The following is a 115343-nucleotide window of genomic DNA, read 5'->3' on the forward strand; positions in this document are numbered from 1 at the left end:
ATTTGAATGCCCTCTTCTTCTTCTTGTTTAATCTCATCCGAAGATGCCGGCATGGTATCTTTGGATTCGAGGCACGCCAGCATCACCTCTTCTGCGCCCAGTCTCCGGGCAACGCGAGCGCAGTCAAAAGCAACATTGCCGCCCCCGAGCACAAGGACTCTTTTCCCCAGTTCAATCGTTTCTCCGGAATTAACGGCTCTGAGAAAATCTGTGCCGACCATAACTTCATCGCCATTGGCTCCAGGAATTCTCAGTTTCACGCCCCGGTGAGCACCAACGGCAACAAGTATGGCGTCATAGCCTTCTTCAAGGAGCGCATCGATGGACGCGACACGGGAGTTTGTCCTGATCTCAACCCCCATCTGCTCGATGTCGTTGATTTCATGGTCAAGCACCGCTCGCGGCAGACGGTACTCGGGAATCCCATAGCGGAGCATGCCCCCGGGAAGCGGCAGCGCTTCAAAGACAGTTACGGAATGCCCCTGGATTGATAAATAGTAACCGGCGGTTAGACCGGCCGGGCCAGAGCCAATGATTGCAACCTTCTTCTCCGTTGCCGGTTTCATATTGACCTTGCTCTCCCATAGTCTTTCCTCGTCATGCTCCGCGGCATAGCGCTTCAGACTGCAAATTGCAATCGGCTGATTGACTTCTCCCCTTCGGCAGACTGTCTCGCAGGGATGGTTACAGACGTAGCCGAGAACCTGTGGAAAGGGTACCTTTTCCCGGATGACGGCATTTGCGGCTGGGTAATTGTTCTCGCGAATAAAACGAATATACCTTGGTATATCGATTTCCGCCGGACAGGCATTCATGCAGGGGAGAAGGGCTGCTTTCCGGCTTTTTCCTTTGGCGAACTCTTCTTTGTCCATGATTGCACCTGTCGGACAAACTTCGGCACAGGCCCCGCAGAAACGGCAGCCTGCGTCGGCGAGGGAAATATCTTCGGCACTTCCAATTCCAATGTAAGTTTCCTCTCCCTTTTTCTTGTAGAAGAGAACCCCGACGCCGCGAAGTTCATGACAAGCCCGTACACAGCGGCCGCAGAGGATACACTTATTCGGATCGTGAGAGAAAAGCGGGTTCCGACTTGTACCGGCAAAGAGTCGTGAGCGTCTCTTAACCCGTAACGAGTCGTCTACGAGATATTGCTTCAACGACTGCAGTTCACAATTAAGATATTTAACACAGGTCCCACAGTCCGACTGATGCCCGGAAAGCATGAGCTCCATAGCCAGACGTCGGGACGCGTCTATTTCTTCACTTTTCGTTCTGATAACCATACCGTCAGCAGCCGGGGTCATACAGGACGTTTGCAGACCTGACTGGCCTTCTATTTCTACAACACAGAGCCGACAAGCTCCAATTGGGGAAAGTTCCGCATAATGGCAGAGATGAGGAATATATATTCCGCCTTCGAGGGAAGCTTCGAGGACGCTCTTCCCTATTGTCGTTTCCATCTCTCGACCATCGATCGTCACTTTGATCGTCTCCAAAGCCTATACCTCCTTGCCATTCCGCCGGTGTGGGCATTTTTTTTGTCTTATATGGAAATCAAACTCAGACCCAAAGAGTTTCAGACTACTGAGAACGGGATTGGCTGCGCTTTGTCCGAAGCTGCAGATAGAGCCGGTCCTCATTTTTTCACCCAACTCCTGAATCAGTTCCAAATCCTGAGCAGTACCCTCGCCCTGTGTGATATCTTTCAATATATCCGCTATATGAAGCGTTCCCTCCCGACAGAAAACGCACTTTCCGCAGGACTGGCTATGGAGGAACGCCATTAACTGCGCGGTCATTTCAACAGCACAGCGGCAATCCGCTACGACCTCAAGCATACCGAAGCCCATCACGGAACCGATAAACCGAAGCGTTTGATAGGTGATTGGCAGCTTGAATTCCTCAGCATCCAAATAAGTGCCCGTCGGTCCCCCGAACTGCACTGCTATGATGGCAGAGCTGCCAAGGGTGCCTCCTATTTTGTGAATCATCGTTTCAAGGGGGGTACCCATAGGTACTTCCACGGTATAGGGGTGAACGACGTCACCCGTTAGCGTGATAATCTTCGTTCCTGCACTGTCCGCAGTTCCGAATCCCGTGAACCATGCTGCGCCCTTTTGAAGAATGGCACCCATATTTGCTAAAGTCTCTGCATGGTTGATTAGCACGGGTTTTCCATGAAGTTCCGGTTGATATTCTTTTGTTTGAACGAAGGGTATGGCTTGTTTGCCTTCCAGATAACGGAGCAGTGCTGTTTCTTCTCCTGCGAGCATTGATCCGGGAACCTCTTTGATTTCGATATCGCAGCTGAATCCGGTATCGAAAATATTTTCACCCAGAAGACCGTATTCTTTCATTTGGGCTAACGCCGTCATCAGTAGGTTTTTAATTCTATCAAACCCTGCCGGGATCGTGACAAGACACTGAGACGCACCGACAGTATACGCAGCGATCAACAAGCCTTCCAGTACGGAATGCGGATCTCCTGCCAAGAGCAGCCGGGCAGTCCGTGCGTGGAGATCGTTATCTAGCGTATTACAGATGACGACCTTTTCACTCGCCTTCTCTTCCAGAAAACGTGTCCACTGGGCCGCTGTCGGACATCCGAGTCCCGTCCGTTCTCTTAGGTTGGATCGCCCAATCTCTTCAAGGATATCTGCCGGAGACATTTGCAGCGCTTTCACCAGTCCGCTATACCCCTCGCATCCTGCGATATACTCACTTACGTTTTCCGGATCCACCATCCCGCAATGGCGCAGAACTATCCGTTTCTGCAGCTGGAATAACTGTAATTCAGCTTCAGAAGATATACCCTGGACACCTTCACTGCCGAGGGTACAATACGCCAGATCGGGTCTTGGGTTATCCCCCTCCAGGTAATCTCGGATAAGCTGATCGATGACTTCTTTCGTAACGCAGGCATAAATAATAGGAGCTATACCAGGCTTTTCAATGATCACCATTGGCTCCAAATCATAGTAACCAAAGGAACCCGTACAAATGATCTTTGTTATGCTGCCTTTTTTTGCCCAATCGGCGAGAAGAGTTAAGCAGGTTCTGGCCATAGCATTATCTTCTTGCGCCGCTACCCGAATCTTTATTACGTTATCATCATTAAGATAGGCGCACTCGGATTCAGCCAGGGCGCGTAATTGTTTTTCGTTCATGGCTGCTCCTCTTTATATTTCTTATTTATTAGGCAAGTACATTCGTCACATACTTGCCTTATTTTAAAATAACCCTATAAAACTGGTGGAAAGCTTGTATTAAACTTTATTTTCCCAAGTACTTCAAAGCACTCTGTCCCGCTATCCGCCCTGAATTCAGGGCAAAAGCCGAACAAAGACCCGGCCCTACATTGATACTATACGTATCCCCATGCATACAATCCGCATCGTAGCCTCCGGCATAAAGACCGGGGACTGGCTTCTCATATTTGTCCACCGCCTCCATATTATGGTTGATCTTGATGCCGCCAAGGGTACCTAAAAAGACAGTTCTGCTAATCACAGCATAATACTTGGGCCCGAGCAAAGGCCGGAGGTATTTGGGCTCCTTGACAAAAAGATCATCATGTTTCTTGGCGCAGAAGCTGTTATATTCAGCGACGGTAGCCGTCAGTACAGCCGGATCGACGTTTATTTTTACAGCGAGCTCTTCAATTGAGTCAGCCATAAACACGTCCTCGCTACCGTTTTCCAGAAAAACTGCCAGTTCTTTATCAATCTCTAGGAGCCGAGTGCCCGGCGGGTAGTCAAATCCAACACCCTTATCGATACCCCTGGTCTGGAGGCTTTCTTTAATGGAATCATCAAAAAGCCTGTAGCTGAACCCTTCCGCTATTCTGGCGTTAGCATTGCCAACGTTACTATCCCAGAATACGACAGTTTCGTCACAGAAACGTTGTCCGCGCGGGTCGACCCATAAATCAGGCTGTGCACCCGCAATTGCAAGCGAGCCAATCGTCGTGAAGTCCGGCCCGTCCGAACCGGACGAGTTCAATTCCAGCAGTCCCAGGCTTTCCTTGGCGGCTCCCGCCTCCCAGGCCATCCGGATCCCGTCTCCCATTTTATCGACATTGCCGATCACCGTTATATTTTTGCCCAGATCGTAACCGCAGTATTTCTTTATCCATTCCTTATTGTTCGCATAGCCGCCGCTGGCGACGACGACGGCCTTTGCGGCGACTTCAAATTCTTCCCCGTCTTGTTCTACCACAACACCGGAAACGGCGTTTCCGTCTTTGAGTATTTCACTGACAGAAGCCCCTAACCTCAGTTCAACGCCTTTCTCCTTGGCATTCGTGACAAGTTTCTTAACTAAGGCTGCCCCATGGCCCTTAATGACATGATAGGTATAGTCTACATCTGTAAATTCGATGCCCTGCTGCTGCAGCCAAACAATGGTTTTAGATGACTCCTCGACGATGGCCCGGACCAAACGCGGATTCCCGCGCCAGTGATTGAACTGCATAATGTTTCTGAAAGCCTCATCCTTGCTGTACGTGATGCCTTTCTTGCGCTGGAGTTCACTTTCGACAGCAAACGAACCTCCGAAGAAATTGGAGGTGCCGCCCGGCGAGCGCTGTTTTTCAAATATCATAACCCTGGCACCGCCTTCGGCAGCCGTAAGTGCTGCAGCCAGACCTGTTGCTCCGGAACCGATAACAACGACATCCGTCTCAAATTTGTTTTCCATACAGTTTCTCCTTAAAAAATACTACAATATGAGGAATTTTCATACTCTGAGATTTGAATAGTCAAGGGATGAACAACTTAGATTTCTTGAGAACTCGCATATTTCCACCTGGAGAGGAGAAAAAAATATGCAACTCACCCATTTAGCACTTTTTGTACTTCTTCTTTGACCGATGTCAATTTATTACCAATTAGATTGATAAGATCATTCGATGCGAGACTAAAGTAACCTAATTCAAAGGCCTTCCACATTTGTGTATAGAAGCCTGCCCACCCTTCTGAAACTCCCTGTTTGAGCATGTGCTCCTTAGCTTGTTCTGGCGTAAGCTCGATATGCTTAACTTCCTTGTGTGATACTTCGGAGATAATAGCAGCAAACTCATCAAACGAATACGGGTTTGGATTGGACAGCTCGTATACCTTATTTTGGTGTCCATCCGTTGTCAGAACCTTTGCTGCTGCCAGAGCAAAGTCATTCCGCGCAGCAAAATTCATTTTACTGCCCTTGGCTGCGCTGACAATAACCCCGGAAGCAACCGCATCTGGAATAAATGGATCCAATAACGTGTCAATGTAAAATGCATTTCGGAGGATTGTGTAAGGAATATGTGTTTCTTTAACCGCAAATTCAGTAGCCAGGTGAACGTTTTCTATGCCTAATGCTACCTTATCGGCAAATCCTAAGCTGGTGTAAACAACATGTCCAACTCCAGCATCCCTGGCTGCTTTGGCAACGGATGCATGTTGGATAATACGGTGCGAACCGTCTGGAGAAGAACTTGAAATAAACAACAGTTTATCAATATCTTGAAAAGCAGCACGCAACGTATCGCTATGGTCATAGTTCCCCATACGGATTTCCAAACCTAACTTTATAAGTTCCGCTGCTTTTTCTTCATTGCGGACCATTGCCACAACGTTCTGTGCTGTAATCCCGCTATCCAGCAAATGCTTCACGACTAGTCTCCCGAGTTGGCCTGTTGCACCTGTAATTAAAATCTTACCCAATGGTTATCATTCCTTTGCTATTCTTTATAATAATCGTCCCTTTATATAATCTCCGTCACATACTTCGCAGCATTCCGCCCCGCTATGCGGCCGGAATTCATGGCAGTGGCTGAACAAAGACCAGGGCCGGCAGTAATGCAATAGGTATCCCCGTTCAAACCGGCTGCATCAAAGCCTCCCGCATATAGCCCAGGTACCGGGTTATCATTCTTATCCACCGCTTCAAAATTATGGTTGACTTTGATGCCGCCAATGGTCCCCAAAAAGACCGTACGGGCAAGCACCGCATAGTATTTTGGGCCGAGCAGCGGTCGGAGATATTTTCGATCCTTAACAAAAAGATCATCATGCCCCTGGGCGCAGAAGTGGTTGTATTCTTCCACTGTCGCCTTTAAGACTGCCGGTTCAATTCCCATCTTTACCGCCAGTTCTTCGATGGAATCGGCCTCAAATACTTCGGTGCTTCCGTTTTCAGCAGCCGCTTTAAACTCTTTATCCATATTCAAAAGGCGGGTTCCGATGGGGCAATCCACATATACGGGATGGTCAACACCCCATGTCTCCAGTCTTTCCTTGATGGTATTATCGAATAATCTGTAACTGAAGCCTTCTTTAATTCTCGCACTAGCATTTCCAATGTCACTGGGGAAAAATACGATCGATTCGTCGCAGAAGCGTTCTCCCTTCGGATTAACCCATAAGTCAGGCTGGGAAGCTGCTGCGCCGAGCTCTTTATAAACGGCATCAGGCCCGTTAAAACCCCAGGTGGTCAGTTCCAGTAGTCCCATACCTTCCGGAGCAGCACCCGCTTCCCATGCCATGCGAATACCTTCTCCCATCTTGTCGACATTGCCGATGACGGTCACATTAACTCCTAAATCTAATCCCGTATATTTCTTGATCCACTCTTTATTATTGGCGTAGCCACCGGTGGCAATAATAACCGCTTTGGCCGCCACTTCAACTTCCTCACCGTCCTGCTCATAGACGATGCCGGCAATGCGGTCTCCTTCTCTGAGGAGCTCTTTGACTGGTGTTCCCAGCTTCAGTTCAATCCCTTTATCTTTGGCATTCTGAGTAAGGATTCTGACAAGATTGGCACCGTGCCCTTTAATGGCATGATAGGTGGTGCTCTCCATATCAACAAATTCAATCCCCTGCTGCTGAAGCCAGATAATCGTTTTACTGGATTCATCCACAATGGCACGGACTAAACGGGCGTTTCCCTTCCAATGATTGAACCCCATAATGTTTTTAAAGGCGTCGTCCCGGCTGTAAGTAATTCCCCTTTTACGCTGAAACTCGCTCTCTACGGCAAATGTCCCTCCGAAGAAATTGGAAGTCCCTCCCGGCGAACGCTGTTTTTCAAAAATCATTACTTTCGCGCCGTTTTCGGCAGCGGTCAGAGCCGCCACCAGACCTGTCGCCCCGGAACCAACCACAATGATATCTGTTGTTATATTATTTCCCATTATTCTCCTCCTTTTCTAAAGCTCTTAACTTATAACTTTTGATAGGAATCAGATCTGAGAAGCCATTGCGAATGCGTTGCGCATAAGTTTTTGTACATTGCCGGGATTGTTGCAGTCACCGATCAGGAATAACTGCGCGCCACAGCGAGTAAACTCGAGAGCCTTCTCGTTGAGCGGTTTAGAACCAACAGAAAGGATGACATTACCGGCGTTAAGGCTCTGTTCTGCTCCCTCCTTATCCAGATAGACCACCCCTTCGGGAGTAATTTGGGTAACTCGAGCCTGGGTAACAGCGTGAAACTTTTCTAACGAATTCCAGGCACGCTCCATTACCGTGCGGTAATGAACCGGCGCCGCATCACCCGCCAATTCGCTCAGCATTTCGACAACGGTAACCTTGTGGCCTTTTTCTGCTAAATGCATACCGGTTTCAACGCCGACCTTGCCCCCGCCGACAACGACAATTTCTTCAGCCAGTGAATCTTCCCGGCCATAAACTTCAAAAGCAGAAATCACGTGGTTTAAGTTGGCCCCCGGTATGGACGGAATGACTGGAACGGAACCGAGAGCAGCCAGGATGGCATCATAATCCCCTCCGCTGATCATTTCCGGCGTAGCTTCTGTATTCAATTTGACCTTAATCCCTGCTTTGCCGACCTGATTAATTAAATAATTCATAAAATCAAGCAAAGTCCATTTAAACGAAACATATTTGGCAAAAGTCAATTGTCCACCCAGTTCCCCGCTTTTCTCAAACAAGGTTACATCATGTCCACGGGACTGGCAGACTAATGCCGCTTCCATACCGGCAGGCCCTCCGCCTAAGATTGCAACCTTTTTCTTTTTGGTGGGAGGATCGATCATGTTCTTGTAGCGATGGGCAATACCGTGAAGCGGATTCACCGAACAGACTGGCGTCCAAGGGACATTAACGCCTGCCTTATGACATTTATTGCAACGGAGACAAGGGACAACATCCTCATTCCGACCTTCATAGGCTAACTTGCCATATTCGGGGTTAGCGATCCAGGTTCTGGCCATCGCAATGAAATCGGTTTTCCCTGAGGCAATGGCGTCTTCCATCACATCCAGGTTACCATACCCCCCAAGCGTTACAATGGCAACCTTGGGATTGGATTTTTTAATGGCTTCCGCCAGGTAAAGATAAGGAGTGGGTTCTTGAAAATTCGTGGCACTCTGCTCGTCAATATTCGCACACCGGATATCCATCAAATCAATCAGGCCCTCAGCAGCTTTGGCAAATTTAATGGAATCGTCCAGAGTCCAACCGCCGGGTTCCATATCATAGCCTGAGATAGAGACTTCGATGAGGAAATCCCTACCGCATGCTTCTTTGATACGGGAGCAGACTTCTAATGGATATTTGATCCGGTTTTCAAAGCTGCCGCCGTATTTGTCAGTCCGGATATTGGTGAGTGGCGAGAGAAATCGCCCAAGAACAGTAATTTTATAGGCCATATGGAGATAGACGCCGTCAAACCCGTGCTCTTTGAAAATAAGGGCTTGCTCAACAAGATCATCAATGTATGCTTCCAGCATATCCAAGGGCGTTTCCTTGCCGACAGTCGATTGAGACCCATCGCCGGCAATAGCAAAAGACGGGATACCCTCGCTGACATCGTACCCATCGGCGTCATCAATACAGAGCCGCATGGTGGCCTTTGAATTATAAAAATGAATGCTGTCTGCCATATGGCTGATATAATTCGACCAGGTTGAATCTAAATCGAAAACCGGCCCAAACCTTTGCTTGGGGGCGCGTCTGAAATGGGGATCTTTGGCGCCGCAACACGTGACAAGGGCTGCACCGTTTTTAGCAATATTTGCATAGTGAAGGATAAGCTGCTCCGAGGGATAAGGTTCATTGCCTTGAATGAATAAAGGCTCGCTTGCAGAACAAATCATATGGTTTTTAAAAACGTGGTTACCAATTTTGACCGGCTCCAAAAGATGGGAATACTTTAGACTCATATTCGTTCACCACTCCATATTTTTAATATTTACAGCTTTATGCTGAATGCTTTGAGAATAAACAAGAGACTCAGATCTGGGAAGCGATCCCGAAGGCACTGCGCATAAGCTTTTGTACATTGCCGGGTTTTAAGCAATCGCCGACCAGGAACAGCTCCAGTCCACAGCGTGCAAACTCTAGCGCTTTCTCGTCGAGAGCCGTGGAACCGACGGCGAGAATAACGCTGCCGGCATTAATGAAATGAACCGTTCCTTCTCTATCTACATACGTAACCCCATCTGACGTGATACCCGTGACTCGGGCGTTTGTAACCGAGTAAAAATTTTTCAGAGAATTCCAGTGGCGTTTCTTTGCCGACGAGCGGCAGAGAACCATCGCCAGTGATAGCCATTGCTGGGATACCGGTGCTGACATCATACCCATCCGCATCATAGATATTGATTTGGATCGTAGCCTCTTCACCATCCCGAGTCAGTAAACCACAGGGCCCAAATAAGCTTTCAGAACCTTTGCCAACACATTGCGCCGTCCTTATTAATCCATCGGCCAGAATATCCCCAAAACCTTGCCGGTAAGATATTTTCTGAACGAGAGTCGTGATAAATTCAATACTGCCGATTTTAGAAAGAGGGAGTCCTGTTTCAGACTCGCTTAATATTCCTTCGCGATAACATAGTTTGAGCCAAGCCAAGAGTGGCGCCAGAGCCATAGTATCCAGCCCGTAATTATCACACAACTGGGTTGCCAGATGGTAGGCTTGGGCTGCACCCGTTGGAGAATACTGCAGGGCATAATCAACATAGACAACTGCCGCCTGACAAAAATTTCGAAAAGTCTTACCAGACTCGGCCATATAGGTTCTCCGGTTACAGAAACCAGGCCCGCCAATACAGCCATAACACAGTGTCGGATGTCCGTTTGCTTCGAATTCAGGGTACGGATCCCAATTCTTTTCTTTTAAATCATAAGCGCGTTTAGCCAACAGCTTTAATTCATCCGGGCGGGCTGCCACGGGCTTTCTTTTCTCTGTGGCTTTAATCACAATCGCTTTTAGTTGCTTCGATCCCATCTCACTAACCAGGCCACCGCCGGCCAAGGAATAATCCGAAGTCATAGCGGTGGCGTAATAGACCTGGTTTTCCCCTGCCGGACCAATGCTAAATATTCTGGCTTCTTTTCCGACTTCGGCGTGTAATAACTCCTGGGCCTCTAAATTCGTTTTTCCCCATAAATGTGCGGCATCCCTGATTTCTATTTTCCCCTGATCATCAAGATAAAGGTAAACAGGGCGGTCGGCTCTGCCACTGACGACAAGTCCGTCATAACCGGCATATTTTAACCAAGCCCCCCAACTTCCGCCCACGTTGGCATAGGAGAAAAAACCGGAACCGATATGCGGCGATTTCCCGCAAATCTGCCAGCGACAGCCGGAAAGTCCGGTAAATCCGGTGACCGGTCCAGTAATAAATACTAAGCAATTTTTAGGGTCAAAGGAATTAGTTCCGGGGGGAGTCAAATCCCAGTACAACTTAGCTCCGACTCCCCGTCCCCCCAGGAAACGATCAGTATAAACAGAAGTGCGCAACTTGGTGACAATCCTTGATGAAAGGTCTATTGTCAGTAATTCACCCGTGTAGCCGTTTTCGATCAAAATGAACGCACCCTTTTTGCTACTTATTACCTATAAATAAGTATCACACGGCGTCATTCAGATAGCAATTAGGAGTATCTCTCAAAAATATGGCGGTTTTTTATAAGAATTTACAAAATGATTAATCTAACTTCTACAGATTTATGGTGATTTAAGAAATTCTGCTCCTTCATGAAGATGAAGGATCTTCATGGAAAGATTAATAATAAAGGCCACTTTCGGATCATCGATCGTTTCATCCAAAAATTCCTCAATCTTTTTTAGGCGATAAATCATCGTATTGCGATGGATGTGAAGAATGATAGAAGATTCTGTAAGATTGTTTCCCGTTTGGAGATAAACATAGAGTGTTTTGAGCATTTCACCCTGATTACGCCGATCTTCTTCCATTAATTTCAGCAGCAGCGGATTGCAGATTTCCAAGATATTTTCGTGTTTAGCAGCCATTTCAATCAAATGAAATTCCGCATAATCGTTATAAAAATAAACTTTATGTATAATATCCAAACGCTGTCCCAGTTCAATCGCTTTACACGACTGGGAATAGTAATTCTTAATTTGCATAATATCTGTAAAATCACGGCTTACACCAGCCAACATGTGATTTTCTTCGAACAATGTATTTAATTTCTGCAATTCGTCATCAGCAAAAAGGGATTTATTCGCGCGGGTTAAAATCATAACAATTTTATTATCATAAATTGCGCATTTGGCCCTGTTGATTTTTGAATTCAACAGCTCCCTGATATAGGGCAGAGGGGTATTGTCCGGATTATCAATAATGTACTTGGCTACCATAACAAAGATATGATTTTCGAGAGATAGATCGATGAACTTCAGCCGTTCTTTTACTAGTTCATCACATTGCAACTTATCATTCAATAAATCCCTGAATAAATTTTCGACAGCAACTTCTTTTGTCTGCCAGAAATATTTCCCTTTTTGGAGTTCAACAGAAATAACGTTGCTCAGCACGCTGAGTAATTGAAGCGTATTTTCGTTAGAAAGCTTATTACTTTCCGTCATGACAACCCAACCTACCGAATCACCGTTGATGTTGATTGGCCTGCTCAGATTACGATCAGGGATTTCTGTCAAAGAAGACTTATCCTCCAAAAAAGGTTTCGGTGTCCGTTTATTTTGTGAATAGGCTATTACTCGTTGATTTTGATCAAAAATAATTAATGGATTGTTAAGCAATTCACTTGCCAAATTCACCAGTGCCTGCACCCCTTTGCCGTTTGACAGGCAATCATAGAGCTGCATTGATTGCCATTGTAATTCCTTCCGGCTTTGTAAAAAACGCTGGATTTCTTCACGAAGCCTGTCCAGCGGAGGAGATTCAGCTAATACAACGCAATTAACCTTCTCGGAATCGTAGTATTCAGGGTTATATTGGGAATCGCATACAAGCAAAATGTTTATAGGATACTCCAATTTTGATATTTCAAGATAATCGGATACTTTTCCCAGATAAAGGACGTCCTTTTCAAAGTAGTTCTGGTTTGTTATTAAATAATCCACGTTCTCAATTAAATCGTTGTTATGGTGAATAATCTGGGCAGTAATTTTATGTTTTTGTAAGGAATCAATAATGACTGAATATTTTTCCATAAAAATCCCTTCTTGTTAAAAATAATACCCTTCTTCACGGTTTACCTTTTTGAGAAATTACAGGTTATCAGAAGAATTTCTCCGCAGATTTAATTCTACCTTCTGTTATTAAAAATAAACTCAATTTTCATTCTTTTATTTTGTCAACTTCTCTACAGAAGACTATTTTCAACGTGCATTTTCGCTTGGTACATTAATTCAATTATCTAAAAGCCTAATTGAGTAGTTTTGATTTCCACGTCAAACTTTTTAATATGTTTGCAATATAGCCATGCAACGCGTTTACTAAGTGGCGGAAATGTGAATTTAGACATTCGATAAAAATAATTCCCGCGTACTACGTCCACGGGAAAACTAAGCATAGTGCCTGTATTCAATTCACCTTGTTTTCATTACTGATAGCCACAGGTAAATATATTCTCATAAAGAAGTAAATGGGTTATAATTTAGAAAAAGACCATTAATCATGTAACTAAGAATAATTAATAGACTTTAAGGAATTGCCAAAATAGCCGTTAGGAGGATGAGATGATTATGAGTAAATTGCCTGGCATTACTATTGAAGCCAAGGCTCTGGAACAGATTAAAAATGGCGATAATTCCGTGATGGTCAGTTATCTTCAATGCGGCGGCGGTGGCTGAGGGGGCGGCAGCGGCAGCGCTAGAACCACCGTGATTGTGGGACGACCAAAAATGTCACTTCGTTTTATCAAAATCGAAGTAGATGGCGTAGATGTACATCTATTTCAAGATTTGCTCTCTCTGGTAAATCCGGAAAGACTAACAATCGCTTATAATGAAAAAAGCAAATATTATTATCTTAAAGAAAAATTTAAAAAGAGTTTACTCAATGACGTTATTACCTACAATACGTTCTAAAAAATCATCTCTCCTGGTTTATAGCCGTCAGGTAATTCCTCTTCACTGAGAAATTTGAAATTATCATCACGCAGAATGGGTAAGAATACGTCGTAAGGTATTCTGGAAAACTCACAGGTATAATTACTGGATCCAACCCACTTACTCTCGTTGTTACTAAAATTCAGACCTCTGGCAAATTTCGTATAGTTTGAGCAGTCATGAACTGCTAAATCCCAGCTTTCTTCTGCGGCTATCTTCATGAATTTCAGAGTTAATTCCCTGCTCCAGATTGGAGATATATAGCCATGCCGGCAAATATACATGTTTTCCCCGCCGTAATTGTCGATGTTATTGGGGTTTAAATGCAATTCCGCACAATTAATAAAATCAAGTTCTGACTCTAAAATCGCATGTTTCTTCTTGAAAAAAGTTGCAAAAAACTCAGGCGTCATCGGCGTTTCAATACCAACACGTTTAATATACTTTTTCGCTATTACCATATTTTTTATGACTTTGTCCGAACAATTTGAAGCACCCAGATTGAATCGCAGCTCATCAAGACCGGCTTCACCTAACGCTTTCAATGTTTCTTCCGTAGCTAAGGTGCCATTGGTATAAAGATGTTGATGAATCCCTGCCTCACTGAACTTCTTTATAACCGGATAGTATTTTTCAATTTCCATAAATGGCTCCAAATAAACGTAGGAGATGCCCGTGGGCTTCTGTTGCATGGATAGGAGTAAATCAATATCCTTCTCATAAAACTTGGTGCCGCCGATTTCCCACATACCCTCGCCAACCGGAAAGATATCATCCAGTTCGCCATAATGATAGCAGAACTTACACTCTAAGTTACATTTATGCGTTTTCCTGATGGCACTCAATCCCGTTCCTAACAAACAAGAACGGCATCCTTGGGGGAATTTGCTTTCATTTCCTACAAAATAAGTTCTATTCGCCAATGTTTTTAAATTTTTGATATCAGACATTAACCTATCGTTTCGATGATCGATCGAAGCCTCAATTTGGGCAAAGGTAGCGTATATGATTTCTTGTTGTTTTGCCATAACTTCCTCATCCTCTGGCAATATTGAAAAGAACTCAAACCAAGCCAACGCATCTTTTTTTGAAATTTTCATACCATGTCACTCCTTGTACCTACCACTCCGAGTATTCCCTTGGCGGCAGGATGTCCTTCTGAAATAGTATAACTAAACCGTGACAACTTGTCACGGTTCAGACTACCAGCAAATTTACATTTGTCAGCATTGTTTACGTTTTTCCTTTACTGTCATGTTATGTGATAAGTAAATGCAGCAGCATTATTTTAACAGCGGACACGAGCAGCGGAAGCACGTATCGTCCTTGATGTCGTTCAAGCTGGCGCAGGCGCTGCAAAATATCATGGTATCTCCTGATTTATCATACTTTTCTATGCTGTTTAATCCTTTGTGATGGCGCACCTTGTCTCCAACCTTATAGTAATTGTAAACCGTATCGTCATCCTCCGTGCTAAGGAAATGCATTTTTCCGTTGTCCTTTTTGATGCTTACCGTATACAATTGATAATTTTGCCAATAATGATCATCACCGGAATGCCGCTTGCGTCTTTTTTTCTCTATCTTTTTGTCAACTACGACCCCGTCCCAGGTCGTACTTCTGGCTCTGCCGATCGTCTGGAAAACAGCAATGAGCAGAAACATGCCGCCAATAGCCAATCCGATCAAGAGCGCCTCGGGGTTATCCATTTCCGCACTGGTTTCACCGTAAATATAGAATCCGCCAATCGCGACCACCGCTAAAACAGCTGCAAAAGCAAGGGACCAGATTTTAGTATTCTTCATATACCGGGCAAAGGCGGGATCATTAATCAACGGTGAATAGCCGATTAACCCCCTCCCTTCCGGCTCTTGCCTTCCTATCTTTTCTTCCGCTCGCCCGGCAGCTGCTATCGGACTGCCGCACGCCGTGCAAAACCTATCATTATTGTCGTATTCTTCGCCACACTTAGGGCAACGCATAAAATTCCTCCTCTATAACGACTATCCCTCTCAGCTGCGCCCACCATAACTGGAACCGCCGCCGCCACCGCCACCGCCGCCGGAGAATCCCCCGCCGCCGCCGGAGCCGGAGGATTGTTTGCTGACTGCCTTCTGAGCTGATTGCAGAGCACGGTCAAAAGTACTTCCGATCCCTTCGAAAGAATTGTTTAAGCTGTTTAAATTGTTGTAGGCCCCGTAGGTCATCCAACCGTTGCCAAAGCGGTAGTCCCCATCCTCCATATTGGGAAATACCAGTTCCAGCTGTTTGATTACTTCTTTGGCCACTCCCAGCGTAACAGCAAAGACGAGATAATGTTCCCAGATGATCAGGCTTGGAATTTCGTGACGCTGCATTTCTGAAAAATGCAGCAGGAATTTCTTAAACGCCTGCCAACGCACATAATCTTCCTGTCCCGAGATAGAACGTCGCTTAAACGAACGGGGAATAAACAGGAATAACGCTCCGGCGATAACCAGGGCAAATCCGACTGCTCCGGCACCCTTCTGCGCCAGCAGGGCACTGCCCGCGATGAATAGTCCCAGTCCGGCCAATACGGTTAAACCAGGCATCTTACCGTTGTGATCAAAGAATTCATATTCTGCTCCCTGAACCTGGACAGCGGAGGTCCATTCTTTCCAGAATTGAAAGAATAACGCGCCATTCTTCTTGGCGTATTTCTCGATATCGGTCAAATAAATGGATTCATTGCCACTGCCGATATCATTTTGGAGAAATGTAATCAATTTCTGTTCATGAGGACTTAAAACGGCTTCCTCCGGTTTTCTCAGAGCAGAAGCCTCCGGTGCGGGCAGGAAGCGCAGGCGATAGGCGGTCACAGCTTTGGTGCCTAATAATTTGCGTTCTTCGACCGTTTCCTCCTGCAAATGCAAAAATTTTCGCCGGGCCAGATCCAGGATGGTTGCCGTAATATCCTGGGGCTTCATTTTATTAAAGTTCCACAGAACACTTAATTCAGCCGGGCTGTAACTTCCCGGCAGTTCGCGGTAGTAATCCCCGCTGAAACCGGCTTTATGGCTGCGTCCAAATTTGCGCCACAGTAGAAATATGCTTGCCAGAGCACCTGCAACGATGCCGGCTCCTCCGAGGTATTCCACTTTGGCCATCAGCCGCTCCTGATTAGCATCGTCAGCCCAGCGTTCTTCTTCCGCCAGGATCGCCGCCAGTGCTGCCCGTTTGGTATAAGCTGCTGTCGGTGCTTTAGGGAACAGAGCTGAAGGCATGACGACCCTGCCTTCTAAAAAGGTATAGGGCGGCAGGTTTTTGGTTGACCAGAAGATGGTGTCCGGCCCGGAAAATTCTACTTCTCCGTTTAGAGGGCCGTGTCCCCAGATTCTTATTGCTTCACCCTGCTGATATTTTTCCGCTCCCGGCGGCAATATTAGGTTCACTTGGACATTGGCTATTTTATTCCCGTTCGCTTCACCGATAAATTTGCGGTACAATTCCGCTGTGTCACTGTGAATTTTCACGGCATTAATCACCCGGTAGGACACATCAAAGGTGCGGACTTCATCGGCAGCGGTGATGCTCCAGTCGATCAGGATTTGATTGCCTTCTTTTTTGGTCAGATAGGTTCCGGCAGGTCCGTATTCGGTTCCGGGATTGAAGGTATAAGCCTTTCCGTTTTCCTTTACTTTTATTTCTCTGATCGGGGTATCGCCCTGTGGAATTTTGATATAGAAGCCTTTCCACTGCCCGGAAAAATCAACCGTAATTCTTTCTGTTACCCGCATGGAAGCGTCCGGCAGAACCTGGGCATCCACCACGACCTGTTTCATAGTCAAGGAAGGATCGGCCTGCGCGTTATTGGGAAGAACGGTCAGGAAGAGCAGTGCTCCCAATAAAACAGATAAGAACAACTTCATTTTGCTTTGAACAGAAACGATTATTCTTTTCATGAAGAATCTCCTTAAAATTCGACCTTGACCGCTTGGCGGGCCTGATTTTCTCCCTGCAGCGTAAAATAATCGACAATCCCAAACCCCAGCATGCCGGCGACCAGGTTATTGGGGAACACTTCGATCTTGGTGTTTAATTTTTGCACAGTATCATTATAGAATTGCCGGGAGTAAGCAATCTTGCTTTCCGTATCGGTTAGCTCGGTCTGCAATTGCAGAAAATTCGTATTGGCTTTCAATTCCGGATACGCTTCCGCCACCGCAAACAAAGACTTTAAAGCACCGCTCAGCATATTTTCCGCCTGGGACTGTTCCTTAATATTGCCGGCGGCCATGGCCATATTCCTGGCCTGGGTCACATTTTCGAAAGTCGCTTTTTCATGCTGAGCATACCCCTTGACTGCGTTAACCAGATTAGGAATTAAATCATAACGCCTCTTCAGCTGAATATCTACCTGCGACCAGGAATTTTGGACCCTTTGCCGCAATTGTACCAGACCGTTGTAGGTGCCGATCATAAATACGGCCAATAATACCACAACGACCCCGATAGCTATAAAAACACCTGTCATTTTTTCTATCCTCCTCGATACTTAATATATTATTTTCAGTACAACATTCGAATAAGCGAATGTATACAGCATATGATAATACCTTATTTGGGGTTGGTCTCCGTTCTCCGTAATGGATAGCTGACTTCGTCTGTTACGTCATCCCTGTTGCTCACATAAACATGGAGAATCCTTCAATACTCCGCATATTGCGGTTAATCCGAACCCCTGAAGCCTCGATAGCTTCCAGGACTTTGTCAAAATTATTAATAATAACGCCGCCGTTTTGGTTGGTAAACCAAATATATAACGGTTTACCGCCGGTACCTTGGATTTCCAAGCCGCTGTATGCTGCGGAAGCTGCCAGTAAAGCACTGCCTGCCGGCTGCGTAGAGGTGCGCCCTCCCATGACAGACAAAAATGCCATGGCTAAAAACAATTTGCGGAACCAACCCGGATTTCTTAAGGTAACAAAATTTGCTTCCGTTATGTCTTTCCATTTGTATTCCCGAACCCCTCTGAAGGTTATAAGCGACAGCGACTCTGCCGTTAACGTGATACGGTAAGATGCATACCAGGCATTGTAATAAAACAGCAGCACGCACAGGAGTGCTAAAAACCACATCACAGCACTGATGATCCAGAACCCGCTGACCGCCTGCACCGTTCCCCCGTTAATCAAAAACGGCAGCCCGTAAAAAGGCAGTAGCAGGATTAACGCCACCAGATCCCCGGCCAGCATACTGCCGGTTGAATACGCTATTTCCTCCGGTTCTTTCTTGCGGCGGGGCAGGAAAATGTAGGCCGCTAAGCCTAAGAGCAAGACTGCGATCCCTGCTTTGCGATAAGGATGATATAGCCAGTCCGGCGCCACCGTATAGGGTTTGGACATCGCCGATACGCTGGCGCTGTAGTCATGATATCGCAGCAGAAAATAAGCGGTTTGCCCATCCTGATCGATACTGATATAGCTTCTATCCAAGTCTTCCTGAGTAAGTCCCCACTCGGTATAAGGAATTTCGTCCGGTTCAAAAAAAACGGCTACCGGGCCAATCGCTTCCCAGAAAGGGTCTTTGTCCTCTTCACTTACCCGGTTGCCATAGGCAGAACGCTCATATTGACCATGACTGGCCAGCTGCACGTCAGTAAGCAAGGTCAGCCATTCGCCGTTGTTCACCACCGTGACCTTGCCGTCGGTTTTTTCCTGAATATAATTCGCTAACGGCAGTTGACTCAGGCGTTTATCCTCTTCCGATACATACCCGCTGGCCGAATTCAGTTCCTTAGCCTGTTCTTGTTCCCAATCCACTGCAGTCAGGCTGACCACCGCTGGCGTCACGTAGCAAAACAGAGCCAGACCGACGAGTATCCCCGCCAGTAAGCCCAAACGCCGCCATAATTCCATCCCGCTTGAAGCGGAAAACGTTTGAATGGGTCTGTTTTCAGGAGATTGGGATGGTTCCACTGATTGCGTATCATATCCGCAATCCCCACAGAATCTTTCATTTGGTACGCGTTCAGCCCCGCAGTTCGGGCAGAATTTCAAATTTCTCTTCATCCTTTGCTCCTAAATCACACTGCGGTTCCGCAGTTGCCACAGAATTTTTTTCCAGGTTTGATTTCCGTACCGCACTGACCGCAGAATTTTACTTTAGGTGCATTATTTAGAGCACTGTTTGGGGCACTGTTTTGTGCACTATTTTTCTCTGTTTTTTTCGGAGCTTCCGGTTTTGACTGAGCCGCATCCTTTTCACCGGCTGCAGGATTACCGATTGCTTTTTGCAGGGCCTTCATCCATTGTCCAAGCGTATTAATCAGCTCCTGGGCGTTACTGGCTTGGTGGCGAAAACGGGTCTCTCCGCTTCCCCCGCTTTCAAAGGAAATCAAGTGATTGGTGAACGCCGTCATTGCCATAAATACCCGGGATACACTTCTTTCTTCCCCGTTGATTAAGGCCATAGCCTGGCAAGCAAACGATCCCATCCAGCTGGTGATGAATTCTGTCCCCATGATTCTGGAGCGTTCAGCTAAGGTTATGATCCCTTCCTTATCCGTAAGAAATCCTAATTCCGCGACCCGTTGGATATGTTCCGGTTTTAAGGCGATGCTGCTGTTTTTCAAACCTGGGGTTATTTCAAACAGTGTTGGTAGCAGCCACCGAATATCTTTACTGCCCAGAGAACGTTTTAAAAGCTGCACAAAATCCTGGGTAGTCAGTGTTAAATTTACCCCGCTGCGATAATCCAGCATACTTTCCATATAAGAACGCCGGTAAATATCAATACAGTGCAAAGCACAAACTAAGACTTCGACTTCCATAGCACTCGGGAACACCTTCTGATAACCGCTCATACCCTTGGATGCGTAAGCTCCGGCCCACCAGTTTAGAAATGCTTCCCAATCCGGAAACAGCACAAGCAGTATATTTTGCTCAGAGTCGGTAAACTGCGCTAATACTCCCTGACTCTCCGCTACAAGCAACGCGTAATATTTGTCGTCAGCGGCACTGCCTCCACCGCTGTTGAACTCAATTCTTAAATTCGGTTCCAACAATTGGCGAGCCATCTGTTGAAATTTTGGGTTACCGGCTATGTCCTTAAACCCTTCGGAAGGCGAGCTGACCGCAGCCTGCTCTGCATTGTAACGAAAAGGAGAAAGATTATTCCCGTTAAAACCTGAGCGTCTGAATAAATGATCAATATCTGCCGGTGCCAGCTTATATACTTCGATGCCGGCCAGTGTGTTTTGGTTATTCTCCATTTTTTGACCTCCCCACGCGATTGTTTGATCTATAAACATTTATCTTTTAGCTGTTCGGATTGCCCCTATACGGCTGCTGACCTTTTCAACAAAGTCGCCCGGGGTGTCATATCCCAATTGCTGCAGCCTGGCTGCCCGGGCTGCTGGGGACAGATTGTTGTTATTGATCACTTTAATGGCCTCCTGCATATTGTCAGGCATACTCTGTACTTTATAGCCCATGTTGCGATAGCTTCTTTCCACGGTCTGAGCGGCGCGGGCCGTCTTTTGAAGCTGTTCCAGAGATTCGGTTTGATTCTTCATTACTTCCTGAGGATTGCTACCTTTATGCCAATAGTCATTGATTTTATGCTTTTCCATCATGCCAAATTGTTCGGAATCGACTAGGTTTCCCTCTCCTCTTTGCGCCAACTCATAGGGGCTGGCTGCTCGCATTTGCTTACCGTCAATTGTGACTGTATCAACACCTCGGGCAATCTCCTCCGGCGAAGCCTCAACCCAATTTCTTCCCGGAAGCTGCCCCGGTAAATCGCCGTCCTCTATCATCCAGGTCCGCTGGTTGCTAAAATCGTTGGCAGCCATCGGGTCGAATCGATCCATGGCACTCTCTTCATGAAGTTCGGCCCACTCCTTATATTTAGCCGCATCATCCATTCCAGCCCAATCGCGGTCCGGAAAACGGCGCGCCGCCGCCTGTTCACTAAAGCCGGAATGTTCCGCAAAGGCTTTATTGTACCTGTCTTGCCACTCCGATTTGGGAATTTCCATCCACTCCGGCCCATTCGGTCCATTAACCAAGCGCTCAGCGATAACATCATTGTCCGTATTGATTCCCCATGGCGTAACTTCGGTCCCCGGTGTACGAACTGTTCTGCACCGTACATTCTCCGTGTTAAGCTTATTGCGGAGATAGCTTTCCACGTCCCGGTAAGCTGGCTGATGAATCTTATTTTCCAGCACTTCGTTAAATTCAGACTGTACCTGACGGGATCTGATCGGCCCCAATTCAGCTCCGATTCCATCCGTACTCTCGATATTTTTCAGGGTTCTCATGGAAGCCGGATCGGCTTTCATTTCCATGATATCATCGACGGTTAGTCCTTCTCTCCGCTCAACCTTGTCAGCCAAATTATAGGTCTTTTCCTGGGCCTGCATCTTATATTCATCATAAATAGCCTGTTCCCTGATGAGTTCCTCCTGCCGGGCCGGAGGCAATTTATCAAAATCTTTTATATTATTTTGTACCGTATGCTCCGCTCTGGATATTGCCGCCGGATCAGCCAATACTTCTTCAGGTGTCCTGGCGTTCGTATTCAGAGGCCTGCCCGTTACACTATCGTCCGGTAAATTCGGTTCCCCGCCTCCTGAAGAAGGCTTTCCCGGATCACCCGGCCCGCCTGCGCCGGCATCACCCGTTCGGACAGTTCCATCCTGTCCTGGTGCCGTGCTTTTAGACGGTGCTTCTGGAGTATTCGATTTATTCCCCGTGCTGCTGCTTCTGGCCATATCGTCGCTGCTTGATTTTGCTTTACCGGCACTCTGAGCAATATCGTCGCTGTTTCCGGAAGCATTCTTACTGCTTGAATGGGCCAAATTATCCCCTGCGTCAGAAGCGGATTTTCCGGTTCCTTTGAAAATCTCATCCCCGCCGCCGGTAACTGCTTTACCTGCTTTGGAGACATCATCGAAAGAGTCGGCCACCGATAATCCATAATCCCCTCTGGCTTTCTTGATGATGTTTTCTGCCGCTTCCCCGCTTCCAATATTCACCAACCGTTTATTGACCTGATCAAGGGTTTCCTCTGCTGATTCTTTGCTGACTAAACCTAATGCCTTGCTCCATACTTGATTTTTAGCACTGGCTTTTAATAGCGCCGCTTCAAGAAAGTCAGCCGCTTTATTGGTGAACACCGGGAATTTCTCCAGCATTTCTCCCATGATCTTACCGCCTGCTTTACCGGCCAGCCAGCCCATTTCCTCACCCAAAATAACCAAACCAATTGCCTTGGATACCGCTTTGAAATCGGATTCCCCTTTATCAATGGAATCCTTGATCCGGTACATGGCTTCAGCTACCGTCAGTCCGCCGTCTATCGCTACCGGGGCAAGGCTTCCGGCACCTGCGAGTCCCCCGGTCGCTGCAGTAATCATGATACGGGCACCCATCCCCAGCCAGGAAATACTGCCGTCATCTTTTTCGCCGGTTATAACTTCCTTCGCTGTGGCCGCATTGGCCTCAAGGGCCCAGCCAAGGTTCTTAAACCAATCCTCTTCCCAGCGCTCCCCGGTATCGGCTGCCGTTTTTCCCATGATCCGGTTGTCGATGACCCGTTCTATTTTATTCATTTGTTCCAGGTCAAGCTCTTTTCCTGCCAGCATATCATCTTTTAGTTTTTGAATGGCCTTATCGACATCGCCGGGCCCGTTAGGCTCGCCGATATTATACTTGTCAGCTGCCTTTTGCATTTTCTCCAGTTTTTTAAAGTCATCCAGATTCTTGTCAATGGCCTTACTGTTGGCATCCTGTCTATTAGCCATTTTTTCCAAATCCTTGGCTGCCTGCTTTTCATCGATGCTCAAATCATTCTGCCAGCGTTCAAAGTCATCGGGGTTGAATTCGTTACCGGATTCAGTGTTGATCCACTTTCCTTTCACCGCATCGAATTCCAGTTCATACGTTTGCCCATCGGTCTTGCCTACGAGGGTCTGGGTTTGGCCATGTTTGGGCCCGGTATACCCGGGTTCATACTCGTACGTTGTTGTCTCGCCGGTTTTCGGATCCGTAACCGTAAAGGTGTTGGAATCACCCGTCTCCACACGTTGATCAGCGGGAATATCCTGGCCGTTTTCAGGAATATCCGCTTCAGGAATACTATCCGGCATCGTGCTGTCATCCGGTGTTTGGGGCACATCTCCAATGCCTGCGTCCGTTCCCGGCATTGCCTCGGGAGCCGCCGTCTGCGTTGCTTCGGGTGCTTCCGGTACCGGTACTTGGGGTTCATCCGTCCACGGTTTGGCCCCGTATTTTTCCAATGTTCTCGGATACGGTTCTCCCAATGCCGGTTTTGTTGGTTTCCATGTCGCGCCAAACGGAATGACTTCGCCTTCGCCAAAGGGATCCTGTGTCGCTACATTAAATGGATTGCCATCGCCTTCAAAGGGATTCTCACTCCAATGTCTGCCATCGCGGTTGTATCCGTCAGCATTGTACCCGCTCCAGTGGTAACCGTCCTTGCTGTAACCCTGTTTGTTATAACCCCAAGGATCATACCCTGCGCGGTTATAGCCTTCGAAATCAAACCCTTCCCGGTCATAACCGTCGCGATCATAGCCGTCTTTGTTAAAGCCTTTCTTATCATAGCCGTCGGCGTCATAGCCTTCCTGCTGTCGGCCTTCCCGGTCAAAGCCCTCTCGGTCGTAACCGTCTTTGTCATACCCGTTTTTATCATACCCTTCACGGTCAAAACCCTCTTTGTTCAGGCCATTGCGTCCATAGCCTTCAGAATCCCAGCCGTCTTTATTAAAGCCTTCTTTGTCATAGCCTGCGGCATTATAACCCTCGGCGTTAAAGCCGCTGCGGTTATATCCCTTAGCATTATAGCCGTTGACATCGAACCCTTCCCTGTCAAAACCCTCCGAATTATAGCCACTGCGCCCATAACCTTCCCGATCAAAGCCGTCCTGATTAAATCCGGTTTTATCAAAACCTTCCGCATCAAAACCGGCTTTGTTGAAACCTTCTTTATCAAAACCGTTTTTATCAAAGCCTTCGCGGTTAAATCCCTCCCGGTCGAATCCGGTTTTATCGAAGCCCTGCTGGTTAAAGCCTTCCCGATCGTAGCCGGTCTGATCGAAGCCGTCACGATTAAACCCTTCTTGATCAAAGCCGTTTTGGTTATAACCTTCACGGTCGAATCCGGTTCTGTCAAATCCCTTCTGGTTGAAGCCTTCCCGGTCATAGCCGCCCTGATCGAAGCCGTCACGATTAAACCCTTCCTGATCAAAGCCGTTTTGGTTATAACCTTCACGGTCGAATCCGGTTCTGTCAAATCCCTTCTGGTTGAAGCCTTCCCGGTCATAGCCGCCCTGATCGAAGCCGTCACGATTAAAGCCTTCCTGATCAAAGCCGTTTTGGTTATAGCCTTCACGATCGAATCCGGTTCTGTCAAATCCTTGCTGGTTAAAGCCTTCCCGGTCATAGCCGCCCTGATCGAAGCCGTCACGATTAAAGCCTTCCTGATCAAAGCCGTTTTGGTTATAGCCTTCACGATCGAATCCGGTTCTGTCAAATCCTTGCTGGTTAAAGCCTTCCCGGTCATACCCAGCCTTATCAAAACCTTCGGCATTAAATCCATCTTTATCAAAGCCCTCAGCATTAAATCCTTCCCGGTTATACCCTTCATGGTCGTAGCCTTCACGATTAAAGCCATCTCTGTCATAACCTTCAGCGTCAAAACCATTTGCATCGTATATTCCAGTCTGCTCTTCCCCGTTTTTCTGACCAGCACCTTGCTCAATAATCTGTGAATCTGTACCTGCGGCAGTATCTGAAGCAACCGTCTGTGTGCCTGCTTCAATATCTGATTCAGATGTCACTTCAGCCGACAGATCCAGGTCATCGAATGCACTAGTATCAATTAATATGCCGGGATCTCCTTTATCCGCAAATGATGAAGTTGACAATCGCTCCGTTCCAATAAACGCCCCGGCTTCATCTGCTGTCTCAACATAAATATCGTCATTTATTGACACTGCGATAGACCCCTGGCCCATCTCATCCGTATCTATCCTAATCTCCGGCTGAACAAAAATCCCGGTTTCATCTGCAGTCTCAACATAAATACGATCATTTTCTGACACGGTGATTGACCCCTGACCCATCTCATCTGTATCGACCCTGAGCTCCGGACGCCTTCTGCGTCCTAATTGGCTTGCTTCCTGAACCGTTCCAGCCGTCTTTCTTCCTGTTTCCGGTGTTCCGGATCCCGGATAGGTTCCGCCGTTACCCGAAGCAGGCCCTCCCGCATTCGGAGACAAAGGGGTTCCTGACGGGGGCGTAAAGCCGCCGCCTCCGCCTAACCCAGCCAAAGCAGCAAGTCCGGTCGCGATCAATCCCGGAACTGCGACACCGACTACCGCCTCCGTCGTATTGGACGGACCGGGGATATTGCCTACTGAACCGACGCCGGCCGGACTCTCCTGAAAATCATTGTCGATCGGTACGATTCCCGGAATATCTTCTGTTAGCTCATCCAAAGATCCGCTGGTAACTTCAAAGTGGGGAGTGGCATGAACCTGCCCCATTCCCCTGCCTCCGGATTCTTCATTCGCTGACCAGCTGGCCGGATCAGAGTCTGTAACGGTATAGGTACCTGCCGGGATAACAATATTGGGAAATACCTCCCAGTTGGCATTCGGTACGCCTCCCTGCCCCTGCGTTCCGCTGGCCTGCCAGGGACCATACACTTTGCCGTTCTGATCCTTTAAACCGATCTGACCAAGGGAGGCACCCCGGCCCTTATTCCAATGGTAGTTGCGAATATATGTAACCAAATGCGGCTTGTCAATGGTAAATGTCGTTGGGGCGGTTGGTCCATTACTCACTCCAGCAATATTATCTGTGTTGGAAATGGGTATGGGCTCGTCAAGCGGCTCGCCGCGAACAACCGGTTCAGCTGCCGGCGCAGATTCTTCGACACTTTCTTCATTTGGATATTCTTCAGCAGGTTTTACTTCTGATAATCCTTCAATCTCCGGTGCCGGCTGACTAAGCAGTCCATCGTCTTCTAAAGCGTCCAACACCTGCTGGGCAATCGTTTTCGCCTTTTGAAAATCGGCCGTGCTGCTGTTACCGGACTGATAGAACTCAACCGTAATAAAATAATCCGGCAGGATCACGCCAACGCCCACGCCGTCTTCCATTGTATACTCACGTACTTCACATCCCTTAAGCCGCGTCGTCTGGATGCTTGTGTGCTGAGCCTCCCCGTCCACATAGCTTAGCAATATACTCATTTCGCCGGATTCAACCGGGCCTAAGACCGATACGCCTCCGTATCCCTTGGCATAACCGCCATATCCGCTATGCATTTTAAAACCGTGTCCGGTTACTTCCTCCGTGCCAAATTCGAATTCCGGTGATTGGTAGTTGTCGTTGGCGATCTTGGTAACGACATCACCAATACCGCCCGCGAAGACAGCACCGGGAAAATACGCTGCAAAGAGCATTGTCATTACAACAAACAAAATTCCTGACCTAAATAATTTATGTAGACTTTTCCGCTTAACAGCTCTATAAAGTATCGGCAATTTTCTCTCCCCCAATCTTCTTTAAGGCAGTATTCCAACCAGCATCATCCATGTGGTAGAAAACACAAAAGCCAAAAGGGACGGCATCAGGATATTTTTCATCCCATGAGCACCTTTTTTCATGACTTCAGTTCCGGCTGTCGCTGTGGCCGTCATCATGGCAGCTGAAGCAAACGGCATCGCTGCATTCCAATCCAACAACAACTGAGCTAATACTGCCAGGACCGTAAACGGAATCATAAACAACATCCCTGTACTTACAGCTTCCCGTGCAAACTGATTATTCTCTGCATGCAGCATTTGATTGCCGCGGTTAAACAGCATAACAAGCAGATTCACTGTCAGCAGCCCGATTCCCCCAGCGATGATGATTGATAAAAATACGGCGGTCAATCTAACCTCCGGCTTGCTATACGGAATGATGATACCAAATATGATAAAGCATACATACACCGGCCAGAATTTAATGCCTTTCTTTTCTGATTTTTTCGCGTAACCGAGATTCATTTCCATTTCCAACCTCCCATATGTGCAACGTTAGTATTGATTTACCTAAAAACCGAAACGGCCGAGCCCTGCCCATCCGAAAAGAAGGATAGCTCCGCATAACGTGGTTAAAACAATGCTAAAGGCAATCCTGTCTCCGGACATCTGGCGGATCGTAAACAACGCCGGTCTCAAAGCCCATAAGACACCGGTCACACCAAAGGCTACCGCTGTATTCCAGCCCAGCGTGAGCGAACAGATCACGCCAATCAGGGCATAAATCAGCGTAGCGGAATAACCCAGGGAAAAAGATGAAATAGCCCAGGTAATTGAATACTCTCGTTTTGAAGCCTGCGAAAAAGCCCAGGCCAGAACGGCAATAAGGGCAACGCCGCATGTGCCGTAAAGCAGGCCCAGCAAGGTAATTATAATGACAGTAGATACTTCCATTTGTCCGGTCCGAAACATATCCAAGCCCGTCTGCAGAAAAAAAAGTGTGAAAGATAGACCGGAAATCAACAGGGAATATGGCCAGGGAACCTGATTCATCTGACTCTTTATCACTTCACCCGGATTCGCAATCATTTTCAGTGCGACTTTCCATCGCGGTATCGCCTTCGTTTCCGTTGTCTTCATGTTCTTGCCTATCCCTCCAAAACTGTTATTGTTATTTCACGCTTAGAACAATCCGTTCTTAAAAATTATTTCGTTGCCAAACTCTTCAACCAAGCTATTGAATATCTCGTCCAAGCACGCTGGGTCAGTAATGGCAGCAATGTACTTATCGTCATGAGTAATTATCTCCAGCTCGTCTGCCGGCACGTTCCTTACATTGATATTTATAGACTGTAAATCCGCCTTATCGATTACCAGCCGACCATTCGGATGTTCCTCTTGAGGTATTAGGATTATTTGCCCCGGACAATGCTAAGCTCATAGTGCTTCGTCTTATAAAAGCCCGTTTTAAGCCTTTATTTTATAGTTTAGCGCAATGTCGAGTAGCCGCTAGACTCTCACCTCCCTTTCTTCGATCCACTGGTTTGAAGATCAACGGCATTGGATTGTAACCATAAATCAAAACCTAATTTGATTTTATCAGTTTTATACTCCTAAATAATGATAGTCAAATATTTGGCAATGCCAAATATTTGACACGAATGCTGTCATATAATTGGACAAAGATTTGCCTATATAGAAAGATATTACCAACACATCCAATATCCTTCTCTCCCGCAATATTGCAGTAGATGCTTCTTTTATCAGTCGTTTACAGCGTGGTCTGTGCCCCAGCCAAAAATGTTTTTATCTGCAAGCCATGGCCGATTACTTTGCCCGTAATTTAAAAACCGACTATCAAAAGACCACTCTATGGGAAGCGATCAAACAGAGTTCGCTAATTAAGCCTTCCGAAACAGAGTTATTGAAGCCTTTAACGATCATTGTCTAAGAATGGCTTCAATGAAAAAGAGTCGCCGACGGCTGACTCCATTAATTTTTTTTTTAGATGATTATCAATTTCATTAACGAAAGTAATATCACCGCTGCTTTTTGGGATTATCTTCACATTTTATTCAGCAAAGGATCACACAGCACAACAAACCGCGATCACACTTCGGCCAAATTATAGGAACTAACTAATAGAATAGAAGAAATGAACGCTGATCAAAATCACGTTAATCAGAAGTAAAACACGGATATGATTTCAATGAATGAAACTGTTAGCGTGAAAATAGCTTCAATTCAACCATGAACGGTTCCATCGAGGTTGTGTTTGAGATTTTTTTTTCGTCTTATTGTTGGGAATGATAAACTTCGGTAACCTGATTTACTAACTGTCCCTTTCTGCATCCCCTTTTGTTTCATTTTTAAAATCTTTAATCCCTTGTCCCAAGGCCTTACCAAGTCCAGGCAGTTTTCCGGGTCCCACAATCACCAAAACAATCACTAACCCGATCACAGCCACCATGGGGGTAATCATTCCAAATGTAGTCAACATGCTATTTTCCTCCTTCAACTCATTATTTATAAGGTAGTAACTTGTTTGCCAGAAACGTGTTGAGCGACTTATTTAAAATTCAGATACGCCCGGAATCAAAGACCCGTTTTTGGTAGGTTTTCTTTGATACTTTCGGTTGTACTACTCACCGTATCCTCAACCTCGTTCGTTGCCTGCTTGAATTCCTTGAGGCCGCGCCCCAGTGATTTCCCTGCTTCGGGCAGTTTTCCCGGCCCAATAACGATAAGTGCAAGAACTAACAGGATGACTGCAACAGTAGGAGTGACGATACCAAATGTAACCATGATAAAGCCTCCTTGTATTTTTAATTGAATTACCCTCGTTATCTATTTACTGTCTGAGGACAAAGCTCATTTTATTACGTAAAAATAATAACATACCACATTTAACAATCGCTATCTTTTTTTGATAATGCATGATAGCCGAAGTCCAAAAACGTACACGGATAATATTTCTTATATAGGCATTAATGCCTAAAAACAGGCAAATCAAATATTCATTACGAAGATTTGCCTGTTTTTACTTAAAAGCAAAGCACAACCGCTGCTTAATTATACAGCACGGCCGGCATCGTTTCCGGCGCGTATAGCCAACGCGATGTTAAACGGCGCATTGCAGTCGCCGATGGCGTAAGTCTCTTTTACCGAAATCCCGTCAAGCAAAGACTTGTTTGGCAGCAAGTCGGCAGCGTTGATAATCGCGTCCGCGGCGATAGTGACATCAACCCCGTAATCCGTTGCAATGGTAACCTGGCCGTCGCCGATTTTTTTGATTGTGGATCCCGGATAGGCTTTTACCCCCAGCGAATAGAGCGCGGTTGTCATAAAGCGATGGGCGTGTTGCGACTGTTGTTTGTCGAGATCTTCATTCGGGTTGGGCGTCACAATGGTGACCTTCTTTTTGTGCACTGTCAGCCACAAAGCGCAGTCGAAAGCCTGTGCGTTCGAGCCAAATACCACGACTTTTTCGCCGGTTTTATCACCGGTGAAATCGTCATAGTTAAGAATTGGCACGCTGCCGCCTTCTGCACCCACCTTGCCCGGCAAAGCTCCGACTGCAAGGATTACGGCATCGGGAGCTTCGCTCTTAATTAACGCGGCGTTGACTTCTTTGTTCAAAACGACGTTCACGCCCTTCAGCTCCAGCTGTTTGACCAGGTAAGCCTTTAGGTCGTCAAGATTTTCATGAGGACCTTTGATGGCGCTGGCAATGATCATTCTGCCGCCAAGTGCGCCGCTCTTTTCATACAGTGTGACTTTGTGACCGCGGGCAGCTGCGATGCGGGCGGCTTCCATACCGGCCGGACCGCCGCCGATGACCATGACCTTCTTCACCTTTGCAGCAGGCTCAAGCTCATAGGTCTTCGGACCAGTCTTGGTCATAACGCGCTGCGTCAGGGCGTTCACGCGGCAATAAGCCATCATCCGATTCATTTCGTTTGAGCCGCTGTGGCAGTGCAGGCAGCGCGTGCAGGGGGCGATTTCATCAATACGTTTTGCTTTCAGTTTGTTGACGTATTCGGTGTCAACAGTAAGCGGACGGTTCATGAGATAAAAGTCAACCTTGCCGTCGGCGAGAGCTTTCTCGAAGAAATCCGGGGCATGTGCCGGGTCCATGTAGGTGACGGTGCCGCAAGGAATCTTGAGCTCTTTTTTGTAGCGACCCACAATATCAATCAGCATGCCCGCGCCGCTGTGGTTGCCGATCAGCTGGCCTTGCCAATGCCGGGTGAAATCAAATTGGGTACCGTAGCCGGTGGCACCCTCAATGCCGTTTAAGATAAAGTAAAGGTCGCTGCCGAATTGACAGGGATGATTGCCGAGCGGTCCTAAGCGCAGGTGCATCGCATCGCAGCCGGCGGCCTCAAATAACTTGGCAAGACCAATACCTTCTTCTATCGTCGTTACTTTATTGTGGGGAGCGGAAACGGCGTTATCTAACCACATCAGGGTGGCGTTGTTATCAAGGTTGTCGTTTTCTTCAATGCAGTCGATCAAGAGTTGAACCACAAAGTCCTTGCCGCAGGCGCTTTTGATTTTATCAATGCATTCGGTCACAAAGCGCGCGCGGTTTTCTAAAGTGCTTGGGCCGTATTTATCGGTACGGACGTTATGATAGCGGGAAAGGAACTGCTCGCCAAGGTTAAAACCAGCGGCGTTGATTTCCAAAGCAACAAAGCCCATTTGCTGCATTTGCTTCGCAATGGCTGCACCACGGGCCTCTGCGGCTGCAATGTCTGCAGCAGTCATGTCGCCAACCGCTTTCATCGGAAACTGCGCCCACTGATATCCCAGTTTAGCGCCATATTTGCCGCACTCCTTAACCAGTTTCTTCCCAAACGCAATTGTTGCCGCGGGTGTATTCTTACCGTCTACAGGCGGTTCTAACGCGGCAATGCCTTCGACCCAAATGAACTCAACGCCGCCCTTGGCAAATTGTATGTAGTACTGGAGCAGCTCATCGGTTAGCCCCGCCAGGTAAGTGGCCGATCCGGCGGCGGACTTAATCATACGGTGGTTGAGATTGAGCGGTCCGATCTTCAGAGGTGAAAACAGTGTTTTGAGGTCCGTGGTGTTTTGACGGTAATCGTAATCTTGCGGATTGAGATAGGCCGCCGGGATCATTTCGCCTGAATTTGCCCCTCCGGCTGCGTTGCCGGCCGCGTTTCCTGAGGTGCTTCCGGAACCGCTGCTGGCCGTCTGCTCAGATGGCGAGCACCCGGTAAGTCCCACTGCACCCGCGGCAACCAAACCGGCAGCCGCTCCGATCCCTGTCAGAAATTGACGTCTTGATAAACTCATAACTCTTTCTCCCTTCTTGAATAACATCTCCCATTGATGTTAGTTTGAAAGCCATACGATTCGCCAACCGTCAGTCTGTGAATTATTTAATAAATACATTATACTTGTCCATTATATGGTTTTCAAGGAACATATTGGGACATATTTCTACAGAATATTACATTTTACACAGTAACAGATCTTATTCTCGAACAGTTCCCCTTTTGCTTCCACGAATCCTCAGACGTTGTTTTTATTTCTCTCTCACTGATTTGCCGGCCCTATAATTGCCAATCATCAATTATCAGCATCAAAATGCCAAACATGCATACTACTTCTCAGTATTGCCCTACGCAAAAATTCCCGTGAAACTCTTCCCACGGGAACAACAACACACTTACTATTTGATTACAATCACCACACAACGCAACCTTGAGTCCTCAAATTTGCATGTCATCAAATACAACCTTATTCCTTCCGGTTTTTTTGGACAGATAAAGATTCTGGTCGGCCTTTTGGATCAAATCGTTTTTATTGAAACAAGGCGGTGCGTAGTAGGCGGTGCCGACACTGATAGTCAGATTGCCTTCCGGCTGAGTATGCTGATACTTGAATTCATAGGTTTCCACAGTTTTCTTGATCTTTTCAGCTGCAATTTCCACCCCTTTGGCCTTTGTATGGCAGCAGATCACCGCAAATTCCTCCCCACCGTAACGGCACAGGATGTCATTAGAAAAAAGAACTTCTTTCACTATGTTGACAATGGTTTGCAATAATTCGTCCCCGGCCTGATGCCCGTTCAAATCATTATATATCTTGAAATAGTCAATATCGAACATGATCAAACCGAAAGAATAGTCAGTATTTATGGTTTCCCCACCCTTGGCTTGTATTTTGCCGACCCGCTCGATTTCCTGCTCCAGCCGCTCGTCAAAAAAATAGCGGTTGTAAGCCTGAGTAAGCCAGTCTTTCGTCGCCAGGCTCTGTAACTTTTCATTCAGTCGAATCACTTCTTCCAGGTTCCTTTTTTGTTCCGTAATATCCTTGATGAGGATAATAGTCCCCACATGACTTCCTTTGACCATAACCGGAGTGATTTCCCCCAGATAATATTTCACACCGTCACTGGACGGCCGGCTTATTTCCATGCTTACTTTTGTCTGCTCCCGGATCGCCTGACTGACCAAACAGCCAAACTTCTCCGCGTCAAAATCAGGGCAGTTTAGCTTCATAACTGCACGGATCCCGGTTTTTCTGGAAACTCCGGACCACGTCATTTCAAACGCATGATTGAAATCGATGATTTCATCGTCTTCACTGAAAACCACATAGACATCGGAAATGATATCAACAACTTTTTGCAAAGCAATGGGAACGACGCTTAAAAATTTATATTTCACCATAGCGAGAATAATAATGATAATGGTAACCGAAAAAACGACGTTCTCCACAGCCGCAGACCAGTTAAAGATATGAAACGTGCTGAATGAATCAGCAATTAGGGAGATCAAAAGGGCGGAAAAAATAAGTATGGCCTGCTTGGAAAAAAAACCATAATTTTTAACAGCAAAATTCAAAAAACAAACAAGGCCAATTCCGATACATAAATAGGAATAGACCGTATGAATGGTGTAATAAAACCCAAAGTCCTGTTCGGACGGGATCAGGCTGAACGTCGTGTAAAAAAAATGATGGTAAGCGTTGGTAAATAAAACGACCAAGGAAATCACCGGCACAATCAGCAGCAGCGCATGTTTCCAGGAAAACCTGATTCGGGTCTGAGCAAAGATCAAGCCGGTGAATAAGGTTGCCAGCGACACAAAAATAATACCGGTAAAATACATTTTTTCACTGACAGTCACTATCCACGGTGTTCCCGGATAGGAAATCAGGCATAACACGGACGTATTCCAGATAAACAGGCTGATTGCAATCACCATCACGGCATAGTGAATCTGTCTTTTCTTATTTTTTAAGGCGATCAATGAGATTAAAACCAGCATCAACAGGATGGACACCACTAAAAGCACTTGATATACAAACATGCAACGGCCTCTCTTATATCCTTATTCACCTATATTCCTATGAAAATAGGCGATCAACCCATGGTCTTCACCGCATGATCATCCTTTTTCAGGCGTCTTCATCCCGTAATAATTCAACTATCGTTATTCTATATTTTATCAGTCATTCGTATTTTTTTCACCTACCTTTTCGAGAAAAGAAATACGGCAGTTTCGACTATCCCTCACAGTCCTGATATCCCATTACGAAGGCCGCTTCCGACAGACTGAATTCGGCGCACCCTCTGTTTAAAAATTCGATAGTTTGCTTAGTCCAGCATTAAAAGCGGCAATTTTTAATCATCGTCGTCGATACAGTCTCAACGACATCCTTCCAGCGGTTCACCGGCTTCTTTTTAAGTTCCGCTGTACAGACTCCTCTAAATGAGTATCACAGTCAGGGCAGTTTTGTTTAACCTGCCGGAGAGCTTCCGCGACGCGCTCCGTATAGTGATTCTGCTCCAGTATTTCCGCCGTAATCATTTTTTCGAGTTTATTCTGAAGGCTGTAGTCCAGGCTTTCCTGCATGATCTTTACCGGCGGTATCACTTTCCCTTTGTCATAAAAAATATCTGCCACAGATCTTTCTGGGACTGCGTCGGTCTATTCTCTATTGGTTGGGGTTTTCGGATTTTGCTCACGGCCTTACTAACAGATGGGCAGCAGCTTGTGACTTCAGATCCAGATAAAGACCACAGCCAAAAATTCGCATTGCATTTTTACTATGAAAGATTTGTGAAATCCAGATGAGTATGGTCAGCATTTCCAATCGATTTTTGCCGGGTTTTGCTCGTTTTCCACGGCAATGGCCCGAAGATCAGCTTCCATGCGCCCGCACTCTTCAGCAGCGCATAGCTCGATTTGTCCCCATGGCTCATTCGTCTTTAACCGATCATATGCGACCGCTAGCGCGCCATAAAAGGCAAGACCGATACAATGCCGTGCTGAATGGATCGTCGATGCGCATTGACCGATGGTCCTCGCTGCCGCCTGGGCAACAGGATTTCCGTCTGCTTCTCGTGCAGCTGCATGGCACTCCAGGATTGCCGATTTCGCTTGGGTCAGTTTTATTGTTCCAGATAACCACGCACGAGCGGCATTCAGGGCATTATGCGGGCGCAGGTCATTGGGATAGGACTTGTACCACAGAGGTAATATCACACGCTCGGAATAGTCAACCGCCCAAATGGCCAGCGTCTCCTTACTTTGCGTCTCAATCAATTTCATCAGCGACTGAATATACGGTGCTTTCCAGTCACTGAGCATCTTTTTTGCTTTTGGCATAGGCATCCTCCACTCTGTCGTGATTCCTGTTTTATTGTACCAAATTAGATTTTTCGCTTTAATATTCGATATATTTCATGCCCCAGGTTTTGATGCTTATCTATGAATCCACACTATTAGAGTGCCGTACCTTTTGCAGGAACAAACAATCGCGACATATTAACGCCTTCCAGTTCAAGTAATTTGATTTTCTTACTAATGCCTCCTGCATAACCTGTGAGACTGCCATTTGCTCCTACTACCCGATGACATGGGATGATAATTGATATGGGGTTATGGCCAACGGCTCCGCCGACAGCTTGACTTGACATGCTCTCTTTGTTCATTCTTGCGGCCATTTTTTTGGCAATGTCGCCATAGGTGATTACCTCGCCGTAGGGTATTTCACATAAAATGTTCCATACGCCTTGGCGAAAATCGCCGCCAATGGGGGCTAAGGGCAATTCAGATATGGCTGGCTTATGACCGGCGAAATATCTATTCAGCCATTTTTTTGCAGCGTCAAATACGGGCACATCATTCATTTCGGCCATCTTTTCGGATAGCGTACCGCCGTGGTATTTTTGCCCTTCTATCCATAAACCAACCAGTTTTTCTCCGTCACAGGCAAGGGTAATGGTACCTAGGGGTGACGTGTATCGTGTAGAATAAACCATTGCGTCCTCCTTATTTTCCACACGTTATAGCGTGTTCCAAAGGTTGGTTGTGGCGTAACTGCGCCACGGTCGCCACGCGTCTCGCCTCCCAAACGTTGCCCAGATTAATGATACCACATTTCTTAATAATTTCCGGCTTTTTTCGGACATGATTTTATTCAAAAAGGGACGTACCGAAATTTAATGCGTTATACTCTTACCCCTGCGCAAATTACTGCCTGGGCTTTTTGGATACTGACTGTCATGGGCCTGATCGGCGGTATTAATGCTACTTTGCGACTTGACCAGCGTATCCAGCAATTCCGTTTAGGAACAGCAAAGGGAACCCTGCAGTTTCTCTATTTCTTCTTCAACTTCCTCGGCACCTTCAGCATAAAATTTCTCTTCATCAGGAGCCAATTCTTTCAGAAGGCGAAGGAATTCACCGGCATGAACCCTTTCTTCATCGGCTATATCCTTAAGCACCTCAATGGCCAATTTGTTATCGGTAGATTCTGCAAGCTGCATATAAAGCTGAATTGCCTCATACTCAGCTGATACCATAAAACGAATTGCTCTGATCAATTCAGCGTCGGTAAGCTTCTTTTCTTTTGCAAGTCCTGAAAATGGATGTCCAAAGTCTGGCATAATTGTACCTCCACAATAATTTATCAAGATGCGCCCAATTCTTTAATTATTGTAATAAAGGGCAGGATCGCTGTCCTTTATACCGCACATAACATATTGCAATTAGCATGAGATATCAAACAAGATCAAAGCGGTCCGCATCCATCACTTTATTCCAAGCAGCTACGAAATCTTGGATGAATTTTCCTTGAGCGTCATCGCTTGCATAGACTTCCGCAATAGCACGGAGCTCAGAGTTCGAACCAAATATCAGATCAACACGAGTGCCAGTCCACTTGAGTTCACCGGTTGCACGGTCGCGTCCCTCAAAGACTTCTCCTTCTTCATTGACCGGTTTCCAAACCGTGCCCATATCGAGCAGATTCAAGAAGAAGTCGTTTGAAAGGGTTTCTGGATTCTTTGTAAATACGCCATGCTGAGACTGTCCATAATTTGTATTTAGGACACGCATACCACCCAACAGAACTGTCATTTCAGGAGCGGTCAAGGTCAGAAGCTGTGCGCGATCAACCAGCATTTCCTCTGTTGATACGGAATATTTTGCTTTCAGGTAATTTCGGAAACCGTCTGCTTTCGGTTCTAACACCGAAAACGAAACGGTATCCGTCTGCCCTTGAGATGCGTCCGTGCGCCCTGGCTTGAATGGAACTGTAATATTGTTACCAGCGTTTATAGCAGCTTGTTCGATACCTGCACATCCACCTAAAACAATTATGTCAGCAAGTGACACCTTCTTAGTGCCAGATTGGCTACTGTTGAATTCAGATTGGATTTTCTCTAAAATCTGCAATATTTTATTCAATTGTTCCGGGTGATTAACTTCCCAAGTTCTCTGAGGTTCAAGACGAATCCTCGCTCCGTTTGCTCCGCCACGCTTGTCCGAACCGCGGAAGGTTGATGCTGAAGCCCAAGCTGTTGATACGAGCTGAGATACAGATAATCCCGAACCTAATATTTTGCTCTTTAGGGCCACAATATCTTGATCATTAATTAATTCATGATCAACAGCAGGCACAGGGTCCTGCCAGATTAATTCCTCATCCGGAACTTCCGGACCAAGATAGCGTGAACGAGGGCCCATATCACGGTGTGTCAGTTTGAACCAGGTACGGGCAAAAGCATCTGCAAACTCCTCAGGATTGGCGAGGTATCTCTCAGCAATCGGTTTATATAAAGGGTCCATCCTAAGTGAAAGGTCAGCTGTTGTCATCATTGGCGCATGTTTCTTGTTCGGGTCATGCGCATCTTGTACTGTATCTGCCGCAGCAGGATCAGATGGAACCCACTGGTAAGCACCGGCTGGGCTTTTAACCAAATTCCAGTCGTACTTGAACAGCGTGGTTAAATACCCCATATCAAATTTGGTGGGATTCGGCTTCCAGGCCCCTTCAATACCGCTGCTGATCGTATCTCCACCTTTTCCACTGCCAAAGCTGCTCTTCCAACCAAGTCCCATTTGCTCAATAGGTGCCGCCTCTGGTTCCGACCCCACATGAGTCGCCGGACCCGCACCGTGACATTTGCCGAAGGTATGTCCGCCCGCAACGAGCGCAACTGTTTCTTCATCATTCATAGCCATTCGAGCAAAGGTCTCCCGGACATCTCGTCCGGAGGCGACAGCGTCAGGCATACCGTTTGGGCCTTCTGGATTCACATAAATCAAGCCCATTTGAACAGCAGCAAGAGGATTTTCAAGGTTTCTTTCTCCAGAGTAGCGCTTGTCACCAAGCCACTCCGACTCGGAACCCCAGTAAACGTCCTCCTGCGGTTCCCAAACATCCTCACGCCCGCCGCCAAAACCAAACGTCTTAAAGCCCATGGATTCGAGAGCACAGTTACCTGCAAGAATCATGAGATCCCCCCATGAAATTCTCTTGCCATATTTCTTCTTGATTGGCCAAAGCAGGCGGCGCGCTTTATCAAGGTTTACGTTATCGGGCCAGCTGTTGAGCGGCGCGAAGCGTTGCGTACCGTCACCGGCACCGCCACGTCCATCTCCCATTCTGTAAGTACCGGCACTATGCCATGCCATGCGGATAAAAAGCGGCCCGTAGTGGCCGTAATCAGCTGGCCACCAATCCTGTGAGTCCGTCATCATAGCATAAAGGTCTTTTTTTATTGCAGGAAGGTCAAGCTTCTTAAATTCTTCGGAATATTTGAAATCTGCCCCCATTGGGTTGCTCAAGCTTGAGTTTTGATGTAATATCTTCAGATTTAGTTGGTTCGGCCACCAGTCTTTGTTTGAAGTACCACCGCCAGAAATAGCTTTTTTCGTATTACCTGTTACCGGGCATTTCATCTCTTCCATAATTTAATCCTCCTTCACTTGTTTTCATTTATATTCTAAAGACACCTAGGACAGATGCCTTTGAAATATACGTTCTTGTCACTAATTTTGAAGTTGTTCAAATCTTCGGAGGTCAGACAATCTATATCGATACTGAAATTGTATATGGTTCCGCAGGACTCGCATTTAAAGTGTCCGTGGTACTCAACCTCGATATCATATCTTGTTTCATTATCTTCGATAGTAATTACCCTAACCAACCCTGTTTCTATCAGAATTCGCAGAGCGTTATAGACAGTGGTTTTAGATAGTGTAGGTATTTCGTTTTGAAGGGCAGTGAATATCTGATCTACAGTAGGGTGGCATTGATTTTGAGCAAGGTACTCTAAGACCTTCAATCGTTGATGGGAAAGATTAATATTCCTTTGTTTTAATTCTTTCTTTATTTCTTCAAATGATGGTTTCATTAAATTCACTACCTTAATATAGAATAAAAAATATTTTGAATATGTAATAATATTTAAGTTGTAATTGTTACATATCTATTATATTCCTTGAACATATCAAGAGCAATAGGCTGAAAAAGATTCATGCACTATTCAACATAAAATTTATGTTTCGTTCTGCGGTTTTGGAATTTTCCTGTGAATGTCCAGAATATATTAGTTATATTAGGGTCAAATTTCTCCACAAAATTGCCGCAAATGACATTTTTGAAGAGTACAACGTGCCTTGAAGATAAAAAAAAATGCCGCTCGAAGCTAATAGCCCCTTGGCGGCAGAGTATATTTCCAAAACCATATCCTATTTCAGGCCATTATTTTGCTGATTTGGGTTTAAAGCTTCTCACCCCCCCAGATAGGCCTTGCGAATCTCATCGCTCTCTGACAGTTCCTGGCCGGTGCCAGAAATTGTGATTGAGCCAGTCTCCAGCACATAGGCTCTATTAGCAACGGATAGGGCCATCTGGGCATTCTGCTCCACCAGAAGTACCGTCGTTCCAGCCTTGTTCATCTCCTGGATAATGGTGAATATTTGCTCCACCAATATAGGCGCAAGGCCCATAGAGGGCTCATCCAGCATCAAAAGTTTGGGCTGGCTCATAAGCGCCCGGCCTATGGCCAACATCTGCTGCTCGCCTCCGGATAGTGTGCCGGCCACCTGCCGGCGGCGTTCCAAAAGCCGTGGAAACAAAGCATAGACCTTTTCCATCTCTGGCTCTATACTGCGAGGAGGACACGTATAGGCGCCCATTTCCAGATTATCCTGGACGGTCATCTCCAGAAATATACGCCGACCCTCAGGTACATGAGCCAGACCGCGTTCTACGATCTTGTGGGGTGCTGTGGACGTGATATTCTCTCCCAAGAAATTTATTTCCCCGGTCTTGGTGCGCAGCAAGCCGGAAATAGTTTTCAAGATGGTGCTCTTTCCGGCGCCGTTAGCCCCAATCAGGGTCACTATCTCGCCCTCGTTGACCTCGAGAGAGATACCCTTTATGGCGTGGATCGCACCGTAAAAGACGTTTATATCATTGACTTTCAACATCGTTTCAGACCTCCCTCTTCTTGCCTAAATAAGCTTCGATGACCTGAGGGTTGTTCCGAATCTCGCTGGGGGTGCCTTTGGCGATTATTTTACCAAAATTGAGCACACATATTCCCTCGCAGATACCCATGACCAGATTCATGTCGTGCTCTATGAGCATAATGGCGATCTGGAAGGTATCACGAATTTTAACGATATTATCCATCAATTCAGCTGTCTCGGAGGGGTTCATCCCGGCGGCAGGTTCATCCAGGAGCAAAAGCAAGGGTTTCGTGGCTAAGGCACGGACTATCTCAAGCCTGCGTTGGGCACCGTAGGGCAGGGATCCCGCCCGCTTCCTCGCTAGGCTCTGCATATCGAAAATAGACAAAAGCTCCATGGCCTTTTCATGTGCCTGCTTCTCGCCTTTCCAGTAAGCGGGGAGCCGGAGGATGCCATTCCACATACCGTAGCTGATATGATTATGCAAGCCAAGCTTGACATTATCCTCCACCGATAGATTGGAGAAAAGGCGTATATTTTGAAAGGTCCGGGCGATACCGGCTTTGTTAATTTGTACAGTGGTCATGTTATTCGTGTCACGACCATCCAGCAAAATGGTACCATAGGTAGGCTGATAGACCTTAGTGAGCAAATTGAACACAGTCGTCTTGCCTGCGCCGTTGGGGCCAATGAGTCCGGCTATTTCCGTACGGCCGATGGCCATGTTAAAACCCGAAACAGCCGTAAGTCCGCCAAATTCTATACCTAGGTTGCGGGCTTCCAGCACCGGTAGCTTGTCCGCGTCACGCTCAGGTACAATGTTGGTGGAGGGCACGGGAATCATCTTTGTCTCAGGTCTGTTCGTTTTATCCATTTTCTGTACCCCTCTTTCCTTTCCTGAGAGTGGAGGGATGGAACCTTTCACTTAAAGCTCGCATATAGCCCTTAACGACATCGTTGTTGGTAGCCAGCATGATCAGAATGAGAACGATTGCATATATCAGCATGCGGTAGCTGTTAAACTCACGCAGCATCTCAGGGAGTACAGTAAGCAGGACGGCCGCGATAATAGATCCGCGGATATTACCCAGACCTCCCAGAACCACAAAAACAAGAATTAGGATCGAGGTATTGAAGTTGAATTTAGAAGCAATGATGGTGGAAAAATTCATAGCAAATAACGTCCCTGCGGCACCTGCCAGGACGGCGGAGGTGACAAAGGCCATAAGCTTATACTTCGTGACGTGAATACCAATACTCTCTGCTGCAATACGGTTGTCCCGCAGCGCCATAATGGCCCGCCCGGAACGGCTGTTAATTAAATTGAGTACGATAAACAGCGTAATCAGGATAAGGACAAAGCCTATGGTGAAATTGGCAAGCTTCGGTATACCGGTGATTCCCAGCGGTCCGTCAATAATGACTCTGCCGCCTGGGGCAAGGTTCAAAGCATTGGCGTCGGTAAGAAAGCTGAAGTGCAGCCCCGCATTATCCAACCCGACATAAAGGATGTTGATAATATTTTTTATAATCTCTCCAAAAGCCAGAGTGACGATGGCCAAGTAGTCGCCTTTCAGACGCAGGACAGGTATTCCGATCAGGAAGCCGGCTACTCCGGCGCAAAAAGCGCCTATAATAAGGGCTGCGATCAAGCGCAGGATTGTGATGGGTATGATATGCTCCAAGCTGATAGCCGCTGCGACACCCGCAAAGGCACCGATACTCATAAAGCCCGCATGTCCTAATGACAGCTCGCCCAGTATGCCTACGGTCAAGTTCAGTGAAATCGCCAATATCACATAGGCGCAGATTGGAATCAGCTGACCTTGGAGGGAGGAACTGATATTGCCGCTGCTTATAAGCAATTGGACAATAATAAAAGACACGATAACTAAAACGTAAGTGAAGATGTTGGTACGAGTCGATTTTTTCATTGTTATCACACCTCACACTTTCTCGTTGATCTGCTTGCCCAGAAGACCGGTGGGCTTGACCAACAAAGTAAGAATAAGGACGGAGAACACGATAGCGTCGGAAAGCTGGGTGGATATATAACCCTTGCTGAATATCTCTATGATGCCCAGCAGTATACCGCCGATCATAGCACCGGGTATGGAGCCGATTCCGCCAAGCACAGCGGCAGTAAAAGCCTTGATGCCGGGCATGGAGCCAGTGGTGGCATCAAGGTAGGATAAGCGGAACAGAGGAGAACGCCGGCAATCGCTGCCAGGGCAGAGCCGATGGCAAAGGTGACAGAAATAGTGAAGTTAACGTTGATGCCCATCAGCTGAGCAGCACCTTTGTCCTCTGAACAGGCGCGCATAGCCTTACCCATTTTGGTCTTTCCCGTGAACCAGGTCAGCGCGGCCATAATAATAAGACAGGATACAATGGTAACAATGGCGACGATAGAGATGGACAGCCGACCGTCGAAAAGTTTCAGGGAATCGTTTCCTACTACGGAAGTGAACACCTTGGGGTTAGAAGTCCAGAGTAACAGTGCGGCATTCTGAAGAAAATAGCTGACACCAATAGCCGTTATAAGCACGGCCAAGGAGGTGGCTGCTCTCAGTGGCTTGTAGGCCAGACGCTCTATAACCACCCCCAGTATAGTACATACCATTACAGCCAGAAGTACACCGACGACTGGAGGCAGATTCCCCCGGGTTGTAGCAAAGAAACAAACATAGGCACCTACCATGATAACATCGCCATGGGCAAAGTTAAGCATTTTGGCAATGCCGTAGACCATAGTATAGCCAAGAGCTATAATGGCATAGACACTGCCAAGACTGAGTCCGCTAATCAGATAGGATAGAAAGGTCATTACACACACACCTTCATTAAATTTGAACATATTAGGAAAAGAGTGTATACATATAAGAAAAGCTTGGCTGGAGCCAAGCCCTCGGCGAAGGCTACAGCCTTTGCTGCACAATATGCATATTAGAAAGTCATTTAGAGTATCTGATATGTGGACAAAGGGCTGCCGAGTTTGTGCCTCGGCAGCCCTCTCAATGAACTATTTGAAAGGGCAAGCGGTACCTTAGTCCATACCGACGTAAGCACCTTTTTTTATGACCATGCCCTTAGGGCTCTTAGAAACTTCGCCGGTAGCAGCCCACGTCATTTTCTCGCCGGTAAGTCCATCAAAAGAAATAGTGGGGAATACTTTGACCAGTTTCTCACAGATGTCAGCGGCGCTCATGTCAGGAGTACAGCCGGCAGCCTCAAGAGCTTTCTTGTAGGCATACACACAGTCATAACCGTCGGCGGCAAACTGGTTGGGAGTTTCCTTGTAAAGATCCTTGTATTTTTTAACGAAGTTGACGGTGCGCTCATCAGTGGCGTCAGCATTGAAGGGAGTCAGCAGCATAACACCCTCGGCCAGAGAGACGTCAAAGTTCTCCAGAGTCAATATACCATCCATACCGTCCACACCAAAGTACTTGGGAGAGTAACTCATAGACTTTGCCTGCTGGAAGATAAGAGAAGCCGGGGTGTAATACATAGGAAGGAAGATTAAATCGGCGCCCTTTTTCTTGGCGTCCGCCAGCTGAACAGAAAAGTCGGTTTGGCTGTCCTCGGTGAAGGTTGTAGTGGAGACGATCGCCAAGTTCAGTTCTTTGGCCTTGCTGACGAAAGTATTGTAGATTCCCTTGGAATAGACATCGTCGTTCTTGTAAATAATCGCAATTTTTGTTCCGAGCTTTTTGTCAACAATATATTGAGCGGAAGCTGAGCCCTGGTTAGGGTCGGCAAAGCACATCTGATAGACGTTATCCTTGCCCTCAAGGACAGCGGGGGCGGAGGCGGAGGGAGTCAGCGCAAATATCCGGTCTTTAAAAGTCTCAGCACTGGTGGCCACAGCAGGCGTGCTGGTCACGGAGCCGAGGGAAATTTGCATGCCCCAGTCCTTAAGGTTATTGTAAGCATTAACGGCCTTCTCGGCGTCATGCTCATCATCTTCATATTTGAGTTCGAACTGGATGCCACCTTGGGCATTAATCTCATCAACAGCGATCTGCGCACCCTGCTTGGCCGCGTTACCGTATATGGCTGCTCCGCCAGTCAGAGGACCGGTAGCGCCAATCTTAAAGACAGCTGCAGCATTGCCGCCTGCGTTGGAATCTCCGGCAGGAGCTTTCGTACCGCCGCAGCCGGACAGAAGACCAAGGGTGAGGACGAGAGAGAGACCGATACCTAATACTCTTTTCATTTTCATTCCCCTTATCACAGATTTTATTATTTTTTCGAGTCTCTGGGTATGCCCTACAAAAAAACGGCACATACTTTTTGAGGTCATATGCGACTACGCAGCAGTCAGCAATTCTGACCCCCTAAAATATTAACTAAGATCGTAATAATTCTAGCCCTTCAAGGGCCTGCATGTCAAGGTAAACATTATGCAACAGATAAGTATTATGCGAACTTTGTGTTATTTTTTCATCATATATAACATGATTTACCTTCTCACTATTCGCATCATCAGGGATCAACACCCTCTGGTCTTTACCAATAAAGTAGACCTTTCCAATCCAATTATTCCAACAGTGATTTGAGCTCCCTGTCATGTTCATCCTGTTTCAGCTGGGATAATAGTTTATAACCATAAAGCGCAATAAAGCAGACTGATTATTGATATATGTGTGGCCGATGGATGAGTCAAATGTAAAGGCATCACCTTCGTGGATCTTATGACTTCCGGTTTCCATTTCAAGTATCAATTCACCGTTCATAACATAAATATATTCACGTGCACCTTCTGAGTGACCAATACTGGTATTGGAGGAATTCCCATCCAGTTCAACATAAAAAAGTTCAAAGTTCCGCGTCGGAGTGCCAGGGAAATAACAGTATGCCCGATAATGATCAGATTCACCTATCTGCATCACGGCTTTTTCTCTTCGAACAAGCTCACTTTCCCGCTCAACGCCTTCCATCAGGCGGGTATAGGGTACATTAAGTCCATTGGCGATCTTCCAGATGGTATTTATCGTCGGGTTGCTGTTCCCTTTTTCAATATCAGACAGCATGGCTTTGCTGATGCCCGAAACTTTTGATAATTGTCCCAAGGAAAGATTCCGTGATGTTCTCAGGTCCTTTAAGTTGAACCCGATGACTTTGCCTAAATCCATATGAGTACCCTTTCTTATACTTGACAATGATATCGGACGTATGTAAAATGTATAAAACAGTACGATATATCGGACAAATGTATGCTATGTCGGAACAGATTATAGCGTATATTTATCTAAAAATCAAGTTTGGAACAAAAAAACCAAAGCGGTAATCATGGTAATTATGCGGTAAATTATACCGGTAATTATTTTATTTTCAGGAGGTATCTAAATGGAAAAGAAACTTTCAAGAAACGAAGCATGGGATCTGCTGACGGAATATACAAAATCAGAGGCACTGCAGAAGCATGCGATGGCAGTTGAAGCTGTTATGGCACATTTCGCCCGGCTTAACGGAGAGGACGAAGAAGTCTGGGGCGTCGCCGGTCTGCTGCACGATCTGGACTATGAAAAATATCCGGAAGAACACTGCAAAAAGTCAGAGGAGATCATGCTGAAACACGGGATCGATGATGTGTATATCCGGGCAATGAACTGTCACGGTTACGGGATCTGCACCGATGTCAAACCGGAGAGCATGATGGAAAAGATCCTGTATACCGTTGACGAGTTGACCGGTCTTATCAATGCCCTTTGCCTGATGCGCCCCTCAAAAAGCGTGCTGGATCTGGAAGTAAAGTCCGTAAAAAAGAAGTTCAAGGATAAATCGTTTGCTGCCGGCGTCAACCGCGAAATCATAGGCAGCGGCTGTGAAATGCTTGGCATGGAATTGGATGATGTCATCAGGGAAACGATTGAGGGAATGAAAGAGAAAGCACAGGAAATCGGGTTAAAAGGAAATCTTTAATGACCATCTGAGCCAATTGTATTGGGTTGGAATTCTCTTCTGAAAGCAGGAATCACTTTGAAAGAGACACTCAATTATTCATTTAAGCGCACATTACCTATACTTTTTGGCTTTTTTCCTTTAGGCATTGCCTACGGCATTCTTATGCAAAGTATAGGATATAATGCTCTGTGGACAGGCGCATCCAGCACCATTGTGCTGGCAGGATCTCTTCAGTTTTTGATGACCTCATTCTTCGGGGGCGGAGTTTCGATCAGCGCAATCATACTGTTATCTCTCCTGCTGAACAGCCGCCATATGTTCTATGGGTTGAGCTTTATCCAAAAGTTTAACAGCTTTGGTCCAGCAAGCAAATGGTTTCTGATCTATTCGCTGACGGATGAAAGCTATTCCCTTCACTGCTCATATAAGCAGAAGGAAGGGATCAATGAAAAAGCCGCATTTATTCTGACAAGCGCTTTCGTCGTAATTTACTGGGTGTTTTTCAGCGTAATCGGCGCATATGCGGGCAGTCTAATCACATTTGATACGACAGGAATAGATTTTTCATTGACAGCACTTTTTGCAACGATACTGGTCGACCAGATGCGAACCGAGAAAAACATTACTCCGGTTGTCATTGCTGTCATATCAAGCATGGTGAGCATTCTCGTTTTCGGTACCGATAGTTTTATTCTTCCTTCTCTATTAATAACAATTGCAGCGTTGCTTGTTTTCCGGAAACTACTTGAACCGACGGCAGAAATACAGGAGGTACAGGAATGATTTTATCTGTCGAGAGATCCATCATCATTATTGTAATATGCGCTCTGTGCACTATATTAACAAGATCACTTCCATTCCTCATCTTCGGAAACCGCCCGGTTCCGAAAACAGTTCAATATCTTGGCATGATCCTTCCAATGGCCGTTATGGCAACTCTTGTTGTCTATTGCATCAGAGATATTACTTTTACTTCACTGAACGGATTTCTTCCGACGATTATCAGTCTCGCCGTAACTGTTCTCCTGCATTTTTGGAGAAAAAACACTTTCCTCAGCATTATTACAGGTACCGCGTGCTATATGTTTCTGATTCAAGTTGTGTTTTCGCTATAATCAAATATGTACCAAGGATACTTCTCCTTAATGTACTAAGACAAATCATCATTTTATTATTTTCTCTTAATTCAATAGCCAAAAAGCAGTTCTGCCTTCACTATTTCACTGGGTAAACGAATAGGATATGAGTTATTAGGCCGGAGACAACACCCCGGCTTAACAATTTAAATGGAGTAAGCATACGTGGCGATGGCTTTTGCCGCCCAGCATTCGGCTTCCTCAAGCCAGTTGTCCATGGACAGATCATTTTTTATTAAAACTAAAAACATCTCGGTTGAAACCACATCATATAGTCAAGCCTTAAAGCTGCTGAAAGCCTATAAGATTTCAATTTCTGATTCTTCTTCCACTATAATCTTACTTCCTATTAGCAGTGAAATTGCGCCAAAAACAAAAAGCCAGGAACCAGCAAAGTTCCATAAATGCGGTCGAAGCGTTCCTTTGGCCTTACCTTTTAACATTTGTAAGTTGATCTGATCCAATCTTACTGTTGCGTTATAAGCGAAGATAAGCGTGCCTAAGGTTATGATTCCAATTGCAAATAAGGTTATCTGAGCTGGAGTAGGAGTATAAGCAATTTTCACACCATTTTCTTTTTGAATTTCGACGTTTTCTTCTAGGTCGCTGGCTATAATTATTATAACTGAAGCAATGACAAAGAGTACGGCAGCCAATTTTTGATTTTGAATTAACCTCAGAGTAGCGATCATTGAGCAATCACCTTTTTTTGTTAATATCTTATGGAATATTATGGTAGCACGATACTGTTTAGATCAATAATTTTATTTGTTAATTCACAAACTCTTTGCTCTACATTGGATGCGGCCCTAAAAAATTGATTCTATGATTGATATCATCAATTCACTATCGATATCGGCTGTATCCAGTTGTTCTGTTCAATTCAAAGCATCCAAGATTTCAACAGTATGCCGTCCAAAGGATTTTCTTTACGGCTCATACCGCCATTTTACGTTGTCGCTGACATTTTTACTTTCTTCCCTGGCAAAAGAGGAGAGGACGGTTAGCATAAGCTCGCCGTCCCCGGATAATGTAGATATATTTTCCTTTTCAAACCAAATCTCAACCCCGATATTCTTTAACTCCCTGACAACCTCAAGTATAACGGTTGTATTTCTGGCAAACCTGAAAATCGATTTTGTTAGAATCACGTCAATTTCGCCCTGTCTGGCGAGTTCCAGCATCTTTTGAAATTCAGGCCTGTTTTCCGTGGTACCGGTTATTCCTTATCTGCAAAGACACCGGCGAATTCATACTCAGGGTTTGCACAGATAAGGTTTTCGTTATAAGTCGTTTAGTTTTCTAACGAATCGCCCTGGGCTTCCGAGTCCGTCGATACCCTTGCATAGGCGCATCCTTTTTCTTCTTTTGGAGAGTTTTAACTGTCGGCTCTATAATCCTTACCCTCATATGGAGGCTTCTTTCTATCAAATTGGTAGTACTATCATTTGTCTTGACAACGGGGGGACCATAGTCTTCGTTGAACATGGGTCCGAATTACTCGTCGCATTCGAAGATGACATCAGTTCAAAATCGCCATCGATGGCGATTTTGAACTACACCCAGGCCCTCATTTTCTTACTAATGTTTTCTAAATTCTATAATAATATAACCTTTTGTCACTATTGTCAGGCTTATCCCATATGATGTCACTAAAGTACAGGAAAGCGCGGGATAACGATGAGTGATTTGCTGACAAAACGCACGCCGCCTGTTATAGCGGCTGAAATCAATACAATAAAACGCCAAACCAGTAAAATTCTGCTGACCTCTTCCGTCGAAATAGGAAAACGCCTCAAGGAAGCCAAAGCGCTGCTACCCCATGGGGAGTGGGGCAAGTGGCTGGAGGAATCGGTGAGTTATTCTCAAAGAACGGCAGAAAAACTGATGCAAGTCTTTGATGAATATGGGGCTAAACTGCTCGTCTCATCCGAAGATGACAACAGCTCAAATTCGCCATCGATGGCGAATTTAACCTACACCCAGGCACTCATCCTTCTTGGGCTCCCGGAAGAGGAACGGGATGAATTTATCGCTGAGAATGACACAGGCAACATGAGCACGCAGCAGCTGCAGCAGGCAGTATATCGGAGAAACCAGGAACTTGACGGGGAAGAAGACCTACAGAAAGTCTGTGCCGAGCAAAAAGATAAAATCGCCAAATTATCCGATGAGCGCGATCGGGCGAAAAAAGAAGCCACGGATAACCTGCAAGCGGTATGGGCCGAGCAGGGAAATGTTTTAAAGCTGCAGCGGAAGCTGGATATCCTGGCAAATGAAAATGCAGAAGCCAAGCACATTGCCGAGATAGAACACGAAAACAACCTCTTAAAGCTCAATCTCTCCATGAGCCAGGCAGATGCCCGTTTTGAGCTGATAGCCAAAGGATTTGATGATCTTTTTATCGCTATCAAAGAAATGGCCGCAGCAGACCCGGATGCGTGCAGATTATATATATCCCATGCCAATCAGTTATTGACTAAGACGATGAACAAGCTAAAGCGAATAGAGAAAGCGTCCCAGGCTGCTCCGAAAGTACAGGAAAATGCTGAAAATGATGAAAAATGATTGATTTCTTTACCGGAACCCCCGAAAACGACGGGCATACGGTTTTTGGTCAATTGTCATGCCCTCCAAGCCAAGTGCCGTTTCCTGGCATTATAGGTGCCGCAATAGGTCGAGTTCATGGATCATTATCTTTCATCTGTTCTGTCTACAGGGTATTTCAAAAGTCACTTTTTTCAGGTATCCATGAGAAGAGGTAGCGCAGATCCTTCGGAGCGGCAATATCTGAATTCACCAGCTTTTCAAATTTTCCCGATAGATCCTTCTCTAACGCTGCCAGATGAAAATGGCTTGCGCCGATGCCAACGTCTACCCTCTGAATAATAACAGGGTTCTCATCACTGTTACTTGGATTTATTTCAGCGTAAAAATGATAAGCGCCATTCGATTGCACAACCCTCCACGGCTGTTTATTAGTTTCCACTGAGAATCTTACTGTTGCTGGTGATGGCACCTGCCTACAAAGTCCGGTGCCACAAAAACACTGGAGTTTTTATTTGTATAATAACAAAGGCATCAAGATTACTCTCCTGATACCTTTAGATTTTGCATCACTAAGTTCGTTGCCTCACTAAGAGAGTGCATGCCTCCACGTGCCTTGAGGATACAAAAATAATGCCGCTAAAACCTAGTGGGGCCTTGGCGGCATTATTTTTGTAGATAGGCTAACACATATCTAGGCCAGACTTCCAGTAATCATTATAAAAGATGGTATTGATGCAATTTTTGCAAGGTTAGCGAGGTGTTGGCATCGGCCTCTTAAAACTGGCTTTTTGAATATCGTATTGTGACAACAAGAACTACTCTCTTTTTAGGTTCAGAAACACGGTATACTATTGTAAAATTACCTACGAATAGCTGTCGGTATCCCTTATTGGCATAAGCGCCTATTTTTCTTAACGCTCCACGCTGAGGCATACTTTCTAAGCTGAAAATAGCTTCTTCAAGCGTGTCAACCAATTTTGCAGCAATGCCTGGCTCTATCACCGTTTCAGCTACGTAGGTATATATGCCATCCAAATCACGGTATGCGCGAGGCAGTAATTTTACAGAATATTTATTTTCCAAAGTACTTCCTCTTTAAGCTTGACAAAGCTTCCCTTGCATCTATAAGCTGGTCATCGGAAGTATACTCGGCTTCGGCTTCCACGATAGCTGCGTCGAGTTCACGATCCGCCAGCATGGAATCAAAGGTTTCAATGCTCATAACAACTAAATCACCGTAGCCGTTTTTTGTTATGAATATAGGTTCTTTCTTAGCATGGGCCAAATCAGAGATTTCGTTGGTATTTCTCAAATCAGTTATCGGTCTTATCTGGGGCATGATCCACGCCTCCCTTCATGTACATTATTATAGCATTACTATATACATTCTACAAGAATTTGTTCCATGCCGCCGCTCTTCGAAGCTGTAACCTTCAAAAATATTATCTGGCACGAAATTGATGAAAAATAGAACCTGAGCCGTGAATCGGTATAATTTGATCTTTACAGGCAAGTTCTATTTATAATATTTTCAATCTGTGAGAACATGCCCTAATCAAAAGAATTCATCGGGAAAATCCTTTGCTTTCTCCTGAGAAAATTCATGAGCGGCTGTTTAACCTTGGCGTTTTAGATGCTCCCGCCCCTAACACTATTGCGAAATACATAACTAAGGCACCAAAGACCCCAAGCGAAAAACAGATTCAATCTTGGAAAATGTTTCTCCATAACCACAGGAAGATTGAACATTTTGCCGTTACATCCAATCCAACCTCTGCATGGGTGGCACAGCAGATCTGGGAAGCCACACCCTATGGTGCAACACCGGAATTTCTGATTCATGACAATGACTCCATTTTTACTTCGGCATACTTCCAGCAATTCCTCAAGAACACAAAAATAAAACCCAAAATACCAGTTACCACTGCCCTTGGCAAAATGGTATTTGTGAGAGGGTTGGCGGCACTCTCCGCCGAGAATTGCTTGATCATATCATTCCTTTCAATGAAAGGCATCTTGAATACCTTCTTCGTGAATGTTACCTGTGTCTTGCAGATTGCCATCTTCTTTGTAAGCCTTAACCTTCTCCGTGTGGAGCTTGGCGATGCAACTATGTTCAAATTCTGGATTTTTACGCAGGTTATCATTTGTTGTGTTCCCGGATTGTTTTGGGAAAAACGCGGTACCAGAATCGGCGCTTGCTGGCAGCTTAATATTGTCTTATTACTCGTTGCAATTATGTCCTTCAATCCATCCAATATGTGGGCATTAATCAGTCCTCATTATTTCTCTGTTGCAAATAATCCATGGTTTTATGTAGTCGGTGCTGTTACACTCTTCTTTGCAATCAGAGGATGTTTAGTCTATGCGAAACTCCCTAAAAATCCTGATGTGCTTGAAAACGGTAAGAAACCTATTTTTTAGGATAAGCGATTTATTTTAGAAGCTAATAAGAATTTTATTAAAAAGGTACAGCAAAGGGGACTCAGCCGAAACTTTAGGTTTCGGCTGCGCCCCCTCATTCTTTCAATGGTGTGTTGTGGTGTGTATTACATTGCGACGATTGATGGTGACCAGCCGCGAGTCCGTCCTTTCGGCACTGTGACCTTGTTTTTGATTAAAGATTGAAGAACGTTTTTTAGTTATTTTAATTGAATACACCAATCTTTTAAAAAATAGTTCTTATTTTTTTATTTTTGTTTGAACCTTATCGACTAACCAGTTACACCATTCATCCAAACCTTGCCCTGTTTTGCAAGAAACTTCGAATATTTTCATTTCAGGATTTAGCCTCTGTACTCGTCTGTACAGAGCTTCCTTATCAAAATCAGAGCCCTCAAGGTAGTCTACTTTATTGACTAGCATAACATCACACACTGAAAAAATCAGGGGGTACTTCAGTACTTTGTCATCCCCCTCCGGAACACTTAGAATCATGGTCTTCAAATCTGCACCAGTATCAAATTCTGCTGGGCAAACGAGATTGCCGATATTTTCAATAAACACTAAATCCAGATTTTCCAAATCGAGTTCGTCCAGCGCTGGAGTAAGCATAGGTGCATCGAGATGACAAGCACCTCCGGTACGAATCTGAACGGCTGGAATTCCCTGGGCTGTAATCTATTCTGAATCTACTAGTGACTCAATATCTCCCTCGATAACTCCTAAGCGAATTCTGTCGCTCAATCTCTTAATGGTTTGGAGGATCACACTCGTTTTCCCCGAGCCTGAGGATGCATCAAATTTACCATAAATACGTCCTTCTCTGTCATATTGGCCCGAATGACCTCCGCCTGGTTTTCATTATCAGAAAGAATATTTTCCCTTATGTCAATTAGTTTGATCTCATCCATTTATCTTACCTCCATCTTTTCCACAAGTAATTCTCGTCCAGAAAGAAGGGTATATTCAAAACCGTCGCAAAACGGACATAGGAGTTTTTTATCTTCATGTAGATTCACTGAAAATTCTTTGCCACATAACTTACATTCAAACACGACCGGAACCTTTTTAACCTCAATGTGCACGCCTTCTGCTATGGTACCTTTACTAATATAATCGAAATAACGCTGAAGCCAATCCTGCTCAAGTTTGCGCATTTCCCCTATAGCAAGATAGATAGCCAAAACTTTATTTGCCTTTTTCTGTTCCGCGTTCTTTAACACCAAGCTAAGAATACTTTTGGACACAGCTAATTCGTGCATACTCCACCTCCGGCTGATCAGGTCTAAATCATTTTTTCGATTTCAAAATCAGCTAACCGTCGTGGTCTTATTTAATTTTTTTACTTTTTCCGGTTAAGATCATTAGTTAGACCATGTACCAATTTCATCTTTGGAAGAATATCACTGATACACGTTAGCATGTTTCCAATGGAACGGATTGAATCTTCAATAATTCTAATTTGTCCACTTATTGAGTATTGACAGTCTGATACTAATTTGCATTTAAAACATGGAAAGTATCTAAACAATGATAGCCATAAATTGGTTTTATAGATCAAGGTTTAGTCCACCTTCAGCAAAGTACTGTTTTATATCCTCTTTCACTGGTTTCATCAAATGGAGCACATTCGCTTTTTGTAGACATTTATCAGCACAACGCCCGCAGCCCAGGCAAATATTATTGTCGATGACAATTTGATCCTCTTTCCAACAAATTGCCTCTGCAGGGCAAATATTCTTACATGCACCACACCTAATACATTTTTGATCGTCATGAACTGCTTTCCAACCTATAGATGTATATGCACCTCTTTTACTGGAATGTAGTGCCCTATTTGTCTGCAGAGCACCACAGCAGCAAGGACAACAAAAACAGATTTCCAGCCAACGCGTCATATCATCTTCCAGGATGCCCCAAATAAATTTCTCAACACCAACCCATAATGCCTGACCTATTAAGCCCATTTCAGCACCCTTCTCTATATGAGCAAGGGCTTCTTCAACTGTTGCTTCCCGACCAACTCCCCTCTCTATGCAACCTCTGCCGCCTTCACCTAAAAATATACATCCTAAATCATGTGGGTAATCCTTGCATTCATAAGAACTACGACAGAGACAATTATTCAGAATGACCCTGAGGCTTGATTCTCTAACAATCTTTTTCATTAACTCAATCGGCATTACAACATCTTCAGCGAGGTCCTTTACATCAAGATTTAAATTTAAGATATAGCCCTGAGATAAATCAGGGTGCTTTTTGGGCTTTGATGGTTTTGGATTTATTGCTAACTTTTTGGCCTCTTTTTTGGTTTTATTAATGCTTAAATCCACAAGACGCCTGAATAGTTTTGCCGTTCTATTCCAAGTTTTTTCAGTTACAGCTGTTTTCAATCTGATTCTATTACTTAGGCTAAGACTTGTCTTATGCTTTGACATCGCCGCTACCCCTCCCACCTGATATCTTCAACTTACGGGACACCACTTTATAGTCATTCATTGTTATTTTTTTCTACCGCGCATTTTGTTTAATTCCCCGTAAAAGTTAGACCCCCCTACAAAAAAATTCCCGTGAAACTCTCGTTCACGGTAACATACAACACACTGCAATATTCTCTTAAAAAGGCCGGAACCGCTTGAAAAAAGGCTATTTCCTCTCTATCACCGTGACCGTCTCAACGTGCCTTGAGGGTACAAAAAAGATGTTGCATCAATCTGGTAGCCCCTTGGCGGCAGGGTATATATTTCAAATTAAACCGTTTTTTACTAAGGTTTTCCTATTAATTTTTTATTAAATATCCCTCTTATTATAGCCATCCATAATTCTGACAGGTATCTACAACTACGTCCACATACACGGCACTTTCTTTCATCTGATAAATAAACAGACACCTGTTTTCAATCTAGAGCTTTCGGTATTTCCCCGCGTAAATTAGTGGATCAGTCAGCCAAGGATTCCTTTCTGAAAACTATTCCAGTGACTTTTCCTGCTCCTGAAAAACTTCAAATAACAGCAATACTGTAGACAAAGTAAAGGAGTTTTAGAGTTTTACCCCCCCTAACAACCACTGGTAACCAGTATAAGCTTCGAGCAAATCGGTTTTTGCTTTCTCTTTATTTTCCAGCTGTTTTTGAACCGATTGGCTTGCTATATCCAAAGACAGAGGGGAAATAAACCCTAATTCGAAAGATTTTTGACTTATGGCATAGGATGCCTGTTCCGACAGCAACTTGTCCTTTTCTTTGTTCCAGGTCTTTACTTTTTCCTGAACGTCTTTGTACCTGGTGTCGAAGTCCAAAGCAGTTTCTCTTCGTTGTTGTTCCTGCATAGTATAACTATCTTCCATTCGTACCAAAATACTATTGGTCAAGGCCTTATCCAAATCAGTGTCATAGTCCATGGACCCGATCCCTTCTAAATCCGGTTCGGGAGCAGCTTTTAGTGTTAAGGGTGTATCAAAATCCTGACCGAGAGAAACGTTGAGGTTCCCCAGCAAGGAAGCCATATTATCTTCCAGGGAGGCTATGGTCAGATCAAGGTCGGTGAGTTTGGATTCATCGGTACGGCATTGCTGTGCCGTAATAAATCCCAAATCCAGTTTCAAATTATTTAACGTAACCTGTTTTTGCTGGATTTTCCGGTTTAATTGCATCCCGGCCAGTTGCTGTTGTAAGTCAATATAAGTTAAAAACATCTGCTGGACACCCCAAACGATTTGGCTATTGCCTATCTCTACCTGGAGGATTAATGTCTCGCTATCATCCTGCTGGGTTTCCATATTCGCAATCTGATTTTCAATGGATTGGATCTGTAACTGATAATTTTTTAGCGAGTCGAAGTTGATATAATCCAGGGAAAGATCCTGGGGAGCGGTCATGGTCAGCAAAAACCACATATCCGCGCCATTGGTGTCCTGACCTGTGACGAAACCAAGCAGCGGATCGGTGCTGCTCGTCAGTATGGTTACCGGATCGGATAGCCCGTTGGTATCCACCGGCAACGATTCTGGATAACTGTTGATCATATTCAGTAAACTGTCCTTCGGCATGCTGCTTACTTTTATGGTAGTAAAATCAGCAATAAGCGAGGCACTCATCTCGTCAAACATTTTTTCCTGCTGAATAAGGGCATCTATGCTATCGTCAATTTGCGCAATCCCATCTACAGCTTCATCCTGATTGTTTGCGATTACCGGATTACGTTCCTGCACTTCTTCTTCGATCATGTCAAAACTCAGAACGTGAAGGTCATTATCGCTATCCCCCAGTGCCGTAACCGGCTGAAGGAGAAACATACAGCAGAACAGTATTAGAAGTATATGTTTAATTCTTTTCATGAACCAAATGCTCCTCTCCAAAACTTTTTCGTGCTCTAATAATTGGCTATTTAATCAGGGGCAGTGTAAATCGGATGCCAAAGCCACCCTCTGTTCGATTATAAGCATTGATGCTTCCATTGTGGCTCTCGACGATTCGCTTACAGATAGCCAGCCCGAGCCCGGCTCCCATAGTTTCCGTCGAGCGGGATTTGTCGGTACGATAAAATTTGTTAAAGATGTTGGCCAAATCTTCTTCCGGAACTCCCCTGCCATTGTCTTCTATGGTTATAACGGCTAATCCGTTCCAAACCGTGCAGGATATGATTATTTTAATCGGAGGATCTGCATACTTTAAGGAATTGCTGATTAGATTTGCAACAACCCGGCGAATTTTTCTGACATCGATCAGGACCAGGAAATGTTCGGCGATATCCGTTTGATAAGTAAAATCCGTATGGTAGGCCTGCAATTCTTCCGCATATTCATCACAGATGGATATAAAGAAGCTTTTTAAGGCCACTGCTTCCTGGTTTAGTTTGGTACATTCCTCTTCGTTCTGCGTGTAGTCGGAAAAATCTTGCAGAAGCTGCTGTATATCCTCCGCTTTCTGATAAATGATCCGGTAATACTCGCGCTTTTTTTCTTCGGTTTTGATATTGGAAAATAAAAGTCTTTCCATATATCCCCGAATGGAGGTCAATGGGGTTTTAAGATCATGCGAGATGGAAGAGATCATTTCCAGTTGCTGATCGTGGGAATCATGCAGCTTTTTCACCATTTCCTCAAAGCCTGCTGCCAGGTCCCCGATTTCATCCTTCCGATTCAAGGGAAGGGAAGTTAATTGTCTATTCTTACGGTAGCCCACAAGTCCAAAACTGTTTTGCAGCAGGGAAAGCGGTTTAACAATGTTATAATGCAGATAAATCACGAGTATCAGAAGAATCAACGATAGGATGATCAGTGTAAAAAAAACAAAACCTTCTAATATACTCATACCCATGATATCTTTCGGCATAAACGAAGTCTCTGTTTCCAAAAGAAAAACTGTCTGACCGTTTACGGATACAAATGCGGACGACTTCATCTCAAACATTTTGCTGTGATGAGACTCAGCCTGGTAGGCCAATTGCTTATTGGTATCATAAACAAGAATGTTCATTTTTTCTTTTTGCGCCATATCCTGAAGATACGTACGGATTTGATCGCTGTCAGGGTATCTGACGCTGATACCTTGAGCTATTTCAACGCTGTTCCGATCTAAAGCTTCCCTGTTCATCTGAATACTCCGCTCTCCGGCTTCCAACATGAAAAAGCGGTAATAGAAAAGCACGCTCAGACTGACCAGCAAAAATACCAAAAAAACCATAAACGGCAGTTTGAACCGGATACTCCACCTCATTGCAAGCCTCCTGTAAATTTATAGCCAATCCCCCAGACCGTTCGAATATACTGATTATGTTGGTCGATTTTGCTGCGCAGGTTTTTGATATGAACTGTAACCGTATTGATATCCCCATACGTACTATCGCCCCAAATGGCTTCATAGATCTTTTCTCTGCTCAAGACTCTGTTATGATTCTCTGCCAGGTAAACAAGGATCTGAAATTCGCGGGTAGACAGGTCGATTTTTTTTCCATCGACCCAAACATCGAAGGTCTCTTTGTTAATACTTAAATTTCCGATCTCCAGCATATTCGATATCTTACTTGAAAATATACTGCTGCGGCGCTCCCGGCGAAGGTGGGCATTGACTCTGGCAACCAGCTCGTAAATACTGAATGGTTTGGTTATATAATCGTCTGCCCCTACTTCCAGTCCGATCACTTTATCAATTTCCCGGTCTTTGGCGCTGAGGATAATGATAGGGATGGCAATGTCGTTTCTCACCTTTCGACATACCTCCAGACCATCTATTTCCGGCATCATCACATCCAGGATGACCAAGGACAAATCTGTTTCCGCCAATTTTCTCAATACTTCTTTGCCGTCATAGGCTTTGACTACTTCAAAGCCTTCGTCTTCCAAACTGTCGCTCAACAGATTCACAATTTCATGATCATCGTCGGCAATTAAAATCTTTGGTACTCCCATCTAACTGCACTCCTTCCGTTAGAGCATCAATCATGTGATTGATATGACAAATTCTTCAAGATAGTGAGGTAATCTTGCTAAGATCCTCGTTGATTTTTGTTAAGGAATTCATTAAGTTGGCTTGAATTGCAACGAGTTTTTCAAGGTTGATCTTCGCATTTTCAACATCTTGTTTTTCTTTGGCCGCTTTCAAGGCCGGGATAATAAAATTCAACTCATCGCGCAGGGCAGAATGGATTTGATTGTCTTTTTTTATTGTTTCCACTAAAATCTGAAGTTCCTCATTTTCGATAAGTAATGTTGAATTATTCTTCGCAGTTAATTGCTTTACCTTCTCTATTGCTTTGGAGAAGTTGACAGCTAACTTTTAACGATCTGGACCTTATCGCCGTCATTCACAAAGCTCTGACCTTCGATCATAACGAGATCCCCTTCCTTCAGTCCGGTTATTTCCGTCATTTTCTCATCAGAAAGTCCTGTTTTAACGGACACTTTCTGGGCTGTGCCTTCTTCACTTACGATATAAACATAGGGCAAGTCATTTTCGATTAATACCGCTTCATTAGGAACGGCTAAGACATTTTGCCTTGTTTCCTTGGGAAATGCAGCTTTAACCAACATATCCGGTTGAAGTTCTTGGGTTTCGTTCTCCACTTGGATCCTGACAAGATAGGTATGCGTTTTGGAATCTGCGTCAGGACCGATACTCTTGATTGTTCCCGCAATTTCCTTATTTCCAAGAGCCTTTACTTGAAGAGCTACGGTCTGCCCGTTTTCAATGGTAAGTCTCAGGTCTTCCGGAATATTGACTTCTACAAGAAGGTTTTTAATATCAATCACAGTGAAAGCAGGGATTCCGGCAGAAATAACTTCTCCTTTCTCGACATTTCTGGCAGCAACAATACCAAAAAGCGGTGTGGTGACAACCGTATTGCCGACCTGGAGAGACGCTAGATTCATTGCGGCTTCCGCTTGTTCTACCTGACTCCAAGCAAGTTTGGCCGACGTTAGCTGGGACTCTGCCTTATCCAGATCCTGTTTGGCTGCGCCTCCGGCATTATACAATTCAAGCATTTTATCGTAGTATTCCTGAGCATCATCAATCTGCAGCTGTGTTTGTCCTTTTAGTCCCTCGTAAGCGGCCTTGGCCTGAGCATATTGCGCCTCGACTTCGGCCTGATCCAAGGTAAACAGAATATCTCCGACTTTTACCGCAGCGCCGACCTCGTAATTGACCTGTTTGACCTTGCCGGAAATCTTGGCGGATACCACTGTTTCCGTAACCGGTGTTAGTTTCCCTGCAAATTCGGTATCTTTACCGATTGTGGTGAGCACCGCCGGTGCAACTTTGACTTTTTTAATTTGGTTGGCCGGTTCTGAAGCCTTGCTGCACCCTGTTACCGAAGCGGCGACAAATACCAGCAGGGTAGCCGCTACTATTTTTATCAGTCTTCCGTAATATGTCATCATGTAACCCTCCGCCTTACAAAGTATCGAGCGAATTTTTTGCAGCTCTATTTTTTTTCGAAGCAATTTTCTTTTTGACGTCGTCAAACAGCAGGTAGACAACCGGGAGAAGAAACGGGGAAAGAAGGGTCGAGGTCAGCATGCCGCCGATTAAGACGATCCCCATACCCGACTTGATTTCGCTGCCCTCTCCCATCGCCAGCGCTACCGGCAGCATTCCGACAATAATCGTGATGGTTGTCATTAGGATGGGTTTTAAGCGTGTGGCTCCTGATTCGATTAGCGCTTCTCTTAAAGGCAGCCCCCGTTTTCTTAAGGTATTAGTATAATCGATCAGCAAGGTACCATTCTTGGAAGCTAGTCCGTCCAACATGATCAGTCCAATCATGGTGACCAGGTTCAGAGTGGTTCTGGTAAGCGCCAAGGCTAACAACGCGCCGATCATGCCGCAGGGCAGGGAGAGCATTCGGATAAAAGGGGTCAAATACGATTCATAAAGAACTACTAAAATCATGTAGACAAGAATAATGGATGCTAATAAGGCTTTGCCTAAGGAACTGAATGATTCTGCCATGTTCTCCTGGTCTCCCCCGAATGCGATGCTGTAACCGGCGGGCAAGGTTAGAGTCTTTAGTTTCTCCTCAATGTCTTGATTGATCGAACCTAAAGATCTCCCCTGAATGTTTGCAGATACCGAAACCAATTCCTGCCGGTTCAGCCGCAGTAATTCCTGGGGACTGCCTGTAAGCTTGACCGAAGCGATTTGACTGAGAGTAACTTGTTGCCCTGATGCGCTGACAATCCAGATATTTTCGAGATCTTCTTTGGTCGTTATCTGTCCATCCTGAAATTTAACGATCATATCGTATTCGTTGCTGTTTTTTCGGTAAACCCCTGCTTCAGTACCCTGGATCGCCGTCCGGAGTGTATTTGCCGTATCCGACACAGTAATGCCATATTCGGTCGCCGCCAGGCGGTCCATTTCAATACTGAAGTCTTTTTGGCCGGCCTGGATGGAATTGCTGATATCTGTAGTACCTTCAACAGCTTGCACTGTGTTTTCAACTTGACCTGCAATCTGCTTCAACACTTCGGGATTGGGTCCTGTCATGTTTATGATAACAGGTTTTGTACCGTCCATTGAAGTCCGACCGATGAGACTCGCTTCGGTAACGGATAAGACGACACCTTCCAGTTCCCCTCCCCAGCTTCTTATTTTCTTAGCAACCTGTTCCTGATTTTTCTTTCTCTCGCTGATAGGGACAAGATTGACCACAATCTCCGCAGAGGACTCCATCCCGTCCACCCCTACTCTGGAGAAATAATCTGAAACTTCGGGTAAGGTCTGCAAATAAGCCTCAATGCGCTGAACTTTCTGATCAGTTTGCTTCAGATTTGCTCCCGGGGTCAGGGACAAATCAATGGTCAAACTACTTTGATCCGTTTTTGGAATAAATTCCGTGTTGATCACTTTTGCCGGAATAAGCAGCACACTGACTAAAAGCGCTATCCCTACCAGTCCGACGACTTTTTTCCGGTTATCGAGGCACCAGGCCAACCCGCGTTTATATTGGTTTGTCAAGTAATCTATGGAGAAATTTATGGAACAAAGCCTCTTTAACAATGTGCCATATCTTCCGTTGCTAAATCGTTGTAAGATGCGGACATTCTTTTCTTCAGTCAAAGAGTCATTTTTGAGAAGTTTGGCAGACAGCATTGGGGTCAGCGTAAACGAAACCAGCAAAGAAAATAAGGTTGCACAGACAATGGTCAGCCCGAATTCTCGGAAATAACGACCGATCATACCGGACATAAAAGCGACAGGGGCAAATACAACAACATCGGAGAGGGTAATCGCAATGGCCGCCATGCCGATTTCCTTCCGGCCTTCGATCGCCGCGGCAATTGGATTCTTGCCCATTTTAAGGTGTCTTTGGATATTTTCCAGCACGACAATCGAATCATCCACCAGGATACCGATACTTGCCGATAACGCCAGTAAAGACATGATATTCAAAGTGAAGCCTAGGACATACATCATAAAAAAGGTAGCAATCAGCGATGTTGGAATAGCGACTAGGACAATAAGCGCCGAGCGCCATTTGCGCAAGAATAAAAGGAGTACGAGAGAGGTTGTAACGATTCCTTCCAGAAGACTTTCCATCACTGCCTTTAACGTGGCATGAATAAATTCGGATTGATCTGAGGCTATGGTGATGCTTACTCCTTGCGTTAATCCTTTTTGCATTATTTTCAGATTTTCCTTGACAGTATCGGTAGTCTCGACAATATTGGCATCGCTCTGCTTTTGAATAAAAACTCCGATGGATTGCGTTTGACTTAAGCGACGGATTTCGTCTTGATCCGGATATTGCAGCCGGACTTCGGCCAAGTCACACAAGCGGATTTGCCCGCCTGCCGGAGTCGGAATCCGTAAGTCCTCTATTTCTGAGATATCGTCAAATTCCCCGTCGACCCTGACCGTCTGGTTTTGAACATCCTGTTTGATTTCGCCGGCAGGAGCGTTTAGGTTTTCCTGCTGGAGACGGCTGACGATGGTATTGATATTGAGGCCATAGTAATCCAATGCTTCTTTATCAACCTGAATGGCAAGCTCTTTTTGGTATACTCCTTCCAGAGTGACGCTCCCGACCCCCGGCAATTTTTCCAGGGAGGATTTTAAAGTATCTGCTTGGGCATAAAGTATTTCATAGGGTACTTCACCTGTAACGGCCAGCATCATTACCGGCTGTGAATTTTTATCGAATTTCCGGATAGTTGGCTTGGAAGCGTCCTGCGGCAGCTTGGTGGAGACATCGGCAATCGCTTGCTGCACATCCATAAAAGCTTGATTAATGTCTGTCTCCATGGTGAACATGATGGTTGTATAGCCGAGACCGGTGACCGCCGTTGATCGGATGGTATCAATCCCGCTTAAACCGGCAATTTCATTTTCCACCGGTTTAATGATATCTTGTTCAATCTCCTCAACACCGGCTCCCTTGTACGTCGTCATAACGGTGATAACCGGCGTATCGGTTGAGGGCATTAAGTCGGAGCCCAGATTCTGATAGCCTATAATTCCTAAAGCAAAGATCAATACAACCGCCATAATCAAAGCTGCGGGTCTTTTGACTGATATTTCCGTAAGGTGCATAAGTCTGCCTTCCTGTATTAAAGTCTTTTGTTGCCGTAAATAAAAAAACCGATATAAAAACTATATCGGTAAAAGATAAAATAAAAATGGTATAAATATTAAGAATTATAAAGACCAAAATGTCCTTTACAATATATCCTATATCAATGTGGCTTATCCCATATGATGTCACTAAAGTACAGGAAAGCGCGGGATAACGATGAGTGATTTGCTGACAAAACGCACGCCGCCTGTTATAGCGGCTGAAATCAATACAATTAAACGCCAAACCAGTAAAATTCTCCTAACCTGCTCCGTCGAAATAGGAAAACGTCTCAAGGAAGCCAAAGCGTTGCTGCCGCATGGAGAGTGGGGCAAGTGGCTGGAGGAATCGGTGAGTTATTCTCAAAGAACGGCAGAAAAACTGATGCAAGTCTTTGATGAATATGGGGCTAAACTGCTCGTCTCATCCGAAGATGACAACAGCTCAAATTCGCCAATCAATGGCGAATTTAACCTACACCCAGGCACTCATCCTTCTTGGGCTCCCGGAAGAGGAACGGGATGAATTTATCGCTGAGAATGACACAGGCAACATGAAATGCTTCTTTCTGATATACTCTTTATCGACTATCCTTAACAATGCCCTTTCCTCCTGTACGATGTTGTCTTAGCAACTTCTATCTTACAGGAATAGGCTCTCGGGGTGGTCAATTTTTTGGTTAGGACTACTACCCAACAAAAAATTCCCGTGAAACTCACGTCCACGGAAACATACAACACACTTAAATATTAAGTTAATAACGCCCGAACCGCTTGATATCAGGCTATATCCTTTCTATCAACACTCAACATGCCTTGAGGATACAAAAAAGATACCGTATCAATATGGTACCCCCTTGGCGGACGTTTATGTTTGGTAAAACCGGTTACTCGAAGAAATTGGATTTTACCTTCTGCTTAATTCGAAATTTGCCTCAGTTCCTAATTTGTCAAACATGTATTTCTTGATTTGTCATAGAGTAAATTTGTAATTAAAAAAAGACAAATACGAGAATACACCTTCAATTCTCTGGTTTGCGTTCCAACGGTTCAATCTCACGCATGAACCGATCGTAGTCACTTTCAAAAAGCCGATCCTGCACAATGCGATATTTCTCAAATTCTGTTTCGGCATGAAGTTTTGCCTGCTCGTGCGTGATTTTCCCCGCACCCATAAGGATTTCATTTCCATTGAACTCCAAAAAACCGTCAAGCCTTTTCGCCCAATCCTGCATACTCATCGGTATTTTTCGCTCCGCCTGCAACTCGGCGTAATCCAGATACAGCGAAACTATGCGCTCCAAATATGATATTTCCTTGTCGTCCAAATAATTTTTGCAATAGAAACATCAGACTTGACGATTTTCCCCTCCGGAGCGGCTTCCCAAGAGGTCAGACCCATATGCTCCTTTTCAGCATCGGCACGCTCAACAATTAATTCTGCCGGCGTGTGTCTGTGAACAGCCCAGTGCATTTTGTTCTGTACCATTTTGAAAAACTCTTTTGTGGTTTTTGCGTCTTTGTCATAATCAAATGCCATAGCATAAAGGTCAGTGACTTTCTGATAAAACTTGCGCTCTGAGAGACGTATCTCGCGAATATATTGCAGCTGGCGGTCACCAATATTCATCCGTAACATATGCCCTTTTTTTAGGCGTTCTTTATCCATTGTCCAACCCTGAATCGTGTAATCTTTTACAATCTGTCCCGCCCATTTGCGGAACTGCACGGCGCGATTGTTGTTAACCTTGAAGCCAACGGCAATAGTCATTTGCAGGTTGTAGTGCTTTGTTTTAAAATTTTTGCCGTCGACAGCAGTTATTAAGTATTCCTTAATAACTGCATCGGGGGCAAGCTCGCCATCGTCAAAAATACGTTTAATATGCTGATTTACAGATTTATGCTTCCATACCAAACAATTCTCTGGTCAATCACCGCAAATTTCTGATGTATATTTGATTTGAAAATTTTTGCCTTTGTTCATTTGTCATTTTGATATCCCTTCTTGACATACATTCATGACTTAAAAAATATTAATTGTCGAGGAGAGATGTCCTCATATTAGTTTTCCCAAATAGATTATAAACGTAACATTAATGATAGCAACGTTTATTCGGAGAATTTTATTTTCACAAGAATTTTGTTCATAGAATATGCTGCTGCAAAACAATAATATACTATCAATAAGATTAATAGACAAGCGGAAGAATGATTTAAATTCGTTATGCATAACGAGATGTTTTCAATGGAGGGAGGGGACTGTATGCTTTCACCAAGCCTGGAAGATTATCTTGAAGAAACTTATCGTTTCTCTCAATTGCCCGGACCGGTCAGGGTAACGGATATCAGCAAAAAACTAAAGGTATCTTTGCCATCGGTAACCAAAGCTTTAGGCAGGCTGAGGGAAAAGAAATATATCAATTATGAACCGTACGGGGAAATAACCCTTACAGAACAAGGAACAAGATTAGGATCTTTTCTGGTTGAGAGAAATCAACTCCTGCAAGAATTTCTCATGCTGATATGTGCCAACTGTGATACCGCTGCAGAAGCAGAGGCTATGGAGCATTATCTGTCCGGCGAAACCATCAAAGCAATTCAAAAACTGGTCAAGTTTCTCAAAAACTATCCTGAACCTTATAACGAATATCTTGAATATATCCAGCAACTAACAGATGAACATTTGCTGGAATTATAAGAAAAGAGTCTTCTAACTTTATTTTGATTCTGTTAGAAGGCCCTTTTTTAGGCAAACCGCTAAACTGAAAGCAAATTCTTACTTTATTCCGTTATACCAATCCTAACAACCGTATGGACTGAGCAACCATAAAGCAAACCATGAAGGCAATAGCTGTAGGTATGAGAAAAGATAGGAAAGTCCATTTTTTGCTGCCGGTTTCTTTAAGCGCAGTTAACAAGGTTGTAGCACAAGGCCAATGAAGAAGAGCAAAAAGCATGGTGCAGAGCGCGGTCAGCCAGGTCCAGCCATGGTTAACCAAGAGTGTCTGCAGTTCAGTAAGGCTATCCAGCTCAATCATATAGCCTGAAGACATATAGCTCATAATGAGTATTGGAAAGACGATCTCATTGGCAGGGATCCCTAGGATGAAGGCCAGAAGAATATAGCCGTCCAATCCGATCAGTTGTGCAACCGGCTGTAAAAAGTTAGCGGCATGAGCCAGGATACTCATATCTCCGACGTATATATTTCCAACTATCCAAGTCAGGGCACCTGCGGGGGCTGCCACCAGAACGGCACGCCTAAGAACAAAGATGGTTCTGTCGATAATTGACCGGTAAAGGACCGCGCCAATTTTGGGCCTTCGGTAGGGCGGGAGTTCCAAAACCATGGAAGATGCTTCTCCTTTCAGCAGGGTGTGGGAAAGCATCCAGGAAACAACGAATGTTACCGCAATGCCAATCAGGATTAGCCCGGTGATAATTCCGGCAGTTGCCGGAGCCTGCAAGTGTTGGGTGAGCGCTCCGGCGCCAAAAATCGTTCCGATCGCGATCAAGGTCGGGAATCTTCCGTTGCAAGGGACAAAATTGTTGGTAAGGATGGCGATAAGCCGTTCCCGGGGAGAATCAATGATTCTGCAGGATACGACTCCGGCCGCATTGCAGCCGAAACCCATACACATGGTCAGGCATTGTTTCCCGCAGGCTTTAGCTCTCTTAAAAAAGTGGTCAAGATTGAAAGAAACTCTAGGCAGGTACCCCAGGTCTTCCAACAAAGTAAACAAGGGGAAAAAGATTGCCATCGGGGGTAGCATAACGGATACAACCCAGGCCAAGGCTCTGTATAAACCCAGAACCAGAACACCATGCAGCCAGTCGGGCGATCCCAAAGAAATGAAAATTCCGGTCAGAACATCCTGAAAACCAAAGAGCGCATCAGCGATTATCCCGGAAGGTATATTAGCCCCGGCAATAGTGATCCAAAGGATAACCCCAAGAACCATTAACATAATGGGATAACCAAAAATTTTGGAAGTAAGGATATTGTCCACATGTTGGGACCAGTTCATTGTCTTATCCTGTTTAACGACATTTTTTCGGGCAATATGTTCGGCGTTGGCAAAGATATCACTGACTATTTTATCTCCGAATATGTTTCCCGCAGAGAGGCGGGCCTTATCCGCCTCCCGCTTCAGCTCTCTTAAGGCAGCATTACTGGTAATACTATTCATAGCGCTGCTTCAACCTCCTTCATTTCCGATTGCCCACTTAGCAGGTCCAGATGTCGCGAAATGTTGTCAATCAATTTTTCATCGCCATCCAGAAAACGCAGTGCAATCCATCTTGAATTTAAAAATTGTCCAACCTTAAGTTGTTCAATTTTGGGTAAAAGCATCTCCACGGTGTCTTCGATTTCTCTACAGTACTGGATCTGCTTTGGTTGGCCGGATTTTGGGCCAAGGGTAACCTGATAGACTGCTTCTTTTAAATCGTTTAATCCTTCTCCCTGGCGGGCTGCAGTAGCTACGACCGGAACGCCCAGGTCTTTTTCCAAACCAGCAAAGTCAATGGAGATTTTTTTCTTTTTGGCTTCATCAATCAAGTTCACGCAGATGATAACTTGGGATGTGATCTCTATCACCTGCAGGGCAAGATTCAGGTTTCTCTCCAGGGAGGTGGCATCCAGAACGACAACAGTTACGTCGGGTTTGCCGAAACAGATAAAATCCCGTGCTATTTCTTCCTCCACCGTATGGGCCAGAATCGAGTAAGTGCCGGGAAGATCAACCAATAAAAAGGATTTATTCCTGTAAGTAAATGTACCTTGAGCATTATCCACCGTTTTCCCCGGCCAATTTCCCGTATGTTGTCTTAGCCCTGTTAAAGCGTTGAACACGGTGCTTTTACCGACGTTTGGATTTCCGGCTAAGGCGATGACCATCTGATCATTCTTGGCTGTAATGCCGAAGTGTTCTCTAAGTACCCTGCTGTCTGCAACATTGAATCCCATTTGAATTTCAACTCCTATGTTTGTATTTACTTATTTTTTAAATGAGATAGACATTGATTTTGGCAGCATCTTCTCTGCGCAAGGCTATGGTGGTCCCTCTTACGGTGTAAGCAGTGGGATCACCTGATGGCCCTTTCCTGATACACTCAATAGCTGTTCCGGGAATAATTCCCAAATCCATTATTCTTCTCCGCAAGAGCCCTTCGAGATGAAGAGCTGCTACAGTACAAGCAGAACCTATTTGTACTTGGGATAAAGTTGTCTGGTTATGAACTGAACTCATATTTACATCCTGCATCTTGATTCCTCCAGTTTTTTGTTGTTATTGTTGCCCCAGGTTAACATCGGTTTAAAATAATAGGGTTAGCCTAAGCTAACTTTAAAATCTTCTGGGATATATTACGGGCAGTAGGGAAGTTTTGACACAGGATTTATCCTAAAATTTTTGGTAATAAATGTTATAGCGTTCATATACAATTTGAAAGATTTTTATTGGCCGATCTATTCACATGTTTAAATTCGGCATCAATGCATAAAGAGCACTGGTATTGATGACCTTCCGCTTGATGAAAGCAACTGCCGCAAGGTGTATGTTCAAATTGAATAGTGGAATGAACTATCCCAAAATCCTCAAAAAGCAAATGCTGCAGTTTGTGTAGAAGTTCTTGATTTTGTTTCAGGTCTCTTTCCCTAACGCAGACATGAGCCGTCATAGCGTGAACCTCAGCAGACAAACTCCAGATATGGATATCCGTTACTTCATGTACCCCTTCTATTTGTTTGAGGCTTTTTTTGACATTTTCAATACAGATATGGGGTGGTGGAATTTCCAGAAAGATTCGGATACATTCAATTGTCATTTGACATGCACTTTTTAGGATCAGGCAGGCCAGTATGGCACTGAGTATGGTATCAACGCCACTGAATCCTGTAAAGTAAATAACGATACCCCCGATGAGAACACCCACATCGGCCAGCGCATCACCCATAAAATGAACGTAAGCACTCTTGGTATTTATATTTTCAATATTGGCCCTTAGATTGAGAACAATCAAAGTATTCACAGCTAGTCCCAGGATGGCAATCAGAATCATTCCTTCCGCTTGGACATTTACAGGGTTAAAATAGCGTTCAACCGCCTTATAAAAAATAAACAGGGAAATTAAAATTAAGGAAATATTGTTAATCAAAGCTGTGAGAATACTATGCCGATAAAAGCCATATGTATTTTTGTCGTTGGCCGGCTTATTGGTTGCATGTAACCCCCACCAACTGATGACTAAAGCCGCCAGATCGGTTATGAGATGCCAAGAGTCACTAAAAAGAGCAAGACTTTTTGTTAACAACGCCGCTGTTAGTTTTCCAGCTAAAATCGTGGCAACGAGGATAATAGAGATCAATAATCTTTTTTCATTTTGTCTTAGCTTAATTGTGCTATGTACCTTATTTTCCATAGAGAGTCCTCCTTCAAGCAGAGAAATATACTCCTATTCTATGATCTCTTAATACAAAACGTTATTGGATTAGAAGTAAATTTTGGTATATTTTCTGAATAAGCGTAAGCGTCAAACCCATTCAGACGTGATCTATATGAAGTCAGGCTCATCCACGCCAAGAAGATCGCAAAGAGCATTGTTAGTCATTATCCTAAAATCATCATCCGATATGGTGTTAGCTTGAGCATATTCGAATAGATTATCGACAGTGCTGACGAATTTTCGCGCTAACGAGCATCCTCCTTTTTCATCTTTGGAAAATGCTCAATAACATAGCCTGAATAATCTAATTCGAAGAGATATCGTGATATCTTTCCATCAGCAAAATCAGAAACAAAATCAATCATAAACGCCGTATGTTTTCCAACCTTCATCAGTCTTCCTCCCACGCATATTTTTCCGGACTGGTATTACCTAGCTGCGGGGTGAATACTTTCTCCGGCAAGGCCGTACTACCAGGTAAAAAGTCTTTAATTTCAGATAGGTTACCTGCTTTTCCTAAGTTAGGGCATTGGTAAAAATCCATGTTAAATATTCAAATGGATTCAAACCATTTTCTCTTGCACTCACAATCAGGCTGTAATAAATGGCACTGGCCCTGGCGCCATTTGGTGTGTTATTAAAGATCCAGTTCTTCCGATTATGTGCTTAAGAACATAATCGCAAAAATTGGCTAATCAGCGGAAGTCCAAAAGGAGCTGCCGCAAGTGCTGCTGTTTAGAGCATGGTTGAAAGTGCCAGGGCGAATGGAATAAGTCCTTATAAATATCTCTGTTACATCTTCAGTGAATTGCCGGGAGTAATATTTGGACAACATCCGGAATTTCTTGAAGATTATCTGCCCTGGAGTTCCGACGTTCAACAAGCTCGCAAATAGAGCAAAAACTTAGTTTACACTAGTTTTTTGCTTTTTTTTGTATACACTTTGTTATTGGACGCTTACCATCAATCGTGTTATTACACACGAATCTTTAAAATAAAAAACTCCATATCCTGATATGTTATGGGAAAAACTTAAATTTTTATCAGCGATATTGGCCTGTATTCTGTTCCCTATTTTATATCCGTAATGTATTTCAACCACATCACAGTAAATGTTATTTATTCCATATCTTTCTAGAAATCGGAATCATTTTTGTAACATTATTTTATGGTAAAACATAGCATGGACTAGGACAAGAGAATTTTACAAATATATTTGAGAAATCTTGTTTGATTAAAAAATATAAGGAGAGAGCATATTATGCGTAAACCGATAATGCTAATGGATTTGTGTGAAAAACTATGGGACTTGCATGAAGCAAAAAAAGACGAGAAAGATTGCTGTATCTTCCCAAAACATCCTAAACCCAAAGAAGTGCTATTAGTCTGTGGGAAGGGAAAAAACGTCGATTTAAATAATGTTTACGAAGGAGTATTAGATCCTCCAATCCTTCTTGCAAGAGTTGCTGTTGACACATCTTGTTTGTGCAAACCACTTGTAAAGATTGATTTCTCAACAATTATTGAAGCAGATCCAAATGGTGACGAAGCCGAATTAGTGATTGCACTAAAAAGAACTTGCAATGGAAATTGCATGATATTAGAAAAATATGAACTTGAATTTAATGATGTTGAAGTATTGCCATTTAGCTTTACTTTCTGTGATGATGACTTTCATTGTAAAGAAGGATGTTGTATTTACACCGTAGAAATCATAAAAATTGATGTTGAAGGTGGAGATAAACTAGAAGAACTTGAGACAAATAGCACTGCAATCAATGCGATTGCACAAGGATTATGTGACTGATCAGACGGTGCCCATCATTTTATATAAATCGAATTTGTTTTAAGTTAATTGGGTTGTAATAAATTCTCCTGGAGAAATCCAGGAGTTATTTTTCTTATCCAGCTAATTACAAACTAGCACAGAAAGTCCGAAAGGTCAGGATGACGAATATAAGTAAAACCCTCCTTGAACTGCCGGACTTTCTGTCGTTTTCTTGCCCGTTTTTCATCCAGTTTATCGATTTCAAGAAGAGCATGTTGTTCGGTTATAAAGCGCTGCCGGTTTTGTCTCTTTTACAAATTCACAAAGTTAGGACAGTACGCATAATATATTCTAGATAATGGAAATAATTTAGCGAAGGAGGGGTAATAATGGTTATTGTTGTTCCAATATTCATATCAATTGTCGCCATAGAATTGGCCATCATAATTTGGTTATTATTGTGCATTTTGCATGAGCTTAAGAAGTGTTGTGATCACAAAAAACCGCATCCGCACCCACAACCGTGTTTATAATAAAAGCACCGGGTTTGTCTTCAGTTCTTAATATTCTAGTTGGTGGTTTATGCTCACAATAATAACTCTGTATGAGATAAAGATCTTGAGGCATGAATATGTGTAAGGGTGATAAAAAAATTTTTACCACTTTTTTTTGCCAGCATATAAAGGGGATTTAGCTTTGTAGGTACTGTCAATAATTTTTCGCAAATTTAATTCTGCTTGGCAGAAGGCTTTAGTTTTATGTTGACCCCAGAGCAAGACTTGACATGGGGGCGGCGCATGCTACCCTAAATCAAGGGATGGGGCTTACCTCAAAGGAATCCATCAGTTGAGCCACATCCCGCGACCCATTGAAGCATCCGCCGCAGGGTCCCATGTCAAGACTACCCCAGAGTATTTCTGGTTAAATACCGGTATTTAACCGGCCAAGCTGTTTTCCTTGTTCATTTCTTCAAGATGCCTCCTGCTCATATAGAGTTTAGTTCCCCAAGCTTTGCTGGCAACATGTCGGAGTCGTGCGCAGACCAGCATCAGTGCTGAGTTGCCATCCGGGAAGGTTCCCACAACATGGGTTCTCCGCCGGATTTCCCGATTTAGCCGTTCAATGACATTGTTGCTACGCAGTTTTGTCCAATGGGCTCGAGGGAAATCCATGTAGGTCAAGGTCTCTGAGATACTATCCTCGACTTTCTTAGCTACTTCTTTTAACTTCATGTCTTTGAGCTTGTTTACGACTGCAGCCGCCTTCTCTTTGGCAGCGACTTTATCTTCCTGAGCATGAATTGCCTTAAGCATCGCAGCGACTTCTTTCATTTTTGATCGCGGCGTCACAGAGAATACATTCCGGTAAAAATGAACATGACAGCGTTGAAATTTAGCTTCAGGAAAGGTTTCATTGTCTGCTTCCAGTAGTCCTAGACATTTGTCACCGATGAATAATTGTGTCCCTGTAAGTCCGCGTTCTTTTAGCCTTTTGAGAAAATCCTGCCAGCTGGCTTTGTCTTCCTTCATCCCTTCGGCAGCGCCAATAACTTCTCTGTAACCATCCTCATTGACGGCCAGAGCAATGAGAATAGCGACATTTTCATATTCGCCGCCCCAGTTGCGTTTGAGATAGATCCCGTCGACATAGACATAGGGATATTTACCTTTCAATGGGCGATTCCGCCAGATTTCAATGTGACCGTAAACCTTCTTATTTAACTGGCTGAACGCTCATACCGACTGGGGACTGTTTATTGAAACTGATTCAGCCTCTGAAAGTAAACACATTATACATTAAACGTTTTAACGCTTAATACTTCTACTCCCGATACTGATCCTTCGTCTTCGTTTTCCGGTTGTGGCACTTAATACACAGCGGCTGCCAGTTGGTTTCGTCCTGTTTTTTCCTTCTGTCAATTGGCTGTGTTTTAGGCAATACCGGCCTTCCGTCAGTTCCGGGCAACCCGGATATCTGCATGGCTGCTTTGGCCTTAACAATCTGATTCACCCATTTACGAAATTGAACAGCTCGTTCATTGTTTACTTTAAAACCCACAGCAATAATCATTTGCAGATTATAATGTTTAATATCGCGTGCAACTTGACGTGAACCTTCATTTTGAACTATCCGGAAATTCCGGATAGTTGATTCTTGTTCAAGTTCATTATCGGAATATATCTTTTGCATATGTTCGTTTATTGTTCGTACATCAACATCATAAAGCGTTGCCAGCATCTTTTGCGTAAGCCAGATGTTTTCGTCTTCATAACGCATTTCAAAACTTTGAGGATCATCACCCGTTGCAGCAATAAAAGTCAAGTATTCCGCCGCACTGGAACGGATTGTTATTTCATTCTTTATTTTCATCGCCATAAGATTATATCCCCACCTTGACTTATTGATAATCCACTGCTTTAATTTTCAACTGCCTACAATCTGTGGGCAGTTGACTACATTTAGCAGTCAATTCAATTATACCAAACATTTGTTCTCTTGCACATGATAAAAACGAGTATCTATCGTTAGAAAGCTCTTCGTAAGAAAGCAATGAGGCTATGAGGTAGCATGGCATCATACGAAAGATTTAACGTCTGTAATTGCTAAGAAAATGATCGATGCGTGTCCTTGTACTCCTCCCTGGTTGGTCTGAAAACTGAATTGTTACCCATCCATCCTCTTGAGCAGTTATTGTTGCAATGACACCGGAATCCATTTCCAGTTCAAGTTTTCCGCCTACACTCTTGCTGGATGGGCTGTTTTTCTCAGGAGATTCTTCTGTAAAAACCCTGCTCCAATTTGTATAAAGAAATTTTTGAAGAATGGCTGTATATCTGCGCCCATCTTCCGGATGCATAACAAAAATATAAGAGCGTTGTGTTCCCTTATGATATGTAAGGATATATATCCTGGCATCTGGAAGATATTCAATCATTTCATTCTTAGTTTTATCCCACTGCTCCCAAGTTCGACGAGCCTTATGGCAATAATAAGCAACATTCTGACCTCTATTGTAATAATCAACAATTTCCAAAGGGCAAATATATTTCTCTGAATTTTTACTGCCTTTAGACTTCGTGCCAATCGACCCATTATCAGGATCACAAAAAACAAGCTCTGCATCCCTCAAAGCTTCTAACGCATTATCATGCCACTCATCACGGTTTTCTCTTGAAATAAGCTTATGATAAAAGCATGTTGAGAAAAATATCTCTGCATGCTCAATCATCGATACCGACTTATCTTCGCACACAACTACCTTCTTCAATAAGTCAAACAGTTCAGGATCAAGATATCGTTCTTTGTCATTATCAAGATACGTTGTGAATTTTCCATCATTTGAATCGTCATTCTCAGTCAGATACCAATTTACACCTATTTTTATACCACTTTTCTCAAGGTATCTGAGCATGCCATATTTTCCATAATCTCCGATGTCGCCAATGTACTGATTTTTCATGTTGCACCTACTCTGCCTTTTCGCATTTTGCGAAGTATCTCAGGCATCACATCTGCCCTCCGATTCCCTTGTTATCAGTGCTGCTGCTATCTGCAGAGCTTTCATAACTGTCAAGCCGAAAAGTATTTATCTATAATTTTCTTTATCTCCGGGTGCTCCTTATCGTCCCCAATAAGATAGTCTACAAAGAAATTCTCAACTTCTTCATCTTTTATTTTTGCAAGCAAACCAAAAATCCTATACCAAACCGGCGCATAAGAATATTTTCTGCAGAAATAAAATGCCATTTCCTTGAAACGTGGATTCCTTAGAAAAAATAACGCTACCGCAATATTTAGGGCGTCTCGGTCTGATATAACTTCCTGATTCCTTAATATACGATCTAACCTTTCATCTGATGTATACCCTGCCCATTGCTGCCTTGCGACAGTTAAAGCATCCGGGAAGACCTTTTCAACTTCTAATATTTCCAGTGGCCATTCATATTTTTTATCAAAATCAATATTCCGCATTGATAAATATTTTTCTGTTTCCTCTTTGCTTAACTGCCCAGATTTAAATGATTTCATTATTTGTTCCATAGGCGTAATCAACTCATCCGGATCTAAAAGTACGCCATTTATTGATATTCCACCTTTATAATTTTGGTTGTCATTCGGTATGGATACAGAACTTGTAGGGATTATGACAAGCGCGTTAAGTTTTTTCTTGTCAATTGCCGCAGCTACAGCCTTATGATGCCCATCGATCAACGCGCACAGATATCCATCCATATGATAAGCTATCGCCCTATAGTCATCATTATTTCTATAAAACTCCGCTTGCTTAGGGTTATAGTGGGACGGCGGCTGTGTCGGTAAAATATAATATGGTATTCCATGGCTCCATAAACCATCTCCGCCATATATCGGGCATGAAGCTTTATTATAAGTTGGCTTATTATTTAGTTTCCAGAAGAACTCCCCATTGCCATCTGTAGGACACAATTCTGTGTCAACGAGCGCATAGTAGCCTGATGGCAATAATCCCAATAAAAACTGAAGGTTTTTAAGGGACTTCTCTAATGATATAAATTTATGATTCAAAACTTCCCGCAACTCAGATATTACCTTTTGATCGCTCATTTCAAGACCATATCCGGCGGCAACAAGCTTTTCACATGTTGGGCAGAAATAGGCTTCATCCGCTTGGAACTTTATGAGTGGGGTATTTCCATAGACTAAAGTCGCTAATGCCTCTTTTTCTAAATAACCATACTTAGCGGATAGCAGACCTTTCCCGTTTTTCACATAGAAAACCAACCCATCGCCACCCCACTCGTTTTGGTGAGATAGCGGTGGCTTTATTATAATTATTTCTGGCTCAGATTTCTTTATGAGATTTCGAAACATTGCAACCTCTTTCTGAAAGTGATCATCTAATGTCTTTTATGTTTGTAATTCCGAAAAATTATACTAACCAAAAAGACATTCCATAGCATAAAACAAGCCTCTCAGCTTGTTTCTTCTGCATTGGGTTTTACCCCGATCAATCTTTGCCGGAGGCTTTAGCCTCCATTCTTATTGACAATTATTAGTATATCACAGGTTCAGTCATTCCGGAATGACCTTTTATCTTTCGAGCCATCTGCGCGGAATATTAGAATATAGGCATCAAAAACCAGGATTTTATCAACTTCATTTCTCACCATACCTTCATCATAAGCTCCGTTCTGGCAGAGAGCAGCGCCCAGCGCATCCTGTACCCACCCTTCATCCAGAGTAGGGGAGTGGGAGCATGCCTCTTTGCCTTTTTCAATCCTTGTTGCGCAGCGCCAGGCAACCTTGCCCTGCTCAGTCCTTCTACGATAAGACGCTCCGCAATCGCCGCACACAAGCAAATTCCCCAGAAGATATTTACCGCTATATTTGCTTCTGCTTATTTCTGCTGTGCCATCCTCATTACTGACTAGCCTTGCACGCTTGGCCATTTCCTCCTGCACCTTATCAAACACTTCGGCGGAGACAATGGCGGGATGGCTGTCTTTCACATAATACTTGTGTCGCTGTGCGGCAAGATGGATTTCAGAAACAATCTCTCTTATAAGCCAATATTCATAGTTAATCCGGCGTGTTGTCTTTCCCTTTTAAATACTCCGACATTGCCTCATCGAAGTTAGAGATATAATCCTTATCCTGTTGAATACGAAACTGTTCGTAAACTTCCGCAGCTTTTTTCATTGCATCCTCATGTGAAATATGCCCCTTGCCCTCAAGTACACGTCGCCGGTTATTTTTAAGAAAATTGTCTGTTTCTTGCAACCAGTCCTGCATACTCATCGCTATGCCATCCTCTGCCATGAGTTCGGCATAGTCGATGAACATAGTGACAAGTCTGTTGAGACGTGAAATCTCCTTTTCATTCAGATAATTCTTTGCCACACCAATATCTCTTTTCAGTATTTTCCCTTTTGGAGCGTCTTTCCATGTGGTAAGACCCATTGTAGGGTGTTCAAGCGTAACACGCTCAGAAATGAGTTCCGCTGCTGTTTTCCCTGTGACAGCATAGTGCAGCTTATTCTGCACAAATGCGTAAAATTCTTTGGTAAGCTCGCTGTCTTTATCGTAGTCATAGCTGCACTGCTCGAATACATCAGCTATCTTTTGGTAGGCACGACGTTCACTGGCACGGATTTCACGAATTTTCTCCAGTAACTCGTCGAAGTAATCACGCCCGAACTGCCTTCCGTTTTTCAGCATATCCATATTTAAAAGATAGCCTTTTTGGATATACTCTTTCAACGTTTGTGTAGCCCATTGACGAAATCTCGTTGCTTTTTTTGAATTAACCCGATAACCAACAGCGATAATAGCGTCTAAACTGTAAAACTCAGGGGAGCGGTTCACTTTACGTCCACCTTCGTTTTGAACTATTGCAATTTTTGCAATAGTTGCTTCAAGCGATAATTCCTCTTCGGCATAGATATTTTTCAAGTGCCGTGATATAACGGACAAATCGACTTCAAATAATTGTGTAATAGCCTTCTGTGTCATCCAGAAAGTCTCATCCTTAAATACAACATCCACATAAACGCTGCTGTCACCTATTGAATAAAGCGCAATTTTGCCCTCGCTGACGCTGATTATATTACTCATTACAAGTATTCCCCCTCCTTCTCATAACGTATCTTCAATTGTTCCTATCAACTCATTCGCTATATTTATGCTATCCAGGCGCATTACGCTTTCCTCAGCGCTTCCAAAGCTCAGAAGATTTATGCTTCCATACCAAACAATTCTCTGGTCAATTATCGCAAACTTCTGATGAATATTTGACTTGAAAATAATGCTTGCTCCTGTGCCTCTTATGGAATTAACCATTTCAGCAAATGCCAGCTTGTCTTTCTCCTTATAGTCCGACTCAGGCCTGGTTATTATTGTAAGCTTAGCTCCATTATTAATGCCGGAAGATAGGACACCCAGCATCTGATACAGCCGCTTCTTTGTCATATATGGGCTTACTATAACAATATCAACTTTTGAGGATGAAATATCATTGCTGAACACAGTCATAAAGTTATGGTTATCAAAAATAGCGTTTGTCGCCTCAAACTGCTTGCTGTCGCTTTTGGCAGAATATCCTATGGAAACATACCCCTTAAGCCTCTTGTGATACATCCGTTCAAGTACACCAACATGGACATCCACATAATCATAAATCTGAACCTCATTCTTACTTTGATACAACCTGTGCAACCGTCCGGCATATTGCTGTACTGTTCCTTTCCACGCAACAGACATTGCCAGAAACAAAGTATCTAATCTTGGTTCATCAAAGCCTTCTCCAACAAATCTGCCTGTGGCAACAATAACAATATTCTCATTTGCCGGAATGCTTGCTAGCTTTTCAAGCGCGGATCTTCTCTCCTTCGTTGACATTCCGCCGATTAACTCAACAACATTCGGAAGCGCCTCCGATAACTGATTTGCGATTAATTCGACATGGGCCGTCCTCTCAGTCAGAATAATAGGGTTGCGGCCTTCTTTTACGCAGCCGATTACATCTTTTATGATTAACTGATTCCTGATTTGACTAGTGCTGATTTCAGAATATATTTCACCTATGGACCACTCCTTTTCGTCCTGACTGACAGGTTTTCTGAAAGGAGTGAAACGTGGAATAATATAGTGATCAAAAGGTCTTTTTTCAGCTTGCTCTATCGCATCCACCTTATATCTCACAGGTCCGCAATGCATAAATATAATTGGATGGTGCCCGTCTTGTCTCACAGGAGTTGCTGTAAGTCCATAGACATATTTTGCGGGGACATTTTTAAGAATCTGTTCGAAGCTAAACGCAGGTACATGATGGCATTCGTCAACAATAACCATGCCATAATCCCGGACAACGTCGTTTACCTCGTCACCTTTTACCAATGACTGCATAACAGCAATATCAATAATACCGCTAAGGTTTTTCTTGCCGCCGCCAAGTTGCCCAATAATACTCCTTACTTTTTTTCTTCCTCTTTTATTTACCGATTCGTCAGGCAATTCTTCATTTATCGTCAGGAATTGGATAAGCCGTTCCTTCCACTGTTCCAACAATTGCTGGGTGTGGACAAGCACAAGAGTATTCACTTTTCTTTCGGATATAAGTTTTGCTCCTATCACTGTTTTCCCAAAAGCAGTAGTTGCGGATAAAACTCCATTATCGTGCAGCAGCATTGAGTTTGCTGCATCAGCCTGTTCATCACGAAGCTCTCCGTTAAATTCAACATTAACATTTCTACCTAATGAAGTTTCATCAGCCCATTTTATATCGGCTTTAAAGGTGCCAAACAAATTTACCAAATCAGACTCACAGCCTCTTGGAATACACAAATAATCCGGTGTTTCATCTGATAAAGAGATGACTCTTGGCTTATCATACGTCGGTAATCTCATCGCCTGCGCCTTGTAAAAATCAGAATTTTTGAAAGCTGCTATGTGTTTTAAGCTGTTCAATGCTTTATTTGAAAATCCTTTTTTACTAATGTAGAGCATATTTGCTTTTGTTATATAAACCGCATCAGGGATATCTGCTTTATTTAGCTTACTATCCGGCCTTTTTCTTTCCCAAGGATGTATATCTTCATCATCGCTTTGCCTCAAATCTCCCAGTTCATTACTGCCGCAAAGCTGTGAGATATACGTATCGATATCTTCATCACTCAAAATTCGGATATTACTTAAAAAGCTCCACTGGTCAGCGTATGGCTGAAAATTCTCATCAATAAATACACTATTATTGTGTTTTCTGGCATTAGCTTGTTTCTTCTGCGTTGGGCTTTACCCCGATAATCTGTGCCGGAGGCTCTACCTTCCATTCTTATTGACATTTATTAGTATATCACAAGTTCAGTCATTCCAGAATGACCTCTTATCCTGTGACCCATCTTTACGGAAAATTTGAATATAGGCATCAAAAACCTGGATTTTATCAACTTCATTTCTCAACATGCCTTCATCATAAGCTTACCCCTTAGCGTAATCTCAAATTCTTTATCCGCCTCGATTGAGTCCAGCTTCTCATTTTCAAAATGCATATTGATTCCTCTCTCCCTTAAAAATCTTATAATCTTTAAAACCTCCAGCGTATCTCTCGATACCCTGCTGATTGACTTGGTTATGATGTAATCGATTTGGCCTTTCGCTGCTTTCTCAAGCAGTTTATCTAGACTTTTTCTGCCGCTTCGCCGCAGCCCGCTTTCAATATCACAATAAACACCGGCAAAAATCCAGTTGGGATGACTTTTTATCATCTTCGTGTATGCGCTTATCTGAATCTCAATGCTACGTATCTGCTCCGGCCCGGAGGTACTGACCCTGCAGTAAGCGGCAACCCTGAGCTTTTTATTTTCTTTCGGTTTAGCGGGTATAATCCTTACATTCTTCATTTTCCTTCACATCTATATAAAATGAGACACCCATTAATATTCTACCAAAAATAAAAGACGTGAGGGAATTCACTCACGTCAAAGCATATTTCTTGCCACAATCCCGTTAAGCCTTGCAACGTCAGCTTTCCACGCGTTGCAACAGGACTACGGCTTCAACGTGCCTTGAGAATATAAAAAAGATGCCGCTTGTGCCTGGTGGGGCCTTGGCGGCGATTGCTTTATGATAACAGCTTTTCATAAATAAGGTCATCCAATTAGTCCTTTCCTATTCAAATCAGCTTTACATGTCATCTTGATTAGTTTCCTCGATAACATCAGTGATTAGTTGAGAAAAGTCAACCGCATTCTTCTTTGTAATGACAGGTTTTCCTGTATCCGCTTCTATTTCTTTGCGAGTATTTCCAGCAATGCGACCACCGCGCTAAAGCCACTTGTCTGTTTTCTTCAAAGGTTTGTGGTTCCGTTGCCTTGGAAATCTCGGTTGTTGTGGCTTCTGCAAGCATATTCAGAACCAGTTCCAATGTTGACATATTGTCGCGGAGATTTTCCTTTTTTACACCTTTAAGCTGTTTGTACTGTCGAGTCGTCATATCGGACCATGCCCTTGTAATTTCGTCGGTCAGAATAGCGTATTCTTGTCCTCGCTTTATTCCACGATCATCCCATTCGTCTGTAAGTTCTTTACGAACCTGAATTGCCTGGAGACGTTGGTTAATCTACTCGCGGGTATAACCCTTTTTTAAATATGTAATAAGAGCTCGATCAATGGTGAGTTCTGGATCAATCGTCTCTTCTATTCGCTCTCGTCCAACCTGAGCAAGCCACATTTTGAATGGCTCGGCTTTGGGTGACGGAATGGACTGTATGATGCGCAAAAGCTGTTCAGTATTTGCAACGTCTGTTTTATAATTTTTCCCGTCTTTATGTGATTTCATTTTCAGTTGGTTACAATTTGTAACCGACTGATTACCTTCTTGTATCAATCTGGATTTAAGCACTTTCCAATAATTATTAGGATTGGCGCTTCCAGTCAGTGTTTCTACTACATCCACCACAGAAAAGTACCACTCTTGTTTCTCTTCATCCCAAGCTGTACGAATTCGCTTATCCTCAAATAATTGAATCTTATTATTTTCATCCACTATTCCCCTCACCGCCCTTCTAATTATGGCAAATTCTCCGTAATTAGATTGTACCAAACATATGTTCTTGGCGCAATGCTTAATTTTCGACGATAGGAATGGATTGATTATAGCTTATGTACAAGTTGGCATACTAAATAAAGATGTGCCGGAGGCTTATGAAATGCTGAAAGAAAAAGTAGATGTAACCGCAACCAAACTTGGGCTTGATAAAATTGAACCCCCGATATTTTACAACTGTCCTGTGGGAATACGTTTTGAAATTGGTGTAGGTTCCCCATATCTCTTCTTGACAATGCCCAGTAAAAAGTATGTGCGGACAGCGTTGCAGAGAGCCTATACCATTTATCAAAATACACCCAGCAGCTTTGATACGTTGCTTTGGATTTTATACCCCGACAGAGAGAAATCCGAGAAAAAGCTGCTTCACTATTTTGGCAGGATAACCGGTCTGCCGTTACCGCAGGAACGCTTCTCCACAACGCTGCCACAGGATGACTCACGAGATGAACCCGAGGAAGAGTTACGATGCTATTGGGATTTAAAAAAGCATGATATAAAAGCAAAAAAACTTCTTGAGGAGATAATAAAGGCGGATATCGGTGGTTTTTGCGAACTTGTTTCATCAATATTCCTGCTTGATACGAATCTGAATATATTATTCCATTTGTATGATGACCGGGGCCTTGATGTTGTCGCTGAATATCGAGATACAATTGCACATCTTTACTATAAATTCGGAGACTGGGTATTGAAAGATGATAAAGAGCAAATACACAAGACATTCGAAGGTTAAAATAGCCCCCTATACTTGCAATTACTACATTTGGAGGCTATGTAATCTGTTTTATATCCTCAAGGGTAGCCTGTTATCAAATTCAGCAGAATTATCTCAAATCCTTTATTATCAAGGCATTACTCCCTCTCCAACAGGCAGCAACATTCCGTATGCCTTGAGTAGACAAAAATGTTGTCGTGAAGACCCACTGGTTCCTTGGCGGAAGGTTATTTTCCTCGAAAACGGATTTACTGAGATCCGCTTTTTTAAAAAACCAGACACCACTCGTGGCTGGACTGGAATTTAATTTTCCAATTCACGCAAATAAAATTTTGATCCCATTTTTTCATCAATTTTACTCCAGATGACATTTTTGATGGCTACAGGTCATAAATTGTCTAAATATAATGGTGTTTTAGACTTAAAATAGACATTTGAACTATTAACTGATGCTAACACATTTCCAATGAGGGCATCATGGAAATCTTCTACACTAACGCAAACAAAAAACTCCCTGTCTAATGGTAACGTATCATTAACAACATGGTTTGTAGAATAACGATTTAATCCCCCTAAACGAATGGGACCAGGTAATTGTTCAAATATATCATCTGAAACAACTTTATTGCCTCCAATTACAACTGTATCTGTAACTCGTAAAAAGTTTAATGCATCAAAAGTTTCAATAGGAAGAGAGCCTGAATTATTTGTCAATAATATTGGGATTCCTTCTTGTGCCGCAATAGCGGCAACTGAAAGAGCGTCCGGGAAATTTTCGCCACTAGCTATAATTGCTTTACCTGTTGTTCCTAAATATTTTGCTATTTGGGCAGCAGTATCATATTGATTACTTCCAGCTATTCTATGAACATTAGTAATTTCAGCTAATTCTAATTCAACTTTAGTCGTAATATCCTCTGTTCCACCAATTAAATAAATTGATTTAGGAGCTAGAAGCTTAATTTCTTCTTTAACTCTTATATCTAAAAAATCAGCATTTATAAGTAAGATTGGAGCATTTATTCTATAAGCCAGAGGAACTGCTGCCAATGAATTTAAATAATTATCTGAACTAACTAAAATTATGGCGCTGGCTCCCGTAGGGAAAGCTATGCCTGCTACGTTAATTGCAGTTTTAATAGGATCCTCACCAGATAAATCTAAATGTACAGGGAGCGTCATTTGTCCAACCCGATAAATTCCCTGTTCATATATTCCAACAGAGAGCATATCACCTTCTTTTCCGCCTCCTACTCTAACCCAACGGGAACCATCCCAGCGGAATAGATAGTTTGTCAAATTTAAATTACCAAATATAGGAACTGTCAGTTTTAGTATTTTATGTGGTTTTTCAGTACTATCCCACGATACTTTGATTGTATCAGATGCAGGTATAATGTTTGATTGAAGCGGAGCAGGTGCATCAATTTTTTCTAAATTAATAACATTATTGCAATGCCATGTTAAAGGTGAAATTGTTAAAATTGTATCACTCAAGCCTTCTTTAAAAATTGCACCTGAATAATCAACATTAGCAGGAGCAAGAAAAGTTTTTGAGTCACTAATTTTTATTGCCTTTAAAGCACTTGGCATTCCAAATCCATATTCAGGAGAACGGCCAGCAGAATCCAATGACTTCGCTGAGCTTTGCAGGGCAGATATAACTTGTTGGGATGACCAGTCAGGATGAGCACTCCAGATTAACGCTGCAACCCCTGATACAAAAGGGGTTGACATTGATGTGCCATAGTCTTCAGTGAGTTTTTCTTCACGAATATCATACGTTAATATTTCTGTTCCTGGCCCTAAAACATCCATGCTATTTCCGATATTAGAAAAAGTTGCAATTTCGTATTCTTTAGTAATTGCACCAACAGTTACAACTCCTGGTAAAGAACCTGGAAACAAAATATTAGAACGATTCTCGGTAATATGGTTACCTGCTGCAGCAACAACTATACAACCTTTCATTTGGGCATACTTGACAGCCTCGTTTATAGAACTGTTAAATTTAGAACTGCCTATACTCATATTAATTATTTTTGCTCCATTATCTACTGCCCATATTATCCCTCTCTGAATATTTTCTGCCTTCCCATCGCTAAAATTATCAATTACTTTAACAGGCAAAATCTTTGCTTCAGGTGCTACCCCTAAAAGACCAAGTCCTTGTCCATTACCTGCGATCAAAGTTGATACTCTTGTTCCATGCCCGTTATTATCATCTATATCATCAATACTCGTACTTTCAGTAATGGCATTATAGCCTGTAAGTATATTACCATTTAGATCAGTTAAATCAGTATCAATACCAGTATCAATAACCGCCACAATTACACCTTTACCAGTAATACCCATAGACCAGACCTCAGGGGCTTCTACAGCAAACAATCCCCATTCTCTTTGAAGTAAATTACTTTTTGTTATAGATGCAGAAACAACACGTACATCAAATATTATCAAAATAAATATGACTAGTACAGTGTTAAATCTAAAACTATAATATCTTCGGGTACAGGTGCCGCAGTTTCACTCGTGCATCTTCAGTAGTAAACTGCCAGTCAACACCTTTTTGTTTATCGTTACGATCGATCTCCCAGAATAACAATTGATCATTCAGTATATCCAAAGCATTGATTCTCCTGTTAAGACACTGTTTAGTCAACGCGGATAATTCTATTTCTGCAATATTGAGCCAGCTGCCATGCTTAGGAGTGTAATGGATCTCCAATCTTTTAGCTAAAGTATGAGCCTCCTCTGCCGGAAATGCTTCATAAAGCGAAGATATTCTGTGAGTGTTCAAGTTGTCTGCCACCAGACAGACCTTTTCAGCATCTGGATAATAAACAGTCAGCATTTTTTTGATTTCAGTCGCCCAATCATTTTTCTTCCGGTGTTCTCTGGCGAAGACATGTCTCCACCCGCCCAATGGCTCAGTAAACAGAAAGATGCTGCATGTTCCATTCCTTTGGTATTCAGAATCAAACTTTTCAACGGAACCAGGGCTAGCCGGTATAGGATCTCTTATTTCTCCAAGTAACTGATACGGTTTTTCATCCATGCAAACCACAGGAATAGCTGGATCATAGCCACGCTGATAAACATCGAGTACATCTTCCATATTAGCGACAAACGCCGCACTGCCATTTTTAGGGATACACCAACATTTACGGAGATGTGGTTTCAATTCGTTTTTTTAAAATACTGCCCACGCTGACATAACTAATCTGATCAATAATATCAAGTTCAACACTCTTATCAGCCAGTAACCTCAAAGTCCAGCGGGAAAAACCGGCTGGTGGTTCACCGCAGCTGAGGGCGATAATCTTCGCTTCTACATCACCTGTAATTTTGGCTTCTACCGGTGGTTTAGACCTCTTTTTACGACTGATAGTGTCGCCGGCCCCTTTTTCACAGAAAGCTTTTTTGACTTTTATTACTGTAGTAGGAGAAGTATTCAATACATCGGCAATCTCGTGGACACTCATATGTTTATCGGTGGATTCATCCAGAAGCAAAATGATATTAGCGCGAAGAATAGCCTTAGCAGGAGAAGCGCCACATTTAATGGTTTTCATTAATTGCTGCCGTTCTTGATCAGTCAAAACGATACTGTATCTTTTCTTAGGCATACTGCCACCTCCCTCAATAACAGTATACCTCAGAAAATATTTTATGCAACTTTTAGATTTAACAAAACACTAGTATAATTATTAAAGGCCTTTTCATAACAGTACCCCTATTGTAGCAAAATCCCAACATATTATTAAATTACAACTACTAACTTCTTCATCTATCTTATATTTTCTCTATATTGGCTTTTACAGGTTATCAGACCTTATTACATCAAATAAATTGTTATCATCAATAACGATATACTTACCTGACGGACTAATTTGCATATTAATACCCTTTTTACTTTCATACCCTTCAACTTGAGTTAGCTTATTTGTCTTTGAATTATATTGATATCCTCCAATTAAAAAGACATATCCACCATTATTTTCAAAGGCCCCCATAAATTGTCCGAATAAATTAGTTTTAACTATATTTGATGAATTCTTAAACATCTCAAATATTTCAGCTTGCAGGGTTACCGGATCAAATATCACTCCAAAATAAGGGGTACTATCTGTACTCATGGTTACAAAAGCTAGTTTACTATCATTTGTTAAGAAAATACCTCCTGTATTGCGCAAATCTTCTTTAGCAATAAGAAAAGATTCTCCTGTTTGAATATTGTATAAAAAAGTACCTTCATACCCATTATCACTTTGCTTCAAATATATAAAACGTTGATCGTCTACCACTTTCAGCAGAATTGCCTTCTCAAGCAATTTCTGCTCATTCAATTTGTCATTATAATATATGGTGCTAGATATTTGATCAGTGAATGAACGAACACCATTATAGTAAAGCTGGTCACCTATTTTATATACATCTTTTACCCACCAAATATAATCTCCAATGCTTTTATCTAATTGAGATATTAAATCAAAACTATCTTCTGTTATTCGGACTTGCTCTCCACTTATGACATTGGCCAAATAAAGTGTAAATCTTGTTGCTAAAAAAATATTTTCATTATCAAACCAACCGGCTTCGTAAATTTCGTCATTTGGGTCATTGAGCGTAATTGTTTTTATTATTTTATCTGTATTTGCTTCATAAATTTGAAGTATATGTCTCTTCCCAGTCGAAAGAATATATTTTGATCCGTCCAGGGAAGAACCATAATACTTGCTATTGAAATCAATTATGTTCCAGTTGAACCCCGACAATTCTTCCGATAAGAGTTTTTTTGTTGTTCCATTTGAAGTCTGATAAGCATAAAGACCATCCTTAGCGTGATATACCAAAAAGTCGTTATCATGCCATTCTACTGAGTTTGCTTCATAGTTTTTAGGTAATTCAGGTGACTTTGTACAACCGGAAATAAATATTATAAGGCATAAAATGATAAAATATGTTTTTTTCATAAAAATCTCCATTCTTTTATGCTAATTCTCTCCAACGGCATAATCTTCTATATTATCTATCTAACAAGTTAGAAATATCAATACTGCGTAATGTTCCGGATAATGGATCATCTTGATCAAAATTGTATATGATTATAGATGATTTATCTGGAGAAACTGAAAAATATATATTACCGCTAATTTTTGCTATTTCGATTGGCTCATGAGTACCCAGTTTATAAGCTTTAATCCCATCTGGGAAAGAATCAATATAATAATTATTACTTACAAATACTGCTCCCTTCCCAAAAAGCTCTGTATTATAACCAAATCGTTTGATCACCTTTTGAGGATCATTTATTTCCCTAATAACATAAGTACCTCCCTCAATTGTAATAATATATTTATTGTCATGAGAGATATAATAATAGTAAACATTAGGAATATTAATATATTCACCAGTAGCATAATTGTATTTTAAAAGGGAAAAGTTATTTTCACTTTTTATCAACATAAATAAGTTGTTCACTTTATCTTCTTTAACAGATAACAGTTCTGCTTTATTTATAGCTGTATCAATACTATTCTTTGTAGAATCAATGATTATTATATTTGAACTTTTATTCTTATTATCAATTACATTTGTAACAATATATCTGGCATTACTAGATATTCCTGCAATTTTATTTTCATCAACGTAGGACCATTGAGTATTTTCTAAAAAATCATTTATATTTATTTTTGTAGTCCTTTTAGTATTTGAATCAATTATTATAATGTCTGAGTCAGATAGAATATAAAATTTTTCGTCATTTAACTTGTTTATATAATGTACATTTGTATTAATATTTGCCTTAAAGCTATATAATTCTGATTGAGAATCATTAAGATAATTATATATGTTAATACTTCCATATTTGCTTTCAGAATTTGAGTTTTCATATTGAAATATTATTATATTATCATTCCACAAAATATCGTTGATCATAAACCTATTTATTTCTTTTTCGGACAATTCTGAACTTAGGTTAATAGGTTTTTCTATATAAATATTATTCTTTGTTTCTATACTGAGAGAAAAAATTATTATTAAAATGACAAATATCATTGGAAATATTATTGATATCCGTTTCTTCATCGAATTAATACCTCCTCAGTATGTATTTGAAGATGGGTACTGTAATAAATATTTGTACCCATCTTCAAACTTAATTTATTGAGCTGATAAATATAATAAAGTCAAATATGGACTTGCCGATGATAATGTTTCACCCGTTCCAGAATTTCCATATTCCGCTTGGCCGTTCCTTACTTCTACATGAACATGTGTGTTATTCTCACTCCCACTTATATATCTACCCTCTTGGGCAAAACTTGAAGTGAAATTGTAGATATATTGACCTTCTACAACATTAACATTTTTTAAATGCATATATATAAGCGAAACACCGGATGATCCATAAAATGGTTGATAAACTGAAACTGTAGTACCACCTAATTCAGACGCAACATTTATTACATCACCATCAATAAGGTTATAAACAGGCGCCCCTTCATAGCGTATCAAATCTATGCCTTCATGAACTTTATTAGTGCTACTACTTGATCCTTCAGTAAGTTCTCCAAAAAGATTCCCTGCATATTGCTGACTTGTCAATGATGTTACCCCAAAAAGGCGTTTGCCTATACCATATGCAACACTAACGTAATCAGATACCTCAGAAATATGGGCGGATGTTGCAACTGATGCGTATGATGTATTCATAGAATATCGTTGAAAATAAAGATAAGTGGTTGACTCATATGCACCAATATCATTTTTATTGAATTTTGTATAAAGATTAGGTGTTATATATTGTAAAGTAAAATCACCATCATTTGTCTTTAAAGATGATCGTGCATCTTTTATAATTTTTTGAATCTTAGGTATTGGCATTTTTGCTATTTCTTCAAATAAGTAATCTTCTGACATTAAATCTAAATCATCCAATGTTAAACCATTTTGTTCAAAACGCAATTTTTGTTCTTGACGTGCTTTTTCCGTTTTATCGATACTTTCCTTTACTTCTTCTTTAGTGGCTACATAAGGTACTAAGTACTCTGGCTTAACAACATTACCAAATAGAAGTATATCGCCAATTTCACGTTTTGTAATAGTGTTAAGTTCATCTTCTGTAACTCCACAAGCGCGTAAGACATCTTTTTGCATTAAACTCATGTCACTAGGATGAGTATCTCTTTCTTTTTCTATTTGTGCTGTTGTTAAGTTACTAGGATCTAAGTCCTTTGCATAAACTGGATTATTGGCATCAACAGGAACTAAAACTTATGGAAGCCTGTAGTCTGTCTGCTATTAATAATCTTTACGATAATATTGCTCATCTAATCGGAGAAGACCCCATTGATGAGTTAAATAAAGCAATCAAAGAAAGGTTTTTTCTTGTGCCTGCTCTTTTGGCATACATTCAAGGCTTTACCAATGACCTATTGCTCTGTTTGACTCACCTGGATGAAAACTCTAACAAACGGGTTTTTCAGTTGTTGATGGAGCATTTATCATCAGGACAGATTTAATCGTTCGAGATGATCCAGCGTTCTCCGATTATTGCTATCATTTTTGTACTTATGGGACTCATGGCAGCATGGAATGTTCTGCCCCCAGAATGGACAATACCTGTTCCGACTCCCAATGTCCCAAAATAGTTATTCGCAAAAGCAATAAATAAATCCTCATCCAGGGAATTAGTTCTTCATTTGCATTAAGATTATATTTTGTCTTGTCTGCTATTACAAAACCATAATTTACGATTATTATCCGTATCTACGCCATTATTAGTCTTACATGATTTCCAATAATGGCAATTGCGACATTATTCAACATCTATGATAACCGCATGAATATTTTGAATTATTCAAGGTAATTTAGATTATAACTCTCCGCAGGTTTTACAGTAACCTCGATTACATTTACACCGTACTTTTCAGCAAGAAATCTTTCTCGATAAAGGTAATAAGCAGCTTCACAAATTTTATTCATAAAGTATGCATTAAAACCACCCCCGACTATTACGCCAGCTACTGGGATTATTTCAGCCAATTTTGCTTTAGTTAATCTTTTCCCTAAAGACTGCGATACTTGTTTAATAATTTGGGTAAAAATACTTTTATCCAATTCTCTCCAAGCCTTCTTTTTTGCAACATCCTGTGCCAACTTCACTAGCTGTGCCATAGCTACTTCCTTACTTACATCACTTGGGCTTGATGAATATGCTAGAATATTAAGAATAAATAATCTCTCTTGTTGAGAAGAAGCATTAAAGCCATAATAGGTTGCATATTCCCCAATTGCTCGTAGACTTAAAGTAAGTAATGCGATTACATCTCCAGGAATAGCTAAGATCGCAGTAGCTGAACCTCCAGGACCTCCTATAACTTCACTAGCTGATACTGCAGCCCCAGCTACTGTTCCTTCTAATACGGCAAGGGCTTTGTACTTGGCTGCCAAAAATCCGATAGTATTATCTACTTTACTTAAATCTTCATTAAAAATATCTTTATGGCATTGTATATTATTACATCCATTCTTACGATATTCTTCAAAAATTGCTTCTGATCTTACACTCCATTGGGCAAAATCATTTAAAAGTGAAATTGTTCCTCCGACAGACTTATTAATTACTGTCTCAATCCCCGGAATATTGTTAACTTGTTGACCGACCTTTTCAATAGGCCAATTAATAACTTCCATTACCTTATCAGACCATGTTCTTTTAGGATTCTTCCAAGCATGAATTTCTTTTATTGCTTGGTTTTCGTACTTTGAAGGGTTTATAGTTTCACTTCTTTCCATTATCTTTTCTCCTGGTAATACTTCTATTTTTAGTTCTCTAATTCATCCAACCTTGGACACATGTCATGAAGACGGTCATATTCACGCTATTGTGCCGGAAAATAGTGAAGAATCTTTTGACACGTCGATATCCATTGCCAGAATGAAACTTGCAAAGATGAGGAAAAGTGACTCCTCGAAAGGCTTCGGACGCTTACGTTAGCTGATTCAAAGCGGGCAAAAAGGACTCTACGGATAATAGTTGTTTTTGCTATTATTTTTGCACTTATGGGTCTTATGGCAGCTTGGAATGTTCTGCCCCCAGAATGGGAAATACCTGTTCCGACTCAGAAAGTGCCATAATAATATTCGAGGCAATAATATTATTTTTTCAGTTATTTACAAACTCGATAAGGTGTCCAGATGCCGTTTAAATGCTGTGTGGATAATCGCGTTATGACGTCCGGATGCCTCTGGAATGCCTGTCCAGATACGTAGAAATACGCAGATTATCCCATAAGTTCATGTCTAATTATTACTTATAACATATTACCTCCGTAAAATAACCCGATAGCCCATTGTTTTCACCACGCTCAATAAAACCTGCTACTTTAATCAGGTCAATGGGTTTTATGAACACTTTAGCCATAATCCCATTCGATAATGGATTATACACATTTATTTGCTGCGGGACCGGAAGCCCGTTCATTGCCGGATATAGTATAGTCGCAGATTGATTTCCAACTCCGCTAACGGCATACACCGCAAGTTGATAAAGCATATCACGCGGAAGATTTCTATCCCACAAATCACGGTATTTTGAATCAAGGAGTTGCTCTACCAAACCGTTTTTAAGTAAAGCAAAATCTGGGCGGGGCGTCGGTGAGCGCTTTCCTTTTGGATTACGTTTAGGTTCATAAGCAAAAAACATTCCAAGGCGGTATTGGTCAACTACTGAATACTCATCTCCCAGGTTTTTTAACAGCTTTGATACCAGCGCTTCAAAGAATAAATTCATATCAAAAAAATAACCCGGCAAAGAAATTTGCTCTGCCCAATCCTCAATCTGAGCACACTGCGATTCATATAAGATGTTGATCAATTCCAAAGACGGTTCATACATATCAGTCAAACGTGATATGGACCTTTGTGCCATTATTAACACTGACTTATTTAGTTTAATATATTCTGTAAACGCAGATAGCTGATCACATAGACGCATAACATTATGACGCAGATTATTATCTGATGCGAGATTGCCAGCAAGCCTTAAACCTGCAAGAAGGACTTGATTCAACTGTGTATTTTCATTTCTTTCATAATACTTACAAGGCAAGGTAGCTGTTATTATCCCACCACGATTAGCAATATGGCTTATATCAATTCGTCCTTTTACACAGGCTAATTCTTTTTCGAACCCTGTATAACCTTTTATCAATCCGCGGTTAAATAGATCTTCCGCATAAGAATATAGCGTGTAAATTAAAAGATCAAAAAAATTCAGATGATCTATTTTGAAGCCAGCATAGTGAAGCAATTTTAGGTTTCGAATGCCATAAGTATACTGTAATAGAGTAATTAACGGCATCCCGTGCAATTTAGGGATAATCTGAATATGAAGATTTCCTAATGATACACGCCCTACATAAGAATTGCTTTTTATTAGGATACCACTTCTCATTTCAAGGATTTCCAGAATGCCGCTTTCCGCTAGCTTTTGCGCAACTTTACGATCAATATCATCTTTAAAGAACACACCATCTAATAACTGCTCCGACCATTCCGTTAATTTTATGAGGTTTGTAGAGTTCATTGCTCTTCTTCCTCTGACTGATTGATGTCATTGATCTCAACATCATTTTTATCATCCTGCTCTTCACTTAAACGAATTTCTGGGCAGGGTTTCAATAGTGCGTTAACAAGCTCATTAAATTCACCTTCACACAGGGAGTATTGTAAAGATTGATTCTTTATGTCTACAAAGTCCGAATCCAAAATTGTCAGCATACGCTCATAGTCGCCATAACAATACTCTTCGACTAAAGGAAGAATATCCTCCGCAATAATTTGACGGAAACGGATTTGGGAAGTAATCGGTTTTTCATTCTCCAAAAAGTAAGAATGACCGATCTGTAAATTACGGGCGTCTTTGCCAATATGTTGGCAGATTCTTTGGTTAAGACGTTTGAGCCATTCAGCAATCGGTAAGGCGTCAAAATTTACTCCTTCAAGCAGGCTATAATCCGGCATCAGTTCATAAAACCCGAAACGCCTACGGAGCGCAGTATCTAACAGGGCTATCGATCTGTCGGCTGTATTCATGGTACCGACGATATAAACATTGCCAGGCACAGAAAAGGATAGACCAGACACGGGAAGGTATAGCTCTTTGCCTCGTTTTCCGGATTCTATCAGCATGATAAGTTCACCAAATATGCGTGAAATGTCTCCACGATTGATTTCATCGATGATCAAGAAAAAAGATTTCTCAGGTGCTAAAATAGCGTCGGAGCATAGCTTTTTGAATATACCGTCTCGGAGTTCAAACAGGGTCTGTCCACTTTCGGCCCGGGGTTTTATCCCTTCGATAAAGTCCTCATACCCGTATGAAGCATGGAAACAACAAATTCGAACGTATCCGCTCATTTGGCTATCGCCTAAAATAACACTTTTTTCTTCTGGAGTAAGAGCCTTCCACGATTTTTTAAATACACTTCGCGCTGCCAATTCCTGCGCTGTTTTCTCGGCATGATATGTTTTACCTGTGCCAGGAGGGCCATACAAAATGATTTGCTTTTTACGTTCTAAGATACTTTCGATTTTCTTCATGACGCCTTCCAGTGGCAGGAGCAGTTTTTCCACTGAAGTTGATATTGCCTCTTTCTTTGGCTCAGTAACTCCTTTTGATAACAATTCCCGTATTTTCAGTATGTTATCTGTATTTTTAAATGGGTATACTGTTGTCTGAAGACCTTCTTTATCCTCCGGCAAATGGGTATCTCCAATATATATCCATTCCACTGCTCTTACATGTGGAAATTCCAGTCCTTCATGATATTCGTATCCGCCTGCGACCCGCCCAATCCCTAGCGTCTTCTTACCATCTCCAGCCACGACGATGTCATTTTCTTTAATCGTCTTCAAAAACCTAATGATCTCATTTGCCTCACGAGAGACAGTCTGAGGTGGATTTGGATGGTAATGTTCAATTGCATTTTTTAAAAAATTCCGCAATTCGTTATCTTCTGTCCCATACTGAGTTAAATTGCCAAGTTCCGGCCATCCAATGGAAATATAACTATTATCCAGCATGAGAGGCCACATACTTGTTTTCCCTCTCGTACCGATCCGGTAATAACTAACTGGCGATCCATACATACGAACCATTGCTCTCATAACATGGGAAGTAGGTTTATTAATTTCGCCGATAATCTTCATAAGCTGCCCCGTTAAAACATAAAGCTGCTCAGATTCTGGTTTTTGTCCATAGCATAAAAGGGAATGCTTTTGCCATCCGGTTGTGTGGAAAGCATCAATAAGATTTGGAAACAGCATATGATAATATTTATGTATCCATCCATAGCCACCGATTTTAATATCCTCATCCGAATCGAGACTCTGTTGTAAAGCCATGTAATCTACGAGATCAGGATTTTCGAACTTAGAAATGACTTCAGCGCCTCGAACTATAGCATCACGAATCTTTCTGCCTTTTTCAATTGCTTGATCAAGTGATAGGATAACTTGTTTCTGAGGGCTTCCGGTCATCCAATTATTATCGCTTTTCCGTTTATACATAATGTACTTCAAGGAACTTCCTCCTGCGATACTGCCATAATGCCTTGTATCCATCATTTCATCATTTTTAAATTCAAGCCAGTATGCAAGCCCGTCATGATTCATCACATTGAAGATTGTTTCAATCAATTCTTCGCCATCAATACTTTTTAAAACATCAGGTCCAAAACGTTTGCGAAACATCATATACTCCTGATTGATCTGGGATACCGGCTTTATCACGCCTTTTTCAAGCAGCCGATCGCATTCCGCTATGATAGCCTCATTATTGAAAAAATAAAAAAAGAAAAACATCCGGACACGCCTCCAGCAATGCAGGATTTTCATTATTAGGTCGTTAGAATTCCTGCAATTATTCAATTCTCGTTTTACAAGGTAATTTTATCAGAAAAACTAAATTGTTCAGATATTTGTCCACTTGAACTGAAACATTGAACAATTCTATTTGAACTTTAAAACCTTACGGATAATCTATATTATTGATTTTTTGCATAAACGGGACTCATCTCTGCTTGGTATGTACCTCCAGAGTAGGAAATACCTGTTCTGACTCCAAATATACCGAAATAATCTATAAAGGTTACTCGTTTTAGTCCTTTAACAATATAATTCTTTTACATTGACACCACAACCAAACTATAAAACGAGTCTTAATTATACTGTCTTTTCCAAAAAAATGACTCCCACGTTTAGATAATCGAGTGAATTAACTATATGTTCTTTATCACTCTTTGTTATAGAGTTACCAGTGATAGCTAAGCAAACGTAGATTTTCCATTTGTTTGGTTCTATTCCCTTTCCAGGGCAAACCTCAATATATTCTAACGCTCTTCGGAGAGCTGTTTCCCATTTTAGAACGGTTCCCTCGCCAACAACAATGTAAGTGTTAATTTCTGTTCTATATAGATGAATAGATGAAGATTTTACAGTTTTTCGCTCTATTAAATATACTTCCTTTGATTCTTGTTTAATTAACTCAGTCTTAATGTCTCCAGAAAGAAGTGTGTGAATTTTATCCTTAGCATATCTATTTAATATGCTATCTTTTACGTAAGTGCGTATACGTTGTTGATTCATATATTCCTTCAACACACCACCGACTTCAGGATCAAGTGCAAGGTTACTAATAAAATTACCATTTTCATTTCTACCTTTATTCAAATAATCATATGCGTCGGCCTTTTCATAAACGATATAACGTATATCGTCCACCACGTTTCGAGGCAATTTAATTTTATCAGCCATTACAGTCCCTCCGGAAATGTTAGCTTTTCGTTATCGTCGTATTCGCCAATATCCGCCACATCTATTAGCCACTCACTAACAAATTCTTGAGCGTGAAGATCATTAAAAGAAACCATGCCATTTTTTAAATAGAGGACCTCATAATCTTCACCTTTTCTCTTCCCATCGTTATTCATTTGTATGATATCAGCCATGCGTCTGATATCAGATACAAAGTCAAGCACAATAACTTTGTCTTTGCCTGGAGATAATCTTAAACCTCTACCCAATTGCTGTACAAAAATTCGTCTTGAATGAGTTGCTCTTAAAAAAACAAGTATGTTAACATCAGGTATGTCAATGCCTTCGTTAAGGAGATCGACAGCGGTTACAGCGTTATATCTCCCGGTTGTAAACGCAAGGAGCATTTTTCGTCTTTCAACCTTTGTTTGTCCTGACAATGCAACACATGAAATACCGCTTACCCCCAACATTGATGCAAAACGTCTGGCGTGATTTATCGAAGGTGAAAAAATCGCTATTTTTGGTTTGGAGAGATTTAAGCACGCTTTTTTTATCTCACTAATAATCGCTTCGTCTCGTTGTGGAATAAAAAGTTTTTTATTCAGATCCCGAATAGACAATCGTTTTTTTGATAAGGAAGGCACTAAGTCCCAATTAATATTGTCACAAAATAATCGATAGTCTACCTGCGATAAATAACCCATGGCCATGCCATCAATCAAAGACACTTGGGCGATTGGGTTTCCAAAGACTTCATTGAGAGATTTACCATCCCCTCTCCAAGGGGTGGCCGTCATACCAATTAAAAAACGAGAATTAAGGTGATTTATGCACGTTCTGAAACCCGCCGCCATGGCATGATGTGCTTCATCCACAATAACAACATCAAACGAGCTTGGATCAACTCCTCCAAGGTAACCATAAAAGCTCTGATATAATCCAAAATTAATTCCATCAGTAATTAAAGGGGGCGCTCCCTCAATAAAAACGTGTGTGGGAACTTCCTTTGATAATTCCGCCCAAAAGCTTTGTTCCAGTTGCAACGCCAAGTCTTGCGCGTGACACAACACTAAAAATCTGCGCGAACCGTTTTCCCAAAGGTATCTAGCAATTCTAGCCGCTATAACGGTTTTCCCCAATCCGGTCGCTACGATATAATAAGCTCTTTTCTCTCCATTGTTATAAACTTGAATGGCTTTATCCACTATCTCACTTTGATATCCACGCAATTCTTTTACAGATGCTGGATAGTCGGGAAGCTGATTTATTAGTGATTGTAGGAACTGTCCATTCCAAAGTCTAACATCAAATCCTTCTGTTTTTAACGCTGATTGTCTTTTTTTCGTTGATTTGCGAAATTCTCCATTGGTAGCAACCACAGCGATATTGGAGTTATACAACGACATTGCGTGAATCACTTCATTAACAGCGGATACTCCAACATAATTTCCTCTAATAACCGCTTTTACTTGAACAACCCAAGTTTTTGGGTGACCATCAACGTCACGAACGCCAATTATATCCGCGCCCTTGTCCCCACTACCGCCAATAACAGAAACATTACTCCAACCAGCAAGTATCATTAAGCGAGCCACAACTCGCTCCAGCGCATGCCAATCTGTTCCTGTCATTATAGCATCAGTGAGAAATGTCATACATTTATTTCCTCCAATAGGAAGTCAATGCTTAACGAATATCTGTAAAGCTCGTTTTTACTGAGTTTTACACTTCTTTCCCCAAGTATAACGGCGGCGTCTTTTAAAAAGGATATAATTCGTTCACGTGCCTCGTCCATCAATCTTTCACGGGCTTTAGACTCAAGGTTTGGTCCAACCAGGTTGGCATAAAGGGCCTTGAAAACTTTACCATCAAAAACTTCCTCTGGAAATTTGTTTATTATCCTTATTAATGTTTTTACCGGAACAAATTCCAAAGCGTCGATTCCATCAGATGTTTTCATATTGAACGCATGAATAAGATCTCCATTGGAAAGCATTGCTTGCACAGTATCTTCTGTTTCGCCAGCTGATTCTTGAACACAAGATAAAACCTCGGTGTATCTATTGGACAAATTTACTTTAAGCTTTTCTCTTAACAATTGGAAAAATTCTTCCGCTCGCTCTTTCAGAGTAACCTTGTCTATTTTCGCTTCTCTCATTTTCTCCATTGACAATTGAGAAAACACTGACAAGAGATCCCCGCCACCGTCTCTAACCATGAACTTTTGCGCCAAATATATTAGTAACAAGCTTTTGGGGGAATTAGGATACTGAGATAGAAGCTGATGTTTCATATTATAAAAATAATCACACTCCACGCCCTCAGAGAAGAACGCGCAAGGAGACGTAATACCATTAATATAAATTTCACCCGTGATTATTTCTCTCGCTCTAATTGTAAAGGGAGGCTTTGAGGCGTAAGTATATTGGCCCGATAGAGACACTATTTCTTTTGAGCGTAACAACAAATTATCACAAGTGGAGTTGTCTGAGTGCTCCGCACCTCTCATAGTGGAAAAAGTGGATGGTGCGGCGGGCGGCACCACTGGTGCTGTAGTAGCAACTTGATTTGTCGGCAGATATTGTGATGGATCATCAGAAGGCTCGTCTCCTGTGTCGACATCAGCGGCATCTTCACCGCCCATGGTCGCGTTCGCACGGTCAGCCTCGATAACAGCTTGCCACCACTTCTCGTCATCTTGATACTCAGGATCGTTTCTGAGAAATCTATTTAAAAAATCTCTCGCGACATTACGTTCAAGAGCCAAATTCTTTGTACCTTTTTCTGTTCGTCTGTAAGCGTTGGCAAGCAAACCAATCGGGGACGTGTTTGGTCCATCAAACCCCATGCTTTTTCTTTGTTTTGGAAGAATGGGACCAATTCCTCGCAACGCATCTACTGTTTGCTGCCAGGTAGTGTCCGTTCTGTCAAAATCGTTTTTCTGATAAGAGGGAATAAGGTAATCCACATGAACTTCACCAACAATTCTTCCACCAACCGTGGTTCCCAATTCAACTGGATATTCTAAAGTAGACGTTCCGGTTAATGGGTTTTCATATGTGAAAAAAAGCTTATTTGAAATCAGAATTTTTCTCCCATTCCTTATAAAGTCGATTCCAAAATCATTGGTGTCAAAGTATCTTTGTATTCCCACCCAGCCTTTTAATCTTTTCTGTCTCTCGATGATATTTACGGGTAAAGCTTTGCTATGTTCAAGATCATATCTTAAAAAATCTTCCTCGTTAGCTGACAAATATCTATTTTTCTCCAAATCAAACAATGCGCTTCCCAACACTCGATCAATCTGCTGTACCGCTTCAATCTTTTTCCCATCACGCATAACAAACCTGGATGCTGCCCAAACGCAATGGCGCTTTGGCGTCAGCCTTTTACCTTGAACAAATATGCTAATGTCATTTCTACTGAGCAAGGGTGTGTAGATATTTTCCAATTGTTTTCGAATTTGTGTCTCATTTTGTCTTATGTTTAAGTATGTATCGTTTTTCAAATTGGAAATTTCAATTTTAGTGCCGTGTTCCTCTATAGAGTCTTTTTGTTTAACGATTACTGGGGCAGCAAATCCACCCTGATTAATCAAGTTGCTAAAATCTATTTCAATACCTATCCATTCGCTATCTCCAGCGCGCGTCGAGAGAATCGTTGTTTTATCACCCAAACGGGCTGTGGAAATATTAAAACCCATTCCAAACAGCCCAAGGTTTTTTGTTGGGTCATTGCTTGAATACCCGGCCTTGACAGCGTTTGTAAGCTGGTCAATTTCCATACCGTAAGCGTTATCAATTATTTCTATCATCCGCGCTGACTCTCCAACCACATCGGAAGACCACCGAACAATAATTTTTTTATCCTCAAAATTCAGTCCAGATCTTTCAGCTTCGATGAAAGCGTCAATGGAATTGTCTACCATCTCGGCGAAACACTGCCAAGGTAAAAAAGGTATCTCACCCAATACCCTAAGTACCCTGGGTGTTGGAGCTATGTCAACAAAGTTTGAGCGCATTTTGATCCTCCTCTGCAACAGTATTCTTAAGATATTGAGCAACAACTCTTCCCACAAAGTGTGCCAAGATCGGGGGGACGGCGTTGCCTATCTGCATTATGTTTGTGGTTTTGGAATGCTTAAAAACAAAATTATCCGGAAAAGTTTGAATTCTTGCGCATTCCCTTACAGTCAACCTTCTGTCCAATTGGTAATGAAAATGCACTCTAGACTTTGCGTTGGCTCTAATCGTGTAAGCTGGCGCATCGGCCCGATTAGCTTCATCGCCTTGACCATTGCCTTTTTTCGCCTTGTTGGCTTTAAAATATTCGTTCTGATTAGGTATACTATCATCAGTAATATCTATTAAATCACCTATCGCCCACTCTATGGAGTGTATTTGATTAGTTGGTGTTGGCTCAATGGGGAACCCATCAAGGTCATTTCTTACACCAACAAAAATTAGGCGTACTCTACCTTGGGGCACGCCATATTCTTTAGCTTGCATTGTCCAAACTTCAAAGTGATATCCCGCATTGGTAAAATCATCTAGAATCGTTTGAAGGACACTTCCACTATTCATTTTTGCTAAATTGGGAACATTTTCACCAATGACCATCATGGGTTTATGGCAATTCATATATTTTATCATAGCTTTGTAAAGCTGCCCTCTCTCTGTTTCCAAGCCACCCTGGGGACCGCATGAAGAAAAATCCTGGCAGGGGAATCCTCCTATCAAGACATCTGCCGCTGGCATGCTTGCCGGATCGGCATCGGATAAATTACGTACTTCCGCATGATTTCCAACATTTTCATGATAGGTATCAATACATTTTTCATCGTTGTCATAAGCGGCTAAAATTTTAAAAGGAAGTTTCTCATATTGGTAACCTTTATAATTAAATCCGCCTAAGATTCCCAAATCCAAACCCCCACATCCACAAAAGTATGAGACTACGGAAAACTGTGGACCTATCTGAATTTTACTTATATTATCAACTTTTTTTGCATTCTTGTGTTTAGTCATTCATCGCACTCCTATTTATTTATGAAATTACTCAGTTTTTCGCAGAGACTGCCATAGTTTTTTACTTTAATCTCGCATTCCCATATTACAAGATAATTCCATCCGTCTTTTTCAAGAGTATCAAATGTACACTGATCTCGTAATTTTGTATCTTTATATTTTTTTGTCCAAAATTCAATTTTGATTTTGGAGTCCGTGTGTTTGGACACCCCTCGTGTCTATGCCAAAGACAACCGTGGATAAATAACTTTTTTCTTCTTGTTAAAAACTATATCCGGTCGACCAGGTAGTTTGGTAACGTTTTTGCGATATCGATAACCCATACTCCATAGTAGCTTTCTTATTGCGACTTCAGGTTTTGTATTTTTATTTTTCACCCGACGCATAATTTCACTACGCTCAGACGGTGTTAAATTATCTGTCACACATACCACCTCTAGCGGGAGGCTTTCATTCAATTACTGCCCTCTGGCCAGATCCCATACAACTTGTAGCAGTGGGTGTAATTGCCCCTTTGATATTTGAGAATAGACATACCTATACCTTCTAAGCTGTTGTTTTAGAACATCTGAAACTATTAACGCTTCTTCCTGTGACGAGACATCGGCAAGCAATGAGTTAAAAACATTCATGGCTTTAAATCTATTCAAGTCAACCGCCGCACATAGTACACTTGTGAGCGCTCCTTGTTTGATACTAATGTTGGAGGTGGCTTTATAAACCTTGGACATTTTTGTCGCCACCGTTTCAGCATATGAAAAACTTCTACCACCAATGGAACGTTCTATTATTTCCACATATTTGGCTAACAGGGGTTCCACATCCGCTGGCATGTCGGAAACAACTGACCGTAACAATGACGATGGAATTTGATCGAACAACTGTAAGAAAAAATCATCATCGTCGGAGATTTCCATAAGAAGCATTATCAAAGCCTCAACATTATGTTTCTCATAGATATTGTTAACCAACTTATCATTAATCTCCTGTAAAATAAGCGAAAATGATTCTTCAGGGTTGTGATGAGGGTCAAGTGACGCCTTATAATCATTAATTGAATCAATTAGCTCAGCAACACTACTAAAGCGATCAGAGGGGTTTTGCTTTACAGCTTTTTGAATTATATACCAAAGGCCAGCTGGAACTCCATCATCTGATAAAAGCGCGGGAGTCTTTCCCGTGTACAGATGATAAAGCGTTTTTCCCAACTGGTATACATCAGTTTTAGCGTCAGCATTTCTTGCACCCTCTGGCAAGAATTGTTCTGGTGCCATATAAATTTCCGTACCTAATAGAGCCGTTGTTTTTGTAAGTATAGTGGAATCTCTGTCCATAAATTTAGCAAGTCCAAAATCCGAAACAACTATGCTACCGTCAGTCATTACCATTATGTTTTGGGGTTTTATATCTCTATGACATTCTCCAGCATTGTGTAGGGCCTGGACTCCTTGACAAACTTCCAAGAATATTTGTATTGATTTTTCACGATTTAGAGATAACTCCTCCAATATATCAAAAGTGGAGTAACGTGCTAATGGCATCGTATAATACGGAGGTGAACAATCTAAATTCATATCAAGGATTTTCATTACATTTTTGTGATCAACTCCACGTATAGCTCGAACTTCACGCTTAAATCGTCTAATAGAATCTTCATCTAAAAACTTACAACATTTTAAAGCAATTTCATTGTCTATACCAATTGGAATTACTTTAAAAACAAAACCCATACCACCCTCTCCCAATTGCTCGATGATTTCGTATTTATCTAAAAGGTCATTGGGGAAATCTATCATAGTCACCATCCTAACATGAAAATATGTTTTTTTCCTTCTCCACAACGATATCTCAATAAAATCAACAACTCAAATTCTCATAAAACACAGCTTTTATCTTCTTTGCATGTCTTAATAAATTATTCTTTTTTATAAGACGAATAACTTTATTGGTTTATTTAGAGCACTTTATATCTTTTAGATTTTTTATTGGATTACTTATTTCACATGGTTTTTAGAATTATTCAACATAATATTATTATATATGACAAATTGGACAAAACAATAGAACTATGTAATTAATAGGAAAAAGCTTTATATTAAGCCATTTTATGTAATAATCCCCATAATTATGATACTATCCACTATCAATGTCTATTAAATTCTTAATGTTGCCCATCTTGAGTGACGAATTCAATTAATCCTTAATGCTTAGATTCCACATCTTTTCCTTTATTTCCTCCAAAATACTTCAAAAAAACAAAAATTCTTAAGGGGTAGTAACATCTTTGCACTCTTATTTAATAAAGAAAAAAACATATCTTGTACAACTTTCAATGGAGTAAAAATCCAATAATAAAGGAATAAATGATTTTTTCCATAGGGGGTCTTTTTCCCCATTTTCCTTAAACAAATACGCAAAATACCCTTTCTTTACGCGAAATTGTTTATTTTCGCGTAAAAGTTAGACCCCCCTAAGCAAAAATTCCCGTGAAACTCTCGTTCACGGGAACCTAAAGCACACAGCTATATTCTCTTTAAATCGCCGTAACCGCTTGATATCAGGCTATTTTCGTTCTATCAACACCGCACACTCAACGTGCCTTGAACGGTCAAAAAAGATGCCGCTTGAAGCTGGTACCCCCTTGGAGGCAAGCTATATTGCAGAAATCAGTCGCCTGGGCAAGGTCATTTTTTCGTCGATTTGGTGCCTGATTTTGCGTTACAGTTCAAAGTGAATTGTAAGCAATAAAACCCTTAAAAGTGTGTTCATCTCTTGAAGGCTTTATTCGGTACAATTATTTCAATCAATCATCTGAGAAATCCCATCTTGCTTTTTGCTATAGATTTAATCGAAGATTTTACCGTGATGAAATATTCACTCGCTAACTTGCTGCAGTTTTTTCATCATATATCTTGGGGTATGCTGAATTAACGCGATAAGCTTATTATCTTTTAATAAAATTCATAAACTATCTTTCACTAAATCGATTATATATATCAAGTAATGACTTATCCAAGATCGACAAAGCATTTTCCTTGATTTCATGCGGAATACCATAAGCCGCCTCAGCGATGCTGCCGGTTATTGCGGCAAGAGTGTCGCTGTCACCGCCCAGTGAAATTGCATTTCTTATAGCATCCTCAAAATCAATGCTTTCAAGGAAAGCAATTATCGCCTCGGGTACTGTTTCCTGACAACTCTCATTGAAACTGTAATTTGGCCGTATTTCATCAAGAGAGCGGTTTAAATTATAGCCATATTTGTTTCCAATATAAGTCTTAATTTCTTCTTTTGTTTTGCCATTTCGGGCAAGGAATATGGCTGCAGCTGTTGCCTGAGCCCCCTTGATTCCTTCCGGGTGATTATGCGTTACAGCAGCGCAGATCTCAGCATATTTCTCAACCTCTGAAAGAGTATCGAAAGCCCAAGCCACCGGCGAAACCCGCATAGCCGATCCGTTCCCCCAGCTGTTATATGGATTGATGTCACCGGAAAACAGCCAACTGCCAAAACGTCCGCCATATCCTGAGTCAGGGTATAGACAACCATATTTTTTCATGGCGGCAATGAAATCTCCAGCACTGCCGCCATTCATCAATCCTTCTGCAATTGCCAGTGTCATCACAGTATCATCAGTAAAAAAGCATCCTGGGCTGAAAAGCGGAAAATCCTTGGTCTTTATGTTATTCCACTCGTAAACAGATCCTACTATATCTCCAATAATAGCACCAATCATTTATCTCCTACCCCCACGCTTTTTGAAGTCCTCTTCAATACGATCTTTCCAGTCTTCCGATATAGAGCGACTGGCGCGCATACAACTTACTGTCTCACTGATTACTTCATAATTAAGTAAAGTGCCTTCACTATCTGCATTATAATTTGTTGCCCTGTCTTTACTGATTCCAAAACGCTCTGCAGTTGCAATGGCATCAATGTTTGCACCTAGGAAAATGAACTCCCAGCCGTATTTGCTCTTTTGACGTTCAATCATCTGACGGACTTTTTCGTAGCTGAACTCTCTGCTGGCATTTTCCATACCATCAGTTGTTATTACGAACATAATATGTTCAGCTCTCTCATCTTCAGCTGTATGTTTCTGCACATTTCCAATTTTATTTATTGTTTTTCCCACTGCATCCAATAGTGCAGTACTGCCTCTTACAAAATACTCCCTATCCGTAATCGGTGCAATTCCTTTGAGGTTTATGCGGTCATGCAGCAGCTCAAATTTATCATCAAACAGAACAGTAGTTATTACAGCTTCGCCCGGCTCTTTTTTCTGCTTTTCCAGCATAGCATTATATCCGCCTATAGTATCGCTTTCAAGGCCGCTCATAGAGCCACTTCTGTCAAGAATAAATACCAATTCAGTTAAACCTTTTTTCATTGTCATGTCCTCCTCAAGTTTTTATTATGACTTAAGGATAACAGTTTTTTGTTCGTTAGAGGTCGCTTCAGGAGCGACATATTACAAAATAGCTTTTAATTAAATTCCTTGCTCTATCATTACTATCCTATATCGGATGCTTCATGCAAGAAGTAGTATTTACCATCTTTAATAATAATCTGAACATCTTCATCATAAATTTCTTCTGGTTTATTTAAAGCTTTCGGTTTAGGTTTGATTTGAGTGTTAATTTTTTGAACCAAACCTTGTTTTAAATCCTTGTATTTCCACTTATCATCCACAAAACCCGGTATTGCCGAAAAGAATCCTTCGACTCCGGTCTTTGTAATACGATTTTTACCCAAATCAATGCATAGTGATTTAACCTGTCTATCGTGCCACTGCTCCAGTAAATTTCTGGTTTGTACAGATTGTTCGAAAAACTTATTAAACAAGGAATAGCACATATCACTTGATATACCGCCTTTCCCTAATAAGTATGTCAATTTGCTGATTTCCTCAAGAACAGTAATTAATACATTCTGATATACAACCAGAATATTGAATTCATCAACTTTTTCCAGATACTCTTTATAATCGGGATTAGGACTTTTTTGAGAAATGTCGGTTATCGTTAAATTCACTTGTCCAAGTAGTTCAATTGCAATACCTTTTAAATTTTCTAAAGTTGTAAGTTTGATTTTTCTTTGTTCGTCATTTTCCATAATTTCAGAACTGAATTCAGAAATCTCCCCAACGCGAGAAAGTAAAGATAAAATCCTGCTCTTAAATTCCCTGTCTTGAAAGTCGCTTATTTGGTCTATGCTCTTTGTCATAGTTTCTAACTTGGAATTTATCTCAGACATATAATATTGCCCGACAACCAAAGAACCGACATTCATCACATTTGCAACACCGTTAGCTACCGAAGAAGCCTTTGAAATTTTTGTCGGGTCTACTTTAACTAAATTTGCGTGCCCTTTAACACCATTTGCACCATGAAAAATCCCACGGACAGCGCCTTCCATTTGCTTAGATTCTGCAAGGGTTGCACCACTTGGAATTACCGCTTTATATAACTCAACATTTTTAAGTGCTTTGTTTGTAATTGTTTTTGCTGCAGTTTCTACTGCTGCCGGAATAGTCTCTGAAATTCGGGCAATAACCGTACAATCAGTAATTTCATATAGACTTTTTTCATCAATTTCGGTTGTCACCGGCAGTCGCTCTATCGGTATGGTTATTCCGCTCTCTTGAACACTTTCTACCTCAAGAGCCTCAGAAGTAATCGGAGAAGAATTTACAGTGTCTAAAACATCTTTGCTTTTGGAATTAGCTTTTCTCCTTGATTTAATTACCAAGGCAGCAATCAAAGCAACGATAATTATAGTCAATATTATTATTAGAAAGTAATCCATGATTTCATCCTCCCAACAGATTCTGATCGAAAGCAAACAATGCTTCATTGATCTCAAAAACATTGTAATTGCCTTCGTCTATAAAATACTGAATAATAATATCAAATTTGCTACTGTTGGAAAGAGCAAACCCAGCTTTAAGCAGCAGGTCTTTCGTTTCGTCAGGATTCAGCCTCATTGCAATGGCAAAAGCAATTGCAGTAGGCTTGCTTGGTTTGTAATTTATATCATTGCGAATTTTAGAAAACAACTTTCGGTCTATATTTGCTTTCTTATAGGTTTCCGCATCTGTCATGCCTTTTTCATCAATTAACCGTAGCAGCATCTGTGAAAAGGTTTCGTCCATATGCTTTACAACATCGTCTAGGCTTCGCTTACGTTTTTTCAATGGTGCTTCCATAGGAGAAAGCAACGGTTCTTCAATATAATATTTTTTCAGCAGATGTCTTTCTTCAAATCTATTGCTGCGGTCTACTGGCCGTTCTTCTATGTACTTGTCATCAATATATTGTGCAATGGATGTAAACAGCTTCTCAGACAATGCAAATGCCGCCTTATCATACACAACCAGAAAGACCGTCATTTCATTGCTTAACAAAAAGTCTCCAATAACCGAAATCGCTATCTTTAGTGCTTTATCCTTGGGATACCCAAAGGCACCTGAAGATATTAATGGAAAGGCAATGCTCTCCAGTTTATAGTCTTTTGCTAATGCGAGTGAGTTTCTATAGCTATCTGCCAACAGCTTTTCCTCATCGCTTTTTCCATCATGCCAAATTGGCCCAACTGTATGGATAACGTACTTTGCAGGCAGATTGTACCCTTTTGTGATCTTTGCTTGTCCGATTTTGCACCCACCAAGGGCTCGGCATTCAACAAGCAGTTCCGATCCTGCGGCTCTATGGATTGCTCCGTCTACACCACCGCCTCCGAGCAGGGATGTGTTTGCTGCATTGACAATTGCATCAGCATGAACTTTTGTTATATCATTACGGATTATTTCAAGTGGCATAATCGCACCTCCAACTTAATCTGCCATACCAAGCGCATTATTCATGCTTATCAAGATGTTGGATAAGTCACTTGAAATGCTTTATTTCCCAATGCATACATGGTTGGCCTCCTAAGTATTCAGGATTATTTTAACCTTATATAATTGCCGGGCAGTGCTTCAAAGATTTCCGGATAATGGCCGCAGCGCGCTCTAATTTGGTTGTATTTTGCTTTCTCACCGTTTTTTTGAACATAAAGCTTTTTATCGTAAATAATATCTGCAAGTTCTGAGGCATGAAGAGTTCTATTTTTAGCTTCAGACAACACAATCTTCATAGCTTCCTGCAATGTGTAGGTGGTTCTGTCAGCAGACAGGTTAACCGGCATTTTATCATTTCCCTCATACTTTAAAAGGATATAGGCCGGTTCATTGTTTTCAAGAATAATTACTTTTCCTATTTCATCAACAGTTCTAAACACGGCTTCAGCTTCTTTCAATACTCTTTCTATAGATACTAAGCTATTAATGTTGATTTCCATAATTTTCACCTCAACATCAATATATCACGCCTCATATACATTTGTAAATACATTTGTTTAAACATTTGTTTTTTTGCCCATCATTTTATTAGGAAAAGAAAAGCAGCCGACCAAAAAAATATCGGACAGCTGCCACTAAAGCCAAATTACTCGATCTTTTACATGTATCATCCGTACATCCACTAATTGGGGGCTGCTGAACAGGATGTTATTTTCTCAATAAGCTAACCTGATCAGCCCGAAATTCTCTCTAATAAAATTGAGTATAAGAATCCGGAGCCTGCGCTCCAGGTTCATTACCAACAGCTGCATGGCGATAACAGTCTCACTGGTTTCTTTGAGACGTGCCATGATACGTCCGAGCCCATAAAACCGCTTACCTTCTCCGAATTTTCCTTCAACAGCGTTTCGTATTCCAGCATCCAGCCGTTCTTGTTTCTTTTGTTCTCTTAATAGTTCCTGATCTTTGGCTGGTCTGCCGAGCGGTGGACCGCTCAATCGAATGCCCAGTTTCTTGCAGTAGTTAAGGTTATCTCTGTTCCGGTAGATCTTGTCTGCCATCACGGCTTCTGGATAAAAACCATACCTTTGGTAGTAGTTTTCAACCGATTGCATGAGTGTCTTGCTTTCATTGAAAGCGTCAAAGCTCAAGCTCTCCATATAACTGAATCCGTTCACAACACTGATGGCAAGCTTAGCTCCAAATTCTACATCTGCGTTTGACTTGCCTCGTACTATGGGTCTGACAAAAGGCATATGCAGGCTGACGATGCGATCTTCTACCGAATGTTTACCCTGTTTGTACATTTCCAGCTGTTGCCAGTAGATTTCTTGACTGACGAGCAGATTGCGGTATTGGCGTTTAGTTAAGAGAGTCAGCGAACTTTTTTCAGCAAGAGTCTTAATGTTTTTCAGATCCCGTCGAATATATCGCAGCTGTCCTCCGATTCCTTTGCGGATCATCTTAGCAGTCTTATGTTTCTTTTTATCAATGTTCAGATAGCTTTTGCGTGCATTGCGACGGTAGGATCTGGGTTTCTTGAGAATCCCGGCATGCGGTGCATGCAGTACATCAATGATTTCTTCCAAAGCCTGCCGGGTTGTGTTCAAAAGCCAGATATCTGTAGGATAGTGAATATCCGCAGGGGTGCAGGTTGCATCCAGGATCAGCTTGCCTGAGTTCTTGGTTTCTGAAGGTTCTTCATTCGTTTTCTCTTCTTGTCCTGTATCATCAGAGTCTTCACCATCAGAAGGAGGGGTGTCGTCTGAGCCATCTGAGTCATCTGGGTCATCTGGGTTTTCTGGATATTCATGTTCTCCGGCTAGTCTGCTAGTAATCTCGTTGATTTCGTTGATAATATCCTTGTCCAAACGTTTGCGGAAATGGGTCATGAGTGAATGATTGAATGGCGGTTTATCTACAAATGCACTTAGGCCAATGAAATATTGCATGTACGGATTTTCTGTGATCTCTTCGACCGTGTCACGGTCAGATAATGATTTCACATTTTGAATGATCAGAGATCCGAGTGCCAAACGCACCGAATAGGCTTTTTGTCCGCGACTGACAGGAAAACTTCTGGCATACTTCTTCTCAACTTCGGCCCAGGGGATCATTAATGCGAGCTTACACCATTTATTGTCCGGGTTTAAGTTCCCGCCAAAAGGCAGAAAGAATTCGTGCGGAAATGTAATCTGCTGTTCGGTAGGTTTGTACATGAAAACACGCTCCCAAGTGCAAGGTTTTTTAACATAATATTTATGTTTACATGTACTATTTTACCAAAAGTCGGGGTTAAAACCCAGTGTTTATGCTGATTTTACCGTTATTCAGCAGCCCCTAATTAATGACTTTAAAACCTGTTCACCATAAATACCACGAGCAGCTTTGGCAAACCCTGTTTCCGTTTCACTGATTCTTTCGATGGGCCCAACAATTTTTGTTGAACCCAATTGTGTCGCATTTTCAGGGTTATACTCATGCCGTTTGACGAAGACAGCTCCGTGTCTCCGGCGTTGAGAACTGTTTTTTTATTGGATTTTTCAAGGGCGGCTTTGCTATATTTTACGTTCGTGACCGACGGCTTTAAGGTTTTATCTGCCGGATCGGATACATTTCTGCTTTCCTGGATCTCCTGTTGATTTTGTCTTTTTTGGTTTTCTGCATTCATTTCTTTTCACCTCGTATTTTAATAATTAAGATTTTGAATTAGTCTTTCGTCAACCAATTGAAAATAGGCGGAGACAAGGTACAAGTTACAATGGCTACTAATATAATAGTTCCGTTTAAACTACTGCTAATAATTCCAAGTTTTAGGGCCACTGCACCTGTCGCAATGATTAAACTCAGCCTTGATGATAGAAGAGTCGTTGCAGCAATTGATCTTTTCCACGAATAATTGATTTTTAGGAAGAATACCGGAGATAAGGTAACCGCGTAAACAGCAAGAACTAAAATTGGCAACAGGAAAAGCGAACTTGCATTATTGACAATATCCTTAAAGCTAAAATTAACCCCAACCATGATAAAGAAAATCGGTATGAATATGCCATAGGCTATGGCGTCCAGCTTATGAAAGACCTGACTTGTTTTCCGATCACTTACTAAGGAAATAATAACCCCCACCAAGAAAGCGCCAAGAATAACTTCAGTCTTTAAAAGCTGTGCAATGATGATAAATAAAATAAGAAGGGCAAATGATGCTCGAATTTTTATCTGAGAATTTTTATGGGCCAGTTGTTCAATAATCGGTAATTTTGAAATAACATTACCAAATTTCCAGATAATGATAAAGATGGGTATGAATAATAATATTAAAGCAATATCTTTCATGGAATCTGCGCTTTTGAAAGTGATATAGGACGACAATAGCAACATTGTAAATAAATCCGAAAATAACGCGGCCAGTAAAACGCTTTGCCCATATTGCGTGGTCAACATATCACGTTCTTTTAGAATTGGAACCACAACGCCGACCGATGTACTGGACAAAATAATTGTGAAGATAACGATATCGGGTATTAACCCAATGGCTTTAAGCCCAATTGATACGAATAACGAAAGAATAAAAGTTGTTGCAAATAGCAATAAGGCGATAAGAAAGGGGTGTTGGTGCCATTTTACATTCTTTGTCCTTGCCATTGATCTGATCATCTCAAAATCAATTTCCAACCCAGCCATAAACATGAGAAAAGCAAATCCTAGATTATAGAGCAGGTTTAGCCATTCGCTCCCTTGAATTAAGTCAAAACCGCTTTTCCCAATAATAATTCCTGCGATAATTTCCCCGACGACTATCGGGATAGAAATATATTTAATCTTTTTGACGATGAGTGGAATAATGAGAGCAATGACTGCAATGATTAAGAGCGGATAATAAGATATTCCTTCGGCCATAGGTCTTGCTCCTTTTCAAACATACTTCTGCCGTTGATACGATCATTACGCTGAGATAAAAAGAGACGCTAGACAACATCGATCGCCTAGCGTACGAAAACTACTTTTTAAATAGTTCCGGCCACTGAAGCCACCAGCGGTTCTCCTGTATTACTTCGGTACCATATCCGAAGAAATCATCGACATTCTTCAATAATTTTGCAGCAAGCTTAGATTTGGAAGCAGCGTAAATACCCACGGTATGGAACCAGCTATCCTCTTTATTGTTCCAGGGACAGGATTTCATACACACTCCGCACATGGCTCCTTTTGTATTGCAAATACGGAAAGATGTGCATTTCTTAATATCTGTGGGCCATTTTTCATAGTTATTAAACTTTGACGGATGATCATCTTGACTAATTGCACCCGATGGACATAGCGTGGCGCATTTTTTGCAAGTTACGCAAAATTCCCTTGCTCCGAAAGAAATAGGTCCATCTGGTTCCAAAGGCATATCCGTCGTTACGGCGGCCGCCTTAAATCGGAATCCGAGCCTCGGATGCACAATACTTTCACCCGTCCTCGACATTTCGCCTAACCCGGCGGCAACGAGCGCCGGTGCTAAAATCATTTGATAATTCCCGCAGTGATGGGCCCGGGCCGAATACCCCATGTTTCTTATATAACTGAAGTTTCGCACCCATAAAACAGCCGAAAATTCGGCTTAGAATAAGACGAAAAAACGATAAAAATCCGCATGAACACTAGGTTTTTGGTATAATAAGATGCTACTCCAAATCAACCAAAAATGAGGTGTTATCATGCGGAAACCTGTCAAAGAAATTGAAAACGTACTCCAAAATCACGGCTATTCGATTAACAATATTATATGTGAAGTTATGAAGACGTTCAAGCTTAAAACGCTTTGCCGCAAAGTTGGTTTTCTGAAACAGGATGGTTACAGTTCCGCGGAAATCCTCTCACTAATGTTGATGTTGCCCCTAATGTTACTGAAAAGTGTCCACGCGTTATATAAAAGCGATTTCCAAAAGGTTACTACTATGAAGAAAGATTCCATATATCGACTGAAGAACAATGAAAAAATGCCTTGGAGAGCATTGCTGATCGGTATATCCAAACAGTTTCAACGATTGGTTAATCCTACGAACGAAGTGGATGAAAAGTCCGCTTTCATTCTAGATGATACAACTCTTGCTAAGACAGGTCGAAGAATTGAACAAATGACCCAGGTGTTTGACCATGTTGCAGGGAAGAAAGGTAGCAAATTAGGCTTTAAAAATTTAACCCTTGGTTTCTTCGATGGTAAAAGCCTCACGCCTATAGACTTCACTTTACAAGTGGAAAAGCCCTTAAAAAAGGCAAGGCACCGTAAAGAACGGTTCAAAAAGCAACGAGACCCCAAATCTGCTGGGGCTAAACGGATCAGAGAATGCCATGTTAGCAAAATTTCGAACGGTCTGGATATGATAAAACGGGCGGTAAAACAGGGGTTTAAGGCTAAATATGTCCTGGTTGACAGCTGGTTCAGCAGTTACGAGTTCATTCAAACGATTCGAGGATTAGACAAAAAATCGATGCATTTGGTCTGTGGTGTTCGGCAAGATACGAGGAAGTATCGCTACAAAGAGACTTCCCTTAATGCCAGCCAATTAAAATCGGTCCTCAAAAGTGAGGGAAACGAAAAACGCTGTAGGAAACGGAATATCCGTTATTTCGAAGTCCTTGTTGATTATGAAGGAATCGGACAAATCAAACTGTATTTTTGCCGGTTTCCCTATCAAAAGAAATTTAGACTGTTCCTCTCGACGGATATATCTCTTAGTTTATTGAGTATGTTGGAGATTTACAGTATCCGTTGGACCATCGAAGTCTTTTTTAAGGAAGCCAAGCAGCATTTGAAGCTCGGGACTTGTCAATCGAGGGATTTCGATGCGCAGATTGCCCATATCACGACCTGCTATCTCCTCTATACACTCCTAGCCTATTTTCGACGAGTAAACGCCTACGAATCCTTAGAAGGATTATTTGCGGAAATCAAGGACGAACTCATAGAGAAGAATGTAGCGGAGCGGCTCTGGGAATTATTTGATGATTTGCTGCAAGTGGTGATCACCAGCATCGCCAAGTCTGGTTTAGTGGACATTTTGGAATTTAGGAATTCCAGTGAATATGAACATTTGAAAGAACTATTTGAGAATTCTTTTCTTAGTAATCAGCTTATAGCCCTTAAAAATGCCAGTTAATCGGTAATAATCAGAAGGAACCACTGGCATTAGGATACCTTTAAATTAGAGATACAAGGGTTTTGAGGGGTGCGAAACTTCAGTTATAAAATATAGTAAAGAGGATATTCATGACCTTTTATATCTAGGTTAATTCTATTCCCCAAATGTAGGGCTGATCCATCTTCATTGGACCCCATGCTATACACCTGTGACCCACAACAATAGGTTCAGTTAACTTATCCAGAAGCCCTGCCAGAGCTTGACCATAGGTGGAAGCATTGTCGGTGTCAATAGCATACGAG

96 protein-coding genes and 9 pseudogenes (2 of these 105 only partly in view) are annotated in these 115343 nt (G+C 42.5%); 13 read left to right on the forward strand and 92 right to left on the reverse strand.

The features are described from left to right. The 17 genes from LPY66_RS13290 to LPY66_RS13370 form a co-directional block, all read right to left on the reverse strand. Nucleotides 1-1496: the 5' portion of an FAD-dependent oxidoreductase gene (locus LPY66_RS13290; protein WP_337984810.1), read on the reverse strand. The gene continues 616 nt to the left of window position 1, outside the view; 1496 of the gene's 2112 nt are visible here — the first part of the coding sequence; the start codon lies at nucleotides 1494-1496; its stop codon lies beyond the left edge, outside the window. Between the two features lie 3 nt (nucleotides 1497-1499). Continuing rightward, nucleotides 1500-3167: an NADH-ubiquinone oxidoreductase-F iron-sulfur binding region domain-containing protein gene (locus tag LPY66_RS13295; protein WP_337984811.1), complete on the reverse strand. Its 1668-nt coding sequence runs from the start codon at nucleotides 3165-3167 to the stop codon at nucleotides 1500-1502. A gap of 106 nt (nucleotides 3168-3273) precedes the next feature. After that, nucleotides 3274-4698 (reverse strand): FAD-dependent oxidoreductase, encoded by a 1425-nt coding sequence (locus tag LPY66_RS13300; RefSeq protein ID WP_337984812.1) that lies wholly within the window; start codon nucleotides 4696-4698, stop codon nucleotides 3274-3276. A 134-nt stretch (nucleotides 4699-4832) separates the two neighbouring features. Further along, entirely contained in the window at nucleotides 4833-5705 is an 873-nt protein-coding gene (locus tag LPY66_RS13305) for an SDR family oxidoreductase (RefSeq protein WP_337984813.1), read from the reverse strand. Between the two features lie 41 nt (nucleotides 5706-5746). Next, nucleotides 5747-7177: an FAD-dependent oxidoreductase gene (locus LPY66_RS13310; RefSeq protein WP_337984814.1), complete on the reverse strand. Its 1431-nt coding sequence runs from the start codon at nucleotides 7175-7177 to the stop codon at nucleotides 5747-5749. A 48-nt stretch (nucleotides 7178-7225) separates the two neighbouring features. Then, nucleotides 7226-9169, reverse strand: coding sequence for an oxidoreductase (locus LPY66_RS13315; protein WP_337984815.1), 1944 nt, complete (start codon nucleotides 9167-9169; stop codon nucleotides 7226-7228). A 257-nt stretch (nucleotides 9170-9426) separates the two neighbouring features. Beyond that, the gene (locus LPY66_RS13320; protein WP_337984816.1) at nucleotides 9427-10821 is read right to left on the reverse strand and encodes an aldehyde ferredoxin oxidoreductase N-terminal domain-containing protein; all 1395 of its coding nucleotides are present in this window, start codon (nucleotides 10819-10821) and stop codon (nucleotides 9427-9429) included. Nucleotides 10822-10962: 141 nt separating this feature from the next. Continuing rightward, entirely contained in the window at nucleotides 10963-12435 is a 1473-nt protein-coding gene (locus tag LPY66_RS13325) for a PucR family transcriptional regulator (protein ID WP_337984817.1), read from the reverse strand. Nucleotides 12436-13310: 875 nt separating this feature from the next. Beyond that, nucleotides 13311-14435, reverse strand: coding sequence for a radical SAM protein (locus LPY66_RS13330; RefSeq protein ID WP_337984818.1), 1125 nt, complete (start codon nucleotides 14433-14435; stop codon nucleotides 13311-13313). Nucleotides 14436-14618: 183 nt separating this feature from the next. Continuing rightward, nucleotides 14619-15317: a zinc ribbon domain-containing protein gene (locus tag LPY66_RS13335; RefSeq protein ID WP_337984819.1), complete on the reverse strand. Its 699-nt coding sequence runs from the start codon at nucleotides 15315-15317 to the stop codon at nucleotides 14619-14621. Between the two features lie 30 nt (nucleotides 15318-15347). Next, nucleotides 15348-17258: a DUF2207 domain-containing protein gene (locus LPY66_RS13340; RefSeq protein ID WP_337984820.1), complete on the reverse strand. Its 1911-nt coding sequence runs from the start codon at nucleotides 17256-17258 to the stop codon at nucleotides 15348-15350. 11 nt (nucleotides 17259-17269) lie between these two features. Next, nucleotides 17270-17830 (reverse strand): LemA family protein, encoded by a 561-nt coding sequence (locus tag LPY66_RS13345; RefSeq protein WP_337984821.1) that lies wholly within the window; start codon nucleotides 17828-17830, stop codon nucleotides 17270-17272. Nucleotides 17831-17981: 151 nt separating this feature from the next. Continuing rightward, nucleotides 17982-19367 carry a zinc ribbon domain-containing protein gene (locus tag LPY66_RS13350; RefSeq protein ID WP_337984822.1) on the reverse strand — a complete coding sequence of 462 codons (1386 nt, stop codon included), beginning with the start codon at nucleotides 19365-19367 and terminating at the stop codon, nucleotides 17982-17984. Nucleotides 19368-19381: 14 nt separating this feature from the next. Next, complete coding sequence (locus tag LPY66_RS13355) at nucleotides 19382-20569, reverse strand: zinc ribbon domain-containing protein (protein WP_337984823.1); 1188 nt, start codon at nucleotides 20567-20569, stop codon at nucleotides 19382-19384. A 39-nt stretch (nucleotides 20570-20608) separates the two neighbouring features. Then, the gene (locus tag LPY66_RS13360; protein WP_337984824.1) at nucleotides 20609-26803 is read right to left on the reverse strand and encodes a hypothetical protein; all 6195 of its coding nucleotides are present in this window, start codon (nucleotides 26801-26803) and stop codon (nucleotides 20609-20611) included. 96 nt (nucleotides 26804-26899) lie between these two features. Continuing rightward, a complete protein-coding gene (locus LPY66_RS13365; RefSeq protein ID WP_337984825.1) occupies nucleotides 26900-27391 on the reverse strand; it encodes a hypothetical protein in 492 nt (163 codons plus the stop codon). A 39-nt stretch (nucleotides 27392-27430) separates the two neighbouring features. After that, a complete protein-coding gene (locus tag LPY66_RS13370) occupies nucleotides 27431-28000 on the reverse strand; it encodes a hypothetical protein (protein WP_337984826.1) in 570 nt (189 codons plus the stop codon). 679 nt (nucleotides 28001-28679) lie between these two features. Between LPY66_RS13370 and LPY66_RS13375 the strand changes: the two genes are divergently transcribed. Continuing rightward, on the forward strand, nucleotides 28680-28811 hold the full coding sequence (locus LPY66_RS13375) for a hypothetical protein (RefSeq protein ID WP_337984827.1): 132 nt from the start codon (nucleotides 28680-28682) through the stop codon (nucleotides 28809-28811). Nucleotides 28812-29192: 381 nt separating this feature from the next. Here LPY66_RS13375 and LPY66_RS13380 read toward each other — a convergent pair whose 3' ends face one another. From LPY66_RS13380 to LPY66_RS13455, 16 genes and pseudogenes are all read right to left on the reverse strand, one after another. Further along, the gene (locus LPY66_RS13380) at nucleotides 29193-29360 is read right to left on the reverse strand and encodes a twin-arginine translocase TatA/TatE family subunit (protein WP_337984828.1); all 168 of its coding nucleotides are present in this window, start codon (nucleotides 29358-29360) and stop codon (nucleotides 29193-29195) included. A gap of 95 nt (nucleotides 29361-29455) precedes the next feature. After that, nucleotides 29456-29665 carry a twin-arginine translocase TatA/TatE family subunit gene (locus LPY66_RS13385; protein ID WP_443112434.1) on the reverse strand — a complete coding sequence of 70 codons (210 nt, stop codon included), beginning with the start codon at nucleotides 29663-29665 and terminating at the stop codon, nucleotides 29456-29458. Between the two features lie 267 nt (nucleotides 29666-29932). Then, nucleotides 29933-32182: an oxidoreductase gene (locus LPY66_RS13390; protein ID WP_337984829.1), complete on the reverse strand. Its 2250-nt coding sequence runs from the start codon at nucleotides 32180-32182 to the stop codon at nucleotides 29933-29935. Nucleotides 32183-32601: 419 nt separating this feature from the next. After that, a complete protein-coding gene (locus LPY66_RS13395; protein ID WP_337984830.1) occupies nucleotides 32602-34206 on the reverse strand; it encodes a histidine kinase N-terminal 7TM domain-containing diguanylate cyclase in 1605 nt (534 codons plus the stop codon). A gap of 360 nt (nucleotides 34207-34566) precedes the next feature. Continuing rightward, complete coding sequence (locus LPY66_RS13400; RefSeq protein WP_337984831.1) at nucleotides 34567-34803, reverse strand: hypothetical protein; 237 nt, start codon at nucleotides 34801-34803, stop codon at nucleotides 34567-34569. A 177-nt stretch (nucleotides 34804-34980) separates the two neighbouring features. Further along, nucleotides 34981-35508 carry a putative immunity protein gene (locus LPY66_RS13405; protein ID WP_337984832.1) on the reverse strand — a complete coding sequence of 176 codons (528 nt, stop codon included), beginning with the start codon at nucleotides 35506-35508 and terminating at the stop codon, nucleotides 34981-34983. Between the two features lie 116 nt (nucleotides 35509-35624). Further along, nucleotides 35625-36164, reverse strand: a complete 540-nt coding sequence (locus tag LPY66_RS13410) for a methylated-DNA--[protein]-cysteine S-methyltransferase (RefSeq protein ID WP_337984833.1) — start codon at nucleotides 36162-36164, stop codon at nucleotides 35625-35627. Between the two features lie 306 nt (nucleotides 36165-36470). Further along, entirely contained in the window at nucleotides 36471-36791 is a 321-nt protein-coding gene (locus LPY66_RS13415) for a ferritin family protein (RefSeq protein ID WP_337984834.1), read from the reverse strand. Between the two features lie 115 nt (nucleotides 36792-36906). Beyond that, complete coding sequence (gene katG, locus LPY66_RS13420) at nucleotides 36907-39099, reverse strand: catalase/peroxidase HPI (RefSeq protein ID WP_337984835.1); 2193 nt, start codon at nucleotides 39097-39099, stop codon at nucleotides 36907-36909. Nucleotides 39100-39134: 35 nt separating this feature from the next. Then, nucleotides 39135-39545, reverse strand: a complete 411-nt coding sequence (locus tag LPY66_RS13425; protein ID WP_337984836.1) for a Fur family transcriptional regulator — start codon at nucleotides 39543-39545, stop codon at nucleotides 39135-39137. Nucleotides 39546-39924: 379 nt separating this feature from the next. Then, on the reverse strand, nucleotides 39925-40626 hold the full coding sequence (locus LPY66_RS13430; RefSeq protein WP_337984837.1) for an ABC transporter ATP-binding protein: 702 nt from the start codon (nucleotides 40624-40626) through the stop codon (nucleotides 39925-39927). 4 nt (nucleotides 40627-40630) lie between these two features. After that, nucleotides 40631-41452 carry an ABC transporter ATP-binding protein gene (locus LPY66_RS13435; protein ID WP_337988092.1) on the reverse strand — a complete coding sequence of 274 codons (822 nt, stop codon included), beginning with the start codon at nucleotides 41450-41452 and terminating at the stop codon, nucleotides 40631-40633. Between the two features lie 22 nt (nucleotides 41453-41474). After that, nucleotides 41475-42542: a branched-chain amino acid ABC transporter permease gene (locus LPY66_RS13440; protein WP_443112435.1), complete on the reverse strand. Its 1068-nt coding sequence runs from the start codon at nucleotides 42540-42542 to the stop codon at nucleotides 41475-41477. A gap of 12 nt (nucleotides 42543-42554) precedes the next feature. Further along, nucleotides 42555-43435, reverse strand: a pseudogene (locus LPY66_RS13445) (branched-chain amino acid ABC transporter permease). Nucleotides 43436-43654: 219 nt separating this feature from the next. Then, nucleotides 43655-44827, reverse strand: coding sequence for an ABC transporter substrate-binding protein (locus tag LPY66_RS13450; RefSeq protein WP_337984839.1), 1173 nt, complete (start codon nucleotides 44825-44827; stop codon nucleotides 43655-43657). Between the two features lie 367 nt (nucleotides 44828-45194). Continuing rightward, nucleotides 45195-45746 (reverse strand): helix-turn-helix domain-containing protein, encoded by a 552-nt coding sequence (locus LPY66_RS13455; RefSeq protein WP_337984840.1) that lies wholly within the window; start codon nucleotides 45744-45746, stop codon nucleotides 45195-45197. Between the two features lie 214 nt (nucleotides 45747-45960). Here LPY66_RS13455 and LPY66_RS13460 point away from each other — a divergent pair, with 214 nt between their 5' ends. From LPY66_RS13460 to LPY66_RS13470, 3 genes are read left to right on the forward strand one after another with little or no spacing between them, the layout of a single operon-like run. Further along, nucleotides 45961-46536: an HDIG domain-containing metalloprotein gene (locus LPY66_RS13460; RefSeq protein ID WP_337984841.1), complete on the forward strand. Its 576-nt coding sequence runs from the start codon at nucleotides 45961-45963 to the stop codon at nucleotides 46534-46536. Between the two features lie 57 nt (nucleotides 46537-46593). Next, a complete protein-coding gene (locus tag LPY66_RS13465; protein ID WP_337984842.1) occupies nucleotides 46594-47301 on the forward strand; it encodes an AzlC family ABC transporter permease in 708 nt (235 codons plus the stop codon). Continuing rightward, nucleotides 47298-47633 carry a branched-chain amino acid transporter permease gene (locus LPY66_RS13470; RefSeq protein ID WP_337984843.1) on the forward strand — a complete coding sequence of 112 codons (336 nt, stop codon included), beginning with the start codon at nucleotides 47298-47300 and terminating at the stop codon, nucleotides 47631-47633. Before LPY66_RS13465 ends, LPY66_RS13470 begins: the two co-directional genes overlap by 4 nt. A gap of 320 nt (nucleotides 47634-47953) precedes the next feature. Here the strand turns inward: LPY66_RS13470 and LPY66_RS13475 are convergent, their stop codons facing one another. Next, the gene (locus tag LPY66_RS13475; protein WP_337984844.1) at nucleotides 47954-48346 is read right to left on the reverse strand and encodes a hypothetical protein; all 393 of its coding nucleotides are present in this window, start codon (nucleotides 48344-48346) and stop codon (nucleotides 47954-47956) included. Nucleotides 48347-48583: 237 nt separating this feature from the next. Continuing rightward, nucleotides 48584-48838 carry a recombinase family protein gene (locus LPY66_RS13480; RefSeq protein WP_337984845.1) on the reverse strand — a complete coding sequence of 85 codons (255 nt, stop codon included), beginning with the start codon at nucleotides 48836-48838 and terminating at the stop codon, nucleotides 48584-48586. A 496-nt stretch (nucleotides 48839-49334) separates the two neighbouring features. On the opposite strand from LPY66_RS13480, the gene LPY66_RS13485 reads away from it, so the two are divergent. Next, on the forward strand, nucleotides 49335-50222 hold the full coding sequence (locus LPY66_RS13485) for a DUF3102 domain-containing protein (RefSeq protein WP_337984846.1): 888 nt from the start codon (nucleotides 49335-49337) through the stop codon (nucleotides 50220-50222). A 157-nt stretch (nucleotides 50223-50379) separates the two neighbouring features. On the opposite strand, the gene LPY66_RS13490 is transcribed toward LPY66_RS13485, so the two are convergent. The 3 genes from LPY66_RS13490 to LPY66_RS13500 form a co-directional block, all read right to left on the reverse strand. Next, nucleotides 50380-50643 (reverse strand): hypothetical protein, encoded by a 264-nt coding sequence (locus LPY66_RS13490; RefSeq protein ID WP_337984847.1) that lies wholly within the window; start codon nucleotides 50641-50643, stop codon nucleotides 50380-50382. Nucleotides 50644-50978: 335 nt separating this feature from the next. Continuing rightward, nucleotides 50979-51287 carry a type II toxin-antitoxin system RelE/ParE family toxin gene (locus tag LPY66_RS13495; protein ID WP_337984848.1) on the reverse strand — a complete coding sequence of 103 codons (309 nt, stop codon included), beginning with the start codon at nucleotides 51285-51287 and terminating at the stop codon, nucleotides 50979-50981. Next, complete coding sequence (locus tag LPY66_RS13500; RefSeq protein WP_337984849.1) at nucleotides 51277-51543, reverse strand: type II toxin-antitoxin system prevent-host-death family antitoxin; 267 nt, start codon at nucleotides 51541-51543, stop codon at nucleotides 51277-51279. The genes LPY66_RS13495 and LPY66_RS13500 overlap by 11 nt, the downstream gene beginning before the upstream one ends. Nucleotides 51544-51785: 242 nt before the next feature. On the opposite strand from LPY66_RS13500, the gene LPY66_RS13505 reads away from it, so the two are divergent. Beyond that, nucleotides 51786-52628 carry a hypothetical protein gene (locus tag LPY66_RS13505; RefSeq protein ID WP_337984850.1) on the forward strand — a complete coding sequence of 281 codons (843 nt, stop codon included), beginning with the start codon at nucleotides 51786-51788 and terminating at the stop codon, nucleotides 52626-52628. Between the two features lie 258 nt (nucleotides 52629-52886). On the opposite strand, the gene hypB is transcribed toward LPY66_RS13505, so the two are convergent. From hypB to LPY66_RS13555, 10 genes are all read right to left on the reverse strand, one after another. Beyond that, the gene (hypB, locus tag LPY66_RS13510; protein WP_337984851.1) at nucleotides 52887-53258 is read right to left on the reverse strand and encodes a hydrogenase nickel incorporation protein HypB; all 372 of its coding nucleotides are present in this window, start codon (nucleotides 53256-53258) and stop codon (nucleotides 52887-52889) included. A gap of 152 nt (nucleotides 53259-53410) precedes the next feature. Next, nucleotides 53411-53557: a hypothetical protein gene (locus tag LPY66_RS13515; protein WP_337984852.1), complete on the reverse strand. Its 147-nt coding sequence runs from the start codon at nucleotides 53555-53557 to the stop codon at nucleotides 53411-53413. Next, nucleotides 53558-53908 carry a hydrogenase maturation nickel metallochaperone HypA gene (hypA, locus tag LPY66_RS13520; RefSeq protein WP_337984853.1) on the reverse strand — a complete coding sequence of 117 codons (351 nt, stop codon included), beginning with the start codon at nucleotides 53906-53908 and terminating at the stop codon, nucleotides 53558-53560. Nucleotides 53909-54196: 288 nt separating this feature from the next. Next, nucleotides 54197-55084: a 4Fe-4S binding protein gene (locus LPY66_RS13525; protein WP_337984854.1), complete on the reverse strand. Its 888-nt coding sequence runs from the start codon at nucleotides 55082-55084 to the stop codon at nucleotides 54197-54199. A 602-nt stretch (nucleotides 55085-55686) separates the two neighbouring features. After that, nucleotides 55687-56982 carry a TolC family protein gene (locus LPY66_RS13530; protein ID WP_337984855.1) on the reverse strand — a complete coding sequence of 432 codons (1296 nt, stop codon included), beginning with the start codon at nucleotides 56980-56982 and terminating at the stop codon, nucleotides 55687-55689. 46 nt (nucleotides 56983-57028) lie between these two features. Next, nucleotides 57029-58363, reverse strand: a complete 1335-nt coding sequence (locus LPY66_RS13535) for a HAMP domain-containing sensor histidine kinase (protein ID WP_337984856.1) — start codon at nucleotides 58361-58363, stop codon at nucleotides 57029-57031. Next, complete coding sequence (locus tag LPY66_RS13540) at nucleotides 58360-59055, reverse strand: response regulator transcription factor (RefSeq protein WP_337984857.1); 696 nt, start codon at nucleotides 59053-59055, stop codon at nucleotides 58360-58362. Before LPY66_RS13540 ends, LPY66_RS13535 begins: the two co-directional genes overlap by 4 nt. Nucleotides 59056-59110: 55 nt before the next feature. Then, a complete protein-coding gene (locus LPY66_RS13545; RefSeq protein ID WP_337984858.1) occupies nucleotides 59111-59320 on the reverse strand; it encodes a hypothetical protein in 210 nt (69 codons plus the stop codon). A 95-nt stretch (nucleotides 59321-59415) separates the two neighbouring features. Next, nucleotides 59416-60525 carry an efflux RND transporter periplasmic adaptor subunit gene (locus LPY66_RS13550; RefSeq protein WP_337984859.1) on the reverse strand — a complete coding sequence of 370 codons (1110 nt, stop codon included), beginning with the start codon at nucleotides 60523-60525 and terminating at the stop codon, nucleotides 59416-59418. A gap of 13 nt (nucleotides 60526-60538) precedes the next feature. Next, nucleotides 60539-63679: an efflux RND transporter permease subunit gene (locus LPY66_RS13555; RefSeq protein ID WP_337984860.1), complete on the reverse strand. Its 3141-nt coding sequence runs from the start codon at nucleotides 63677-63679 to the stop codon at nucleotides 60539-60541. Between the two features lie 199 nt (nucleotides 63680-63878). On the opposite strand from LPY66_RS13555, the pseudogene LPY66_RS13560 reads away from it, so the two are divergent. Next, nucleotides 63879-64257: pseudogene (locus tag LPY66_RS13560) on the forward strand (DUF3102 domain-containing protein); the annotation flags it as partial. Between the two features lie 465 nt (nucleotides 64258-64722). Here the strand turns inward: LPY66_RS13560 and LPY66_RS13570 are convergent. Both LPY66_RS13570 and LPY66_RS21005 read right to left on the reverse strand, forming a co-directional pair. Further along, nucleotides 64723-65600: pseudogene (locus LPY66_RS13570) on the reverse strand (virulence RhuM family protein); the annotation flags it as partial. Continuing rightward, the gene (locus LPY66_RS21005) at nucleotides 65591-65635 is read right to left on the reverse strand and encodes a hypothetical protein (RefSeq protein ID WP_443112491.1); all 45 of its coding nucleotides are present in this window, start codon (nucleotides 65633-65635) and stop codon (nucleotides 65591-65593) included. The gene LPY66_RS21005 and the pseudogene LPY66_RS13570, both read right to left, overlap by 10 nt. Nucleotides 65636-65963: 328 nt before the next feature. Here LPY66_RS21005 and LPY66_RS13575 point away from each other — a divergent pair, with 328 nt between their 5' ends. After that, the gene (locus LPY66_RS13575; RefSeq protein WP_337984863.1) at nucleotides 65964-66398 is read left to right on the forward strand and encodes a metal-dependent transcriptional regulator; all 435 of its coding nucleotides are present in this window, start codon (nucleotides 65964-65966) and stop codon (nucleotides 66396-66398) included. A 91-nt stretch (nucleotides 66399-66489) separates the two neighbouring features. Here the strand turns inward: LPY66_RS13575 and LPY66_RS13580 are convergent, their stop codons facing one another. The 6 genes and pseudogenes from LPY66_RS13580 to LPY66_RS21010 all read right to left on the reverse strand — a co-directional run. Continuing rightward, entirely contained in the window at nucleotides 66490-67890 is a 1401-nt protein-coding gene (locus tag LPY66_RS13580; protein WP_337984864.1) for a nucleoside recognition domain-containing protein, read from the reverse strand. Beyond that, nucleotides 67887-68669: a FeoB small GTPase domain-containing protein gene (locus tag LPY66_RS13585; protein WP_337984865.1), complete on the reverse strand. Its 783-nt coding sequence runs from the start codon at nucleotides 68667-68669 to the stop codon at nucleotides 67887-67889. The genes LPY66_RS13580 and LPY66_RS13585 overlap by 4 nt, the downstream gene beginning before the upstream one ends. A gap of 37 nt (nucleotides 68670-68706) precedes the next feature. Beyond that, nucleotides 68707-68967, reverse strand: coding sequence for a FeoA family protein (locus tag LPY66_RS13590; RefSeq protein ID WP_337984866.1), 261 nt, complete (start codon nucleotides 68965-68967; stop codon nucleotides 68707-68709). Between the two features lie 169 nt (nucleotides 68968-69136). Then, the gene (locus LPY66_RS13595) at nucleotides 69137-70123 is read right to left on the reverse strand and encodes a cation diffusion facilitator family transporter (protein WP_337984867.1); all 987 of its coding nucleotides are present in this window, start codon (nucleotides 70121-70123) and stop codon (nucleotides 69137-69139) included. 269 nt (nucleotides 70124-70392) lie between these two features. Beyond that, nucleotides 70393-70539 (reverse strand): hypothetical protein, encoded by a 147-nt coding sequence (locus LPY66_RS13600; RefSeq protein ID WP_337984868.1) that lies wholly within the window; start codon nucleotides 70537-70539, stop codon nucleotides 70393-70395. Further along, nucleotides 70539-70804 (reverse strand): annotated as a pseudogene (locus LPY66_RS21010) (transposase domain-containing protein); the annotation flags it as partial. The pseudogene LPY66_RS21010 and the gene LPY66_RS13600, both read right to left, overlap by 1 nt. 22 nt (nucleotides 70805-70826) lie before the next feature. Between LPY66_RS21010 and LPY66_RS13605 the strand changes: the two are divergent. Together LPY66_RS13605 and LPY66_RS13610 are read left to right on the forward strand one after the other, a co-directional pair. Continuing rightward, nucleotides 70827-71042 (forward strand): annotated as a pseudogene (locus LPY66_RS13605) (transposase domain-containing protein); the annotation flags it as partial. A 366-nt stretch (nucleotides 71043-71408) separates the two neighbouring features. Continuing rightward, nucleotides 71409-71954, forward strand: coding sequence for a DUF4489 domain-containing protein (locus LPY66_RS13610; protein ID WP_337984869.1), 546 nt, complete (start codon nucleotides 71409-71411; stop codon nucleotides 71952-71954). Nucleotides 71955-72850: 896 nt separating this feature from the next. On the opposite strand, the pseudogene LPY66_RS13615 reads toward LPY66_RS13610, so the two are convergent. From LPY66_RS13615 to LPY66_RS13655, 11 genes and pseudogenes are all read right to left on the reverse strand, one after another. Then, nucleotides 72851-73642: pseudogene (locus LPY66_RS13615) on the reverse strand (IS256 family transposase); the annotation flags it as partial. Nucleotides 73643-73736: 94 nt separating this feature from the next. Continuing rightward, nucleotides 73737-73895 (reverse strand): HNH endonuclease, encoded by a 159-nt coding sequence (locus LPY66_RS21015; protein WP_443112492.1) that lies wholly within the window; start codon nucleotides 73893-73895, stop codon nucleotides 73737-73739. Between the two features lie 12 nt (nucleotides 73896-73907). Then, nucleotides 73908-74291, reverse strand: a pseudogene (locus tag LPY66_RS13620) (virulence RhuM family protein); the annotation flags it as partial. A 211-nt stretch (nucleotides 74292-74502) separates the two neighbouring features. Beyond that, nucleotides 74503-75375, reverse strand: a complete 873-nt coding sequence (locus LPY66_RS13625; protein ID WP_337984870.1) for a hypothetical protein — start codon at nucleotides 75373-75375, stop codon at nucleotides 74503-74505. Nucleotides 75376-75485: 110 nt separating this feature from the next. After that, entirely contained in the window at nucleotides 75486-76766 is a 1281-nt protein-coding gene (locus tag LPY66_RS13630; protein WP_337984871.1) for a hypothetical protein, read from the reverse strand. Between the two features lie 197 nt (nucleotides 76767-76963). Then, nucleotides 76964-77404, reverse strand: a complete 441-nt coding sequence (locus LPY66_RS13635; RefSeq protein WP_337984872.1) for a recombinase zinc beta ribbon domain-containing protein — start codon at nucleotides 77402-77404, stop codon at nucleotides 76964-76966. 70 nt (nucleotides 77405-77474) lie between these two features. Next, complete coding sequence (locus LPY66_RS13640; protein WP_337984873.1) at nucleotides 77475-78509, reverse strand: virulence RhuM family protein; 1035 nt, start codon at nucleotides 78507-78509, stop codon at nucleotides 77475-77477. 21 nt (nucleotides 78510-78530) lie between these two features. Further along, on the reverse strand, nucleotides 78531-80399 hold the full coding sequence (locus LPY66_RS13645; protein ID WP_443112493.1) for a DEAD/DEAH box helicase family protein: 1869 nt from the start codon (nucleotides 80397-80399) through the stop codon (nucleotides 78531-78533). A gap of 159 nt (nucleotides 80400-80558) precedes the next feature. Beyond that, nucleotides 80559-80654 (reverse strand): annotated as a pseudogene (locus tag LPY66_RS21020) (TOTE conflict system archaeo-eukaryotic primase domain-containing protein); the annotation flags it as partial. 194 nt (nucleotides 80655-80848) lie between these two features. Then, complete coding sequence (locus LPY66_RS13650; protein ID WP_337984875.1) at nucleotides 80849-81292, reverse strand: recombinase family protein; 444 nt, start codon at nucleotides 81290-81292, stop codon at nucleotides 80849-80851. A 283-nt stretch (nucleotides 81293-81575) separates the two neighbouring features. Then, nucleotides 81576-82437: pseudogene (locus tag LPY66_RS13655) on the reverse strand (BRO-N domain-containing protein). 163 nt (nucleotides 82438-82600) lie between these two features. Between LPY66_RS13655 and LPY66_RS13660 the strand changes: the two are divergent. Beyond that, entirely contained in the window at nucleotides 82601-83233 is a 633-nt protein-coding gene (locus tag LPY66_RS13660; RefSeq protein ID WP_337984876.1) for a DUF3885 domain-containing protein, read from the forward strand. A gap of 369 nt (nucleotides 83234-83602) precedes the next feature. Here LPY66_RS13660 and LPY66_RS13665 read toward each other — a convergent pair whose 3' ends face one another. From LPY66_RS13665 to LPY66_RS13690, 6 genes are all read right to left on the reverse strand, one after another. Beyond that, nucleotides 83603-85678: a S8 family serine peptidase gene (locus LPY66_RS13665; RefSeq protein ID WP_337984877.1), complete on the reverse strand. Its 2076-nt coding sequence runs from the start codon at nucleotides 85676-85678 to the stop codon at nucleotides 83603-83605. A gap of 34 nt (nucleotides 85679-85712) precedes the next feature. Beyond that, the gene (locus tag LPY66_RS13670) at nucleotides 85713-86402 is read right to left on the reverse strand and encodes an IS630 family transposase (protein ID WP_337984878.1); all 690 of its coding nucleotides are present in this window, start codon (nucleotides 86400-86402) and stop codon (nucleotides 85713-85715) included. Then, entirely contained in the window at nucleotides 86383-86847 is a 465-nt protein-coding gene (locus LPY66_RS13675) for a helix-turn-helix domain-containing protein (protein WP_337984879.1), read from the reverse strand. The genes LPY66_RS13670 and LPY66_RS13675 overlap by 20 nt, the downstream gene beginning before the upstream one ends. 189 nt (nucleotides 86848-87036) lie before the next feature. Beyond that, entirely contained in the window at nucleotides 87037-88194 is a 1158-nt protein-coding gene (locus LPY66_RS13680) for a hypothetical protein (RefSeq protein WP_337984880.1), read from the reverse strand. A 52-nt stretch (nucleotides 88195-88246) separates the two neighbouring features. Next, nucleotides 88247-89311, reverse strand: coding sequence for a hypothetical protein (locus LPY66_RS13685; protein ID WP_337984881.1), 1065 nt, complete (start codon nucleotides 89309-89311; stop codon nucleotides 88247-88249). Between the two features lie 75 nt (nucleotides 89312-89386). Further along, nucleotides 89387-90391, reverse strand: a complete 1005-nt coding sequence (locus LPY66_RS13690; protein WP_337984882.1) for a M23 family metallopeptidase — start codon at nucleotides 90389-90391, stop codon at nucleotides 89387-89389. Nucleotides 90392-90459: 68 nt separating this feature from the next. On the opposite strand from LPY66_RS13690, the gene LPY66_RS13695 reads away from it, so the two are divergent. Further along, nucleotides 90460-90747: a hypothetical protein gene (locus LPY66_RS13695; protein ID WP_337984883.1), complete on the forward strand. Its 288-nt coding sequence runs from the start codon at nucleotides 90460-90462 to the stop codon at nucleotides 90745-90747. A gap of 334 nt (nucleotides 90748-91081) precedes the next feature. On the opposite strand, the gene LPY66_RS13700 is transcribed toward LPY66_RS13695, so the two are convergent. From LPY66_RS13700 to LPY66_RS13785, 18 genes are all read right to left on the reverse strand, one after another. After that, entirely contained in the window at nucleotides 91082-92023 is a 942-nt protein-coding gene (locus tag LPY66_RS13700) for an EcsC family protein (RefSeq protein WP_337984884.1), read from the reverse strand. Between the two features lie 514 nt (nucleotides 92024-92537). Next, nucleotides 92538-93815, reverse strand: a complete 1278-nt coding sequence (locus LPY66_RS13705) for an McrC family protein (RefSeq protein WP_337984885.1) — start codon at nucleotides 93813-93815, stop codon at nucleotides 92538-92540. Next, nucleotides 93812-95986 (reverse strand): AAA family ATPase, encoded by a 2175-nt coding sequence (locus LPY66_RS13710; protein ID WP_337984886.1) that lies wholly within the window; start codon nucleotides 95984-95986, stop codon nucleotides 93812-93814. Before LPY66_RS13710 ends, LPY66_RS13705 begins: the two co-directional genes overlap by 4 nt. A gap of 468 nt (nucleotides 95987-96454) precedes the next feature. After that, nucleotides 96455-97045, reverse strand: a complete 591-nt coding sequence (locus LPY66_RS13715; RefSeq protein WP_337984887.1) for a hypothetical protein — start codon at nucleotides 97043-97045, stop codon at nucleotides 96455-96457. Beyond that, on the reverse strand, nucleotides 97045-98703 hold the full coding sequence (locus LPY66_RS13720) for a DEAD/DEAH box helicase family protein (RefSeq protein WP_337984888.1): 1659 nt from the start codon (nucleotides 98701-98703) through the stop codon (nucleotides 97045-97047). Before LPY66_RS13720 ends, LPY66_RS13715 begins: the two co-directional genes overlap by 1 nt. After that, nucleotides 98700-101069, reverse strand: coding sequence for an ATP-binding protein (locus LPY66_RS13725; RefSeq protein ID WP_337984889.1), 2370 nt, complete (start codon nucleotides 101067-101069; stop codon nucleotides 98700-98702). Before LPY66_RS13725 ends, LPY66_RS13720 begins: the two co-directional genes overlap by 4 nt. Further along, complete coding sequence (locus LPY66_RS13730; RefSeq protein ID WP_337984890.1) at nucleotides 101050-102075, reverse strand: DNA cytosine methyltransferase; 1026 nt, start codon at nucleotides 102073-102075, stop codon at nucleotides 101050-101052. Before LPY66_RS13730 ends, LPY66_RS13725 begins: the two co-directional genes overlap by 20 nt. A 218-nt stretch (nucleotides 102076-102293) precedes the next feature. Continuing rightward, on the reverse strand, nucleotides 102294-102500 hold the full coding sequence (locus LPY66_RS13735; RefSeq protein ID WP_337984891.1) for a hypothetical protein: 207 nt from the start codon (nucleotides 102498-102500) through the stop codon (nucleotides 102294-102296). Between the two features lie 33 nt (nucleotides 102501-102533). Further along, on the reverse strand, nucleotides 102534-103871 hold the full coding sequence (locus LPY66_RS13740) for a serine/threonine protein kinase (RefSeq protein WP_337984892.1): 1338 nt from the start codon (nucleotides 103869-103871) through the stop codon (nucleotides 102534-102536). A gap of 1172 nt (nucleotides 103872-105043) precedes the next feature. Beyond that, nucleotides 105044-105811 (reverse strand): ADP-ribosylglycohydrolase family protein, encoded by a 768-nt coding sequence (locus LPY66_RS13745; protein WP_158208403.1) that lies wholly within the window; start codon nucleotides 105809-105811, stop codon nucleotides 105044-105046. After that, nucleotides 105812-106465 carry a vWA domain-containing protein gene (locus tag LPY66_RS13750; protein WP_158208404.1) on the reverse strand — a complete coding sequence of 218 codons (654 nt, stop codon included), beginning with the start codon at nucleotides 106463-106465 and terminating at the stop codon, nucleotides 105812-105814. A 122-nt stretch (nucleotides 106466-106587) separates the two neighbouring features. Then, nucleotides 106588-107883 (reverse strand): topoisomerase IV, encoded by a 1296-nt coding sequence (locus LPY66_RS13755; RefSeq protein WP_337984893.1) that lies wholly within the window; start codon nucleotides 107881-107883, stop codon nucleotides 106588-106590. Between the two features lie 4 nt (nucleotides 107884-107887). Then, nucleotides 107888-108895: an O-acetyl-ADP-ribose deacetylase gene (locus LPY66_RS13760; protein ID WP_158208406.1), complete on the reverse strand. Its 1008-nt coding sequence runs from the start codon at nucleotides 108893-108895 to the stop codon at nucleotides 107888-107890. A 125-nt stretch (nucleotides 108896-109020) separates the two neighbouring features. Next, nucleotides 109021-109416: a hypothetical protein gene (locus LPY66_RS13765; RefSeq protein WP_158208407.1), complete on the reverse strand. Its 396-nt coding sequence runs from the start codon at nucleotides 109414-109416 to the stop codon at nucleotides 109021-109023. A 216-nt stretch (nucleotides 109417-109632) separates the two neighbouring features. Continuing rightward, nucleotides 109633-111135 carry an IS5 family transposase gene (locus tag LPY66_RS13770; protein ID WP_015043754.1) on the reverse strand — a complete coding sequence of 501 codons (1503 nt, stop codon included), beginning with the start codon at nucleotides 111133-111135 and terminating at the stop codon, nucleotides 109633-109635. 134 nt (nucleotides 111136-111269) lie between these two features. Continuing rightward, nucleotides 111270-111587 carry a hypothetical protein gene (locus LPY66_RS13775; RefSeq protein WP_337984894.1) on the reverse strand — a complete coding sequence of 106 codons (318 nt, stop codon included), beginning with the start codon at nucleotides 111585-111587 and terminating at the stop codon, nucleotides 111270-111272. Between the two features lie 38 nt (nucleotides 111588-111625). Beyond that, on the reverse strand, nucleotides 111626-112813 hold the full coding sequence (locus LPY66_RS13780; protein WP_015044018.1) for a cation:proton antiporter: 1188 nt from the start codon (nucleotides 112811-112813) through the stop codon (nucleotides 111626-111628). A gap of 100 nt (nucleotides 112814-112913) precedes the next feature. Then, complete coding sequence (locus LPY66_RS13785; protein ID WP_337984895.1) at nucleotides 112914-113495, reverse strand: reductive dehalogenase; 582 nt, start codon at nucleotides 113493-113495, stop codon at nucleotides 112914-112916. Between the two features lie 121 nt (nucleotides 113496-113616). Here LPY66_RS13785 and LPY66_RS13790 point away from each other — a divergent pair, with 121 nt between their 5' ends. After that, nucleotides 113617-115059, forward strand: a complete 1443-nt coding sequence (locus LPY66_RS13790; protein ID WP_015042633.1) for an IS4 family transposase — start codon at nucleotides 113617-113619, stop codon at nucleotides 115057-115059. A 124-nt stretch (nucleotides 115060-115183) separates the two neighbouring features. Here LPY66_RS13790 and LPY66_RS13795 read toward each other — a convergent pair whose 3' ends face one another. Next, on the reverse strand, nucleotides 115184-115343 hold the end of the coding sequence (locus LPY66_RS13795; protein ID WP_021315235.1) for a uroporphyrinogen decarboxylase family protein. Its footprint extends 707 nt past the window's final position; only the last 160 of its 867 coding nucleotides appear in the window; its start codon lies off the right edge, out of view; the stop codon is at nucleotides 115184-115186.

Source organism: Dehalobacter sp. DCM (assembly GCF_024972775.1).
Classification (GTDB): domain Bacteria; phylum Bacillota; class Desulfitobacteriia; order Desulfitobacteriales; family Syntrophobotulaceae; genus Dehalobacter.

Bases quoted from the DNA above. Each gene is read 5' to 3' on its own strand.
- LPY66_RS13295 (WP_337984811.1), bottom strand. From the start codon at position 3,167: ATGAACGAAAAACAATTACGCGCCCTGGCTGAATCCGAGTGCGCCTAT.
- LPY66_RS13300 (WP_337984812.1), bottom strand. From the start codon at position 4,698: ATGGAAAACAAATTTGAGACGGATGTCGTTGTTATCGGTTCCGGAGCA.
- LPY66_RS13310 (WP_337984814.1), bottom strand. From the start codon at position 7,177: ATGGGAAATAATATAACAACAGATATCATTGTGGTTGGTTCCGGGGCG.
- LPY66_RS13315 (WP_337984815.1), bottom strand. From the start codon at position 9,169: ATGAGTCTAAAGTATTCCCATCTTTTGGAGCCGGTCAAAATTGGTAAC.
- LPY66_RS13325 (WP_337984817.1), bottom strand. From the start codon at position 12,435: ATGGAAAAATATTCAGTCATTATTGATTCCTTACAAAAACATAAAATT.
- LPY66_RS13330 (WP_337984818.1), bottom strand. From the start codon at position 14,435: ATGAAAATTTCAAAAAAAGATGCGTTGGCTTGGTTTGAGTTCTTTTCA.
- LPY66_RS13335 (WP_337984819.1), bottom strand. From the start codon at position 15,317: ATGCGTTGCCCTAAGTGTGGCGAAGAATACGACAATAATGATAGGTTT.
- LPY66_RS13340 (WP_337984820.1), bottom strand. From the start codon at position 17,258: ATGAAAAGAATAATCGTTTCTGTTCAAAGCAAAATGAAGTTGTTCTTA.
- LPY66_RS13345 (WP_337984821.1), bottom strand. From the start codon at position 17,830: ATGACAGGTGTTTTTATAGCTATCGGGGTCGTTGTGGTATTATTGGCC.
- LPY66_RS13350 (WP_337984822.1), bottom strand. From the start codon at position 19,367: ATGAAGAGAAATTTGAAATTCTGCCCGAACTGCGGGGCTGAACGCGTA.
- LPY66_RS13355 (WP_337984823.1), bottom strand. From the start codon at position 20,569: ATGGAGAATAACCAAAACACACTGGCCGGCATCGAAGTATATAAGCTG.
- LPY66_RS13360 (WP_337984824.1), bottom strand. From the start codon at position 26,803: ATGACAATGCTCTTTGCAGCGTATTTTCCCGGTGCTGTCTTCGCGGGC.
- LPY66_RS13365 (WP_337984825.1), bottom strand. From the start codon at position 27,391: ATGGAAATGAATCTCGGTTACGCGAAAAAATCAGAAAAGAAAGGCATT.
- LPY66_RS13370 (WP_337984826.1), bottom strand. From the start codon at position 28,000: ATGAAGACAACGGAAACGAAGGCGATACCGCGATGGAAAGTCGCACTG.
- LPY66_RS13375 (WP_337984827.1), top strand. From the start codon at position 28,680: ATGGCCGATTACTTTGCCCGTAATTTAAAAACCGACTATCAAAAGACC.
- LPY66_RS13380 (WP_337984828.1), bottom strand. From the start codon at position 29,360: ATGTTGACTACATTTGGAATGATTACCCCCATGGTGGCTGTGATCGGG.
- LPY66_RS13385 (WP_443112434.1), bottom strand. From the start codon at position 29,665: ATGGTTACATTTGGTATCGTCACTCCTACTGTTGCAGTCATCCTGTTA.
- LPY66_RS13390 (WP_337984829.1), bottom strand. From the start codon at position 32,182: ATGAGTTTATCAAGACGTCAATTTCTGACAGGGATCGGAGCGGCTGCC.
- LPY66_RS13395 (WP_337984830.1), bottom strand. From the start codon at position 34,206: ATGTTTGTATATCAAGTGCTTTTAGTGGTGTCCATCCTGTTGATGCTG.
- LPY66_RS13405 (WP_337984832.1), bottom strand. From the start codon at position 35,508: ATGCCAAAAGCAAAAAAGATGCTCAGTGACTGGAAAGCACCGTATATT.
- LPY66_RS13410 (WP_337984833.1), bottom strand. From the start codon at position 36,164: ATGGTTTATTCTACACGATACACGTCACCCCTAGGTACCATTACCCTT.
- LPY66_RS13415 (WP_337984834.1), bottom strand. From the start codon at position 36,791: ATGCCAGACTTTGGACATCCATTTTCAGGACTTGCAAAAGAAAAGAAG.
- katG (WP_337984835.1), bottom strand. From the start codon at position 39,099: ATGGAAGAGATGAAATGCCCGGTAACAGGTAATACGAAAAAAGCTATT.
- LPY66_RS13425 (WP_337984836.1), bottom strand. From the start codon at position 39,545: ATGAAACCATCATTTGAAGAAATAAAGAAAGAATTAAAACAAAGGAAT.
- LPY66_RS13430 (WP_337984837.1), bottom strand. From the start codon at position 40,626: ATGTTGAAAGTCAATGATATAAACGTCTTTTACGGTGCGATCCACGCC.
- LPY66_RS13435 (WP_337988092.1), bottom strand. From the start codon at position 41,452: ATGATTCCCGTGCCCTCCACCAACATTGTACCTGAGCGTGACGCGGAC.
- LPY66_RS13440 (WP_443112435.1), bottom strand. From the start codon at position 42,542: ATGAAAAAATCGACTCGTACCAACATCTTCACTTACGTTTTAGTTATC.
- LPY66_RS13450 (WP_337984839.1), bottom strand. From the start codon at position 44,827: ATGAAAAGAGTATTAGGTATCGGTCTCTCTCTCGTCCTCACCCTTGGT.
- LPY66_RS13455 (WP_337984840.1), bottom strand. From the start codon at position 45,746: ATGGATTTAGGCAAAGTCATCGGGTTCAACTTAAAGGACCTGAGAACA.
- LPY66_RS13460 (WP_337984841.1), top strand. From the start codon at position 45,961: ATGGAAAAGAAACTTTCAAGAAACGAAGCATGGGATCTGCTGACGGAA.
- LPY66_RS13470 (WP_337984843.1), top strand. From the start codon at position 47,298: ATGATTTTATCTGTCGAGAGATCCATCATCATTATTGTAATATGCGCT.
- LPY66_RS13475 (WP_337984844.1), bottom strand. From the start codon at position 48,346: ATGATCGCTACTCTGAGGTTAATTCAAAATCAAAAATTGGCTGCCGTA.
- LPY66_RS13480 (WP_337984845.1), bottom strand. From the start codon at position 48,838: ATGCTGGAACTCGCCAGACAGGGCGAAATTGACGTGATTCTAACAAAA.
- LPY66_RS13485 (WP_337984846.1), top strand. From the start codon at position 49,335: ATGAGTGATTTGCTGACAAAACGCACGCCGCCTGTTATAGCGGCTGAA.
- LPY66_RS13500 (WP_337984849.1), bottom strand. From the start codon at position 51,543: ATGCCCCAGATAAGACCGATAACTGATTTGAGAAATACCAACGAAATC.
- hypB (WP_337984851.1), bottom strand. From the start codon at position 53,258: ATGCTTACTCCAGCGCTGGACGAACTCGATTTGGAAAATCTGGATTTA.
- LPY66_RS13515 (WP_337984852.1), bottom strand. From the start codon at position 53,557: ATGGATGAGATCAAACTAATTGACATAAGGGAAAATATTCTTTCTGAT.
- hypA (WP_337984853.1), bottom strand. From the start codon at position 53,908: ATGCACGAATTAGCTGTGTCCAAAAGTATTCTTAGCTTGGTGTTAAAG.
- LPY66_RS13525 (WP_337984854.1), bottom strand. From the start codon at position 55,084: ATGTCAAAGCATAAGACAAGTCTTAGCCTAAGTAATAGAATCAGATTG.
- LPY66_RS13530 (WP_337984855.1), bottom strand. From the start codon at position 56,982: ATGAAAAGAATTAAACATATACTTCTAATACTGTTCTGCTGTATGTTT.
- LPY66_RS13535 (WP_337984856.1), bottom strand. From the start codon at position 58,363: ATGAGGTGGAGTATCCGGTTCAAACTGCCGTTTATGGTTTTTTTGGTA.
- LPY66_RS13540 (WP_337984857.1), bottom strand. From the start codon at position 59,055: ATGGGAGTACCAAAGATTTTAATTGCCGACGATGATCATGAAATTGTG.
- LPY66_RS13550 (WP_337984859.1), bottom strand. From the start codon at position 60,525: ATGATGACATATTACGGAAGACTGATAAAAATAGTAGCGGCTACCCTG.
- LPY66_RS13555 (WP_337984860.1), bottom strand. From the start codon at position 63,679: ATGCACCTTACGGAAATATCAGTCAAAAGACCCGCAGCTTTGATTATG.
- LPY66_RS13575 (WP_337984863.1), top strand. From the start codon at position 65,964: ATGCTTTCACCAAGCCTGGAAGATTATCTTGAAGAAACTTATCGTTTC.
- LPY66_RS13580 (WP_337984864.1), bottom strand. From the start codon at position 67,890: ATGAATAGTATTACCAGTAATGCTGCCTTAAGAGAGCTGAAGCGGGAG.
- LPY66_RS13585 (WP_337984865.1), bottom strand. From the start codon at position 68,669: ATGGGATTCAATGTTGCAGACAGCAGGGTACTTAGAGAACACTTCGGC.
- LPY66_RS13590 (WP_337984866.1), bottom strand. From the start codon at position 68,967: ATGCAGGATGTAAATATGAGTTCAGTTCATAACCAGACAACTTTATCC.
- LPY66_RS13595 (WP_337984867.1), bottom strand. From the start codon at position 70,123: ATGGAAAATAAGGTACATAGCACAATTAAGCTAAGACAAAATGAAAAA.
- LPY66_RS13600 (WP_337984868.1), bottom strand. From the start codon at position 70,539: ATGAAGGTTGGAAAACATACGGCGTTTATGATTGATTTTGTTTCTGAT.
- LPY66_RS13610 (WP_337984869.1), top strand. From the start codon at position 71,409: ATGCGTAAACCGATAATGCTAATGGATTTGTGTGAAAAACTATGGGAC.
- LPY66_RS21015 (WP_443112492.1), bottom strand. From the start codon at position 73,895: ATGCAGATATCCGGGTTGCCCGGAACTGACGGAAGGCCGGTATTGCCT.
- LPY66_RS13625 (WP_337984870.1), bottom strand. From the start codon at position 75,375: ATGAAAAATCAGTACATTGGCGACATCGGAGATTATGGAAAATATGGC.
- LPY66_RS13630 (WP_337984871.1), bottom strand. From the start codon at position 76,766: ATGTTTCGAAATCTCATAAAGAAATCTGAGCCAGAAATAATTATAATA.
- LPY66_RS13640 (WP_337984873.1), bottom strand. From the start codon at position 78,509: ATGAGTAATATAATCAGCGTCAGCGAGGGCAAAATTGCGCTTTATTCA.
- LPY66_RS13645 (WP_443112493.1), bottom strand. From the start codon at position 80,399: ATGCTCTACATTAGTAAAAAAGGATTTTCAAATAAAGCATTGAACAGC.
- LPY66_RS13650 (WP_337984875.1), bottom strand. From the start codon at position 81,292: ATGAAGAATGTAAGGATTATACCCGCTAAACCGAAAGAAAATAAAAAG.
- LPY66_RS13660 (WP_337984876.1), top strand. From the start codon at position 82,601: ATGCTGAAAGAAAAAGTAGATGTAACCGCAACCAAACTTGGGCTTGAT.
- LPY66_RS13675 (WP_337984879.1), bottom strand. From the start codon at position 86,847: ATGCCTAAGAAAAGATACAGTATCGTTTTGACTGATCAAGAACGGCAG.
- LPY66_RS13680 (WP_337984880.1), bottom strand. From the start codon at position 88,194: ATGAAAAAAACATATTTTATCATTTTATGCCTTATAATATTTATTTCC.
- LPY66_RS13685 (WP_337984881.1), bottom strand. From the start codon at position 89,311: ATGAAGAAACGGATATCAATAATATTTCCAATGATATTTGTCATTTTA.
- LPY66_RS13690 (WP_337984882.1), bottom strand. From the start codon at position 90,391: ATGAGTTTAATGCAAAAAGATGTCTTACGCGCTTGTGGAGTTACAGAA.
- LPY66_RS13700 (WP_337984884.1), bottom strand. From the start codon at position 92,023: ATGGAAAGAAGTGAAACTATAAACCCTTCAAAGTACGAAAACCAAGCA.
- LPY66_RS13705 (WP_337984885.1), bottom strand. From the start codon at position 93,815: ATGAACTCTACAAACCTCATAAAATTAACGGAATGGTCGGAGCAGTTA.
- LPY66_RS13710 (WP_337984886.1), bottom strand. From the start codon at position 95,986: ATGATGTTTCGCAAACGTTTTGGACCTGATGTTTTAAAAAGTATTGAT.
- LPY66_RS13715 (WP_337984887.1), bottom strand. From the start codon at position 97,045: ATGGCTGATAAAATTAAATTGCCTCGAAACGTGGTGGACGATATACGT.
- LPY66_RS13720 (WP_337984888.1), bottom strand. From the start codon at position 98,703: ATGACATTTCTCACTGATGCTATAATGACAGGAACAGATTGGCATGCG.
- LPY66_RS13725 (WP_337984889.1), bottom strand. From the start codon at position 101,069: ATGCGCTCAAACTTTGTTGACATAGCTCCAACACCCAGGGTACTTAGG.
- LPY66_RS13730 (WP_337984890.1), bottom strand. From the start codon at position 102,075: ATGACTAAACACAAGAATGCAAAAAAAGTTGATAATATAAGTAAAATT.
- LPY66_RS13740 (WP_337984892.1), bottom strand. From the start codon at position 103,871: ATGATAGATTTCCCCAATGACCTTTTAGATAAATACGAAATCATCGAG.
- LPY66_RS13745 (WP_158208403.1), bottom strand. From the start codon at position 105,811: ATGATTGGTGCTATTATTGGAGATATAGTAGGATCTGTTTACGAGTGG.
- LPY66_RS13750 (WP_158208404.1), bottom strand. From the start codon at position 106,465: ATGAAAAAAGGTTTAACTGAATTGGTATTTATTCTTGACAGAAGTGGC.
- LPY66_RS13755 (WP_337984893.1), bottom strand. From the start codon at position 107,883: ATGGATTACTTTCTAATAATAATATTGACTATAATTATCGTTGCTTTG.
- LPY66_RS13760 (WP_158208406.1), bottom strand. From the start codon at position 108,895: ATGCCACTTGAAATAATCCGTAATGATATAACAAAAGTTCATGCTGAT.
- LPY66_RS13765 (WP_158208407.1), bottom strand. From the start codon at position 109,416: ATGGAAATCAACATTAATAGCTTAGTATCTATAGAAAGAGTATTGAAA.
- LPY66_RS13770 (WP_015043754.1), bottom strand. From the start codon at position 111,135: ATGTACAAACCTACCGAACAGCAGATTACATTTCCGCACGAATTCTTT.
- LPY66_RS13775 (WP_337984894.1), bottom strand. From the start codon at position 111,587: ATGAATGCAGAAAACCAAAAAAGACAAAATCAACAGGAGATCCAGGAA.
- LPY66_RS13780 (WP_015044018.1), bottom strand. From the start codon at position 112,813: ATGGCCGAAGGAATATCTTATTATCCGCTCTTAATCATTGCAGTCATT.
- LPY66_RS13790 (WP_015042633.1), top strand. From the start codon at position 113,617: ATGCGGAAACCTGTCAAAGAAATTGAAAACGTACTCCAAAATCACGGC.